Source organism: Crossiella cryophila (assembly GCF_014204915.1).
GTDB classification, from domain to species: domain Bacteria; phylum Actinomycetota; class Actinomycetes; order Mycobacteriales; family Pseudonocardiaceae; genus Crossiella; species Crossiella cryophila.
The window spans coordinates 9,483,000-9,597,907 of sequence record NZ_JACHMH010000001.1 but is presented as its reverse complement, the minus strand read 5'-3'; the positions used below and the strand labels follow the sequence as shown (position 1 = coordinate 9,597,907).

The 114,908-nt window shown below is 71.7% G+C and carries 103 protein-coding genes and 2 pseudogenes (2 of these 105 cut by a window edge); 79 read left to right on the top strand and 26 right to left on the bottom strand.

Translation table 11 applies throughout. The features are described from left to right. The 12 genes from HNR67_RS41200 to HNR67_RS41145 form a co-directional block, all read left to right on the top strand. On the top strand, nt 1-521 hold the 3' portion of the coding sequence (locus tag HNR67_RS41200) for a hypothetical protein (protein ID WP_185009113.1). The gene continues 118 nt to the left of window position 1, outside the view; the window shows 521 of its 639 coding nt (coding positions 119-639); its start codon lies off the left edge, out of view; its stop codon occupies nt 519-521. 14 nt (nt 522-535) lie between these two features. Further along, nucleotides 536-880: a LysM domain-containing protein gene (locus HNR67_RS41195; RefSeq protein WP_185009111.1), complete on the top strand. Its 345-nt coding sequence runs from the start codon at nt 536-538 to the stop codon at nt 878-880. Between the two features lie 2 nt (nt 881-882). Then, a complete protein-coding gene (locus tag HNR67_RS41190; protein WP_185009109.1) occupies nt 883-2,016 on the top strand; it encodes a hypothetical protein in 1,134 nt (377 codons plus the stop codon). A 19-nt stretch (nt 2,017-2,035) separates the two neighbouring features. Beyond that, a complete protein-coding gene (locus tag HNR67_RS41185) occupies nt 2,036-2,554 on the top strand; it encodes a phage baseplate assembly protein V (protein ID WP_185009107.1) in 519 nt (172 codons plus the stop codon). Between the two features lie 14 nt (nt 2,555-2,568). Beyond that, nucleotides 2,569-2,901: a hypothetical protein gene (locus HNR67_RS41180; RefSeq protein WP_185009105.1), complete on the top strand. Its 333-nt coding sequence runs from the start codon at nt 2,569-2,571 to the stop codon at nt 2,899-2,901. A gap of 1 nt (nt 2,902) precedes the next feature. Continuing rightward, a complete protein-coding gene (locus HNR67_RS41175; protein ID WP_185009103.1) occupies nt 2,903-3,328 on the top strand; it encodes a GPW/gp25 family protein in 426 nt (141 codons plus the stop codon). Continuing rightward, nucleotides 3,325-6,495 carry a putative baseplate assembly protein gene (locus tag HNR67_RS41170; RefSeq protein WP_312989276.1) on the top strand — a complete coding sequence of 1,057 codons (3,171 nt, stop codon included), beginning with the start codon at nt 3,325-3,327 and terminating at the stop codon, nt 6,493-6,495. Before HNR67_RS41175 ends, HNR67_RS41170 begins: the two co-directional genes overlap by 4 nt. After that, nucleotides 6,492-10,229, top strand: a complete 3,738-nt coding sequence (locus HNR67_RS46570) for a putative baseplate assembly protein (RefSeq protein WP_185009101.1) — start codon at nt 6,492-6,494, stop codon at nt 10,227-10,229. Before HNR67_RS41170 ends, HNR67_RS46570 begins: the two co-directional genes overlap by 4 nt. Then, nucleotides 10,229-12,364: a hypothetical protein gene (locus tag HNR67_RS41160; protein WP_185009099.1), complete on the top strand. Its 2,136-nt coding sequence runs from the start codon at nt 10,229-10,231 to the stop codon at nt 12,362-12,364. Before HNR67_RS46570 ends, HNR67_RS41160 begins: the two co-directional genes overlap by 1 nt. 14 nt (nt 12,365-12,378) lie before the next feature. Then, nucleotides 12,379-13,755 (top strand): DUF6519 domain-containing protein, encoded by a 1,377-nt coding sequence (locus tag HNR67_RS41155; RefSeq protein WP_185009097.1) that lies wholly within the window; start codon nt 12,379-12,381, stop codon nt 13,753-13,755. A gap of 18 nt (nt 13,756-13,773) precedes the next feature. After that, a complete protein-coding gene (locus HNR67_RS41150) occupies nt 13,774-15,000 on the top strand; it encodes a hypothetical protein (protein ID WP_185009095.1) in 1,227 nt (408 codons plus the stop codon). 336 nt (nt 15,001-15,336) lie between these two features. Continuing rightward, nucleotides 15,337-15,771, top strand: coding sequence for a hypothetical protein (locus HNR67_RS41145; RefSeq protein ID WP_185009093.1), 435 nt, complete (start codon nt 15,337-15,339; stop codon nt 15,769-15,771). Nucleotides 15,772-15,799: 28 nt separating this feature from the next. Here HNR67_RS41145 and HNR67_RS45445 read toward each other — a convergent pair whose 3' ends face one another. Next, nucleotides 15,800-16,624: a CAP domain-containing protein gene (locus tag HNR67_RS45445; protein ID WP_246492710.1), complete on the bottom strand. Its 825-nt coding sequence runs from the start codon at nt 16,622-16,624 to the stop codon at nt 15,800-15,802. 57 nt (nt 16,625-16,681) lie between these two features. Here HNR67_RS45445 and HNR67_RS45440 point away from each other — a divergent pair, with 57 nt between their 5' ends. The 7 genes from HNR67_RS45440 to HNR67_RS41105 all read left to right on the top strand — a co-directional run bounded on the left by HNR67_RS45440 (nt 16,682) and on the right by HNR67_RS41105 (nt 24,504). After that, a complete protein-coding gene (locus tag HNR67_RS45440) occupies nt 16,682-16,969 on the top strand; it encodes an acylphosphatase (protein ID WP_312989272.1) in 288 nt (95 codons plus the stop codon). Between the two features lie 40 nt (nt 16,970-17,009). Beyond that, nucleotides 17,010-17,444: a winged helix-turn-helix transcriptional regulator gene (locus HNR67_RS41130; protein WP_185009091.1), complete on the top strand. Its 435-nt coding sequence runs from the start codon at nt 17,010-17,012 to the stop codon at nt 17,442-17,444. A gap of 99 nt (nt 17,445-17,543) precedes the next feature. Continuing rightward, nucleotides 17,544-21,212 carry a chromosome segregation protein SMC gene (gene smc / locus HNR67_RS41125; RefSeq protein ID WP_185009089.1) on the top strand — a complete coding sequence of 1,223 codons (3,669 nt, stop codon included), beginning with the start codon at nt 17,544-17,546 and terminating at the stop codon, nt 21,210-21,212. Nucleotides 21,213-21,266: 54 nt separating this feature from the next. After that, a complete protein-coding gene (locus HNR67_RS41120; RefSeq protein ID WP_185009087.1) occupies nt 21,267-21,938 on the top strand; it encodes a hypothetical protein in 672 nt (223 codons plus the stop codon). A 48-nt stretch (nt 21,939-21,986) separates the two neighbouring features. After that, the gene (locus HNR67_RS41115; RefSeq protein ID WP_185009085.1) at nt 21,987-23,543 is read left to right on the top strand and encodes a phytoene desaturase family protein; all 1,557 of its coding nucleotides are present in this window, start codon (nt 21,987-21,989) and stop codon (nt 23,541-23,543) included. Nucleotides 23,544-23,639: 96 nt separating this feature from the next. After that, a complete protein-coding gene (locus HNR67_RS41110) occupies nt 23,640-24,002 on the top strand; it encodes an LppU/SCO3897 family protein (protein WP_185009083.1) in 363 nt (120 codons plus the stop codon). An 82-nt stretch (nt 24,003-24,084) separates the two neighbouring features. Next, nucleotides 24,085-24,504 (top strand): LppU/SCO3897 family protein, encoded by a 420-nt coding sequence (locus HNR67_RS41105; protein ID WP_185009081.1) that lies wholly within the window; start codon nt 24,085-24,087, stop codon nt 24,502-24,504. A gap of 76 nt (nt 24,505-24,580) precedes the next feature. Here the strand turns inward: HNR67_RS41105 and HNR67_RS41100 are convergent, their stop codons facing one another. The 3 genes from HNR67_RS41100 to HNR67_RS41090 all read right to left on the bottom strand — a co-directional run bounded on the left by HNR67_RS41100 (nt 24,581) and on the right by HNR67_RS41090 (nt 28,134). Then, complete coding sequence (locus HNR67_RS41100) at nt 24,581-26,101, bottom strand: sodium:solute symporter (RefSeq protein WP_185009080.1); 1,521 nt, start codon at nt 26,099-26,101, stop codon at nt 24,581-24,583. Nucleotides 26,102-26,116: 15 nt separating this feature from the next. Further along, nucleotides 26,117-27,307: an anhydro-N-acetylmuramic acid kinase gene (locus HNR67_RS41095; RefSeq protein ID WP_221491433.1), complete on the bottom strand. Its 1,191-nt coding sequence runs from the start codon at nt 27,305-27,307 to the stop codon at nt 26,117-26,119. Nucleotides 27,308-27,414: 107 nt separating this feature from the next. After that, a complete protein-coding gene (locus HNR67_RS41090; protein WP_185009078.1) occupies nt 27,415-28,134 on the bottom strand; it encodes a hypothetical protein in 720 nt (239 codons plus the stop codon). A gap of 67 nt (nt 28,135-28,201) precedes the next feature. On the opposite strand from HNR67_RS41090, the gene ftsY reads away from it, so the two are divergent. Further along, nucleotides 28,202-29,518, top strand: a complete 1,317-nt coding sequence (gene ftsY, locus HNR67_RS41085; RefSeq protein WP_407645169.1) for a signal recognition particle-docking protein FtsY — start codon at nt 28,202-28,204, stop codon at nt 29,516-29,518. Here ftsY and HNR67_RS41080 read toward each other — a convergent pair. Beyond that, nucleotides 29,511-30,551, bottom strand: coding sequence for a Gfo/Idh/MocA family protein (locus HNR67_RS41080; protein ID WP_185009076.1), 1,041 nt, complete (start codon nt 30,549-30,551; stop codon nt 29,511-29,513). The genes ftsY and HNR67_RS41080 overlap by 8 nt on opposite strands. Nucleotides 30,552-30,610: 59 nt before the next feature. Here HNR67_RS41080 and HNR67_RS41075 point away from each other — a divergent pair, with 59 nt between their 5' ends. The 23 genes from HNR67_RS41075 (at nt 30,611) to HNR67_RS40965 (ending at nt 52,833) form a co-directional block, all read left to right on the top strand. After that, a complete protein-coding gene (locus HNR67_RS41075; protein ID WP_185009074.1) occupies nt 30,611-31,240 on the top strand; it encodes a TetR/AcrR family transcriptional regulator in 630 nt (209 codons plus the stop codon). 63 nt (nt 31,241-31,303) lie between these two features. After that, a complete protein-coding gene (locus HNR67_RS41070) occupies nt 31,304-32,641 on the top strand; it encodes an ammonium transporter (protein WP_185009072.1) in 1,338 nt (445 codons plus the stop codon). Next, nucleotides 32,638-32,976: a P-II family nitrogen regulator gene (locus HNR67_RS41065; RefSeq protein ID WP_185009070.1), complete on the top strand. Its 339-nt coding sequence runs from the start codon at nt 32,638-32,640 to the stop codon at nt 32,974-32,976. Before HNR67_RS41070 ends, HNR67_RS41065 begins: the two co-directional genes overlap by 4 nt. A gap of 96 nt (nt 32,977-33,072) precedes the next feature. Beyond that, on the top strand, nt 33,073-35,454 hold the full coding sequence (locus tag HNR67_RS41060) for a [protein-PII] uridylyltransferase (RefSeq protein WP_185009068.1): 2,382 nt from the start codon (nt 33,073-33,075) through the stop codon (nt 35,452-35,454). 354 nt (nt 35,455-35,808) lie between these two features. Further along, entirely contained in the window at nt 35,809-36,357 is a 549-nt protein-coding gene (locus HNR67_RS41055) for an AAA family ATPase (RefSeq protein ID WP_312989265.1), read from the top strand. A gap of 60 nt (nt 36,358-36,417) precedes the next feature. Then, nucleotides 36,418-37,974 carry a signal recognition particle protein gene (ffh, locus tag HNR67_RS41050; RefSeq protein WP_185009066.1) on the top strand — a complete coding sequence of 519 codons (1,557 nt, stop codon included), beginning with the start codon at nt 36,418-36,420 and terminating at the stop codon, nt 37,972-37,974. Beyond that, on the top strand, nt 37,971-39,056 hold the full coding sequence (locus tag HNR67_RS41045) for an amidohydrolase family protein (RefSeq protein WP_185009064.1): 1,086 nt from the start codon (nt 37,971-37,973) through the stop codon (nt 39,054-39,056). The genes ffh and HNR67_RS41045 overlap by 4 nt, the downstream gene beginning before the upstream one ends. Before the next feature lie 16 nt (nt 39,057-39,072). Continuing rightward, entirely contained in the window at nt 39,073-40,224 is a 1,152-nt protein-coding gene (locus tag HNR67_RS41040) for a CPBP family intramembrane glutamic endopeptidase (protein WP_246492709.1), read from the top strand. An 86-nt stretch (nt 40,225-40,310) separates the two neighbouring features. Then, complete coding sequence (locus tag HNR67_RS41035) at nt 40,311-41,123, top strand: CPBP family intramembrane glutamic endopeptidase (protein WP_312989263.1); 813 nt, start codon at nt 40,311-40,313, stop codon at nt 41,121-41,123. After that, a complete protein-coding gene (locus tag HNR67_RS41030) occupies nt 41,120-41,872 on the top strand; it encodes a LamB/YcsF family protein (protein WP_185009062.1) in 753 nt (250 codons plus the stop codon). The genes HNR67_RS41035 and HNR67_RS41030 overlap by 4 nt, the downstream gene beginning before the upstream one ends. 180 nt (nt 41,873-42,052) lie before the next feature. Then, nucleotides 42,053-42,526 carry a 30S ribosomal protein S16 gene (gene rpsP / locus HNR67_RS41025; RefSeq protein ID WP_185009060.1) on the top strand — a complete coding sequence of 158 codons (474 nt, stop codon included), beginning with the start codon at nt 42,053-42,055 and terminating at the stop codon, nt 42,524-42,526. Beyond that, complete coding sequence (locus tag HNR67_RS41020; RefSeq protein WP_086789136.1) at nt 42,523-42,762, top strand: RNA-binding protein; 240 nt, start codon at nt 42,523-42,525, stop codon at nt 42,760-42,762. Before rpsP ends, HNR67_RS41020 begins: the two co-directional genes overlap by 4 nt. Nucleotides 42,763-42,782: 20 nt before the next feature. Then, nucleotides 42,783-43,301 (top strand): ribosome maturation factor RimM, encoded by a 519-nt coding sequence (rimM, locus tag HNR67_RS41015; protein ID WP_185009058.1) that lies wholly within the window; start codon nt 42,783-42,785, stop codon nt 43,299-43,301. Between the two features lie 14 nt (nt 43,302-43,315). Beyond that, the gene (gene trmD, locus HNR67_RS41010; RefSeq protein WP_185009056.1) at nt 43,316-44,074 is read left to right on the top strand and encodes a tRNA (guanosine(37)-N1)-methyltransferase TrmD; all 759 of its coding nucleotides are present in this window, start codon (nt 43,316-43,318) and stop codon (nt 44,072-44,074) included. A gap of 172 nt (nt 44,075-44,246) precedes the next feature. Then, nucleotides 44,247-44,606: a 50S ribosomal protein L19 gene (gene rplS / locus HNR67_RS41005; protein ID WP_185009053.1), complete on the top strand. Its 360-nt coding sequence runs from the start codon at nt 44,247-44,249 to the stop codon at nt 44,604-44,606. 33 nt (nt 44,607-44,639) lie between these two features. Beyond that, nucleotides 44,640-45,566 (top strand): signal peptidase I, encoded by a 927-nt coding sequence (lepB, locus tag HNR67_RS41000; RefSeq protein ID WP_407645168.1) that lies wholly within the window; start codon nt 44,640-44,642, stop codon nt 45,564-45,566. Nucleotides 45,567-45,568: 2 nt separating this feature from the next. Continuing rightward, nucleotides 45,569-46,411 carry a ribonuclease HII gene (locus HNR67_RS40995; RefSeq protein ID WP_185009051.1) on the top strand — a complete coding sequence of 281 codons (843 nt, stop codon included), beginning with the start codon at nt 45,569-45,571 and terminating at the stop codon, nt 46,409-46,411. After that, entirely contained in the window at nt 46,408-46,731 is a 324-nt protein-coding gene (locus HNR67_RS40990) for a DUF2469 domain-containing protein (RefSeq protein ID WP_086790123.1), read from the top strand. The genes HNR67_RS40995 and HNR67_RS40990 overlap by 4 nt, the downstream gene beginning before the upstream one ends. Nucleotides 46,732-46,878: 147 nt before the next feature. Beyond that, on the top strand, nt 46,879-47,421 hold the full coding sequence (locus HNR67_RS40985; RefSeq protein WP_185009049.1) for a YraN family protein: 543 nt from the start codon (nt 46,879-46,881) through the stop codon (nt 47,419-47,421). Nucleotides 47,422-47,767: 346 nt separating this feature from the next. Then, nucleotides 47,768-49,285, top strand: a complete 1,518-nt coding sequence (locus HNR67_RS40980; protein ID WP_185009047.1) for a YifB family Mg chelatase-like AAA ATPase — start codon at nt 47,768-47,770, stop codon at nt 49,283-49,285. A 142-nt stretch (nt 49,286-49,427) separates the two neighbouring features. Beyond that, entirely contained in the window at nt 49,428-50,576 is a 1,149-nt protein-coding gene (gene dprA, locus HNR67_RS40975; protein WP_185009045.1) for a DNA-processing protein DprA, read from the top strand. Between the two features lie 132 nt (nt 50,577-50,708). Next, complete coding sequence (locus tag HNR67_RS40970) at nt 50,709-51,854, top strand: tyrosine-type recombinase/integrase (protein WP_185009043.1); 1,146 nt, start codon at nt 50,709-50,711, stop codon at nt 51,852-51,854. After that, nucleotides 51,829-52,833: a FliA/WhiG family RNA polymerase sigma factor gene (locus tag HNR67_RS40965; RefSeq protein WP_221490223.1), complete on the top strand. Its 1,005-nt coding sequence runs from the start codon at nt 51,829-51,831 to the stop codon at nt 52,831-52,833. The genes HNR67_RS40970 and HNR67_RS40965 overlap by 26 nt, the downstream gene beginning before the upstream one ends. Before the next feature lie 1,527 nt (nt 52,834-54,360). Here the strand turns inward: HNR67_RS40965 and HNR67_RS40960 are convergent. Beyond that, nucleotides 54,361-54,870 (bottom strand): annotated as a pseudogene (locus HNR67_RS40960) (murein hydrolase activator EnvC family protein); the annotation flags it as partial. A 358-nt stretch (nt 54,871-55,228) separates the two neighbouring features. Here HNR67_RS40960 and rpsB point away from each other — a divergent pair. The 5 genes from rpsB to HNR67_RS40935 all read left to right on the top strand — a co-directional run bounded on the left by rpsB (nt 55,229) and on the right by HNR67_RS40935 (nt 59,379). Then, entirely contained in the window at nt 55,229-56,056 is an 828-nt protein-coding gene (rpsB, locus tag HNR67_RS40955) for a 30S ribosomal protein S2 (protein WP_185009039.1), read from the top strand. Between the two features lie 97 nt (nt 56,057-56,153). Continuing rightward, nucleotides 56,154-56,969: a translation elongation factor Ts gene (gene tsf, locus HNR67_RS40950; RefSeq protein ID WP_185009037.1), complete on the top strand. Its 816-nt coding sequence runs from the start codon at nt 56,154-56,156 to the stop codon at nt 56,967-56,969. Between the two features lie 132 nt (nt 56,970-57,101). Further along, complete coding sequence (gene pyrH, locus HNR67_RS40945; protein ID WP_185011698.1) at nt 57,102-57,842, top strand: UMP kinase; 741 nt, start codon at nt 57,102-57,104, stop codon at nt 57,840-57,842. A gap of 72 nt (nt 57,843-57,914) precedes the next feature. Next, on the top strand, nt 57,915-58,472 hold the full coding sequence (gene frr, locus HNR67_RS40940) for a ribosome recycling factor (RefSeq protein WP_185009035.1): 558 nt from the start codon (nt 57,915-57,917) through the stop codon (nt 58,470-58,472). A gap of 124 nt (nt 58,473-58,596) precedes the next feature. Then, the gene (locus tag HNR67_RS40935) at nt 58,597-59,379 is read left to right on the top strand and encodes a phosphatidate cytidylyltransferase (RefSeq protein WP_312989709.1); all 783 of its coding nucleotides are present in this window, start codon (nt 58,597-58,599) and stop codon (nt 59,377-59,379) included. Nucleotides 59,380-59,383: 4 nt separating this feature from the next. Here HNR67_RS40935 and HNR67_RS40930 read toward each other — a convergent pair whose 3' ends face one another. Beyond that, nucleotides 59,384-60,202 (bottom strand): VOC family protein, encoded by an 819-nt coding sequence (locus HNR67_RS40930; protein ID WP_185009031.1) that lies wholly within the window; start codon nt 60,200-60,202, stop codon nt 59,384-59,386. Nucleotides 60,203-60,303: 101 nt separating this feature from the next. Here HNR67_RS40930 and HNR67_RS40925 point away from each other — a divergent pair, with 101 nt between their 5' ends. Genes HNR67_RS40925 through HNR67_RS40905 form a run of 5 tightly spaced genes read left to right on the top strand, consistent with a single transcriptional unit; the run spans nt 60,304 to nt 64,370 of the window. Then, on the top strand, nt 60,304-61,029 hold the full coding sequence (locus HNR67_RS40925; protein WP_312989254.1) for a class I SAM-dependent methyltransferase: 726 nt from the start codon (nt 60,304-60,306) through the stop codon (nt 61,027-61,029). An 18-nt stretch (nt 61,030-61,047) separates the two neighbouring features. Beyond that, nucleotides 61,048-62,124 carry a threonine aldolase family protein gene (locus HNR67_RS40920; RefSeq protein WP_185009029.1) on the top strand — a complete coding sequence of 359 codons (1,077 nt, stop codon included), beginning with the start codon at nt 61,048-61,050 and terminating at the stop codon, nt 62,122-62,124. 49 nt (nt 62,125-62,173) lie between these two features. Next, nucleotides 62,174-63,280: a 23S rRNA (adenine(2503)-C(2))-methyltransferase RlmN gene (gene rlmN / locus HNR67_RS40915; protein WP_185009027.1), complete on the top strand. Its 1,107-nt coding sequence runs from the start codon at nt 62,174-62,176 to the stop codon at nt 63,278-63,280. A 41-nt stretch (nt 63,281-63,321) separates the two neighbouring features. Further along, complete coding sequence (locus tag HNR67_RS40910; RefSeq protein ID WP_185009025.1) at nt 63,322-63,930, top strand: hypothetical protein; 609 nt, start codon at nt 63,322-63,324, stop codon at nt 63,928-63,930. Continuing rightward, nucleotides 63,918-64,370 (top strand): hypothetical protein, encoded by a 453-nt coding sequence (locus HNR67_RS40905; RefSeq protein ID WP_185009023.1) that lies wholly within the window; start codon nt 63,918-63,920, stop codon nt 64,368-64,370. Before HNR67_RS40910 ends, HNR67_RS40905 begins: the two co-directional genes overlap by 13 nt. On the opposite strand, the gene HNR67_RS40900 is transcribed toward HNR67_RS40905, so the two are convergent. The 5 genes from HNR67_RS40900 to HNR67_RS40880 are packed head-to-tail and all read right to left on the bottom strand — an operon-like array spanning nt 64,346 to nt 69,085. Beyond that, entirely contained in the window at nt 64,346-64,681 is a 336-nt protein-coding gene (locus HNR67_RS40900) for a hypothetical protein (protein ID WP_185009021.1), read from the bottom strand. The two genes, HNR67_RS40905 and HNR67_RS40900, sit on opposite strands and share 25 nt — an antisense overlap. 25 nt (nt 64,682-64,706) lie before the next feature. Next, entirely contained in the window at nt 64,707-65,360 is a 654-nt protein-coding gene (locus HNR67_RS40895; RefSeq protein WP_185009018.1) for a response regulator transcription factor, read from the bottom strand. Nucleotides 65,361-65,403: 43 nt separating this feature from the next. Then, nucleotides 65,404-66,093, bottom strand: a complete 690-nt coding sequence (locus HNR67_RS40890) for a helix-turn-helix transcriptional regulator (RefSeq protein WP_312989249.1) — start codon at nt 66,091-66,093, stop codon at nt 65,404-65,406. Next, a complete protein-coding gene (locus HNR67_RS40885; protein ID WP_246492708.1) occupies nt 66,090-67,493 on the bottom strand; it encodes a type VII secretion protein EccE in 1,404 nt (467 codons plus the stop codon). The genes HNR67_RS40890 and HNR67_RS40885 overlap by 4 nt, the downstream gene beginning before the upstream one ends. Nucleotides 67,494-67,504: 11 nt before the next feature. Continuing rightward, the gene (locus HNR67_RS40880; RefSeq protein WP_344966055.1) at nt 67,505-69,085 is read right to left on the bottom strand and encodes an AfsR/SARP family transcriptional regulator; all 1,581 of its coding nucleotides are present in this window, start codon (nt 69,083-69,085) and stop codon (nt 67,505-67,507) included. 207 nt (nt 69,086-69,292) lie between these two features. Between HNR67_RS40880 and HNR67_RS40875 the strand changes: the two genes are divergently transcribed. The 3 genes from HNR67_RS40875 to HNR67_RS40865 all read left to right on the top strand — a co-directional run bounded on the left by HNR67_RS40875 (nt 69,293) and on the right by HNR67_RS40865 (nt 72,242). Next, entirely contained in the window at nt 69,293-69,955 is a 663-nt protein-coding gene (locus tag HNR67_RS40875; RefSeq protein ID WP_312989247.1) for a response regulator transcription factor, read from the top strand. Continuing rightward, the gene (locus HNR67_RS40870; protein ID WP_185009012.1) at nt 69,952-71,205 is read left to right on the top strand and encodes a sensor histidine kinase; all 1,254 of its coding nucleotides are present in this window, start codon (nt 69,952-69,954) and stop codon (nt 71,203-71,205) included. Before HNR67_RS40875 ends, HNR67_RS40870 begins: the two co-directional genes overlap by 4 nt. Nucleotides 71,206-71,282: 77 nt before the next feature. Further along, nucleotides 71,283-72,242, top strand: a complete 960-nt coding sequence (locus HNR67_RS40865; protein ID WP_185009009.1) for an AAA family ATPase — start codon at nt 71,283-71,285, stop codon at nt 72,240-72,242. Here the strand turns inward: HNR67_RS40865 and HNR67_RS45435 are convergent. After that, entirely contained in the window at nt 72,239-73,924 is a 1,686-nt protein-coding gene (locus HNR67_RS45435; RefSeq protein WP_246492707.1) for a serine/threonine protein kinase, read from the bottom strand. The genes HNR67_RS40865 and HNR67_RS45435 overlap by 4 nt on opposite strands. A 178-nt stretch (nt 73,925-74,102) precedes the next feature. Here HNR67_RS45435 and eccD point away from each other — a divergent pair, with 178 nt between their 5' ends. From eccD to HNR67_RS46825, 4 genes and pseudogenes are all read left to right on the top strand, one after another. After that, complete coding sequence (gene eccD / locus HNR67_RS40855) at nt 74,103-75,476, top strand: type VII secretion integral membrane protein EccD (protein WP_185009007.1); 1,374 nt, start codon at nt 74,103-74,105, stop codon at nt 75,474-75,476. A gap of 1 nt (nt 75,477) precedes the next feature. Beyond that, nucleotides 75,478-76,896 carry a type VII secretion protein EccB gene (gene eccB, locus HNR67_RS40850; protein ID WP_185009005.1) on the top strand — a complete coding sequence of 473 codons (1,419 nt, stop codon included), beginning with the start codon at nt 75,478-75,480 and terminating at the stop codon, nt 76,894-76,896. Nucleotides 76,897-77,039: 143 nt separating this feature from the next. Next, a complete protein-coding gene (locus tag HNR67_RS40845) occupies nt 77,040-77,285 on the top strand; it encodes a hypothetical protein (RefSeq protein WP_185009003.1) in 246 nt (81 codons plus the stop codon). Then, nucleotides 77,278-77,535: pseudogene (locus tag HNR67_RS46825) on the top strand (polymorphic toxin type 44 domain-containing protein); the annotation flags it as partial. The gene HNR67_RS40845 and the pseudogene HNR67_RS46825, both read left to right, overlap by 8 nt. A gap of 320 nt (nt 77,536-77,855) precedes the next feature. Here the strand turns inward: HNR67_RS46825 and HNR67_RS45430 are convergent. The 3 genes from HNR67_RS45430 to eccCa are packed head-to-tail and all read right to left on the bottom strand — an operon-like array spanning nt 77,856 to nt 83,539. Then, entirely contained in the window at nt 77,856-79,223 is a 1,368-nt protein-coding gene (locus tag HNR67_RS45430; protein ID WP_185009001.1) for a hypothetical protein, read from the bottom strand. Between the two features lie 10 nt (nt 79,224-79,233). Further along, nucleotides 79,234-79,551: a hypothetical protein gene (locus tag HNR67_RS40830; RefSeq protein WP_185008999.1), complete on the bottom strand. Its 318-nt coding sequence runs from the start codon at nt 79,549-79,551 to the stop codon at nt 79,234-79,236. 31 nt (nt 79,552-79,582) lie between these two features. After that, complete coding sequence (eccCa, locus tag HNR67_RS40825; RefSeq protein ID WP_185008997.1) at nt 79,583-83,539, bottom strand: type VII secretion protein EccCa; 3,957 nt, start codon at nt 83,537-83,539, stop codon at nt 79,583-79,585. A 165-nt stretch (nt 83,540-83,704) separates the two neighbouring features. Here eccCa and HNR67_RS40820 point away from each other — a divergent pair, with 165 nt between their 5' ends. After that, on the top strand, nt 83,705-84,010 hold the full coding sequence (locus HNR67_RS40820; RefSeq protein WP_185008995.1) for a WXG100 family type VII secretion target: 306 nt from the start codon (nt 83,705-83,707) through the stop codon (nt 84,008-84,010). 31 nt (nt 84,011-84,041) lie between these two features. Further along, complete coding sequence (locus tag HNR67_RS40815) at nt 84,042-84,347, top strand: WXG100 family type VII secretion target (protein ID WP_185008993.1); 306 nt, start codon at nt 84,042-84,044, stop codon at nt 84,345-84,347. 54 nt (nt 84,348-84,401) lie between these two features. Here the strand turns inward: HNR67_RS40815 and mycP are convergent, their stop codons facing one another. After that, nucleotides 84,402-85,694, bottom strand: coding sequence for a type VII secretion-associated serine protease mycosin (gene mycP / locus HNR67_RS40810; protein WP_185008991.1), 1,293 nt, complete (start codon nt 85,692-85,694; stop codon nt 84,402-84,404). Nucleotides 85,695-85,815: 121 nt separating this feature from the next. On the opposite strand from mycP, the gene HNR67_RS40805 reads away from it, so the two are divergent. Further along, a complete protein-coding gene (locus HNR67_RS40805; protein WP_185008989.1) occupies nt 85,816-86,169 on the top strand; it encodes a YbaB/EbfC family nucleoid-associated protein in 354 nt (117 codons plus the stop codon). On the opposite strand, the gene HNR67_RS40800 is transcribed toward HNR67_RS40805, so the two are convergent. From HNR67_RS40800 to HNR67_RS40775, 6 genes are all read right to left on the bottom strand, one after another. Next, nucleotides 86,166-86,687: a hypothetical protein gene (locus HNR67_RS40800; protein WP_185008987.1), complete on the bottom strand. Its 522-nt coding sequence runs from the start codon at nt 86,685-86,687 to the stop codon at nt 86,166-86,168. The two genes, HNR67_RS40805 and HNR67_RS40800, sit on opposite strands and share 4 nt — an antisense overlap. Nucleotides 86,688-86,740: 53 nt before the next feature. Beyond that, the gene (locus tag HNR67_RS40795; RefSeq protein ID WP_185008985.1) at nt 86,741-88,822 is read right to left on the bottom strand and encodes a transglutaminase family protein; all 2,082 of its coding nucleotides are present in this window, start codon (nt 88,820-88,822) and stop codon (nt 86,741-86,743) included. Continuing rightward, a complete protein-coding gene (locus HNR67_RS40790) occupies nt 88,819-89,961 on the bottom strand; it encodes a DUF58 domain-containing protein (protein ID WP_185008983.1) in 1,143 nt (380 codons plus the stop codon). Before HNR67_RS40790 ends, HNR67_RS40795 begins: the two co-directional genes overlap by 4 nt. Beyond that, nucleotides 89,946-91,784 (bottom strand): fibronectin type III domain-containing protein, encoded by a 1,839-nt coding sequence (locus HNR67_RS40785; protein WP_185008982.1) that lies wholly within the window; start codon nt 91,782-91,784, stop codon nt 89,946-89,948. Before HNR67_RS40785 ends, HNR67_RS40790 begins: the two co-directional genes overlap by 16 nt. 50 nt (nt 91,785-91,834) lie before the next feature. Beyond that, nucleotides 91,835-92,323 carry a beta-class carbonic anhydrase gene (locus tag HNR67_RS40780; protein ID WP_185008980.1) on the bottom strand — a complete coding sequence of 163 codons (489 nt, stop codon included), beginning with the start codon at nt 92,321-92,323 and terminating at the stop codon, nt 91,835-91,837. Nucleotides 92,324-92,558: 235 nt separating this feature from the next. Continuing rightward, entirely contained in the window at nt 92,559-92,828 is a 270-nt protein-coding gene (locus HNR67_RS40775) for a DUF2631 domain-containing protein (protein WP_185008978.1), read from the bottom strand. 205 nt (nt 92,829-93,033) lie between these two features. Between HNR67_RS40775 and HNR67_RS40770 the strand changes: the two genes are divergently transcribed. From HNR67_RS40770 to HNR67_RS40755, 4 genes are read left to right on the top strand one after another with little or no spacing between them, the layout of a single operon-like run. Continuing rightward, complete coding sequence (locus HNR67_RS40770; protein WP_185008976.1) at nt 93,034-94,194, top strand: ABC transporter ATP-binding protein; 1,161 nt, start codon at nt 93,034-93,036, stop codon at nt 94,192-94,194. Further along, the gene (locus HNR67_RS40765; RefSeq protein WP_185008973.1) at nt 94,191-95,348 is read left to right on the top strand and encodes a polyamine ABC transporter substrate-binding protein; all 1,158 of its coding nucleotides are present in this window, start codon (nt 94,191-94,193) and stop codon (nt 95,346-95,348) included. Before HNR67_RS40770 ends, HNR67_RS40765 begins: the two co-directional genes overlap by 4 nt. Further along, complete coding sequence (locus tag HNR67_RS40760) at nt 95,345-96,193, top strand: ABC transporter permease (protein WP_185008971.1); 849 nt, start codon at nt 95,345-95,347, stop codon at nt 96,191-96,193. The genes HNR67_RS40765 and HNR67_RS40760 overlap by 4 nt, the downstream gene beginning before the upstream one ends. After that, nucleotides 96,190-97,002, top strand: a complete 813-nt coding sequence (locus HNR67_RS40755; RefSeq protein ID WP_185008969.1) for an ABC transporter permease — start codon at nt 96,190-96,192, stop codon at nt 97,000-97,002. The genes HNR67_RS40760 and HNR67_RS40755 overlap by 4 nt, the downstream gene beginning before the upstream one ends. A gap of 913 nt (nt 97,003-97,915) precedes the next feature. Here HNR67_RS40755 and HNR67_RS40750 read toward each other — a convergent pair. Continuing rightward, a complete protein-coding gene (locus HNR67_RS40750; protein ID WP_185008967.1) occupies nt 97,916-98,503 on the bottom strand; it encodes a TetR/AcrR family transcriptional regulator in 588 nt (195 codons plus the stop codon). Nucleotides 98,504-98,557: 54 nt separating this feature from the next. On the opposite strand from HNR67_RS40750, the gene HNR67_RS40745 reads away from it, so the two are divergent. Next, a complete protein-coding gene (locus HNR67_RS40745) occupies nt 98,558-100,096 on the top strand; it encodes an MFS transporter (RefSeq protein ID WP_185008965.1) in 1,539 nt (512 codons plus the stop codon). Nucleotides 100,097-100,180: 84 nt separating this feature from the next. Here HNR67_RS40745 and HNR67_RS40740 read toward each other — a convergent pair whose 3' ends face one another. Then, a complete protein-coding gene (locus HNR67_RS40740; protein WP_185008963.1) occupies nt 100,181-100,501 on the bottom strand; it encodes a hypothetical protein in 321 nt (106 codons plus the stop codon). Nucleotides 100,502-100,734: 233 nt separating this feature from the next. Here HNR67_RS40740 and HNR67_RS40735 point away from each other — a divergent pair, with 233 nt between their 5' ends. Together HNR67_RS40735 and HNR67_RS40730 are read left to right on the top strand one after the other, a co-directional pair. After that, complete coding sequence (locus HNR67_RS40735; protein ID WP_312989242.1) at nt 100,735-103,152, top strand: immune inhibitor A domain-containing protein; 2,418 nt, start codon at nt 100,735-100,737, stop codon at nt 103,150-103,152. A 161-nt stretch (nt 103,153-103,313) separates the two neighbouring features. Next, a complete protein-coding gene (locus HNR67_RS40730) occupies nt 103,314-104,117 on the top strand; it encodes an SDR family NAD(P)-dependent oxidoreductase (RefSeq protein ID WP_185008961.1) in 804 nt (267 codons plus the stop codon). A gap of 80 nt (nt 104,118-104,197) precedes the next feature. Here HNR67_RS40730 and HNR67_RS40725 read toward each other — a convergent pair whose 3' ends face one another. Beyond that, nucleotides 104,198-104,464 carry a GlsB/YeaQ/YmgE family stress response membrane protein gene (locus HNR67_RS40725; RefSeq protein WP_185008959.1) on the bottom strand — a complete coding sequence of 89 codons (267 nt, stop codon included), beginning with the start codon at nt 104,462-104,464 and terminating at the stop codon, nt 104,198-104,200. Between the two features lie 201 nt (nt 104,465-104,665). Here HNR67_RS40725 and dxr point away from each other — a divergent pair, with 201 nt between their 5' ends. The 9 genes from dxr to HNR67_RS40680 all read left to right on the top strand — a co-directional run. Further along, a complete protein-coding gene (gene dxr / locus HNR67_RS40720; protein WP_185008957.1) occupies nt 104,666-105,889 on the top strand; it encodes a 1-deoxy-D-xylulose-5-phosphate reductoisomerase in 1,224 nt (407 codons plus the stop codon). Nucleotides 105,890-105,910: 21 nt separating this feature from the next. Next, nucleotides 105,911-107,191 (top strand): M50 family metallopeptidase, encoded by a 1,281-nt coding sequence (locus HNR67_RS40715; RefSeq protein ID WP_221490220.1) that lies wholly within the window; start codon nt 105,911-105,913, stop codon nt 107,189-107,191. A 497-nt stretch (nt 107,192-107,688) separates the two neighbouring features. Continuing rightward, entirely contained in the window at nt 107,689-108,849 is a 1,161-nt protein-coding gene (gene ispG, locus HNR67_RS40710; RefSeq protein WP_185008955.1) for a flavodoxin-dependent (E)-4-hydroxy-3-methylbut-2-enyl-diphosphate synthase, read from the top strand. Nucleotides 108,850-108,971: 122 nt separating this feature from the next. Next, nucleotides 108,972-109,808, top strand: coding sequence for a GNAT family N-acetyltransferase (locus HNR67_RS40705; protein ID WP_185008953.1), 837 nt, complete (start codon nt 108,972-108,974; stop codon nt 109,806-109,808). A gap of 312 nt (nt 109,809-110,120) precedes the next feature. Then, nucleotides 110,121-111,296 carry a sensor histidine kinase gene (locus HNR67_RS40700; RefSeq protein WP_185011686.1) on the top strand — a complete coding sequence of 392 codons (1,176 nt, stop codon included), beginning with the start codon at nt 110,121-110,123 and terminating at the stop codon, nt 111,294-111,296. Between the two features lie 30 nt (nt 111,297-111,326). After that, nucleotides 111,327-111,998: a response regulator transcription factor gene (locus HNR67_RS40695; RefSeq protein WP_312989238.1), complete on the top strand. Its 672-nt coding sequence runs from the start codon at nt 111,327-111,329 to the stop codon at nt 111,996-111,998. A 52-nt stretch (nt 111,999-112,050) separates the two neighbouring features. Next, nucleotides 112,051-113,862: a penicillin-binding transpeptidase domain-containing protein gene (locus HNR67_RS40690; RefSeq protein ID WP_185008949.1), complete on the top strand. Its 1,812-nt coding sequence runs from the start codon at nt 112,051-112,053 to the stop codon at nt 113,860-113,862. A 153-nt stretch (nt 113,863-114,015) separates the two neighbouring features. Beyond that, entirely contained in the window at nt 114,016-114,657 is a 642-nt protein-coding gene (locus HNR67_RS40685; RefSeq protein ID WP_185008947.1) for a TetR/AcrR family transcriptional regulator, read from the top strand. Beyond that, nucleotides 114,650-114,908: the 5' end (the start) of an ABC transporter ATP-binding protein gene (locus tag HNR67_RS40680; RefSeq protein WP_312989236.1), read on the top strand. The gene runs 656 nt beyond the window's last position; the window shows 259 of its 915 coding nt (coding positions 1-259); the start codon lies at nt 114,650-114,652; its stop codon lies beyond the right edge, outside the window. Before HNR67_RS40685 ends, HNR67_RS40680 begins: the two co-directional genes overlap by 8 nt.

Genomic DNA, 114,908 nt, shown 5'->3' with positions numbered 1-114,908 from the left:
GCACCCTCGCCCCCCAAGCCTCCGGTGCCGAACAAGGCGACCGCACCGAAGCCCTACGCCTCAAGGGCCCCGCGATCGAGACCTGGAAGTTCACCGCCGAGATCGACGCCACCGATCAGCTCGACGTGCCCGCGCCCTTCGGTATCCACCCCCAGCTCGCCGTGCTGGAAATGCTCGTGCACCCCACCAGCGGTCAGCTCCGCGCGAACCAGCGACTGGCCGCCGCCGGCACGTTGGAGATCGCGCCGATGGAGACCCCGTTGACGTTGTTCGTGTGGGGGACGCGGCGGGTCATGCCGGTGCGGATCACCGAGCTGGCTATCACCGAAGAAGCGTTCGACCCGGAGCTGAATCCGATTCGGGCGGCGGTGAGCCTGGGGCTACGAGTGTTGTCGGTCAACGATTTGCCCGCTGGGCATCGGGGGGCCGAGTTGTACCTGGCGCATCTGGCGCAGAAGGAGCGGTTGGGGGCGGCCGGTGGGGCTGGGCGGTTGGCGCAGCTTGGGTTGCCGAGCATCTAGGGGAGGGGTTGAGGATGACTGATCCGCTTGAGTTCCTGCCTGATCCGACGGCTTATCCGCGGACCAGCCGGTACTACGGGATCCCGACCGCGGAGCTGGTTTCCGGGGATGGGCGGCGGGTTCCGTATCTGACCCGGCGGTTGTTGCCGGATCCGGCCGGGTTCGCCGAGATCGGGGAGCACGTGGTGCGGGAGGGGGAGCGGGCCGAGCTGATCGCGGCCCGGCAGTTCGGCGACGCTGGGCAGTGGTGGCGGATCGCGGACGCGAATCCGGTGCTGGACCCGAGGGAGCTGGCCGAGCCGGGGCGGCGGTTGCGGATCACGTTGCCGGCCGGGGTTCCCGGGCCGGTGCTGGACTAGCCATGGCCGCCGATCGCACACCCATTCACCTGACCCTGTTGCTGGGCAGGCGGATTCCGGTGCCCGCGCCGCGCGAGGTGACCGAGGCCCTGCTCTCCGCGCAGGTCACCGTCACCGCGGGGCAGCGCAGCGGGTTCCAGCTCTCCTTCGACCTGGCCAAGAAGGGGCTCATCCACAACGTGTTGCTGCCCGCCGGGTTCTTCGACCCGAAGGTGCGGGTGGTGCTGATGGCCACCGTGCGCGGGACGCCGACGGTGCTGATGGACGGGGTGTGCATCCGGCAGGAGGTGGGGATCAGCAACCAGCCGGGGCAGTCGACGCTGACCGTCACCGGCGAGGACCTGACCGTGCTGATGGACCTGGAGGAGCGGGAGGGTGTGCCGTTCCCGGCGATGCCGCCCTCGGCCCGGGTGGCCGCGATCATCGCGCAGTACGCGAGCTACGGCATCGTGCCGGTGGTCGTCCCGGAGTTGTTCCCGCAGGCGGCCATGCCCACCCAGCGGATCGACTTCCAGAAGGGCACCGATCTCGGTTACCTCAACGAGCTGGCCAAGGCCAACGGGTACGTCTTCTACCTCGATCCGGGACCCGCGCCGGGTGTCAGCAAGGGGTACTGGGGGCCCGAGGTGCGGCTGGGGGTGCCGCAGCACGCGCTCACCGTCAACTCGGACGGATCGTCCACAGTGGACCAACTCACCTTCAGCTTCGACGGGGCCGCCCGCGAACAACCCGTGGCCATGGTGCAGATCCCGTTCACCCGGATCTCCGCGCCGGTGCCGGTCCCCCAGGTGAGCGTGCTGCGACCGCCGTTGGCGGCCCGGCCCGCGCCGGCGCTGAAGAAGAAGGTCATCGCGCACACCGCCAAGAAGGACACCCCGATGGCACTGGCCGAGACCCTGGCCAAGGCGGCCGAGTCCGCGGACGCGGTCACCGGGTCCGGGCAGCTGGACGTGGTGCGGTACGGGCATGTGCTCCGGCCGCGGGAACTGGTCGGCGTGCGCGGCGCCGGCATCACCTACGACGGCCTCTACTACGTCAAGAGCGTCACGCACAACCTCCAGCGCGGCAGCTACACGCAGAACTTCACCCTCGCCCGCGAAGGCCTGATCGCCCTGCAGCCCAGGGTGATCCCGTGAACCCGCCAGGAGAACGCCGATGAGTCCTGAGCCCAACCGGTACCTCGGCAAGTTCCGGGGCACGGTGGTGGTCAACGTGGATCCGCTGCGCCAGGGCCGGATCCAGGTCCAGGTGCCGGATGTGCTCGGCAGCGTGCCCTCGTCCTGGGCCATGCCCTGCCTGCCGGTGGCCGGGCCGCAGATGGGGCAGTACGTGGTGCCGCCGGTCGGCGCGGGGGTGTGGGTGGAGTTCGAGCAGGGCGATCCGAGCTTCCCGATCTGGACCGGCTGCTGGTACGGCTCCCAGGCCGAGGTGCCCGCGGTGGCCCTGCTGGGACCGCCGATCACACCGAACATGGTGCTGCAGACCGTTGCCGGGCATCACGTCCTGCTCTCCGACCAGCCCGGCAACGCCGGGATCACCCTGCGCACCAGCACCGGCGCCAGCCTGTCCGTCACCGACCGGGGAATCGTGCTCGACAACGGGCAGGGCGCGGTGATCTCGATGGTCGGCGCGACCGTCACGGTGAACCAGGGAGCGCTCACCGTCAGCACCTGAATGGGGGTCAAGGCATGTCGATGAACCTGTTGCACGTCAACGCGACCGTCACCTGTCCGCACGGCGGCCAGGCCACCGTGTCGCCAGGACAGAACCGGGTGGCGGTGAGCAGCCAGCTGGTCGCGGTCCAGTCCGACATCTACACGATCAGCGGCTGCCCGTTCACCGTCGGCTCGAAACCCCAGCCCTGCTTGACGATCCGCTGGGTCCGGCCGTCGGTGTCGATCAAGGTCAACGGGGTGCCAGCGCTGCTGGAGGACTCGGTCGGGCTGTGCCTGAGCGCCGAGCAGATCCCGCAGGGGCCACCGCGGATCGTCACCGTGCAGCGCAGGGCGGGGGGACGCTGAGATGGGTGCCAGAGCAGACAAGCGGATCGTGGAGTTACCGGCCGCGCGGACCAGGGTGGGCCGGCTGGACTGGGCGTTCCCGTTCCGGATCGACAGCCGCGGCCGCACCGCCGACCGCGGGTACGACGACCACGTGCGGGACATGATCGAGGAGCTGCTGTTCACCAGCCCCGGCGAACGGGTGATGCGACCGGACTTCGGCTGCGGGCTGCTGGACCTGGTGTTCGCGCCGAACAGCCCCGAATTCGCCTCCGCGCTCCAGCTCTCCGTGCAGGCCGGGTTGCAGCGCTGGCTCGGCGACGTGATCGACATCTACTCGCTTGAGGTGCTCAGCGAGGAGAACGTGCTGCGCGTGCACCTGGTCTACCTGGTCCGGCCCACCGGCACCCAGCGCACCGACGTGTTCGAGCGGAGGGGGACCCAGTGACGGCCGAACAACAGTGCCGGGTCGACGGGCGACGACGCCGGATCAGGACGCAGCGGTGGAACGGGATCGACGGGGTGGAGGTCGCCGACGACGGCCGCACGCTCACAGTCACCTTCCTCGGCAAGGCGCCCAAGGACCTGGCCCGGAACAACTTCCGCATCGACGGCGGGCGGCGGATCACCGGGTTGCGGGTGGTCGAGGTGCGGCTGGAGGCCCAGGCGGACCCGGAGCTGGACGACCGGGTGCACCTGAGCCTGGACCGGCCAGGCGACGCCTCCACCTACACACTGCACCTGGTGCGCCCCAACGCCTACGGCCGCCCCGGGGTGGAGCCCTACCCCGGCTTCGACCCGCGCTACGCGAGCGCGAGCTTCGACTTCCGGCGCACCTGTCCGTCCGATGTGGACTGTCGCCAGGAACCCTGCCCGCCGTCGGCGGCCGGTCCGGCGCCGGAGATCAACTACCTGGCCAGGGACTACGACACACTGCGCCGCCTGCTGCTGGACCGGATGACGCTGACCGTGCCGACCTGGCTGGAACGGCATGTGCCCGACCTCGGCGTGACCCTGGTCGAACTGCTCGCCTACGCCGGTGACCAGCTCGGTTACCGCCAGGACGCGGTCGCCACCGAGGCATACCTGGACACCGCCCGCCGCCGCACCTCCGTCCGCCGCCACGCCCGGCTGGTCGACTACGCCATGCACGACGGCTGCAACGCCCGCGCCTGGGTGGCCCTGGAGACCGCGCGCACGCACACCCTGGAGGCCGGGGACTACCGGTTCGTCAGCATCGACCTCAGCCACCTGCCACCCGGCGAACGCCCCGAGATCAGCACCGTGCTCTCCGACGAGGAGCTGGAAACCCTGCCGCCCGGCGCGGTGGTCGAGGTCTTCGAGCCGGTCCGGCGCTGCCCGCTCACCGTTCGCCCCGAGCACAACCTGATCCGCTTCTGGACCTGGGGCGATGCGGAATGCTGCCTGCCACTGGGCGCCACCGCGGCCACCCTGCGCGATGCCTGGCAGGGCGGGGAGACCGCGCGCACCCGGCAACGGGCCCTGCACCTCAAACCCGGTGACGTGATCATCATCGAGGAGGTCCGCGGCCCGGTCACCGGCGCGGCCGCCGACGCTGATCCCACCCACCGCCAGGCCGTCCGGCTCACCTCGGTGACCCCCGGCTGCGACGACCTCTACGACCAGCCGGTCCTGGAGGTCACCTGGTCCGCCGAGGACGCGCTCACCTTCAGCGTCTGCCTGTCCGCGGTCGGCGGCCCGGACTGCTGCCTGCTCACCGACCTGAGTGTGGTGCGCGGCAACGTGTTGCTGGTCGACCACGGCCGCTCGCTCACCTTCTGCGGTGCAGGCCCCGAGGAGGTCCTGGTGCCACCGGGCCCGGTCGATCCGCCGAGCTGTGCGCCACCGGAGTTCGGCTGCCCGGACCGCGCCGCCGCCGATCCCACCATCGGCCACCTGCAATCCCTGATCAGCCAGACCGCCGAGCACGAACCACTGGACCCCGACGACGTCCGCCGTCTCAACGCGGTCTTCGGCGCGGCCGCGGTGGCCAGGGCCGGCCTGGGCATCTCGCTCTCCCGCGACAGCACCGAGCACGAGGTGGTGCGGCCGGAGGTGATCGCCGACCAGCACACCGCGTTGCGCACCCTGCTCGCCCAGGTCACCTACCCGCCGCTGCCCCGCCCGTTCCGGCCGATCCTGCGCAACACCCCGGTCACCCAGCGGGTGGTGTTCCCGTTGCCGCGCATCGTGGCCACGGCCCAGGCCGAACGGCTGCGCGAGATCCCCGGCCGGGTGCACGACTGGCTCACCGCACTGTGGCGGGACGCCCGCGACGGCACCCCGCCGGACCGCCGCGAACTCGCCGCGCTGGCCGTGCTGTTCACCGAGAAACTCCTGGCCCAGCTCGACATCGGCGAACGCCCCGAACCCGCACTGCGCGAACTGCTGGCCCGCCAGGAGGAACTGCTCAAGCCCAAACTCGACCGGCTGCGCGTGCTGTCCGGCCGGGCCGCCGCCGGAGTGGTCCTGGACGACGGGATCGCCTGGGAGATCAGGCAGAGCTGGGGCCGCGAACACGCCGAGGGCCTGCACCCCGGATCGCAGGCACTGGCCGGATCCGCCCGCTCCGCACTCCGCACCGACCCGCGCAGCGCACTGCCCGCGGTGCTGGTCACCGAACAGGCCGAGGACCAGGGCGATCCACCAGGTCCACAGTGGACACCCCGGCGCGAGCTGCTGGCCAGCGGACCGCGGGACCGGCACTTCGTCGGCGAGCTGACCGAGGACAACCCGGCCCGGCTGCAACTCCGCTTCGGCGACGGCAAACGCGGCCTGGCGCCCCGGCCGGGCAGCACGGTGGAGATCGCCTACCGGGTCGGCACCGGGGTCGCGGGCAACGTCGGCGCGGAGGCCATCACCCACCTCGCCCTGTGCTGTGGGGCCATGACCGACGGCGTGACGAGAGTCCGCAACCCGCTCGCCGCGGTCGGTGGTGTCGAACCCGAGCCCATCGACGAAGTCCGGCAACTGGCCCCGCTCGCACCCCGGCGCAGTCTGGTGCGCGCGGTCACCGCCGCCGACTACGCCCGCCTGGCCGGTGAAGTGCCTGGCGTGCAACGGGCCGCGGCCCAACTGCGCTGGAACGGCAGTGGCAAGGAGGCGCACGTGGCCGTCGACCCGCTCGGCGCCGGCGTGCCCAGCCCGGCGTTGCTCGCCGCGGTCGCCGCCGCACTGGAACCCGCCCGCCGGATCGGCCACCGCCTCTTCGTCAACCCGGCCGCGCTGGTGCCACTGGACATCGAGCTGTTCGTCTGCGTTGACCACGGCTACCAGCGCGGACACGTGCTCGCCGCCCTGCGCGCGGCCTTCGGCACCCGGCGATTGCCGGATGGCGCACTCGGCTTCTTCCACCCCGACGCGCTCAGCTTCGGCGAACCGGTCCGGGTCTCCCGGCTCGTCGCCCGCGCCGCCGCCATCCCCGGCGTGGTCACCGCCCAGGTCCGCCGCCTGCGCCGCCGCTTCGGCCAGGACAACGGCGAACTCGCCGCCGGGCTGCTGCCCTTGGGGCCCTTGGAGATCGGCCAGCTCGACAACGACCCCGACCGGCCGGAGAACGGCCGCCTGACCTTCGTGCTCGGAGGTGCCCGGTGACGAACGACTGTTGCGCCGACTGCTGTGCCGGGATCGCGGTGCGGACCCCGGTCGAGGTGATCAACCCGCCGTCCCGCACCGAGATCACGCACCGGGTCGGCACCCACGCGGAGTTCCTGGCCGGCATGCGCGCCCGGCTGTCCAGCCCCGCCTACCCTGCGCTGGCCGCGCTCACCGTGCGCGGCACCGAGGATCCGGCGATCGGCCTGCTGGACGCGGGCGCGGTGCTCGGCGACCTGCTCACCTTCTACACCGAGCGGATCGCCAACGAGGGCTACCTGCGCACCGCCACCGAGGAGCGCTCACTCACCCTGCTCGGCCGTCTGGTCGGCCACACCCCGCGCCCCGGGGTGGCCGCGGGCGCGTTCCTGGCCTACACCCTGGACGCCGATCCCAGGCAGGGCAGGGACTTCCAGGTCCGCATCCCGCGTGGCGCGCGCACCCAGAGCGTGCCGGGGCCGGGGGAGGAGCCGCAGTCCTTCGAGACCATCGAGGACCTGCTCGCCCGCTGGTCCTGGAACGACCTGCGGGTCCGGCAGACCCGGCCCTACCAGTTCACCATGGACGACCTGGGCAAGCGCCGATCCGTGCACATCGCCGGGGTCTCGGCCAACCTCAAACCCGGCGACCAGCTGCTGTTCGTCTTCGGCGCCGAACCCGGCCGCCAGCAACACACCGTGGTGCCGGGCGTCACCCTGGACCGGGACCGCGACGTCACCACCATCGGCCTGCCCCAGCCCGCGCTGCCCACCCTGGCCGAGCTGCACAAGGACCTCGTCGCCGAGTTGAAGAAGCTCGTCGACCCGGACCCGGCCGACCCGGAACAACCGCCGGAGGTGGTGCGGCGCAGCGCGATCCTGCGCCGCCTGGTCGAGGGCCCGGTGACCGGGCTGTGGCGGATCAGGGACACCCTCACCACGCCGACCCGCTTCGTCAAGGAGGTGGCCGTGCTGCGCGAACGCGTGGCCGAGACCACCGCCCTGGCCGAGCACTACGTGCACATCGCCACCTGGCTGAAATCCTTCGACCAGACCCTGGGCACGCTGGAGACCACCGCCCGCAAGCTGGAACCCGCGCAGGACTGGGAACCCGAGCAGGAACGCCTGTACCACGCCCTAGCCCTGGACGCCCCGGTCCCCGGGCGCAGTGACGCCGTGCTCGGCCTGGGTGCCCTGCTCGGCGCACTACGCACCAGCGCCGCCCGGCCACCCGCCGGATCCCGTTACCTGGCAAGGGAACTGGCCCGGATCTACGCGCCGGGCTCGGACCTCGGCGCCCAGCTGCTGTCCGCTTTGGACGATCGACTCCGGGACAGCCTCTACCCGGCCTGGCGGCAGACCGACCTCAGCGCACCGCTCGCCCTGCAGGAACTGCACGCGATGCGGGTGGTCGCCACCCCCTTCGGCGCCACCGCCCCGCCCGAACTCCGGGTCTCCGGCGGCGTGGCCACCCCGCAGGAATGGTCGCTGCGCTCGCTGCAAACACTGCGGCTGCGGGTGGACTACGACGCCGAGGTGCACACCACCAGGGTGGTGCTGCACTTCATCGCGGGCAACGGGGCCTGGGAACACATCCTCACCGACCTCACCGAGGAGGTCACCGTCGACCTCGGCCCCGGCCAGTTCACCTTCACCCCGGCCACCGGCAAGATCACCTTCACCTTCAGCAAGGAACTGCCCGAACGCAAGGTCGAGGTGTTCGAGCAGAACGCGGAGAGCAAGATCAGGGTCCGGCTCACCGGCGAGGCGCTGCCGGTGATCGAGCACAACCTGGCCGTCGGCGACGAACCCTGGTGGCAGGAGCACGGCGAGGGTTTCCTGGCCCGCTTCCAGCGCATCGCGGCCACCGTCGGACCGCCGAGAACCGTGGAGCACGTGGACTTCACCATCCAGACCTACGCGCTCACCCCGAGCCGGATCCTGGCCCTGGACGGCGTGTACGAGGGCATCGGCCCCGGCAGCTGGGTGGTGATCACCAGGCCGCGCAAGGGCAGGGAGATCGGCGGCGACGAGAAGCTGTCCACCGTCACCGCCAGGGTCACCACCGCCCGCACCATCGCCAAGCAGGCATTCGGGATCAGCGCCAAGGTCACCGAACTGACCCTGGACCGGCCCTGGCTGGACAAGCAGGACACCCTGCTCTCGCACCTGCGCGACGCCACCGTCTACGCCCGCGGCGACCGGCTGGAACTGGCCGAGGAGCCGGTGCCGGAACCGGTGGCGGGCAACGTGATCGAGCTGGCCGAGCTGTACGACGGCCTCACCCCTGGCCGCTGGGTGATCGTCACCGGCGAACGAGCCGACCTGCCCGGCGGCACCACCGGCGTGCGCGGCACCGAACTGGCCATGATCGCCGGGGTGACCCAGAAGGTCGACCCCGCCAGGCCGGGCGAGCGGGTGCACACCGAGATCACCCTGGCCGCCCCACTGGCCCACCGCTACCTGCGCACCAGCGTGCGGGTGCACGGCAACGTGGTGCGGGCCACCCACGGCGCCACCCGCAACGAGCCGATCGGCAGCGGCGACGCCGGCAAACCGGGTCAGTCCTTCCTGCTCCGCCAGGGCCCGCTCACCTGGCTGGCCGCGGACAATCCCCTTGGCGCGGAAAGCACCCTGGAGATCCGCGTCGACGGGGTGCGCTGGCAGGAGGTGGACAGCCTGGCCGGGCGCGGCCCCACCGAACGCGTGTACGTGACCGCGCTGACCGACGCCGGCGCACTCAAGATCACCTTCGGCGACGGCAGGCACGGCGCCCGGCTGCCCACCGGCGTGGAGAACGTGCGGGCGAGCTACCGGGTCGGCCTCGGCAAGGCGGGCAATGTCACCGCGGGCCAGCTCACCCAGCTCACCACCCGCCCGCTCGGCGTCTCCGCGGTCACCAACCCGCTGCCCGCCGACGGCGGCGCCAACCGGGACGACGCGGGCCAGCTCCGCCGCAACATCCCGTTGCGGGTCACCGCGCTGGACCGCCTGGTCTCGGTGCCCGACTACGCCGATTTCGCCCGTGCCAGGGCGGGCATCGGCCGCGCCGAGGCCCGGCAGCTCCACAACGGCTCCCGCCAGGTCGTGCACGTCACGGTGGCGGGCACCGACGACATCCCGCTGCACCCCGACTCCGACATCGTCACCACCCTGCGGGCCGCCTTCACCGCGCACGGCGACGCCGGGCTGCCGGCCGAGGTCGCGGTGCGGGAACCGGTGCTGCTGGTCATCGCGGCCGACATCCGGGTGCACCCCGACCACTCCTGGGACCTGGTCGAACCCGCGGTGCGGGCCGCGCTGCTTGGCCGCCTTGGCTTCGCCGGCCGGGAACTCGGCCAGCCCGCCTACCTGTCCGAGGTGCTGGCCACCGCACAGGCCGTGCCCGGCGTGGACCACGTGGACGTGGACTCCTTCGCCGGGGTGCCCGGCAGCATCACACCCCTTGGCCTGCAACAGCTCGCCACCGATCTGGCCAGGCCGAACCCGGTCGTGCCTGCCCGGCTCGCCCAGTACACGGTGGACCGGTACACGGTGACCCCGGCCAGCGGGGAGCAGGACGAGACCCTCACCGCGGTCGCGGCCAAACACGGCATCACCGTGGCCGAACTGGTGCGGCTCAACCCCGACATCACCGACGCCACGCCACTGCCGCGCGGCCGGGTGGTCGTGGTCTTCCGCGGCGTGCGGCCCGCCCAGTTCGTGCTGCTGTCGCCCACCCTGCCGGACACGTTGATCCTGAAGGAGGTGCGGTGATGCCCGCACCCGATCCCGACCGCCTCTACGACCTGCTGCCGCAGTTCCACCGGTTGCGCGACGCCGAGACCGGCGGCCCGCTGCGCGCACTGCTGGCAGTGCTCGCCGAACAGGTCGAACTGGTCGACGCCGATGTCCAGGCGCTCTACGAGGACTGGTTCATCGAGACCGCGGCCGACTGGGCCGTGCCCTACCTCGGCGACCTCGTCGGCTACCGGATGCTGCGCGGCTACGAAGAAGCCGTAAGCCGCGGAGACCAAGCAGCGCAACGATTGGCCGCCAGGCTGGCCCCACGCGCCGACGTCGCCGACACGGTGGCCAACCGCCGCCGCAAGGGAACCCTGCCACTGCTGGAGGAACTCGCCCGCACCGTCGCCGACTGGCCCGCCCGCGCGGTCGAGATCCTGCCGCTGCTGGCCGCACACCAGCCGATCCGGCTCTACCCCAACAGCCGGGCCGCGGCCAACGCGCGCACCGGGTACGGCGGCGGCTACGTCGACGTGCGCCGCGGCGCCGACCTCGACCTGCTCGGCTCGCCCTTCGACAGCACCGCCCGCGGCTCCGCCGGCGCGCACGGACCGCCGGCGGTCGGCGTGTTCCTGTGGCGGCTCAAGCCCTACTCCATCACCCGCGCCCCGGCCTACTGCATCGACCGCGCGCGCAACCTGTTCACCTTCTCCATCCTCGGCAACAACCAGCCCCTGGTGGCCAACCCCGAACCCGAACCGGGACCCGCGCACCTGGCAGGCGCGGCCAACGTGCCCGCCTTCATCCGCCGCCGCGCCCTCGCCGACGCCCTGCCCGACTACTACGGACCGGGCAAGAGCTTCCAGATCTGGCGGGACGGCGAGGAAGAGCCGGTGCCACTGGCCGATCTGGTGGTGGCCGACCTGACCCGGTGGGCCTACCGCCCGCGCGGCAGGCAGGTCGCGGTGGACCCGGTGCTCGGCCGGATCGCGTTCAGCCCGCGCACCGCACCACGCACCGGCGTCTGGGTCACCTACCACCACGCCTTCAGCGACGACACCGGCGGCGGCGAGTACCCGCGCCCACATCAGTCCACTGTGGACAAATACCTGGTCGGGCCTGGCGAGCACGGCGGGATCATGGCCGCCTTCCGGCAGTGGCGGGCCGACCAGCAGCAGGGCCAGGCGGGTCCCGAGGCGGTCATCGAGATCACCGACAGCGGCGCCTACCAGGAGCAGATCGAATTCGCCCTGGAACCCGGCGAACGCCTCGAGGTCCGCGCCGCCGAAGGCACCCGGCCGGTGATCCGGCTGCTCGACTGGTACAGCAACCGCCCGGACGCACTGCTCGTCCGCGGCCCAGCCACCGAGGCCGAAACCGAGTCCGAGGACGGCTGTTGTCCGCCCAGGGCCAGGCTGGTGCTCGACGGCCTGCTCATCGCCGGCCGCGGCGTGCACGTCACCGGACCGCTCGGCGCGGTGGTGCTGCGGCACTGCACGCTCGTGCCCGGCTGGTCCCTGGAACCGCACTGCGAGCCCTCGCACCCCGAGGAACCCAGCCTGGTGCTGGAGGACACCACCGCCTGCGTGCAGATCGAACGCAGCATCCTGGGCACCATCCTGGTCATCGCCAACGAGGTCGACACCGACCCGCTGCCCATCCACCTCACCGACAGCGTCCTGGACGCCACCGCCACCGACCGCGAGGCGCTGTCCGCACCGGAGTGCAGGCACGCGCACGCGATCCTGTCCGTGCGGCGCAGCACCATCATCGGCGAGGTGCACACGCACGCCATCCGGCTCGGCGAGAACTCGATCTTCCACGGCCGGGTGCACGTGGCCCGGCGCGGCCTCGGCTGCCTCCGGTTCTGTTACAGCACACCGGGTTCGCGCACCCCGCGGCGATACCGGTGCCAGCCCGACGGCGTGCGCGGCGAGGTCGAGCAGCTGCGCGTGCGGCCCCGGTTCACCAGCACCCGCTACGGCACCCCCGGCTACGCCCAACTCGCCGCCGACTGCGCCGTGGAGATCAGCCGCGGCGCCGAGGACGGCAGTGAACTGGGCGCCTTCCACGACCTGTTCCAGCCGCAGCGCCTGGACAACCTGCGCGCCCGGCTCACCGAGTTCCTGCCTGCCGGCCTGACCGCCGCGACCATCTTCGTCTCGTAGAGGGGGACCAGAACATGCACGGCGACTTCTCCCGGCTGACCTTCCGGCCGGACAAGCGGTTCTCCGCGGTGCTCGCCCAGCAGGGCCGGGTGCAGCTGGACGCCGAGGCCAACGAACAGGTGCGGATCGACCAGCACCGGCAGCGCACCGCGATCGGCGACATCATCGGCCGCTTCGGCGGACCGCGCGGCGCCAACGGTTTCAAGCTCACCTACGTGCCCAAGGACAAGGCCCCGGCCAGCCTGGTCATCGGCGGCGGCCGGTACTACGTGGACGGCATCCTGGTCGAGGCGAGCCGCCCACCGCGCGGCGTCCCGGTCCTCGACGACCCGGAGACCGACCCCACCCCCGCGCCGCCCGCCGAGTGGACCTACTGGGACCAGCCGGATGCCCACCGCGACCAGGAACGCCCCGACGAGGCCCACCACCTGCCGGCCGAATTCCCGTTCCTGGCCTACCTGCTGGTGACCGAACACCTGGTCACCGCCATCCAGGACCCGGAGATCAGGGAGACCGCGCTCGGCCCGGCACTGCCGGACACCACCGCGCGCACCAAGGTCAGCTGGCAGGTGCTGCCGCTGACCGCCAAGGACGGCCTGCAGATCCCGGAGCGCCCCACCCCGGAGAACCTGATGGCCGCCTTCGACGGCTGGGTCGAGCGCGGCCGCGCCACCGGCAGGCTGGCCGCCCGCGCCGAACGCCCGGCCCGCACCGAGGACGATCCCTGCCTGTCCGCCCCGGACGCCCGCTTCCGCGGCCTGGAGAACCAGCTCTACCGGGTGGAGATCCACGCGGGCGGCAAGGAGCCGACCTTCAAGTGGTCGCGGGAGAACGGTTCGGTGGCGCTGCCGGTGTCCACAGTGGACAAGACCTGGGTGACCCTGGCCGAGGGCGCGCGGGACCTCAAGCTCGGCCTGTCCATCGGTGACTGGGTGGAGCTGGCCGACGACGCCTCGGTGGCCCGCGGTGAGATCGGTCCGCTGGCCCAGGTCCGCGATATCGACACCGAGGCGCTGCGGGTCGAGCTGTCGGTGGAGTCCGCCACCGGTGTCGGCCGCCCTGGCCGGCACGCGTTCCTGCGGCGCTGGGACCAGCGCGGCGACGCCCGGCCGGTGCAGGAGGGCAGGTGGCTGGATCTGGAGGACGGTGTGCAGGTGTGGTTCGCCCCTGGCGGGAAGTACCGCGGTGGCGATTACTGGCTGATCCCGGCGCGCACGCTCAGCGGTGAGGTGGAGTGGCCGCGCAACGAGCGTGGTGAGCCGCTGCTGCGTCCCCAGCTCGGCATCGTCCGGCACTACGCGCCACTGGCCTGGATCCCGGCCGCGGGCCAGCTCACCGATCTGCGGCTGACCTTCGGCCCGATCGCCCAGCACGTGGTCAGCGAGCTGTAGCAACTACCCTCTGGCGGCATGACCGCCGACCTCACGGTGCCCGACACGGTCGCGCTGCTCCGGCAGCTCGGCCACACCGACGACTACGCCATCTGGTCGGATGCGCACGGTCTGCCGCTGCGGCAGCTCGACACCGGCTGGCAGGCCACCGACACCGGCTCGGGGTGGCTGCTCTACCGCTCCGAACGCGGCGAGCGAGTCACCCCGTACCGGTGCTACGACGTGGAATCGCAGCTCTGCGCCGAACTGCTGGCCGGCGTGCTCGGCCGCACCACCCCACCCCCGCGCCCCGCGACCGAGGCCGCCTTCGACACCCTGCTGGCCCGCTGGCGACACACCCCCTGGCGGCTGCGCCCCGCCACCCGCGACCAGCTCGCCGAGGCCCTGGCCCAGCTCGGCGTGCCCGCGAGCGCGTACTCCTTGTACGGCGGCGCGTTCGAGGGCCGCCTGTGCCTGGAACAGCGCGTGGCCGGCTGGCGGGTCTACCGGGTCCGCTCCGGCCGCACCGAACCGATCACCGACTGGCAACCCGAACCCACCGCCTGCGCCGAGTTCTGGCGCCGCCTGGTCGACGAGGACCTGCCCACCCTGCTCGGCGCCGACCCGCACCCGCTCCCGGCCCCCGCCGAACCCGAGTCACCCCCGGACGACCTGACCCTGCCCGAAGCCCTGGCCATCGAGCAGCGCAGCGGCTGGACCAGGCCCGTCGGCATCGAGTCCCCGACCCACGGCGTCCACCGCCCAGGCCCCGGCTTCGACGACGTGGCCCACCTGCACGAACTCCCCGACGGCCACTGGGAACTCCGCTACACCGAACGCGGCCGGACCCGCGTCCAGGCCGAGTACCAGCGCGAGGGCGACGCCGCCGCCGACCTGATCGACCCCTTCGCCTCAGCCCCCGGCATCGCCGCCCCGGACCGCCTCGCCGACCGCTTCGCCCCCACCCGCTACGAACAACTCCTGCACCACTGGCGCCAACTTCCCTGGCACGCCAACCCGAGCACGCCGCAGGAACTGGCGATCGCGTTGCGGGACCACGGTTTCCCGTACGACAGCTACACGCTGGGCGGGGGCAGGGGGTCGGACACGTTGCGGATCGCGGAACGGCTGGACTCGTGGCGGGTTTATCAGGTGCGGGCGGGGCGGGTGTGCGGGGAAACCCGGCACGCGAGCGCGGCTGAGGCGTGCGTGGAGTTCTGGCGGCGCGCGGTGGATCGGCTGCTGCCGGAACTGATCGCCCGATAGTGCGGGCGACGGCGGTGGTGTGCCCCGCAGCCCACCAGTCCGTCTGAGGGCCGTTCGGTTTCCGACGCTTTGATCGTCATGCGCGACGAGGAACGCCGGTGATCGCGCCGGGAGCAGACCTCGGCTGACCCCGCCTCACACCCGCTTCGCCAGCTCCGCCCGCACACAATCCGGAATCCGCCCCGTGTGATCGATCGGCGTCCACCCCTCCGACCGGATCCACTGCGACCCGCACCCCCGGCAGGCCAGCACCGGCAACCCGCCGATCTCCGCCCGCGTCTCCTGCCACGCGCACAGCGACCGGCACGGGTGGATGGCGAGCTTGCTCACCCGCCGGTGGGTGGCCGGGAGGCGCTGGTGGTGGTCGCGGTGGGGGTCGGCACCGTCGACTGGCTGGTGGTGGTGGTTGTCGTCGTGGTCGTGGTGGTGGTCGTCGTGGTGCGCGGCGGCTCGCCCTGGCTGCTGGTCGGCTGGCCGGGGTCGGAGCTGCCGGTGGTGGTGGACGTGCTGGTGCCGGTGGGGGTGGTGCTGGTCTTGGAGGTGCTGCTACTGCTGGAGGACGGGGTGGTCGACGCCGTCTCGGTGACCGTCACGGTGGTTCCGTTGGAGACCGTCGTGCGCAGCACCACGTTGTCCAGCCGCGCGTTGTTCGGCGTCAGCGGGCCCGGCTTGGTGGTGGCGCTCAGCGCCGCGATCCCGGCGAACGCGGTGGCGGTGGCCAGGGCGACGGCGGCCAGGGCCGCGCCGCGCGGCACGTCGGAGCGGCGGTGACCCGGCTCCGGCGGTGGGGTGGACATGGTCATCTGCCGAACACCTGCACCCAGTGCGGGCCCCTGGTCTCATGACCGACGCCGATTGCGACGAACGAACAGTTCAGGATGTTCGCCCGGTGACCTGCTGAACCCATCCACGACTCCATGACCTTCTCGGCAGAACGTTGCCCCTTGGCGATGTTCTCACCGCCTGGCGCTGGGTAACCAGCTGATCGCGCTCTGTCAACGAAGGACGTGCCCTCTGGTGCGGTGTGCGAGAAGTAGCCGCGGCTGGCCATATCGCTCGCGTGCCGCTGGGCGGCCGCAACCAACCGCTCGTCCACTCGGAGGCTACGGCAGCCCGCCCTGGCCCGCTCCTGATTCACCAGCTGCACCACCCGCATCGCGGGCGAGGCGGCCGGGTTCTCCGCGGGCGGCGGAGTGGTGGTCGTGGGCGGCGGCTTGGCCACCGTCTGGCTGGTGCTGGGCGGCGGCGCGTCGGTGGTGCTCGACGGTGGGGGCTGCTCGCTCGAACTCGGCGGCGCCTCACCACTGCTGCTCGGGGCCTGGCTGCTGGAGGTGCCCGTGCTGGTGGCACTGCTCGGGTTGACCGCGCTGGTCGGGGCGGCCAGGGTGCCCTCGCCGTTCCACTGCGGGAGCGCGCCGTCCCTGTTCTGCTGGCCGGTCACCTGCTCCCGGGCCGCCTCGGCGCTGGCGATGAGGTCCATCCCGGTCAGCGCCTGGAAAGCCGTGGGCGCGATCAGGGTCAGGCCGCAGGCGCCGGCGGCGCCCACCATCATCGCGACGAGACCGAGCACACCAGGGTTGCGTTCCTTGCGCCGGGTGGTCACGGCGAGGAAACGTACCACCATCGAGTTAACCCGGTTGGTCCTGCATGGCCGATTTCTGTTGTCCGGCACGATGAACCCGTGGCGAACACGGCAGAAGTGGTGCGACTCACGGCCTGGGTACACGGACAGGTGCAGGGGGTTGGTTTCCGCTGGTCCACCAGGGCAAAGGCATTGCAGCTCGGACTGGTCGGCTGGGCCCGCAACGCGGTGGACGGCCGGGTCGAGGTGGTGGCGGAAGGAACCCGCCAGCTCTGCGAAGAACTACTGACCTTCCTCCACTCAGGCGATACCCCTGGTCAGGTGACCACCGTGGTGGAGCAATGGGCGGCCGCGAAGGGTGGTCTGTCCGGGTTCCGCGAGCGCTGAGCCCACGCCTGGCACCCGAAAGATCAAGTAAGGTCAAGCCATGGCGGGTAGGCCCAGTTTCACCGGTGTGGCCGGTTCGGTAGCGCGTGCACTCGACGAACTCGGCGACCTCCGGGTGCTGCTCATCCTCGAGCAACTCTTCGCGGGCACCAGCGAGCCGGTCGAGCTACGCCGCGGCCTCGGCATGAAGGCCGAGGACTTCGACCCGCTGCTGGCCTACACCGTCGAACACGGTTTCGTCCGCCGCCGCCCGCGCCCCGAGGCCGGCGCCATCGTCTGGGAGTACGTGGCCACCGAGAAGGCCGAACCCCTGCGCGAGGTGCTCTCCGCACTGGACCGCTGCGGCCTCGCCTGGCCCGCATTGGGTGACGTCCGGCTGCCCCGCAACTCCCGCCGCGGTGGCTCCAGGGCCAAGCCGGACGGCCCGGAAGACGAGGTCAGCCGGGTTGTGCCGTTCCCGAGGCCGAAGAGGTAGACCTGGGCACACCCGGCCCGGCTCCGACGCTCGAACGGTGGACGTGGGTACCCTCTCCCGGACACCCCGACCGGTGAGCGCGGGAAGGAGCGGGCGCACGTGCACCTCAAGAGCCTGACGCTGAAGGGCTTCAAGTCCTTCGCCTCGGCCACCACGCTGCGCTTCGAGCCGGGTATCACCTGCGTTGTCGGCCCGAACGGCTCCGGCAAGTCCAACGTGCTGGACGCGCTGGCCTGGGTGATGGGGGAGCAGGGGGCGAAAGCCCTGCGTGGCGGCAAGATGGAGGACGTCATCTTCGCCGGCACCTCCGGGCGGCCGCCGCTCGGCCGGGCCGAGGTGACCCTGACCATCGACAACTCCGACGGCGCGCTGCCGATCGAGTACACCGAGGTCAGCATCACCCGCCGGATGTTCCGCGAGGGCTCGAGCGAATACGAGATCAACGGCAGCCAGTGCCGCCTGCTCGACATCCAGGAACTGCTGTCGGACTCCGGCATCGGCCGGGAGATGCACGTCATCGTCGGGCAGGGCATGCTCGGCCAGATCCTGCAGTCCCGCCCAGAGGAACGCCGCGCGTTCATCGAGGAAGCCGCCGGGGTGCTCAAGCACCGCAAGCGCAAAGAGAAGGCCATTCGCAAGCTCGACGCGATGCAGGCCAACCTCACCCGGCTCACCGACCTCACCGCCGAACTGCGCCGCCAGCTCAAACCACTCGGCAAGCAGGCCGAGATCGCGCGCAAGGCGCAGACCGTGCAGGCCGACCTGCGCGATGCCCGGCTGCGGCTCTACGCCGACGAACTCGTCACCCAGCGCACCGACCTGGCCAGGGAAGAGGCCGACGAGGCCACCGCGCGCCGCAGGCGGGCCGAGGTCGAGCAGATGCTCCAGGTCGCCCAGGCCGAACAGGGTGAGCTGGAGGAGCGCCTGGCGATCGAGGCGCCGATGCTGGCCAATGCCCAGGAGACCTGGTACCGCCTGTCCGCGCTGGAGGAACGGCTGCGCGGCACGGTCCGGCTGGCCGCCGAACGCGCCCGGCACCTCTCCGCCCCGGTGGAGGCCAACCGCGGTGGCCGCGACCCCGACGACCTGGAACGCGAGGCCGAGGAGGTCGCGCTGCAGGAGGCCGAACTCCAGGAAGCCGCCGAGATGGCCACCGAGGCGCTCACCGTCGCCCAGGCCACCCGCACCGAGTTCGAGCAGGCGCTGAAGAACGCCGAACGCGCGCACCTGGCCGCTATCCGGGCCATCGCCGACCGCCGCGAGGGCCTGGCCAGGCTGGCCGGTCAGGTCGAGGCACTGCGCAGCAAGACCGGCGCCACCGCCGAGGAGATCGAACGGCTCTCCGTCGCACTGGCCGAATCCCGCGAACGCGCCGAACTGGCCCAGATCGAGGTCGAGGAGGCCAAGGCCGCCAGCGGGATCGAGGAGGACGACGACACCGGCATCGGCGAACGCCAGCAATCCACCCAGGCCGCGCACAAGCAGGCCCGCGCCAGGGTGGACGAACTGGTCGCCGCCGAACGCAAGGCCGAACGCGAGATCGCCTCCTGGAAGGCCCGCGTCGACGCACTCTCCCTTGGCCTGACCCGCAAGGACGGCGCGGGCGCGCTGCTCGCCGCCGGATCGAGGCTGCCGGGACTGCTCGGCTCGGTGGCCGCGCTGATGACCGTGGAACCCGGCGCCGAGGTGGCCATGGCCGCCGCCCTTGGCCCGGTCGCCGACGCGGTCGCGCTGGCAGGCACCAGCGACGCGCTCACCGCGCTGGAACTGCTCAAGACCTCCGACTCCGGCCGGGCCGGCCTGCTCGTCGGCGCCAACCAGGTCATGCCCGACCGCGCGGGCTGGCCGCAGCTGCCGCCCGGCGCGCGCTGGGCCGTCGACCTGGTGCACGTGCCGCAACAGCTGCGCCCCGCGCTCTGCCGCGCGCTGGACCGGATGGCCGTGGTCGAGGACCTGGCCGCGGCCGGTGCGCTGGTCACCGCGCACCCCGAGGTCCGGGTGGCCACCACCGGCGGCGACGTGCTCGGCGCGGACTGGGCCGTCGGCGGCTCCGGCCGCAGCCAGAGCGTGATCGAGGTCCAGGCCGCCGTTGACGAGGCCCGCGACCAGCTCGCCGAGGCCGAACACCGCCTGGAAGCAGCCGGAGCCGCGCTGGAAGGCGCCCGCGCCGAGGAACGTGCCCGCCGGGACGAGGTCGGCCTGGCCCAGGAAGCCGTCAACGACGCCCGCGTGCAGCGCGCCCGCAGCTCCGAACGGCTGGCCCGGCTCGGCCAGGCCGCCCGCTCCGCGCTCGCCGAGGCCGAACGCCTCGAAGGCCAGCGCACCAAGGTGGAGAACTCCCGCGAGGAGAACCTCACCCGGCTCACCGAGCTGGAAGAACGGCTGCTGGAAGTCGAGGGCGAGCAGGAGACCGACGACGAGCCGGACACCAGCGCCCGCGACGACATCGCCGCCAGCCTGGCCAGTGCCCGGCAGGAGGAGATGGAGGCGCGGCTGGTCCAGCGCACCTCCGAGGAACGCGCCCGCGCCCTGATCGGCCGGGCCGACTCGCTGCGCCGCGCCGCCCGCGCCGAACGCGAGGCCAGGGAACGCGCCGAACGCGCCCGCGCCGCCCGCACCCGCGGTGCCACCGTGGCCAACGCGGTCGTCTCCGCCGGTGAGACCGCACTGGCCCGGATCGCGCTGTCGCTGACCCGCGCCGCCGCCGAACGCGACGCCGCCCAGGTGCGCAAGGCCGAGCACGAGGGCCAGCTCGGCAAGGTGCGCAACCGGGTCCGCGAACTCGGCACCGAGCTGGAGAAACTCACCGACGCGGTGCACCGGGACGAGGTGCTGCGCGCCGAGCAGCGGCTGCGCATCGAAACGCTGGAAACCAAGATCGCCGACGACTTCGGCATCGGCCTGGACGACCTGGTCGGCGAGTACGGGCCGATGGCCTTCATCCCGCCCACCGCGCTGGAGATCAGCGAGTACGAGGCGGCCAAGGAACGCGGCGAGGAAGTCAGCGCGCCGCAGCCGATGCCGTACGACCGGCCCACCCAGGAACGCCGGGCCAAGCGCGCCGAACGCGACCTCGCCCTGCTCGGCAAGGTCAACCCGCTCGCGCTGGAGGAGTTCGCCGCGCTGGAGGAACGCTACAAGTTCCTCTCCACCCAGCTGGAGGACCTCAAGGCGGCCCGGCGCGACCTGTTCAACACGATCAAGGAAGTCGACGAGCGGATCCTGGCCCTGTTCGCCGACGCCTACGAGGACGTGGCCAGGGAGTTCGTCCAGGTCTTCCAGACGCTCTTCCCCGGCGGCGAGGGCAAACTGCTGCTCACCGACCCGGAGGACCTGCTCACCACCGGTGTGGAGGTCGAGGCCCGGCCGCCCGGCAAGAAGGTCAAGCGGCTGTCCCTGCTCTCCGGTGGCGAGAAGTCGCTGACCGCGGTGGCCATGCTGGTGGCGATCTTCCGCGCCCGGCCCTCGCCGTTCTACATCATGGACGAGGTCGAGGCCGCGCTGGACGACACCAACCTGCGCAGGCTGATCACGCTCTTCGCCCAGCTGCGGGAGAAGTCGCAGCTCATCGTGATCACCCACCAGAAGCCGACCATGGAGATCGCGGACGCGCTCTACGGGGTCAGCATGCGCGGCGACGGCATCAGCCAGGTCATCTCGCAGCGCATGCGCGGGGTGGACACCGCCGCGCCCGCGCCCGAGCACCAGCACGTGCCCAAAAACGATCCGGAAAACGCGCCTGAGCCGGAACCGGTTCCGGCCTCCTGACCCTCTAAGGTCACGCGCATCCGGAACCGCACCCACTCGGGGGAGAGCACTCTCGTGAACCAGCCCTACGGCCAGCAGCCCTATCAGCCTGGGCAGCAGCCCTTCCCCGGGCAGCAGCCTGGCCAGCCGTTTCCCGGCCAGCAGCAGCCTTATCCGGGTCAGCCGCAGCCGGGTTACCCGGGTCAGCAGCAGCCGTACCCCGGCGGCCCGCAGCCGACCCAGCCGTACCAGGCCCCGCACAGCGGTGGCTTCCCGGCGCAGCAGCCCCCGCCCGGCGCCTACCCCGGCGGTCCCGGTGGCCCCGGCGGTTACCCGGGCCAGCAGCCGCAGCAGCAGTTCCCGCCGACCCAGCCCGGTCACGGCAGGCTGGTGCTGGACACCTCGTTCATGCCGCTGGCCTTCATCCTCAACTGGTTCAAGCCCACGCTGACCATCAACGGCAGGCCAGGCCCGATCGAGTGGGGCCAGACCCCGATCGACCTGCCGCCCGGCCAGTACCACGTGCGGGTGCACTTCCACTACATCTTCATGGACGCCGGCCCGGCCGAGGCGATGATCCCGATCGCCGAGGGCCAGAACGTGCCGGTGTTCTACCGCGCGCCCGCGTTCATGTTCGCCGGTGGCGCCATCGGCCCGGTGCCGCAGCCCACCCCCGCGCTGATCCCGATGATCGCCATCATGGCCGTGATCTTCCTGCTCGCGCTGTTCCCGCTGTTCCTGATCTGATCCATCGCCGCTATCGCTGAGCCCGCCCGCTCGGCCACGATCGCTGTCATGAACGGACACAGCGAGGTGATCGTGGTCGGCGGCGGGCACAACGGGCTCGTCGCGGCGGTGCTGCTGGCCAGAGCCGGGCGCTCGGTACGCCTGCTGGAACGGGCAGGGCACCTCGGCGGCGCGTCCATCGGCAAACAGGTCTTCCCAGGTCAGCCCGCGCGGCTGTCCCAGTACTCCTACCTGGTCAGCCTGCTGCCGGACGCACTGGCCGCCGAACTGCGGCTGCCGCTGGAACTGCGCTCCCGCGCGGTGTCCTCCTACACCCCGCTGCGCCGCGGCGGCCGCGACCTCGGCCTGCTGGTCGAACGCGAACCGGGCCCCGCCACCGAAGCGTCCTTCGCCGAGGTCACCGGCTCCCCGGCGGCCTGGACCGCCTGGCAGCGCTTCTACCGCCGGGTGGACGCCTTCGCCAAGGCGGTCGGCCCGGCCCTGGACGGCCCGCTGTCCCGGCGGGCCGAGGTCCGCGACCGGGTGACCGCGCTCGCTGGCGCCGACACCTGGGACGACCTGGTCGAACGGCCACTGTCCGAGGTCCTGGAACGCGAGTTCGCCGACGACCTGGTCCGCGGCGTGGTCGCCACCGACGGCCTGATCGGCATCGACACCTCGCTGTCCGACCCCGGCCTGGCGCAGAACCGCTGCTTCCTCTACCACGTGGCGGGCAACAGCTCGGGGGAGTGGCGGGTCCCGGTCGGCGGCATGGGCGCGCTGGCCGACGCCCTCACCGCCGCCGCCCAGGCCGCCGGCGTCGAGATCCACACCGACACCCCGGTGGACTCGGTGCGGGAGAACGGGAACCGGGTCGAGGTGTCCACAGTGGACGGCCGCGAGTTCAGTGCCGACCACCTGCTCGCCGCGGTCGCCCCCGCCGTGCTCGATCGCCTGCTCGGCCGCCCGGCCACCGACCCCGAGGGCAGCCAGCTCAAGGTGAACCTGTTGCTGCGCAGGCTGCCCCGGCTGCGCAGCGGCGCCGACCCGCGCCAGGCATTCGCCGGGACGCTGCACCTCGGCGAGTCCTACGCCGAGCTGGAATCAGCCCATGCCCTTGCTACCCAAGGGAAACTGCCCAACCCACTGCCCTGCGAGGTCTACTGCCACTCGCTGACCGACCCGTCCATCCTCGGCCCGCTCGCCGCCGAGGGCTACCACACGCTCACCCTGTTCGGCCTGCACGCGCCCGCCCGCCTCTTCCGCGAGCACAACCGCCGCGAGGAAGCCACCGCGGCCGCCCTCGCCGCCCTCCAGCACCACCTGGCCGAACCGCTCTCCGACGTGCTCGCCACCGACGCCGACGGCAACCCCTGCGTCCAGGCATCCACCCCCGTCGACCTGGAACGGGACCTCGGCATGCCCGGCGGGCACATCTTCCACGGCGACCTGAGCTGGCCCTGGCTGGCCGAGGAGGAACCAGCCGACACCCCGGCCCAGCGCTGGGGCGTGGCAGTGCCCGGCCTGCGCCGGGTGCTGCTGGCCGGCGCGGGCAGCAGACGCGGCGGCGGGGTCAGTGGCCTGGGCGGGCTGGCCGCGGCCCGCGTCGTTACCGATTCCGGCTGAGTTTCAGAACACAGCAGGTCAGGCCAGGTCCTGTGGCACACTGTCGCCGGTTCATGTAGCCCGATTGGGCTAATGGATGTATCGGAGACACTGGGGATGACCACCGCACCACGATCCGGCCTGCCCGGCTGGGCCAGGAAGCTCATCGGTTACGGGATCTTCGTCGCGATCGCGGCCGGATTCGGGATCTACGCGAGCTACACCAACGCCAAGGACGCGGCCGTCGGCGAATGCCTGCAGGGCCAGTCCGGCAAGGCCGACTCCTACAAGCGCGCCGACTGCACGAAGCCGGAGGCGAGTTTCAAGGTCGCCGGCATCGTCGAGGACCAGAGCGAGTTCACCGTCCAACTCGGCCTGAGCAACGTCTGCGAACCCTTCCCGACCGCGAAGTCGGTCTACTGGGAAGGCAAAAAGGGCGGCAAAGGCCGAGTGCTGTGTCTCGAGCCGGTAACACATTAGCGTTCGATTTGTGCCTTAGGTGACAGCATGTCACCATTGCGCGTCGCCCATGTGGGCGAACTTCAACAAGGAGACACTGGGGATGACGAACCCACAGGCCAACGCCCCGCAGGACCAGCCGATTCAGCCGGCCGGCGAGCAGCCCGCCGCGCCCAAGAAGAAGAAGAGCGTGCTGCCGAAGGTCCTCGGCATCCTGCTCGTGGTCCTGGTCGCTGGTGGCTTCGCGGTCTACCGCTACATGAACTCCGCCCAGAGCGCCAAGGTCGGCGAGTGCATCGCGGCCAAGGTCGAGGGCGAGAAGGTCAACTCGGCCAACAAGGTCGACTGCGGCAACGCGGACGCGCAGTACAAGGTCGTCGGCAAGTACGAGGACAAGAAGGAAGCCGACTTCAAGATCGAGCTGTGCGAGCCGCACGCGGACACCACGGACGCGATCTGGGTTCCGGAAGGCCGGAGCGGCGCCACCGGCACCGTGCTCTGCCTCACCGCGAACAAGAAGTGATCGTGAACGTGCGGTAACTCTTAGCTGAAAAAGGCCCCGGTTTCCGTCACTGGAAACCGGGGCCTTTTCGTTCGTCTCAGGCGGCCTTCGCCTCGCTCGCCGGTTCCTCCACCGGCGGCGGGCTACCGCGATGCCGCAGCGACAACAACCCGCCCACGATCAAAGTGATCGCCACGCCCAGCGGCGGATACCAGGGAAACGCCAGCCCCTTCGTCCCGCTGAGCACCGGCGGCAGGATGATCGCGGCCATCGTCACCACCGTCACCAGGAAAGCGATGATCGCGTCGGACTGCCGGGCCCGTTTCACGATCAACCCGAGCAGGAACGCGCCGAGCAATGCGCCATAGGTGTAACCGGTGATCGACAAACCCTGTTCCACCAGGGTGTCGCCGCGCGAGCCGTACTGCGCGAACAACCCGGCGAACACGATCAGCAGCCCGGCCCAGATCACCGTCCAGATCCGGCCCTGCCGGAGCAGGTCGGCGTCCGACAGCGGGCGTTTGACCACCCGCTGGTAGACGTCGGTGACCGTGGAGGAGGCCAGCGCGCCGAGCGAGGAACTCAGCGCCGCGGCCAGGATGCCCGCGATCACGAAGCCGGAGAGGCCACTGGGCAGTTCGGTGACGATGAAGTTGGCGAACAACTCGTCGTTGTTGTTCAGGCCCAGGTCCTGCACGGGCTTGGCCGCGTTGTAGAAGGCCCACAGCATCACGCCGATGAACAGGAACAACGCGAACTGCACGAAGACCACCACACCGCTGGCGATCAGCGCCTTCTGGCTCGCCCGCACGTCCTTGGTGGCCATCAGCCGCTGCACGATGAGCTGGTCCGCGCCGTGCGAGGCCATGGACAGCACCGCGCCACCCACCACCGCGGCCAGCAACGCGTACTGGCTGTACCGCGGGTCCGAGGTGAGGTCGAAGACCTGGAACTTGTTGGCGTCGAAGGCCTTGCCCAGCCAGTCGCCGGGCAGCCGGTCGGCCAGCACCCAGATCACCACGGCCGCGCCGAGCAGGTACCAGACCATCTGGATCGCATCGACCCAGACCACCGCCCGCACCCCGCCGAAGAAGCTGTAGACCACCATCGCGATGCCAAGGACGAACACGATCGTCCAGTAGTTCGCCGCCACGCCGTAGGCGGCCAGCACCACCTTGACCGGGATCGCGGTGGCGAACAACCGCAGCCCGTCGGCCAGCAGCCGGGTGAACAGGAAGGTCACCGAGGCGGTGGTGCGCAGCCCGTCGCCGAACCGCTTGCCCAGGAAGGCGTAGGCGGTGACCAGGTCACCGGCCACGTACTTGGGCAGCAGCACGAAGGAGACCACGATCCGGCCCAGCAGGTAGCCGATGGCCAGCGACAGGAAGGTCATCCCGCCCGCGCCGGGGGTGGCCAGGTAGGCCACCGTCGGCACGCTGAGCACGGTCAGCGTCGAGGTCTCCGCGGAGACCACCGACAGGCAGACCACCCACCAGGAGATCTTGCCCTCGCCGACGAAGTAGTCGCTGGCCGATTTCTGTCTGCCGCCGATCCAGATCCCCAGCAGCGGCATGCCCACCAGGAACACCGCGATGATGGCCAGGTCGAGACTGCGCACGTCCCACCTCCTGCTCTAACCGCCGGTTCGCACCGGCTCCCCAGTTGTGTGCCCCCGGTCAGCCCCCGTGGCCACGCAGCGCAGCGCGACCGGTGGTCGCGGCCATGGTGCGGGCAGTAGCAACGCGGTCCGGCCCGGGGTGATGCTGCCCAGCGGGCGCGGGCCGACCGCCCCTGTGGCCGCCGGCAGGTTGCCGGGCTGACCGCAGAAGGTGAGCAGGCCGAGCAACGCCGCAAGGTAGCCCTCCTTGCCGTCGGCAGGCAGTCCCTCGGCCGCGCTGGTGACCAGCTCGGCCGGGGCGAGATGCCTGCTCAGGGCGGCCATCAGCGTGGCGTTGTGCACCCCGCCTCCGGAAGCCACCACCCGGGTGGCCTCTTGCCGATCACACTCCTGGGCGACCGTGCGGGCGGTCAGCTCCACCAAAGTGGCCAGCAGGTCCGGGATCGAGGGCGGGGTGGCCAGGCGGGCCAGGGCGGCGTGCAGGTACTCGGCGGTGAAATATTCCTTGCCGGTGGACTTCGGCGGCGGCAGCTCGTAGTACGGGTCGGCCAGCAGGGCTGACAACAGGTCCGGGTGAGGGGAGCCGATGGCGGCGAGCCGGCCCCCCTCATCGCGCTCCCGACGTTCCGGTAGCAGCCGGGCGGCCGAATCAAGCAGCGCGTTGCCCGGACCTGTGTCGTAGGCCAGCGGCGGCAGACCGCCACCGACCACGCTGATGTTGGCGATGCCACCGAGGTTGAGCGCGGCCGTGCGCGCCCGCCCGTGGCCCAGCCAGAGCTGGTCGAACAGTCCGGCCAGCGGTGCCCCGTGCCCACCGGCGGCCACATCCCTGGTCCGCAGGTCGGCGACCACCGGCAGTCCGGTGGCCTCGGCGATCCAGGCGGGCTGGCCCAGCTGCAGGGTGCCCTCGCAGCGGCCGTCCTCCACCCAGTGGTAGATCGTCTGCCCGAGCGAGCCGATCAGATCGGCCTGCCCATCGCAGAGTTCGGTGAGCCCGCGCAGCGCGGCCACCCCGAATGCCCGGCCGACCAGCGTGTCCAGCCGGCACAGCTGCCGGGCCGAACAGTCCGCGGGGGGCAGCGCGGCCAGCAGTTCGGCGCGCAGCTCCGCGGGGTAGGGCACGTCCAGGCAGCCCAGCGGCCGCAGTTCGAGCCAGCCGTCGGCGGCGAGGCGGAACTCGGCCGCGGCCACGTCGATGCCATCCATCGACGTGCCGGACAGCAGCCCGAGCACTCGCCAAGATTTCACAAGATGGGTCTATTGCATGGCGGAAGTTTACGCAAGTGTCCGCCGCAGTTGATAGCGAGTCGAGATCAGCCCTTCAGCGCGGCCACCATCTCCTTGCCCTTGGGCAGCAGGTTGTCCCGGCACTGGTCGATCTCCGGGCCGTGCGTGGCGCCGCCGGGGATGCCCGGACCCTCCTGCTGCAGGGTCACCAGCACGTTGCCGTCGCTGAAGCGGCCGTAGCAGCCGTTGCCGCCGGTGGACTTGGGGAACAGCACGGTGTCGCCGTCCTGCCGGTCCGCCGGGGACTTGTCGATGGTCAGCCAGTACTCGGCGCCGTCCTTGGTGCCGTTGTGCTTTGGCTGGCCGTCGCTGACGAACAGGGTGATCTCGGCCCGCATGTTCACCTCGGGCTGTTTGGTGCCCCAGTAGCACTTGACCACCACGGTCTGCAGATCACCGTCGCCGCGGGATGCCTGGGTGTCCTTCTTCTTCTGCGCGTTGCGTGGTTCCAGGGTGGGGAACAGGGTCAGCTTCGCGTTGAGCGTGGTGCACTCCGGCAGGTCGGTGTACTTGTCGGCCGGACCCGGCCCGGCCTCGGCGCCGGTCTCCGCGGAGTCGGTCGTGCCGCCGGAGTTGAGGTAGACGACCACGCCGATCCCGGCGAGGAGCAGCACGGCGAGCCCGACCACGAGCGCGATCACCGGCCCGTTGTTCTTCTTCGGCGGTCGCGGATACCCGTAGCCGTAGCCGGGCGGCGGGTACTGCGGCTGCTGGTAGGGCTGGTGCTGGTGCGGACCGGGCTGCATGGCCGACATCCTGTCCCAGACCCGACTCCGGCGAGGGCCGAACCGCCCATGATGCGAGGATGGGGGCGTGTCCACCGAAGTAATGATCTGGATCGCCGTAGCCGTCGCCGCGGTGCTGCTCGTCGCGCTCGTCACCGGGATCGTGCTGGCCAGGCGCCGCCGGGTGAGCATCGCCGAGCAGGCCAAGCCCGCGGTCCCGGCCCGGTCGACCTACCAGGCGGACAGCAAGATCAGTTTCGCCCCCGGCACGGACACCGCCACCGCGCCGGCCGTCGAACCCGAACACCCGGTGACCGAGCGCACCGAGGTCGACGGGCAGCCGGGGGTGGGCGATGACGCCGCGGTGCCGAGGGACACCCCGCGCCGGGACATCGTGGACGTGCCGCTGCCGCCCGCGGCCGAGGCGCCTGCCCCGATCGAGCCGGTCGTGGTCGCCGAGTCGCGTCCGGCGCCGGATGAGATCGCGCCCACCGCGGGCCGCCTGGAGCGGTTGCGCGGACGGCTGGTCAAGTCCCGTTCCGCGTTCGGTCAGGGCCTGCTCGGCCTGCTCGGCGCCGGCGATCTGGACGAGGACTCCTGGACCGAGGTCGAGGACACCCTGCTGCTGGCCGACCTGGGCGCGGCCACCACCGCGGAGATCATCGACCGGCTGCGCAAGGAGATCGTCACCCGCGGCGTGCGCACCCCGGAGGCGGCCCGCGCGGTGCTGCGCGAGGTGCTGGTGGACGCGCTCAAGCCGGAGATGGACCGCTCGGTGCGCGCGCTGCCGCACGACGGCCGCCCGGCGGTGCTGCTGATCACCGGCGTCAACGGCACCGGCAAGACCACCACCACCGGCAAGCTGGCCAGGGTGCTGGTGGGCGATGGCCGCACGGTGATCCTGGGCGCGGCCGACACCTTCCGCGCCGCCGCCGCCGAACAGCTGGCCACCTGGGCCGAGCGCGCGGGCGCGGAGATCGTGCGCGGCAAGGAAGGCGCCGACCCGGCCAGCGTGGCCTTCGACGCGGTCAAGCGCGGCGTGGAGGCAGGCGTGGACGCGGTCCTGGTGGACACCGCGGGCCGCCTGCACACCAAGACCGGCCTGATGGACGAGCTGGGCAAGGTCAAGCGGGTGGTGGAGAAGCAGGCCAAGGTGGACGAGGTGCTGCTCGTGCTGGACGCCACCACCGGTCAGAACGGCCTCACCCAGGCCAGGGTGTTCTCCGATGTGGTCGAGGTGACCGGCATCGTGCTGACCAAGCTGGACGGCACCGCCAAGGGCGGCATCGTCTTCCAGGTCCAGCGTGAACTGGGTGTCCCGGTCAAGCTGGTCGGCCTTGGCGAGGGTCCGGACGACCTGGCCCCGTTCGCCCCCGGCGCCTTCGTGGACGCTCTGCTCACATAGCCAGGAGTTCGTGCAGGTCCAGGGCGTCCCGGAAGTCCGGGACCACCCTGGACCCGGTGCGCAGGTCCACCGCGAGCTGCCGGTAGAGCCCGGCCACGTTGACCGCGGGCACCGGCAGCGCCGAACCCGGCAGCGGCACCGGCTCGCCGTGGGTGTCCCGCAGCTCCAGCCGTGCGATCTGCGGCTGGATCGCCAGCGACTGGGGCTCCGGCGCGGAGACCAGGGTCAGGCTGCCCTCGGTCCCGGCGATCTCCAGGTGCACCCTGGGCCGGAACTGCTCGTTGTCGTGCACCAGCACGGTGGCCAGCGCGCCGCCGTCCAGTTCGGCCACCGCGGCCAGGTGGTCGGGGGTGTCCGGGGTGATCCGCTCCCCGGTCTCGGCGATCACCTGCTCGGTCACCTGCAGTGTGCTGCGGGTGCTGAACGAGCGGATCGGCCCGGCCAGGTGCCGCAACAGGTCCACCGCGTGCCCGCCGAGCACCTCCACCAGCCCGGCGCCGCTGGCCTTCTCGAAGGTGTAGGCCATCCAGGCCGGGACACCGCCCGCGCCGCCCCTGGCCCGCGCGCTGAGCAGGGTGGCCGTCCGGATCCGCCCGATCCGGCCCTCGTCGATCAGCTTCTTCGCCGCCACCACCGCCGGGCTGAACCGGCCCTGCAGGCCGATCACCGCACGCACCCCGGCCGCCTCGGCGGCCTTGGCGAGTTCCTCGTCCTCCGCGGCGTCGCGGCCCAGCGGCCACTCGCAGTAGACGTGCTTGCCCGCGGCCAGCGCGGCCAGCACCAGCTCCCGGTGCGCCGGCACCTTCACCGTGACCACCACCAGGTCCACCTCGGGATGACCGGCCAGCTCCTGCGCGTTGGTGAAGGCGTGTGCCGCGCCGAACCGCCGCTTCGCCTCCTGGGCGCTCTCCGCCCGGCTGGTGCCCACCGCGACCAGCCGGTACTGCTCCGGCAGCGCGGCCAGCGCCGGGAGGTGCGCCATGGCGGCCCAGCCCCGGTCCGGGCTCGCGCCCAGGATGCCCACTCCGATCATCGGGTCCTCCTCATAAACGGGTCACAGTGACCCGTTTAGCTCGACCCTAGACTGCCGGCATGTCCGCCGTCGAGCAGCTGCTCTCCACTGGCGCCGCGCGCGCCGACGCCCGGCGCAACGTGGCCCGGCTGGTGGCCGCCGCCCGCGCCGCCCTGGACGAGCAGGGCCTCGGCGTCACCACCAGGGAGATCGCGCACCGGGCCGGGGTCGGCCTCGGCACCGTGCACCGCCGGGTGCCCTCGGTGGAGAAGCTGATCGGCGCGATCCTGATCGACACCATCGACTCGATGGCCGAGCTGGTCACCGAGGCCGCCAGGGAACCCGATCCGTGGCTGGCCTTCGCCGGGTTCGCCGAGTCCTACGTGCAGCTGCGCGCGGCCAGCTGCGGCCTGCACGCCGCGCTCGCCGGCGACGGCGACCTCAACCTCGGCGGCCCACTCGACCGCCTCCGTGACGAGGTCACCGCCCTGATCCAGCGCACCCAGGACGCGGGCGCCATCCGCACCGACCTGGACCCGCACGACGTGTTCTTCGTGCTGGCCACCGCCATCCCGGCCGAACGCACCATGGGCCTGCTCGCCCGTCCGGACCAGTGGCGGCGCAATCTGGGTGTCCTGTTGGACGGTCTGCGCAACGCAGCCGTAACAACACCGTCGGCACAGTTCACGCCGGTGAAACCTCCGGCGTAACCGGACGAAACACCGGATCTCGATCCTTCCGTGCAACGTGGCAGGCACGGGAGGACAACGAGAATGAATCAAGGCGACACCGCCTGGGTGCTGATCAGCGCCGCTCTGGTGCTGCTCATGACGCCGGGGCTTGCGTTCTTCTACGGCGGCATGGTGCGCGCGAAGAGCGTGCTCAACATGCTCATGATGAGCATCGGCAGCATGGCCGTGGTCGGCGTGCTGTGGGTGCTCTTCGGCTACTCCTTCACCTTCGGCAAGGACGTGGCGGGCGGCTGGCTGGCCGATCCCACCGAGTTCTTCGGCCTTGACGGCCTGCTGAGTCCGGAGTCGCTGTCCGGCACCATCCCCACTACGGCGTTCGTCGCCTTCCAGGCCATGTTCGCGATCATCACCGTGGCGCTGATCTCCGGCGCCGTGGCCGACCGGGCCCGGTTCGGGCCGTGGCTGCTGTTCACCGCGCTCTGGGTGACGGTGGTCTACTTCCCGGTCGCGCACTGGGTCTTCGACTTCGACGGCAAGGACGCGGACGGCAACGTCATCGACCCCGGCGGCTGGATCGCCAACCAGCTGGCCGCGATCGACTTCGCCGGCGGCACCGCGGTGCACATCAACGCCGGTGCCGCGGCACTGGCCCTGGTGCTGGTGCTGGGCAAGCGGCGCGGCTGGCCCAAGGAGCCGATGAAGCCGCACAACCTGCCGCTGGTGGTGCTCGGCGCGGGTCTGCTGTGGTTCGGCTGGTTCGGCTTCAACGCGGGTTCCGCGCTGGCTGCCAACACCACCGCGGCGGTCACCTTCGTCAACACCCTGGTCGCCACCGCGGCCGCCACCCTGGGCTGGCTGCTGGTCGAGCGCATCCGCGACGGCAAGCCGACCACCCTTGGCGCGGCCTCGGGCATCGTGGCCGGTCTGGTCGCCATCACCCCGGCCTGTTCCGCGGTCACCCCGCTGGGCGCGATCGCGGTCGGCGCCATCGCCGGTGTGCTCTGCGCCCTGGCGGTCAGCCTGAAGTACAAGCTGGGCTACGACGACTCGCTCGACGTGGTCGGCGTGCACCTGGTCGGCGGTCTGGCCGGCACCCTGCTGATCGGCCTGTTCGCCTCCGAGACCGCCCCGGCCAAGGTCAACGGCCTGTTCTACGGCGGCGGTTTCGACCAGCTGGGCAAGCAGGCGGTCGGCGCGTTCGCGGTGCTCGCCTACTCCTTCGTGCTCTCCTTGCTCATCGCCTTCCTGGTCAAGGTCACCGTCGGCTTCCGGGTCGATCCGGAGGCCGAGGTCCAGGGCATCGACGAGGCCGAACACGCGGAGAGCGCCTACGAGTTCGCCACCTTCGGCGGCCGCGGCGGCGCCTTCAAGTCGGCGGGGACCTCCACCACCGCGAGTCTTGAGGAGAGCAAGGCATGAAGCTGGTAACCGCGATCGTCAAGCCGTTCACCATCGACGACGTGAAGGCCGCGCTGGAGCAGCTCGGTGTGCTCGGCATGACCGTCAGCGAGGTGCAGGGCTACGGCAGGCAGAAGGGGCACACCGAGGTCTACCGCGGCGCCGAGTACGCCGTGGACTTCGTGCCCAAGGTCCGGATCGAGGTGCTCATCGACGACACCGGGGTGGACAAGGTGGTCGACGCGATCGTCGAATCCGCCCGCACCGGCAAGATCGGCGACGGCAAGGTCTGGGTCACCCCGGTGGACACGGTGGTGCGGGTGCGCACCGGGGAACGCGGCACCGACGCGATCTGAGCAGTTCCACAGGTAGGTAGGGCCGGATGTGGCGGTCCCGTTGGCGCCCAACGGGATCGCCACATCCGGCGTCTTGCGAGCAAGGCGGGGCACAGCATGAGCGCAGGGGTCAGCGAATCGGTCGGGCCAACCGCGGCGGACCTGGTGCGAGCGCGGCAGCTGCTGCTGGCGCCCGCGCCAGGGCACCGGAAACTGGCCGCGGAGCCACTACGCGCCGCGCTGGTCGACCTGCACGACTTCTGGCTGGCCGCGCACGCCGGCATGGCGGGCATCGGCGGCGCGGGCAGCGGCACCGCACTGGTCGCCGTGGGCGCGCTCGGCCGCCGCGAACTGGCCCCGCACTCCGACCTCGACCTGGTTCTTGTCCACAATGGACGGACCGAGGTCGGCGCGCTGGCCGACCGGCTCTGGTACCCGCTGTGGAACTCCGGCGTCGGCCTGGACCACTCGGTGCGCACGCTCTCGGAGGCGGAGAAGGTGGCCGCCACCGACCTGCGTGCCGCGCTCGGCCTGCTGGAGGTTCGGCACCTGGTCGGCGACCAGGCGCTGTCCGAACGACTCGCCGCCGGCGCGCGGCAGAGCTGGCGGGCGGGCATCCGGACCCGGTTCGAGGACCTGGTCGAGGCCGCCGAACACCGCTGGCAGCGCTCCGGCGAGGTCGCGCACCGGGTCGAACCCGACCTGAAGAACGGCAAGGGCGGCCTGCGCGACCTCAACCTGCTCGACGCGCTGGCCGCCACCCAGCTGGTGGACCGGCCCGGCGCCGAGGTCCGCGCCGCCCGCACGCTGCTGCTGGACGTGCGCACCGAACTGCACCGCGGCGTCGGCAAGGCCCGCGACGTCATCCGGGCCGAGGACGGCGACGAGATCGCCATGGCACTGGGTGTCGGCGATCGCTTCGAGCTGGCCAGGCTGCTCTCCGCCACCGGCCGCACCGTGGCCTACGCGGTCGACGTGGCCCTGCGCACCGCGCGCAACGCCCTGCCCCGCAAGGGTTTCGCCGCGCTCAGCAGTCGCGCCCCGTGGAACCGCGGCCCGGCCAGGCGGCCACTGGACGACGGCGTGGTGCTGCACGGCGGCGAGGTAGCGCTGGCCCGCGACGCCGTGCCGGCCCGCGATCCCGGCCTGCTGCTGCGGGTGGCCGCCTCGGCCGCGCGCACCGGCAGCCCGATCGCCGCCGGCACGCTGGCCCGGCTGGCCGACTCCGCGCCCGAACTGCGCAGGCCATGGCCCAGCGCGGCCCGCCAGGAACTGCTCGCCCTGCTCGGCTGCGGACGCGGGCTGATCGACGTGGTCGAGGCGCTGGACCGGACCGACCTGTGGGGACGGCTGTTCCCGGAGTGGGGCGCCGTCCGCGACCTGCCGCCACGCGATGCCGCGCACACCTGGACGGTGGACCGGCACCTGGTGCACGCGGTGGCCAACGCCGCCCGGCTGGCCACCACCGTCTCCCGCCCCGACCTGCTGCTGCTGGCCACCCTGCTGCACGACATCGGCAAGGGCCGCGACGGCGACCACTCCGAGGTCGGCGCCGCACTGGCCACCCAGGTCTGCGAACGCCTCGGCCTGTGGCCCTCGGATGTGACCATCGTGGCCAGGGTGGTCCGGCACCACCTGCTGCTGCCGCACACCGCCACCCGCCGCGATGTGGAGGACCCGGCCACCGTGCACCGGGTGGTGGACACCCTCGACGGCGACCCGGTGGCCCTGGAACTGCTGCACGCGCTGGCCGAGGCCGACTCACTGGCCACCGGACCCGGCGTGTGGACGGAGTGGAAGGCCGCGCTGATCGCCGACCTGGTCCGCCGCTGCCGCGCCGCGATGGCCGGGGAGCCGCTGGAAGGCCCCGGCCCGCTCGACCCGGAACAGCAGGCCCTCGCCGAGGCCGCGGTCGCCTCCGGCAAACCGCACGTGGTGATCACCCCCAACGGCCAGACCGCCACCGTCACCGTGCTCGCCCCGGACCGGATCGGCCTGCTCTCCCTGGCCAGCGGCGTGCTCGCGCTCAACTCCCTCGAGGTGCACGCGGCCGAGGTCAGCGCGTACGCCGGGGCCGGGGTGGAGACCTTCACCGTGTCCCCGCGCTTCGGCACCCTGCCCGATGCCGCGCTGCTGCGCGAGCAACTGGTCAAGGTGGTCGAGGGCACCCTCTCGCTGACCGACCGGCTGGCCGCCAAGGAACGCGACTACGGCGGCCCGCCCGAGCAGATCGCCCCGCCCAAGGTGCTCTGGTTCGACGACGAGGCCAGCGGCGCGGTGGTGCTGGAACTGCGTGCCACCGACCGGATCGGCCTGCTGCACCGGATCGCGGCCGCACTGGAGAGCTGCAAGGTCGACGTGCGCTGGGCCAGGGTGGCCACCCTCGGCGGCACCGTCGTGGACTCCTTCAGCCTCACCACCGCCGACAACGGCCTGCACGAGCCCGGCAGCCCGGCCCGTCGCAAGATCGAGAAGGCGGTGCTGGCCGCCGCCCGCTGAGCAGCAGCCCGCTCCGTAACGGGGGCAGGGCTGCGTAGCGGGACGTAGGTAGTTCCACGTGGTCCGGTTCACGGGCCATCACGCTGCGCTGACCTGCACGAATGGACCAGGCTGACTGCCGTGACGCGGTTCGGGGACCACGGTGGGGAGCCGTGGCAGGAGGCCACAGCGTCACCAGCGGAGAGCCGATGGCGGCCCGGTGAGGGGTCCAGGCCGCCATCGGTGCTCTCCGGGTAGCCACCTGTCGATCAGCTGTCGACGGGCTGTGGGCGGAACGTCCTGGTTCGCCCCGTACGTTCTTCAGTTGTGGACAGCACCGGCGTGACATCCAGCCGCCCCGGCACCGGACCACTCGTGGTCCGAGCACGACCGCACGACCTGATGCTGCTCGCCGGCCTACCAGGGGCGGGCAAGTCCTCCCTGCTGCGCAAGCTGCGCGCCAGCGGCCCGTACACCGTGCTCGACTCCGACCAGGTCCGCGACCCGCTGGCCGAGTGGCTGCCGAACCTGCCCTACCGCTGCTACCGGCCGCTGGTGCACCTGCTGCACCACCTGCGCATCGTCTGGGCCGCGCTCACCGCGCCCGGCCCCGTGCTCGTGCACGAGCCCGCCACCAGGGTGACCACCCGCACCTGGCTGTCCCTGCTGGCCCGGCTCTCCGGCCGCCGGCCGCGGATGCTGTGGCTGGAGGTCAGCCCCGAACAGGCCCGCGAGGGACAGCGCGCCAGGGCCAGGGTGATCCGCCCGCATTCCTTCGCCAGACACGTCCGGCGGGCCCTGCGGATCAGCGCCCGGCTCACCGCCGGACGGCCGCTGCGGGGCTGGCCGGAGGTCACCCTGATCTACCGCTCGGACGTCGCGAACGGCCTGAAACTGGAGTTGGTGGGTTCGCGGTCGCGCTGACGGCTAGCCTTAGGGTCAGGAACTCTGTTGCCGTCCTGACCCCGCTGGAGCCCGAGACCCGTGTTCGACACCCTTTCCGACCGCCTCACATCGGTCCTGAAGAACCTGCGCGGCAAGGGCAAACTGTCCGATGCCGACATCGACGCGACCTGTCGCGAGATCAGGATCGCACTGCTCGAGGCCGACGTGGCGCTGCCCGTCGTGCGCAGCTTCATCGCGCAGATCAAGGAGCGGGCCAAGGGCGCCGAGGTCTCCCAGGCGCTGAACCCGGCCCAGCAGGTCGTCAAGATCGTCAACGAGGAACTCGTCGCCATCCTCGGCGGCGAGACCCGTCGGCTCAACCTGGCCAAGACCCCGCCCACGGTGATCATGCTCGCCGGTCTGCAGGGCGCCGGTAAGACCACCCTGGCCGGCAAGCTGGCCAAGCACCTGGCCGGGCAGAACCACACCCCGCTGCTGGTCGCCTGCGACCTCCAGCGGCCCAACGCGGTCAACCAGCTCCAGGTGGTCGGCCAGCGGGCAGGCGTGCCGGTGTTCGCGCCCGAGCCGGGCAACGGCGTCGGCGACCCGGTCGCGGTGGCCAGGCTGGCCATCGAGGAAGCCCGCAAGTCCCAGCACGACCTGGTCATCGTCGACACCGCCGGCCGCCTCGGCGTCGACGAGGAGCTGATGAAGCAGGCCGCGGACATCCGCGACGCCGTGCAGCCCGACGAGGTGCTGTTCGTGGTCGACGCGATGATCGGCCAGGACGCGGTCAGCACCGCGACCGCCTTCCAGGAGGGCGTCGGCTTCACCGGCGTCGTGCTGACCAAGCTCGACGGCGACGCCCGCGGTGGCGCCGCGCTCAGCGTCCGCGAGGTCACCGGCCAGCCGATCATGTACGCCTCCAACGGGGAGAAGCTGGAGGACTTCGACGTCTTCCACCCCGACCGGATGGCCAGCCGCATCCTCGGCATGGGTGACGTGCTCACCCTGATCGAGCAGGCCGAACAGGTCTTCGACGCCCAGGAGGCGGAGAAGCAGGCGCAGAAGCTGGGCGCCGGCGAGCTGACCCTGGAGGACTTCCTCCAGCAGATGATGGCCGTGCGCAAGATGGGCCCGATCGCCAACCTGCTCGGCATGCTGCCCGGCGCCGGGCAGATGAAGGACGCCATCGCCCAGGTCGACGAGAAGCAGCTGGACCGGGTGCAGGCGATCATCCGCGGCATGACCCCGGCCGAGCGGGCCGACCCGAAGATCATCAACGCCTCCCGGCGGCAGCGCATCGCCAAGGGCTCCGGCGTGGCGATCAGCGAGATCAACAACCTGGTCAACCGCTTCTTCGACGCCAAGAAGATGATGCAGCAGATGGCCGGACGCTTCGGCATCGGCGGCGGCAGCGCCACCAGGGGCGGCGGCAAGGGCCGCAAGGGCAAGAAGGGGAAGAAGGGCAAGGGCCCGACCCCGCCCAAGATCCGCGGCGGCTTCCCCGGCATGGGCGGCATGCCCGGCTTCCCCGGCGGCATGCCCGACCTGTCCGGCATGCCCAAGGGCCTCAACGAGCTGCCCCCGGCGCTGTCCAACCTGGACCAGCTCCCGCCCGGCTTCGACCCCTCGAAGCTGAAGTTCGACAAGTGACCCAGGCACCACCAGCGTTCCACCTGCGCGGCGTCCTCCTCCCGGAGGGCGAACACCGGGACCTGTGGATCGCGGACGGGCTCATCTCGCATGAGCCCGTCCGCGCCGCCCAGACCTTGCACGAGGGCGGCTACCTGCTGCCCGGCCTGGTCGACGCGCACTGCCACGTCGGCCTTGGCCCCAACGGCGCGGTGGAACTGCCCGAGGCCGTCGACCAGGCCCGCACCGACCGCGACGCCGGCGCGCTGCTGCTGCGCGACTGCGGCTCCCCGCTGGACACCCGCCCGCTGCAGGAGCGCGCCGACCTGCCCCGGATCATCCGCGCGGGCAGGCACCTCTCCCGTCCCAAGCGCTATATCCCCTACATCAGCGCGGAACTGGAACACGAGGAACTGCTGCCCGCGGCCATGGCCGAACAGGCCGCCGATGGCGACGGCTGGGTCAAGATCGTCGGCGACTGGATCGACCGCGGCACCGGCGACCTGGCCCCGCTCTGGTCGGACCGGATCCTCACCGAGGCCATCGCCGCCGCGCACGCCGCCGGCGCCAGGGTCACCGCGCACGTCTTCTCAGAGGACGCGGTCCCCGGCCTGGTCAACGCGGGCATCGACTGCATCGAACACGGCACCGGCCTGACCGGGGACACCATCGCCGAGATGGCCCGCCGCGGCACCGCGCTGGTCCCCACCCTGATCAACATCGAGCTGTTCCCCGGCATCGCGGCCAAGGCGGGCAAGTACCCGCGCTACGCCGAGCACATGCTCGACCTGCACGCCCGCTGCGCCGACACCATGGCCGCCGCGATCGAGGCCGGCGTCCCGGTCTACGCGGGCACCGACGCCGGCGGCGGCATCAAACACGGCCGCATCGCCGACGAGATCGCCGCCCTGCACCGGGTGGGCATGAGCAGGGAGGCGGCCATCGGCGCCGCGTCCTGGGCCGCCCGCGAGTGGCTGGGCAGGCCGGCCCTGACCCACGGCGCACCGGCCGACCTGGTGGTATACGCCGAGGACCCGAGAAGCGACCTGGGTGTGCTGCGCAGCCCGGAACTGGTCGTGCTCGGCGGCCACCCGTACACCTGATTCGGGGGAGGACCAGATGACAGGGGCCCCAGACCACGCGGACGCGCCCACCCCACCCACGGGCTTCACCCGCCCGGCGCCACCCGGCAGCCCAGCCCCGCCACCCGGCGAGCCCACGGCCGCCGCGGCGTCCCCTGGCCAGCCGCCACCCACCTGGCCCACCGCACCGCAGGCCGAAGCACCCGCAGCCGCCGCCCCCGCCGCCGCGCCGCATCTCAGCGCCCCCGCTGCCCTGCCGCCCTCGGTCCCAGCCGCCGCGCCGCCCGCCGGTGCCGCCGCCCAGCCGCACGGCCTCGGCCAGCCCCCAGCCACCTTCCCGGTGGCCGACATCCCCGGCTACGGCCCCGCCCCGGCCGCACCCCCGTCCTGGTCCACCTACTCCGCCCCCATGCGCGACGTCGACCAGAACCGCGATCCCTACCTGCACCCCACCTACTACGAAGCCCAGCAGGTCGCCGCCACCCGGACCAGCGTGCACTGGGGCATCCTGGTCTTCGTCCTGGGCTACGGCGCCTTCCACCTGGCCGGACTGATCATCAACGCCGTGATGGCCGGTCAGTTCCGCGGCTTCGACCCCGCCGAACCCCCGGTGCTCGGCCCGCTCCTGCTGCTCTCCTTCGCGCCCAACCTGCTGCTCGGCCTGGTCCCGGCCATCGCGAGCTGGTGGAAGGGCAGCGGTCTGCGCCGCGACTTCGGCATCGTGCCCACCCTGCGCGACCTCAGGGTCGGCCTGGTCTGCGGCGCGATCTCCATCGGCGCCGCCTTCCTCATCAACCCGATCGTGTTCGGCCTCGGCGGCGGCTCCCCACCCCCGGCCACCGGCATCTTCGCCGGCAACGAGGGCCGCACCGTCTGGCTGGCCCTGCTCGCCCTGTTCCTGTTCATCGGCGCCCCGCTCACCGAGGAACTGCTGACCAGGGGCGCGCTCTGGGGCGCGCTGGAGCAGTACCGGGTGCCCAGGTACGCGATCCTGGTGCTCACCGCGCTGGTCTTCTCCCTCATGCACCAGGAACCCGACCGCACCCTGGCGCTGTTCGCCCAGGGCGTCGCGATGGGCTGGGCCAGGATGCTCACCGGGCGCATCGGCGCCAGCATCGTGGCGCACGCGGTGAACAACCTGTTGCCTGCGCTGATCTTCTTCTTCGGCGCGAACCTGGTGCCGTCCTAGGTCCCGGCCCCGCTACGCCGGGTAGTCCTTCTGGCTAGAGTGGGACAGTTCTTCCCGATCGCAAGCCCAGCCGCTCGGAGGCGCCCGTGAACGCACCGCAGACGCCGGAGCCGGTGGGCGATCCTCCAGCGGGGCTCCGCTGGTGGGCGATCCTGCGCGGCCTCGGCGAGCGCCCGGCGGACGCGCTCTTCGACACCCCGGCCAAACCGCATCGGTGGGGCTTTGGCGCGTTCGTGGTCTCCTTCGGTGCGTTCCTGCTGGTCTCGGTCACGCTCAGTGCACTGTTGCGGCCCGCCCCCGGCGCCCGGATCGGGCAGTTCGAGCTGGTCGCGGTGCTGGCCCTGCCCACCCTGACCGGCGCGCTGGTCGCGGTGCTGATCACCATGCTGCGCGGCAACGGCCCACTGGCCGACCTGCGGCTGCGCTGGAACTGGCGGCACGCCGGCATCGGCCTGGCCATCGGCGCGATCGCCCTGGTGCCGACCCTCTACGCCACCCGGATCTGGGCCGCCTGGGTCGGCAACGACCAGGCCAACTCCGCGGTCGGCAAGGTCCTCGACGGCGCGACCATGTCCCCGGTGCTGGCCGTGGTCGTCTTCCTGCACCTGTGGCTGGTCGGCCCGCTGTGCGAGGAGATCGTCTACCGCGGCCTGCTCTGGGGCGCGGTGGAACGCCTCGGCTGGGGCCGCTGGGCCGCGTTCGTGCTGAGCACCATGGTCTTCGCGGTCGCGCACTTCGAGCCGGAGCGCACCCCGCTGCTGCTGTTCATCGCGATCCCGATGGGCCTGGCCCGGATGTACACCGGCGGCCTGCTGGCCAGCATCGTGGTGCACCAGGTCAACAACCTGCTGCCCGCGCTGGGCATGCTGCTGATCATGACAGGGGTGATCCCGGCATGAGGCTGGACCTCAACAGCGACCTCGGCGAGGGCTTCGGCATCTGGCGGCTGGGCGATGACGAGGCACTGCTGGACGTGGTCACCTCGGCCAACGTGGCCTGCGGCTTCCACGCGGGCGACCCGGCCACCATGCGCCGGGTCTGCCAGGCCGCGGCCAGGTCAGGGGTCGCGGTCGGCGCCCAGGTCTCCTACCGCGACCTGGCCGGCTTCGGCCGCCGCTTCATCGACGCCGACCCGGCCGAGCTGGCCGACGAGGTGCTCTACCAGATCGGCGCGCTCTCCGCGTGCGCCCGCGCGGCGGGCACCGAGGTCCGCTACGTCAAACCGCACGGCGCGCTCTACAACGCGGTCGTGCACCACGAGGCCCAGGCCGCCGCGGTGGTCGCCGGCGTGCGTGCCTTCGGCGAACTCCCGGTGCTCGGCCTGCCCGGCTCCCGGCTGCTCGCCGCGGCCGAGGCGGCCGGCCTGCCCGCGGTCCAGGAGGCATTCGCCGACCGCGGCTACACCCCGGAGGGCACCCTGGTCCCGCGCAGTCAGCCCGGCGCGCTGCTGACCAGTACCGCCGAGGTGGTGGACCGCGCGGTGCGGCTGGCCGAGCGCGGCCAGATCGTCGCGGTGGACGGATCGGTGCTGGCCAGCCAGGCCCGCTCGCTCTGCCTGCACGGGGACACCCCGGGCGCGGTGGCGCACGCGATCGCGGTCCGGAGCGCGCTGACCGAGGCAGGCGTCACGCTGTCCGCCTTCGCCTGAACCGCCCCCGGATTCGTCCCCGGCGCACCCCGTCTGGCACAATGGCTGGCTGTCCGCCATGGTCGGTCCCTCTCACCGTGCCACGGCTCCGACAACCGAGCGCACCACACCCGCAACCCCACGCGGACAGGTGGGCGCTCACCCGTGAGCAGCACAAAATTTCGAGGAGCACCGCTACCCGTGGCCGTCAAGATCAAGCTCATGCGCCTTGGCAAGATCCGCCAGCCGTACTACCGCATCGTGGTCGCCGACGCGCGCACCCGGCGCAACGGCAAGGCGATCGAGACGATTGGCAAGTACCACCCCAAGGACGAGCCGAGCTTCATCGAGGTCAACGCCGAGCGTGCGGCGTACTGGCTGGGTGTCGGCGCGCAGCCGACCGAGCCCGTGCAGCGCCTGCTCGAGCTGACCGGTGACTGGCAGAAGTACAAGGGCCTGCCGGCCCCCGCCGAGGGCACCCTGAAGGTCAAGGAGCCCAAGGTCGACAAGAAGTCCCTGTTCGAGGCCGCGCTCGCCGCCGCCGGCGAGGAGCCGTCGACCGACGCCACCACGCCGAAGTCGAAGAAGGCCCCGAAGAAGGCCGACAAGCCCGCTGAGGAGGCCCCCGCGGCCGCCGCCGAGGGTGCCGAGAAGGCCGAGGACGCCGGCGCATGACGGTACTCGCGGACGCTCTTGAGCACCTGGTCCGCGGCATCGTCGACCACCCGGACGACGTGCGCGTCCAGTTGATCACGACTCGCCGTGGGCGGACTCTCGAGGTGCACGTGCACCCCGAGGACCTCGGCAAGGTGATCGGCCGCGGCGGTCGCACGGCGACCGCCCTGCGCACCGTCATGTCCGGTATCGGCGGCCGCGGCCTCCGGGTCGACGTCGTCGACACCGACCGCTGAGCGCCGCGGACGTCATCTCCGTGAGCACCGAAGTGGTCGTCGGGCGTATCGCCCGGTCGCACGGCATCCGCGGCGAACTCGTCGTGGACGTGCACACCGACGAGCCGGACGACCGGTTCGCCATCGGCACCGTCCTGACCGGCAAGCCGCGTCAGGGCGTTGCCCGACGTCTCACCGTCACAGCCGCCCGGCCACACGCCGGGCGGCTGTTGGTGAGCTTCGAGGGCATCGCCGACCGCGGTGCCGCCGACTCCCTGCGCGGCGTCCTGCTCACCGTCCAGGTCAGCGAGCTGCCCGAGATCACCGAGCCGGACTCCTTCTACGACCACCAGCTCGAGGGCCTGGCCGCGGTGGACACCACCGGGGCGGCCATCGGCGTGGTGCGCGAGGTCATCCACGGCCCCGGCGGCGAGCTGCTCGTGCTCGACGCCGACGGCACTGAGCTGCTCGTGCCCTTCGTGGCCGCGATCGTGCCCGAGGTCGACCTCGCCGGCGGCCGGGTCGTCATCGACCCGCCCGAGGGCCTCTTCGACCAGTAGGAACGAACACGCGCGTGCGCCTCGACGTCATCACCATCTTCCCCGAGTACGTCTCCCCGCTGCGGGAGGCGCTGCTCGGCAAGGCCCTGGACCGCGGCCTGATCCAGCTCGGCGTGCACGACCTGCGCGACTACGCGCACGACGTGCACCGCTCGGTGGATGACAGCCCGTACGGCGGCGGGCCGGGCATGGTGATGAAACCGCAGGTCTGGGGCGAGGCACTGGATGCCATCTGCCCGGCCGAACCCACCCCCCGGCTGATCGTGCCCACCCCGGCCGGCCGCCCGTTCACCCAGGCCATGGCCCACGCCTACGCCCGTGAGCAGCACCTCGTCTTCGCCTGCGGGCGCTACGAGGGCATCGACCAGCGGGTGGTGGACGCGGCCGCGCGGCGGATGCCGGTGGACGAGGTCTCCATCGGCGACTACGTGCTCATCGGCGGCGAGGCCGCGGTGCTGGTCATGGTCGAGGCGGTGGTCCGGCTGCTGCCGGGGGTGCTGGGCAACCAGGCATCGCACGAGCAGGACTCCTTCTCCGACGGGCTGCTCGAAGGCCCCAGCTACACCCGGCCCGAGGTCTGGCAGGACATGCCGGTGCCCGACGTGCTGCGCTCTGGCAACCACGCCGCGATCAACCGCTGGCGCCGGGACCGTGCCCTGGAGCGCACCTACCACCGCCGTCCCGAGCTGCTGGCCGCGCTGCCCGCGGAGTCGCTGGACAAGCACGACCGCAAGCTGCTCGAACAGCTCCGCGCCGAGGAGCACCCGGCCTGAGCAGGCCGATTTCGTGCCCGACTACCCCGTCTGGCACACTGGACAGGTTGCTGCTGCCGGTCCCTGACCGGCGCGCACACCGGAAGCTCACCCCTGACGGGCCCTCTCGCACACCCGGCGATGGACCTAGGGCGTAAGTGAGAACTCTGAGAATGACGAGGACGGAACACCCATGAACATCCTGGACGCTCTGGACGCCCAGTCGCTGCGTTCTGACATCCCGGAATTCCGCCCGGGGGACACGCTGAAGGTGCACGTTCGCGTCATCGAGGGTTCTCGTGAGCGCGTGCAGGTCTTCCAGGGCGTGGTCATCCGCCGCCAGAACGGTGGCATCCGCGAGACCTTCACCGTCCGCAAGGTCTCCTTCGGCGTCGGCGTCGAGCGCACCTTCCCGGTGCACTCCCCGAACCTGGCCAAGATCGAGCTGGTGACCCGCGGCGACGTGCGCCGGGCCAAGCTCTACTACCTGCGCAACCTGCGCGGCAAGGCCGCCAAGATCAAGGAGAAGCGGGACACGGTCCCCGCCAAGTGATCGGGCGTCGTCTCCGTCACGTAGCCTGATTCGGTGGCCGACATCGTGGCTTCCCAGCCTCAGCACAACGATCCGGATGACTCCACCCCCGCCCACGGCACCCCGCGTGCCGGGGCCGGGGCGTCGGAGGAGAAGCCCTTCCATACGAAGAAGCCCAAGAAAAAGGGCTCCTTCTGGAAGGAGCTGCCGATCCTGATCGTGGTCGCGCTGCTGCTCACCTTCCTGATCCAGGAGTTCCTGGCCCGGGTGTACGTGATCCCGTCGCAGTCCATGGAGCAGACGCTCCACGGTTGCGACGGGTGCACGAACGACCGGGTGCTGGTCGACAAGGTGACCTACCGCTTCAGCGATCCCAAGCCGGGTGACGTCGTGGTCTTCCGCGGCCCCGACTCGTGGAGCCCGGAGATCGTGGGATCCCGCTCGTCGAGTTCCTTCATCCGCTGGTTCCAGGGCCTCGGTTCGTTCATCGGCCTCGCGCCGCCGGACGAGCGGGACTTCGTCAAGCGGGTGATCGCGGTCGGCGGGCAGACCGTGCAGTGCTGCGACGACCAGAACCGGTTGCTGGTCGACGGCAAGCCGTTGACCGAGCCCTACCTGTACTGGGATCCCGAGCGCAACGGCGGGGCCCAGGACCAGACCCGGTTCGGTCCGATCACGGTGCCGCAGGGCCACCTCTGGATGATGGGCGACAACCGGAACAACTCCTCGGACTCCCGGGCCGAGGGGCACGGTCCGGTGCCGGTGGCCAACGTGATCGGCAAGGCGCAGGTCATCGTGCTGCCGCCAGGCCGCTGGCAGACCATCGACGACCCGAACCCGCAGGCCGCCGCCCTTGGCGCCGCGCCGTGGCAGGCCGGGATCCCCGCGGGGATCGGCATGGTGGGCGCCGTGCCCACGCTGTGGCTGATCCGCCGGGGCCTACGTCCGCTGCGTTCCCGGAAGAAGCGGGATCTCGACTGATCATGGCTGGGGCCAAGGTGTCGCCCCGTCCGGATGACTCGAAGGCCGAGCTGCGCCCACCGCGAGCGGTGGTCCGCGGCAGCTCCGGCAACTGGGCGTTGCAAGCCGCGCTGGACCGGCGCGGCCTGGGCCCGGTGGCCGGGGTCGACGAGGCGGGACGGGGCGCGTGCGCCGGACCACTGGTGGTCGCCGCATGCGTGCTGCGCCCAGGCGACACCCGCCGGTTCGAGGGCCTGACCGATTCCAAACTGCTCACCGCGGCCACCCGCGACCGGATGTACGACCTGGTCCTGGACCGGTCGGTGGCACATTCGGTGGTGGTGGTCGACCCGGCCGAGGTGGACGCCCTCGGCATCCACGTGGTCAACCTGGAGGGCATGCGCCGGGCGGTGGCGAGGCTGTCACCGCATCCCGGCTACGTGCTCACCGACGGCTTCCGGGTCCCCGGCCTGACCGCCCCCAACATGCCGGTCATCAAGGGCGACCAGGCGGTGGCCTGCGTCGCCGCGGCCAGCGTGCTGGCCAAGGTCACCAGGGACCGCATCATGACCGAGTTACACCAGCGGCACCCGAGGTACGGCTTCGATGTGCACAAGGGTTACAGCACCGCGGAACACAGTGCGGCACTGCGAACCCACGGCCCCACCGACGAACACCGGTGGAGCTACGCCAACGTCGTGGCCGCCGCCGAGGAACATGGCCTGACCCCGCCCCGGCGGGTGAAAACCGGATTGCTCGCGACCGCCCGAAACGGCGTTGCCCCGGTAGTCCAGAATGTGTTGGTTCCACCAGGACGCCTCGCTGAGGGGGCGGCAGTGTCACGACGAGGGGTCGAAGGCGGATGAGCGCGGAGGATCTCGAGAAGTACGAGACCGAGATGGAGCTTCAGCTCTACAAGGAATACCGCGACATAGTCGGTCAGTTCGCCTACGTCGTGGAGACCGAGCGGCGGTTCTATCTGGCCAACGCGGTGGACGTGCAGGTGCGCAACGCCGACGGCGAGGTCTACTTCGAGGTGCGCATGTCGGACGCGTGGGTGTGGGACATGTACCGCCCCGCGAGGTTCGTGAAGAACGTCCGGGTCATCACCTTCAAGGACGTCAACGTCGAGGAACTGGACAAACCAGACCTCCGCCTCCCCGAATCAGGCCCCTTCGGCCAATAGCACACATTCCCCCCTCCCCACCCCCCAAGATCGCAACCCATCCACACCCACCCACTTATCCACAGCCCCACCCCACCCCACCTGGCGCAAAACCCCCCCTCCCGACAAAGGTCGAAGGCACACCCCCTCCGACCCCCGGGAGCCCCCATGCCCACCACCGCAACACCCCCCACCCGCACCGCAACCCCGCCCCGCGCCGCAACCCCACCGCGAGCCGCAACCCCACCGCGAGCCGCAGCTTCGCCCCGCGCCACAACCCCGCCCCGCAAAGCCACCCCCACCACCCCCGGCAACGCAGCCGCAACCCTCACCACCACCCTGCGTTCCCGCGCCACCCACCACAACAAATCCCTGGGCCGCAAAGGCGAAGCCCTGGCCGCCCAGTACCTGGAGTCCCAGGGCCTGACCATCCTGGACACCAACTACACCTGCCGCCACGGCGAACTCGACCTGGTGGCCACCGACGGCCAAACCCTGATCGTCTGCGAGGTCAAAACCCGCAGCGACCCGTCGTTCGAGCCCCCCGCCGCCGCCCTGACCCCCCGTCAGGCCCGCCGCATCCGCGAGTCCACAGAATCCTGGCTAACCCTCCACCACGTCCCCTGGGTCCCCATCCGCTGTGACCTGGTAGCCATCCTGTGGCCGCCCGGCGACCCCCCAACCCTCGACCACCGCAGAGCCATCCTCTAGCTCGCGCCCGGCTCCTCCCCGAGCCCATTGGTCACCCCAGCCGGAGCCCGCCCCACCGGGGCCGCCCGAGCCACCCAGGCCTCAACACCCGCCTGGCCCCGACACGTCCAAACACTCCCGCACTGCACCTCAGCCGAGGCCACCCCAGCCCCGGCTACCCCCGCACGCCCTCATCCGTGCTCCCTTCCCGCACGCCCCAGAGCCCTCTCCCGCCACCTCACTTCTCTGCTCGGCCTTTGACCGCCCCCTCACACCTTCCGCAGCACCAAGCCCTCCTCCTCTCCTTCTCCCTCTGTCCCAAGCCCTCCCAAGCTCCCCTCCCCTTCCTCTCCCTGGAGTCGCCCCCATGCCCCCGGCCCGAGCCTGGTCCGTAGCCCTCTTCGGCGTGGACGGCCTCCTCGTCGAGATCGAGGCCGACCTCGGCGGCGGCCGCCCAGGCGTCCAGATCGTCGGCCTGCCCGACACCGCGCTCCAGCAGTCCAAGGAGCGGGTCCGTGCCGCCGTCTGCAACAGCGAGGAACCCTGGCCCGACCGGAAGATCACCTTCGCCCTGTCCCCAGCCGCCCTCCCCAAGACCGGCGCCGGCTACGACCTCGCCCTGGCCTGTGTCGCCCTGGCCGCGGCCGCCGCGATCCCCCAGGAAGCACTCGACTCCACCGCCCTGCTCGGCGAACTGGCCCTCGACGGTCGCCTCCGCACGATCCGCGGCGTCCTGCCCGCCCTGCTCGCCGCCCGCCGCGCAGGCATCCGCCGAGCCGTAGTCCCCAGCCCCGCCCTCCCCGAAGCGGGCCTGGTCTCCGATCTCGACGTCTACGGCGCCGACACCCTCGCCGAGGTCCTCCGCTGGCTCCGCGGCGAAGCCGACCTCCCCACCCCGAAGCCGACCACGACTACCACCCAGACCACCCCCTGCCCCGACCTCACCGACGTCGTAGGCCAACCCGAAGCCCGCTGGGCCCTGGAGGTCGCCGCCGCCGGGGGCCACCACCTGCTGCTCGTCGGCCCACCCGGCACCGGCAAGACGATGCTCGCCGAACGCCTAGCCGGCCTGGTCCCACCCCTCACCGGCGAACAGTCCCTGGAAGTCACCGCGATCCACTCCCTGGCAGGCACCCTGTCCGCCGACTCCCCACTCATCACCAGCCCGCCCTTCATCGCCCCACACCACTCCATCTCGGTCGCGGGCCTGATCGGCGGCGGCTCCGGCCTGGCCAAGCCCGGCGCGATCAGCACCGCCCACCACGGAGTCCTGTTCATCGACGAGGTCGGCGAACTCGGCCCCCAACGCCTGGAATCCATGCGCACCGCGCTGGAACAGGGTGAGGTCCGCCTGGCCCGCCGAGACGGCCTGGTCCGCTACCCAGCCCAGTTCCAGCTGGTCCTGGCCACCAACCCCTGCCCCTGCGCCCCACCCCGCGACAGCGAATGCATCTGCCAGTCCTCGGCCCGCCGCAGGTACGCCGCCCGCCTGTCCGGCCCGCTGATGGACCGGGTCGACCTCCAGGTCCGCATGCGCCCGCTCAGCCACATGCACGTCGACCCCGACAACCCGCCCGAGAACACCGCCACCGTCCGCCACCGAGTCCTGGCCGCCCGAGCCCGCGCCCAGCACCGCTGGTCCCAGCACGGCTGGCCCAACAACGCAGCCGTCCCCGGCCCCGCCCTGCACCGCGAATACGCCCTCCCGAAACCCACCACCGCCCTACTCGACCGCTCCCTGGCCCACGGCGTCCTCACCGGCAGAGGCGCCGACCGCTGCCTCCGCGTCGCCTGGACCCTCAGCGACCTCGACCAATCCGACCGCCCCACCGCCGACCACGTAGCCGCCGCCCTGGAATTCCGCGACCGAGCCCCCCGCCCCTGACCACCCCAGCTCCTTGCCCCCAACACAGCCCCAGCCCGATCGACCCCAACCCCACCGCCCCAGCTTCGGCACCCGCCTCGAGCCCGCCGCCCCGCCCCTGTCCTTCGCCCCGACCTCCGCTCCCAACCCCGTCAGGAGTCCCATGAGCGCGGACGACCCCCGCCTGCGCCTCGCCCGCGCTTACCTGTCCCGAGTCGCTGAACCCCCGGCCCCCGCACTGCACCGCCTCGTCACCGAGCTGGGCGCCGTGGCGGCCGCCGACCAAGTCCACCGCGGCGACGTCCCACCACCCGTCTCCAGGGAGACCGAGGCCCGCCGCACTGCCTTCCTCCCGCGGGAGGACCTCGCCGCTGCCGAGGCCCTGAACGCCCGCCTGCTCATTCCGGAAGACCCCGACTGGCCGAGTTGGCAGTTCTCCAGCTTCGCCGCGGCCGCGGCCCAGGGCGCGGCGGAGGCGGTGCCGCCGTTGGCGTTGTGGGTGCGTGGTGAGGCGCCGCTGGCCGAGCTGGTTGAGCGTGCTGTGGCGATCGTCGGTTCCCGGTCGGCGACTCCGTACGGCGAGACGATCGCGACCGAACTCGGTATCGGACTCGCCGAACTCGGTGTCACCGTCGTATCCGGAGCCGCGATGGGCATCGACGGCGCCGCGCACCGCGGCGCGATCATCGGCAACGGCCCCACCGTGGCCGTGGTCGCCTGCGGTCTCGACATCCCGTACCCGGCGGGGCACGTTGGCCTGTTGCGCCGGATCGTCTCCCACGGCGGCCTCATCCTCAGCGAGTACCCGCCCGGTGTTCAGCCGGCGAAGCACAGATTTCTAGTGCGCAACCGGCTCATTGCCGCACTTGGTGGCGGCACGGTTGTGGTCGAGGCCGGTATCCGCAGCGGCGCCACCAACACCGCCGCCCACACCCGCACCCTGGGCCGTCCGCTGATGGCGGTGCCCGGTCCGGTCAACTCGGCCATGTCGGTCGGTTGTCTGGCGCTGCTCCGGTCCGGCCATGCGGTGCCGGTGGGCACCGCGGCTCAGGTGATCGAGGCATCCGGCCGAATCGGTATCGACCTTTCTGACACCCCGGAAGGTCCGCGCAGGGAAACCGACGGCCTGGAACCCCACGCCCTCCGTGTGCACGAGGCGTTGCCAGAGCGGTCCGGATTGAGCGCGGAAGAGGTAGCTGTCGAGTCCGGACTGCCGCTGAGCCGGGTCAGAGGACTACTCCCCGCATTGGAACTCGCCGGACTCGCCCAGAGGGGCGACGAGGGTTGGCATCGGCTGCGAGCCAATAGATGATCAAAGCGAACCCGTGGACCGCGTCGACCACCCACAACTGTTGGGCGGTGCCACTTGACCGAGTCCGCTTGACCGCGCAGCGTGTCAGGTGGAGGCCGCCGCCCGCCAGGCGTGCCACAAGGGAGGAATGGCATGCCGACCCCGCGAGGGGACCGCCGTCGGGCCACCGGAACGGCATCCGCGCGTGCCCACCTCCCGGCCCCACTGGCTCGGTCCGTGGACGAGTTCGAGCGCCACCTGACCCTGGAGCGCGACGTCTCGCCGCACACCGCCCGCGCCTACCTGAGCGACGTCGTCTCCCTGCTGGCCCACTTCACCCACGGACCGCAAGGTCCCGGCGTTACGGACCGGTCGTCCGAGCCCGAGGCTGAGCGCGCGTCCGGGGCCGTGCCTGAGCCCGGGGTCGAGCCTGCGTTCGGGGGTTCGACACCAACCGCGACACCAACCGGGCCACCGCCGCCGGCCGCACCCGCGGATGAGGACCATGGCGACCTGGCGGCATCGCCGAACCTGGGTGCACTTGATCTCAGCGAGCTGCGGTCCTGGCTCGCGGACCAGCGGGCGGGCGGGGCCAGCCGGACCACCCTGGCCCGCCGTGCCGCTGCGGCACGGACGTTCACCGGGTGGGCGGCGAAGGCGGGTTACCTGGACAACGATCCGGGGCCTCGACTGGCCTCGGCGCGGCCGCATCGGCACCTTCCGTCGGTGCTTCGTGCTGATCAAGCCGCCGCCGCGATGGAGGCTTCAGCCTCCGGGGCTGCGGAGGGTGATCCGGTTGCGCTGCGTGATCACGCGATCGTGGAACTCCTGTACGCCAGTGGGGTTAGGGTGGCGGAACTCTGTGGGTTGGACGTGGGCGATATTGATCACTCGCGGCGTGTCGCGCTGGTTATGGGCAAGGGCGGCAAGCAGCGTTCAGTCCCGTACGGGGTGCCTGCCGAACGGGCGATCCGTGCCTGGTTGGAGCGCGGTCGGCCGCAACTTGTCTGTGCCGCTTCACATGCGGCGTTGTTCCTCGGCGCGCGCGGTGGCAGGCTCGATCCCAGAGTGGTGAGGAGGGTGGTCCACGACATGATCGGTTCCGTGCCGGGCGCCGCCCCGATTGGTCCGCATGGGTTGCGCCACTCCGCCGCGACCCATCTCCTCGAAGGCGGAGCCGACCTCCGAAGCGTTCAGGAACTGCTCGGTCACGCTACGCTCGCAACGACTCAGCTCTACACCCACGTCACCGTCGAACGGCTGAAGGCGATACATGACCGAACCCACCCCCGTTCCTGACGATGCCGGGGGAGGTTTCCGCACAGCGACCGTGTCAACGGCGTCCTCCCCGCAGGCCCGCTCCGCCCACCTCGGACGGGCTCGTCGTCACGGCGTTGACGAAGGCACGGCGCCCAGGCAGGGGCGCGGTGCCGGGAACCCCGGCGGACACGGCCACGAGTCCGAGCCGGAACCTGAGGAGGCCACCGCGACCGTCAGCGAGGTGCGCAGCGCCGACGATGTCGAGGCAGGCATCGTCGCGTTGTGGCGCGCCTATGGCGTGGCCCGCGAACAGTCCCTCCGGGACCGCCTCGTGCTGCACTACGCGCCGCTGGTCAAGTACGTCGCCGGCCGGGTCGGCACCGGGTTGCCGTCCTACGTCGACGTCGCCGACCTGGTCCAGTCCGGTGTTTTCGGACTGGTCGACGCGATCGAGAAGTTCGAGCCCGAACGCGGGCTGAAGTTCGAGACCTACGCCATGCAGCGCATCCGCGGCGCCATCCTGGACGACCTGCGCGCCCAGGACTGGGTGCCCCGTTCGGTCCGCAGCCGCGCCCGCGACGTCGAACGTGCCCTGGAACGGCTCGAGGCCCGGCTCCAGCGCACCGCCACCGACCTGGAACTGGCCGACGAACTGGGTGTCAGCAGCGACGAGTTGCGCGAGCTGTTCGCCCAGCTGCAACTCACCAGCGTGGTCGCCCTGGACGAGCTGATCGCCGCCGGCCGGGGCACCGCCTCGTTGGCGGAAACGCTGCCTGACGACCGAGCCGAGGATCCGGTCGCGGCCCTGGTCGACCAGGACGGCCGTCGCCAGCTCGCCGACGCGATCGCCCAACTCTCCGAACGGGACCGGGTCGTGGTCACGCTCTACTACTTCGAGAACCTGACCCTCGCCGAGATCGGCCGGGTTCTGGGCGTCACCGAGTCCCGGGTCTGCCAGCTGCACACCCGCGCGGTGCTGCGCCTGCGCACCAAGATGGCCGAACAGGCTGAGGCCTGACGGATCTGATGCGGTGATCGCGCCGCGATAAGCCTCGTCGGCCGGACCTGGCGTACCCGTAGATCGGCATGCTTCCGGTGGGGGACTGCTGGAGCTGCCTGTTCGGGGTGTCCGAGTGGTGTTGGCTGCCTCCTTGGGGAGTGTTGTCGGCTGGCGGGATGCCTGGTCGGTGGGGGACCTCTGCCGAGTCGACGAACATTTGCCGGGCTGGTGCTTGGTGCGGTGTGGATTTGGGTTGCCGGCACCGCACAACTTGGTGTTCGCGGACGGGGCTTTGCCAGCCGGATGGTGAGTGGGGCGCCCGAAGGCGTTGCCTGAGCTTGGGGACACTCGGAGCGGGGATGGTTCCGTTGCGCGAGTAGGTCTTCGTCTCGTGTCTGGTTCGCGTTGCCGGTGGTGCTCGGCGCCAAGCGGCCACCGGCCTGCGGGTTTTTGTTGGCCTCCTTGGGGTTGGGGCTGGGACTTGGCTCCGGAGTGGCGTCGACCGTGTGTGGTGGAGGCGGTTGACGCCTGGGTCGCCGGAGCTGTCTCCAGAGGACCAGTTGCCCGGCTGGCACGCCTGGTCCCGAATGGGTGGTTTTGGTGGTGTGGGGCGTGAGTGCTGGTCGGGAGGGTGGTTGGGGCCCGGCTGGAGAGACCGCGCTCGAGGGAGAGAGGGACAGCTCGGGAGAGGGACGGCGGGGTGGGGGCTGCGGGATTGGGACTGCGGGAGCGGGACTGGGGGATCGGGACTGCGGGACCCGGCCCAGGTCCGAGCCGGAGCCGGGACCGGGCCGGGGGACGAGGACGGGGGACGAGGACGGGGGACGAGGACGGGGGACGAGGACGGGGGACGAGGACGGGGGACGAGGACGGGAATGGAGAAGAGAGGCCGAAGGGGGGAGACGGGGAGGGAAGAGGAGCGGCCGGGCGGGGATGTCGTGTGGGAGAGGTTGGGCGGGGAGGTCGGGTGGAGGCAGGGAAGGGGGAGGAGAAGAAGGGGAGGAGGGCGAGTGCAGGGGAGGACGGGGAATGGGCGAGCTTGTCCCGGAGCCCGGAGCCCGGAGCCCGGAGCCCGGAGCCCGGAGCCCGGAGCCCGGAGCCCGGAGCCCGGAGCCCGGAGCCCGGAGCCCGGAGCCCGGAGCCCGGAGCTGGGAGCTGGGAGCTGAGGGGTGAGCGGGTGGGGCGTGGGCGGGAGTTCGGGACCGAGCGGCCGTTGTGAGGTGGGGACCGGGCCAGGGGCTGGGCGCCAGGAGTTGGTGACCTTGCCGGGGATGTGGGGGCGAGGGGCTGGGGCTTGGTGGCTGGGCGGACTTGGTGGTGGATGGGGTCCTGGGGAGGTGTGTTGGGGATCTCGTGGTGGATGGGATCCGGAGTGGGGAGCTGGCGGGTTTGGTGGTGGAGGGCTGGGTTCGGTGGGGGGTGGCCCGGGTTTGTGGAGTGGGGCAGGGGGAGTAGGCGGGGTTTGGGGTGGGTTAGTAGGTGCAGGGGGTTCAGGTAGGTGTGGTGGCGGCGTAGGCCCCAGTGCAGGCAGGCGGGGGTTGGGCAGCCGGGGTGGCCTGGGGCGAGGGTGGCTATGGGGGTGGCGGTGGGGACTTGTTGGCCTTTGTGGACTTGGGGGATCACGGGCTCGTAGGTGGTGTTCAGGCCGTTGGGGTGGTGGAGGGTTATCACGCCTCTGCCCGCTACGGGGCCGGCGAAGGTGACTGTTCCGGTTGAGGGGGCCAGGACTGGGGTGCCGGGTGCGGCGGACAGGTCTATGCCTCGGTGGCCTGGGCCGTAGCGGTGCTGCGGCGGGGTGAACCGCCGCAGCACCGCCGGCCGACCGGGGAGCGGCCAGACCCACCTGGTGCTGCGGGGGTACAGCGGGGGTGGGGCGGCGCTACGGACCGCGGTCGGGGCTGCCCCGGCCTCCGCGCACCCGGCCAGGGCCGTGGTCGCCAGGGCGAGTGCGGTCGCCAGGACCAGGGCCTTCACCACGACGACCGCCTTGACGGCCAGGTGGGCGGTCGTCCGGGAGGTTGTGGTGTTGGCGGGGGTGTGGGGTGGGTGGGGCATGGGTCCACCGTGGCGGGGGTGGGGTGGGTTGGGCCAGTGGGTGGGGTGGGGGGTGTGGATAAGTGGGGTTATGTGGATAAGTCGCGATCTTGGGGAGGGTGGATTCGGAGTTCGGTGGGGTGGGGGCGTATGCTTTTGGCGCGGTCCGTCTCTGTGCGGACTGACTTCGCGTGTCAGCGCAGGTCTCACGATGTGAGACGCGTGGCCCGGTGGTCCTGGATCTTCCGCAGGTTGGGAAGGCCCGGGTTCGGGCGGCGGCCCTGACACCAGGGCGAGGGGCCGACCGGTCGCTCGCGGCAACCATTCCGCGTGCCGGATTTTGTCCGGTGCGCCTGAGCACATGAGGTGTCATCCGGCCATGGCCGTCGTCACCATGAGGCAGCTGCTTGACAGCGGCGTGCACTTCGGGCACCAGACCCGCCGTTGGAACCCGAAGATGAAGCGCTACATCTTCACCGAGCGCAACGGCATCTACATCATCGACCTTCAGCAGACGCTGACCTACATCGACCGGGCCTACGAGTTCGTCAAGGAGACGGTCGCCCACGGCGGCACCATCCTGTTCGTCGGCACCAAGAAGCAGGCGCAGGAGGCCATCGCCTCCCAGGCCCTGCGGGTCGGCATGCCCTTCGTCAACCAGCGCTGGCTGGGCGGCATGCTCACGAACTTCTCCACCGTGCACAAGCGTCTTCAGCGCCTCAAGGAGCTGGAGTCGATGGAGCAGACCGGTGGCTTCCAGGGTCTCACCAAGAAAGAGATCCTGATGCTCACCCGTGAGAAGGACAAGCTGGAGAAGACCCTCGGCGGTATCCGCGACATGGCCAAGGTGCCGAGCGCGGTGTGGATCGTGGACACCAAGAAGGAGCACATCGCCGTCGGCGAGGCCCGCAAGCTGGGCATCCCGGTCGTGGCGATCCTGGACACGAACTGCGACCCCGACGAGGTCGACTTCCCGATCCCGGGCAACGACGACGCGATCCGGTCGGCCGCGCTGCTGACCAAGGTCGTCGCCGAGGCCGCGGCCGCCGGCCTGATGGCCCGTTCCGGCCAGGGCAAGGCCGCCGAGGGCGAGGACAAGCCCGGCGCCGTCGAGGAGCCGCTGGCCGAGTGGGAGCAGGAGCTGCTGGTCAACGCGACCGCGGGCGCTCCCGCCCCGGTCGAGGGCGAAGCAGCCGCCCAGTCCTGATCAACGACCTCCGCCCGGCCATCGCGCCGGGCGGAGGCTCGTCAGGCTCCGCACCCCCGCACCCCGTTGCGTACCGAATAAGGACGGACGACGCACGATGTCGAACTACACCGCGGCTGATGTGAAGCGGCTCCGTGAGCTGACCGCCGCCGGCATGATGGACTGCAAGAAGGCGCTCGAAGAGGCCAATGGCGACTTCGACAAGGCCGTCGAGATCCTGCGCATCAAGGGCGCCAAGGATGTCGGCAAGCGCGCCGAGCGCACCACCGCCAACGGCCTGGTCGCCGTCTCCGGCGGCGTCATGGTCGAGCTGAACTGCGAGACCGACTTCGTCGCCAAGAACGACGACTTCCAGGCGCTGGCCGAGAAGGTCCTGGCCGTGGCGGTCGAGGGCAAGATCGGCGACCTGGCCGAGCTGAAGTCCGCGAAGCTGGACGAGGGCACCGTCGAGGACGCCGTGCTCGGCCTCTCCGCGCGCATCGGCGAGAAGCTGGAACTGCGCCGGGTCGTCTCCTTCGACGGCTCCGTCGCGGTCTACCTGCACCGCCGTTCCTCCGACCTGCCGCCGGCCGTCGGCGTGCTGGTGGAGTACACCGGTTCCGACGAGGACGCCGCCCGTGGCGCCGCGATGCAGATCGCCGCGATGAAGCCGCGCTACGTCACCCGGGACGAGGTGCCCGCCGACCTGGTCGCCAACGAGCGCCGGATCGCCGAGGAGACCGCGCGGGAGGAGGGCAAGCCCGAGGCTGCCCTGCCCAAGATCGTCGAGGGTCGCGTCAACGGCTTCTTCAAGGACTCCGTGCTGCTGGAGCAGGCCTCCGTGCAGGACAACAAGAAGAACGTCAAGGCCGTGCTCGACGCCCAGGGCGTCACCGTGACCCGGTTCGCCCGGTTCGAGGTGGGCCAGGCCTGAGCGGCCTGACCCGATGAACATCATCTGGTCCGAACGAGGACCATGAGGCTGTGCCCCGCCTTCACCTGTGAGGGCGGGGCACAGTTTCGCAAGCGAGGGCCGCCCATGGCCTGACGAGGAGGACGGTTGACCGTGACCGGGGACGGCGCAGCACACACCGGCTATCGCAGGGTGTTGCTCAAGCTCGGCGGGGAGATGTTCGGCGGCGGCGAGGTCGGCGTCGACCCGGATGTGGTGCAGGCGGTCGCCCGGCAGATCGCCGACGTGGTCGCCACCGGCGCCCAGATCGGCGTGGTCATCGGCGGTGGCAACTTCTTCCGCGGCGCCGAGTTGCAGCAGCGCGGCATGGACCGTTCCCGGGCCGACTACATGGGCATGCTCGGCACGGTGATGAACTGCCTGGCGCTGCAGGACTTCCTCGAGCGCCAGCACGGCATCGACACCAGGGTGCAGACCGCGATCACCATGGGCCAGGTCGCCGAGGCGTACATCCCGCGGCGCGCGATGCGGCACCTGGAGAAGGGCCGCGTGGTCATCTTCGGCGGCGGCGCGGGCATGCCGTACTTCTCCACCGACACCACCGCCGCCCAGCGCGCGCTGGAGATCGGCTGTGAGGTCGTGCTGATGGCCAAGGCCGTGGACGGCGTCTACACCGCCGACCCGAAGCTGGACCCCGAGGCGCAGCGGTTCGAGCACATCACGCACAACGAGGTGCTGCGCCGCGGCCTGAAGGTGGCCGACGCGACCGCCTTCAGCCTGTGCATGGACAACAACATGCCGATCATCGTGTTCAACCTGCTGGTCGAGGGCAACATCGCGCGCGCGGTGCGCGGTGAGAAGATCGGCACACTGGTCAGCACCCCTGCCGGCTGAACGCCTCCCCAGCCGTGCTGGGATGGTGACACAGCCACGAGTGGAGCCGGCCAACGAGATTTAGGAGCAGCCGTGATCGACGAGACTCTCTTCGACGCCGAGGAGAAGATGGAAAAAGCGGTGGCTGTGGCCAAGGACGACCTCGCCGCGGTCCGCACCGGCCGCGCCACGCCGGCGATGTTCTCCCGAATCGTCGTCGACTACTACGGTTCGCCCACCCCGATGAACCAGCTGGCCGCGGTGAACATCCCCGAGGCCAGGATGGCGGTCATCAAGCCCTATGACCTGAGCCAGCTCAACGCGCTGGAGAAGGCGATCCGGGACTCCGACCTCGGGGTGAACCCGACCAACGACGGCTCGATCATCCGGGTGCTGATCCCGCAGCTCTCCGAGGAGCGCCGCCGGGAGATGGTCAAGGTCGCCAAGGGCAAGGGCGAGGACGCCAAGGTCTCCATCCGCAACATCCGGCGCAAGTCCAAGGACGAACTCGACCGCATCTCCAAGGACGGCGAAGCGGGCGAGGACGACGTGGCGCGCGCGGAGAAGGAACTGCAGGCGATGACTGACAAGTTCGTCCGCCAGGTGGACGAGCTGGTCAAGCACAAAGAGACCGAACTACTCGAGGTCTGAGCGGGTGTCGACCGGCGATCGTGAGGATGCGCCCGGAGCGTCGTCGGACGTTCCGGGCGCTGCTTCGTCAGCTTCTTCCGGCGCCGGACGGCAGTCGAAGGCGGGCCGTGATCTCGGCGCCGCGATCGCCGTCGGGGTGCTGCTGGGCGCGGCGATTCTGGTGTCCCTGCTGACGATCAGGGAACTGTTCGTCGGCGTGGTCGCGCTGGCCGTGCTGGCCGCCACCTGGGAGCTGTCCGGGGCGTTGCGCCGTGGCGCGGGCATCGAGGTGGCCCGCTGGCCGGTGCTCATCGGCGGGCAGGCCATGGTGTGGCTGTCCTGGCCGTTCGAGCGCAACGGGCTGTTGTCGGCGTTCGTGGTGACCGTGCTGGCCATCCTGGTCTGGCGCTTCCGCGGCGGCATCAACGGCTATCTGCGCGATGTCGCGGCCTCGGTGTTCACCGCGGCCTATGTGCCGATGTTCGCCGCCTTCGCCGCGATGCTGGTGGTGCCGGAGGACGGCGCGGGCCGGGTGCTGTGCTTCCTGATCGGCGTGGTCTGCTCGGACACCGGCGGCTACGCGGCAGGGGTCTTCCTGGGCAAACACCCGATGGCGCCCTCGATCAGCCCGAAGAAGTCCTGGGAGGGCTTCGCCGGGTCGATGCTGGCCGGGGTGGTCTCCGGCGCGCTCACGCTGCCGCTGCTGCTGGACGGCGCCTGGTGGCAGGGGGTGCTCTTCGGCGCGGCCCTGGTGATCACCTCGACCGTTGGCGACCTGATGGAGTCGGTGATCAAGCGCGATCTCGGGGTCAAGGACATGGGCACGCTGCTGCCCGGTCACGGCGGCCTGATGGACCGGATGGACTCCCTGCTGCCCTCGGCCGTCGTGTCCTGGCTGCTGCTGCGCGCGTTCGTGCCCTCGCTGTAGCCGGTCAGTCGTCGTACGGGTCGTCCACCGGGCTGGCCGGTTCGCTGCGCCGGGAGCTGTCCACCACGGTGAAGGTGCCGCCGGTGGGGTCCTCCAGGATGGCGAGCCTGCCGAAGGGCGAGTCGAACGGCTCGTAGCTGACCTTGCCGCCCAGTTCGGCCGCGCGGGCCGCGATCGCGTCCGTGCCGACGGCCGGGTCGACGCCGAAGTAGACCATCCAGTGCGCGGGCACCTCGTGCGGGAACTCCGGGCCCATCCGCATCCGCCCGACCAGGGGTTCGCCGTTGCGGAACCAGGTGGCGTAGTCGAAGCTCGCGCCGTCGCCGATCTGCTCCTGCCGGAAGTCGAACAGCCCGCCGAAGAAGACGTCCGCGCGCTGGCCGTCCCTGGTGTTCAGCTCGGCCCAGGACAGCGCGCCCGGCCTGCCGGTGGCGAAGTGCCAGCCGTGGTCGGTCTCCCAGAACCCGATCACGCCGCCGGTCGGGTCCTTGGCCACCAGCAGGTAGCCCTTGCCCGCCACGTGCACCGGGCCGCTGAGCACGGTGCCGCCCGCGGCCTCGATGTGCTTGGCGGCCACCTCGGCGTTGGTGACGTGCAGGTACAGCGTCCAGCCGAGGAAGCGGGCCTGGTCCCGCCTGGCCAGGTAGACCGCGCCGACCGGCTCACCGTCCAGTCGGGCCTGGCTGTAGCCGTTGACCTCGGGCTCGAACTCCCAGCCGAGCAGGCCGGTGTAGAAGCGTTTGCAGGCCGCCGGATCGTCGCTGGCGACGTCCACCCAGCACGGGTGGCCGCCTGCGGGGTCGAGTGGTGCGGGACTGTGCATGCGGGTGCTCCTCATCGGGTGGGGAAGCCGACGGCCTGAAATTACGCCCGGCGACCGACATTCCCTGTGACGAAAGCCCGTCAGTTGTCAAACTGTTCGGCGTGAGTTCGACCGCGGAGAACGCAGGCGTGGTGCCCAGCCCCAACATCTGGCACTGGCCGGATGTGTACGAGACCGAGAACCAGGCCCAGGACAGCGCGGGCGCGATCTGGCGAGCCCTGCGCGCGGAGGTCGACTGGGCGGGCCGGGACGTGCTGGACGTGGGCTGCGGCGACGGCTTCCACCTGCCGGTCTTCGCCGGCTCGGCCCGCTCGGTGCTCGGCGTCGAACCGCATCCGCCACTGGTCGAACGGGCGGTCAAAAGGGTGGCCGGACTGCCCAATGTGAACGTGCTCGCCGGATCCGCGCAACGTATCCCGCTGCCCGACGGGGTGGTCGACCTGGTGCACGCGCGCACCGCCTACTTCTTCGGACCCGGCTGCGAACCGGGGATCGCCGAGGCCATGCGGGTGCTGCGGCCCGGCGGCGCGCTGGCCGTGGTCGACCTGGACGGCGCCCGGCCGCCCTACGGCAAGTGGCTGCGCGCTGACGTGCCCGGATACCACCCGCGCCGGATCGAGAAGTTCTTCACCCGGCTGGGGTTCTCCTGCCACCGGATCGAGACCCTGTGGCGGTTCACCGACCGGGAGAGTCTGGTCCGGGTGCTCTCGATCGAGTTCTCCGCCAAGGTCGCGGCGCGCGCGATCGCGGATACCGCGGGGCTGACGATTCCGGTGGGTTACCGGCTGCACGTGCTGCGGAAATCCAGCGGCCTGTTGCTGCCCTGAGCCCCTACTGTGCCGGGCATGCCCGCTGCCACCTCGCCGCTCCGGTCGCTGTCCCTGCACGCCCCGCACCGCGGCGCGCCCGAGCTGATGCTCGTTCGCCTGGCGAACCAACTTTCGCCAGGCGAACAGCCCTATGACGCGGTGCCTAGGCTGGAGCAGCGGATCGCCGAGCTGCTGGGCAAGCAGGCCGCGGTGCTGTTCCCGACCGGCACCATGGCCCAGCAGGTCGCGATGCGGCTGCACGCGGAGGAGCGCGGGCGGCGGGCGGTGGCCTTCCACCCGTACTGCCACCTGGACGAGTCCGAGCAGCAGGGCTACACGGTGGTGCACGGGCTGCGCGGGGTCCGGGTCGGTGAACGGGAGCGGCTGCTCACCCTGGCGGAGCTGGCGGAGGTGGGCGAGCCGCTGGCGGCGCTGCTGCTGGAGCTGCCGCAGCGCAGCATCGGCGGACAGCTGCCGGAGTGGGACGACCTGGTGGCGCAGACCGACTGGGCGCGGGCGCGTGGGGCGGCCGCGCACCTGGACGGCGCGCGGCTGTTCCTGACCCAGCCGTACTACCAGCGGCCGCTGGCCGAGATCGCCGGGTTGTTCGACTCGGTCTACGTCTCGGCCACCAAGGGGCTGGGTGGGATCGCGGACGCGGTGCTGGCCGGCACCGAGGAGTTCTGCCGGGCGGCCAGGGTCTGGCGGCACCGGCTGGGCGGTGCGGCCGAGGTGGCCTGGCCGTCGGCGCTGGCCGCCGAGTGGTCGCTGGCGGCCAACCTGCCGCGGGTGCCGGAGTACCTGGCCACCGCGCGGGAGCTGGCGCGCGGGCTGAGCGCGGTCGAGGGCATCGAGGTGCTCTGCGACCCGCCGCAGACCCCGCTGTTCCACCTGCATCTGGCGGCCAGCCCGGAGTCGGTGCTGGTGGCGGGCGAGCGGTTGAGCGAGGAGCGCGGGGTGTACCTGCCGCGTTATGCCGGGGCGCTGCCCTCGCCGCGGATGAGTGCGATCGAGATCACCGTGGGCGACCAGTTCGACGATGTGCCGGTGGCGGAGGCGGTGGAGCTGCTCGGCGAGCTGGTGGCGCGCGCCCGGAAGCTGGACCAGGCCTGAGGAGCGTGGTAAGGAGCACCCCCGCCGACGTGGGACACTGGTAGACGCCATGACTTCGTTGCCCCTCGTGTTCGACGCCCCCAAGCGCGGCCTGCCGCCGCGGCACCTCGCCGACCTCTCGGCCGAGCAGCGCCGCGCGGCGGTGGCCGAGCTTGGTGAGAAGCCGTTCCGCGCGAACCAGCTCTCCAACCACTACTTCGGCAGGCTCACCGCCGATCCGGCCGCGATGACCGACATCCCGGCGGCCAGCCGGGACCGGCTCACCAGCGAGCTGATGCCGCCGCTGTTCACCGAGCTGCGCCGGGTGAGCTGCGATGAGGGCACCACTCGCAAGACGCTGCTGCGCGCGCACGACGGCACGCTGATCGAGAGCGTGCTGATGCGCTACCCGGACCGGGCGACGCTGTGCATCTCCAGCCAGGCCGGCTGCGGCATGGCCTGCCCGTTCTGCGCCACCGGCCAGGGCGGGCTGCAGCGCAACCTGTCCACCGCGGAGATCGTGGAACAGGTCCGGCTGGGCGCGGTGGCCATGCGCGACGGCGAACTGCCTGGCGGACCGGGACGGCTGTCCAACATCGTGTTCATGGGCATGGGTGAGCCGCTGGCCAACTACCGCCGGGTGATCGACGCGGTGCACCGGATCTGCGACCCGGCGCCGAACGGACTGGGCATCTCGCAGCGGTCGGTGACGGTGTCCACGGTCGGGCTGGTGCCGGCGATCCGGAAGATGACCGAGGAGAAGTTGTCGGTCCGGCTCGCGGTGTCGCTGCACACCCCGGATGACGAGCTGCGGGACACGCTGGTGCCGGTGAACACCCGCTGGAAGGTCGCCGAGGTGCTGGAGGCGGCCCGCGGGTACGCCGACCGCACCGGGCGGCGGGTGTCCATCGAGTACGCGCTGATCAAGGAAATCAACGATCACGGCTGGCGGGCGGACCTGCTCGGCAACCTGCTGCGTCGGCATCTGGGTCCGTTGGCGCACGTCAACCTGATCCCGTTGAATCCGACGCCGGGCAGTAAGTGGGATGCGAGTCCGAAGCCGGTGGAGCGGGAGTTCGTGCGCCGGGTCGAGGCGCAGGGGGTGACCTGCACGGTGCGGGACACGCGTGGGCAGGAGATCGCGGCGGCCTGTGGGCAGCTCGCCGCCGAGGGCTGAAATCGGTGGAGCACCGCTGATCGGCGCGCCATGATCCCCGGGTGAGCGAATCGCGGGAGTTGCGGCGGTTCGACTTCGAGCCCGCCTACGCGGTCGAGGTCGAGCCCGAGTACCCGGCCACCGGTGACTGGTCGTGTCCGGTGTTCGCCTTCGACCGGGACGGCCGCGTGATCGACGAGGCCGACCGGGGGTTCGGCATGCCGAGGGTGATCCGGGTGATGCCGACCGACGGCGCGGAGTGGGTCGGCCTGTTCTCCTCTGGCCTGCCCGGACGCGAGGACGGGGTTTTCGCGGGGCCGGGGCCTGGGCAGTTGTGCGTGGTGGTGAACGGGCTCGCGCAGGTGGTGGCGGTGGACGAGCCCGCTGCCGGTGCGGTTGTCGTGTGCGAGCTGGTCAATCAGGTTGTGCCGGTTGCCGGGGCGGCGTTGTTGTTGCTGGTCACGTACACCGATCTGGTGGCGGTCGGGCTGCGGGGTGTCGCGTGGGAGTCGGCGCGGTTGGCGTTGGACGGGCTGCGGGTGGAGTCGGCGAGTGCCGCGGGGATCCGGTGCACGGCTGACTCGTGGCAGATGGACGGGTCCACGGAGAGCTTCGTGGTGGCGGCGGCGACCGGTGAATTGGGTTCCCGGGGTGGCGCGTGTACGAGCTGAACGCGGTCATCGGCGAAGCCGGCCTGTTGCGGGCGCGTGCGTCGGGGTTCGCGCACGCCGTCGTGGTCGAGTTGCGCCAGGGGCTGGGGTTGGTGCCGGTGACGGTGGAGTTGTCGCGGGAGTGGGGTTCCGGGGTCGACGGGCAGCTCGCGGAGTGGTCGCGGTCGGGGCCGATCGCCTTGGTGGAGGCGGACTTCTTCGGTGGGGAGGGTTCGCAGTCGGCGGTGCTGTGGCGGGATGGCGCGGTGGTCTGGGGGCCGGTGTTCGCCGAGGAGTTGCGGGGGCCGTGGCGGGATTGGCCGATCAACGCGGCGCTGGCCCGGCTGGGTGCGGTGACCAGCGGCGGCGGGGACCTGTTCGACGCGGTGGGGCTTGGCGCGGAACGGGATCTGGCCGACTGGGTGGCGCGTGGGCGTCAGTCGCCGACGAACCAGAGGTAGCTGCCGGGGGTGTTGGCGCATTCGCGGAGCAGGTCGTCGAGGTCGCGGACGGCCGTGGCCTGTTCGGGAGTGGTGCATTTGGCCAGCAGGGCGGGGATTTCGCGGCGGGCGGCTTCGGCTTCCTGCTCGTTGAACTGGGTGTCGCCGGACGGGTCGATCCAGGGGAGTTTGCCGGGGTCGGTCTCGCGCAGGGTGGCCAGCGCGTCGGCCAGGTCGAAGCCGTGCTCGTAGGAGCCGCGCAGCAGGGTGGCGCGGGAGGCCTTCCAGCCGCGGCGGGGGCGCTGGGAGTGCAGTTCGACTTCGATACCCATGGACAGACCTCGGTCGCGGCGGTGGTCAGCGGAGGAAGTAGCCGGTGCCCTTCACGGTGTGCAGCATCGGGGGCTGGCCGAGTTTGCGGCGGAGCTGGGCGATCACCACGTCCAGCACGTTGGAGGCAGGCGCGACCATCTCGTCCCAGGCGGCGGCGATCAGGTCGGGGCGGCTGACCGTGCCGCCGCCTGCCAGCAGCAGGCGGTGCAGCACGGCGAACTCCTTGCCGGTCAGGTCCAGCCGGGCGCCGTCGCGGTGGGTCTCGTGCCGGGCCGGGTCCAGTTCCAGGCCGCCGTGGCGCAGCACCGGGACCTGGGTGCGGCCGGTGCGCCGGCACAGGCTGCGCACCCGGACCACCAGTTCGATCATCGCGAAGGGTTTGACCAGGTAGTCATCGCCGCTGGCCAGGCCGTCGATCCGGTCGGCGACGCTGTCCCGGCCGGTCAGGAACAGCACCGGCACCGGCCAGCCGATGTTCCGGCGGGCCGCGACGTAGGACAGGGCGTCGCCCGCGGGCAGCATCCGGTCGAACACCACGCAGTCGTAGGCGTTGACGCTGAGCGCCTCGTCGGCTTCCGGCAGGTCGGTGGCGACGTCGACGGCGAATCCCGCGCCCCGCAGGGATCCCTCGACCGCGACCCGCAGGTTCTCGTCATCCTCGGTGACCAGTACCCGCACAGCGACAGACTGTAGCTGACCAGCCGTGCGTGCTGAGCCGGGATCAGCCGACCCGGTCCATCAACCAGCCCCGGTCCGCCGCCTTGGCGCCGGCCTGGAACCGGCTGCGCGCGCCGAGCCGGTTCATGATGTCGGAGACCATCCGGCGCACCGTGCGCACCGAGATCCGCAGCCGGGCCGCGACCGACTCGTCCGTGCAGCCGTCGAAGAGCAGGGTGAGCAGCTCGCGTTCGCGCACGGTCAGCTCGGCCGCCTCCGGCAGTTCCGAGGCGATCAGCGGCACCGCGGCCGGCCACACCCGCTCGAACAGCTCGGTGGTCGTGCGCACCACCCCGGCCAGCCGGAACATCGCGATCCGGCCCGGGTAACCGTCGGCGCCATCGGCGGGCAGCACGGCCACCGAACCGTCGATGACGAAGGCGTCCATCGGCACCTCGGGCAGCGTGCGCACCTCCGCCCCGGCCAGTGCCAGCGCGCTGAGCTGGAGCGAGGCCCCCGGCGCGGTGCGGGTCTGGTCGGTGACCAGCACCCGGTAACGCACGCCGCGGCGCAGGTTGTCGTGGTCGATCTTGCGGAAGGTGGCCAGCGGCCGAGGGAACGCGCAGTTGCCGCGGCGGGCCACCAGCACCTCCCTGGTCGCACCGGCCAGCTGGGTGTCCACCGCGGTGGAGGTCGGGGCTGGGGCGCGGTCGGCCGGGCGCAGCAGGGAGAGCACGGGAGTCTGGCTGTTCACAGCGGGTTGCCTCCGATCGGCATGGTCGCGGCGAGGGCGCGGGCGTGTTGCCCGTCGAGTCGTTCCAGGCGCACGCCGAGGCGTTCGCCCAGGTAGGTCAGGTCGGCGGCGGCCGCGTCGACCACGGCGCCGTTGGTCGCGGCGATCCGGAGCACCGCGGTGGGCTCCCGGTCCTCGCCGGTGCTCACGGCCACCGTGATGGCCACCCCTGGCGCGGTGGCCAGCAGGCGTTCCAGCAGCGGGCCGCGGTCCGAAGTGGACAGTTCGGCGAACCCGGCGAGCCGGAACCCGGCCTGGGCCACCGCACCCGCCCGCCAGAACCGCCAGTCCTCCCGCGTTTCGCCGCGGCCGGACCCGGTGTGGGTGAGCGCGGGCAGCACGGCCCGGAGGTCCTCTTCGGACAGTGCGTCGGCCGGCAGTCCGGCCCTGGTGAGTCTGCGCAGCACCCGGCGGACGGTGTTGGCCAGCGCGGTGGTCAGGTCCTCGTCCCGGACGATGTCCGGATCCCGCAGCGCGCGCACCGCCAGCCAGGTGCGCGGCGGCCGGTCCCGCACCGGGCCGGTGTGCACGACCAGGCGGGCGCCGAACTCGGGCATGTCCGGATCCGGGTCGGGCAGCAGTGCCCCGGCGGCCGCGGCGCGCAGGAACTCGCTGTCGGCCGCCCGCGGTTGCAGCACCACGACCAGTTCGTCGGGGTGGCTGAGCAGGCCGGCCGGGACGCCGCCGATGGTGGCGGTGCGGGCGCGGGTGGCCGGGGCGAGCAGGGTCAGCAGGGCGGCCGGATCGTGTTCGGGGGCGCCCAGGTCGTGGTCGCGGCGGCGGAGTGTGTGCCGGATCCGGGTGGCCAGCAGGGTGGTCAGCCAGCGGCCGCGGACCCGGACCGCGGTGAGCGCGAGCAGCGCGGCGCTGATGCCGAGCGCGGTGGCCAGTGGCCAGGGGCGGCCGATGGCGAGCACGGTGCTGATCGCGGCGAGCTGCCAGCAGAGGATGCGCAGGGCGGGGATCCTGGGGAGGCGGGCCGTGGTGGGCGCCGCGGGTGGCGGCGGGGGTGGGGCCACCGGGCGGGGCTGGGGGTGGCGGACTGCGGTTGCGGCCGCGAGCACGAGTCCGGGGGCCGGGTGCGGGGCGGCGGGCGGCACCGGGCGGGTGACGGCGTGCGGCGCGGGGGACATCGGACGGGGCGCGGCCTGCGGCGCGGGGTGCACGGGTCGGGTGACGGCATGCGTCGCGGGGTGCACGGGGTTGGTGACGGCGTGCGGCGAGACCTGCGCCGGGAACGCCCCGCTGTGCTGGGCCGGGCGTGCTGCGCCGGGGCCGTTGTTCGGCTGGATCGGGCCGGTGGTGCGGGTGGTCAGGTCGGTTGGCCAGCCTGGTTCGGGTGATCGGGGATGCTGCGGCATCGGAGCGCTCCTCACGCGACGCGGGCGTTGGACAGCGGGCGGGCGGTGCGGCGGGCCTGGTCGCGGATCAGCGGGTGGGCGCGGAAGCGGCCGGGGCCGGGGGCGTCCAGGAGGTGGTGGTCGGTGAGTTCCTCCAGCAGGTGGCGGGCCTCCGGCTGGGGCAGGCCCAGGTGCTGGGCGGCCTGGCGCAGCTCGAACTCCGGCGGCAGCGTGGCCAGGGTGCGGAAGGCCACCCTGGCGCCCGCGGACAGCCGCCGGTACGAGCCGGTCACCTCGGGCGCCAGTTCGTCCCGGCCGCCCTCGGTGCCCAGCCAGTCGGCCAGGTCCGCGGTGCTCCACAGTGGACGGACGGCCAGCCGGGTGGCGGCGGCGTGCAGCGCGGCGGGCAGTCCGGCGCAGGCGGTCAGCACCGCGGTCAGCGGGGACAGCGCGGTCAGCGGCTGCTCGCGCGGACCGGCCGCGGTGTGGAACAGGCCGGCGGACTCGTTGTGCGACAACGGGGTCAGCGTGTGCCGGGTTTCACCGGGCAGTCGCCAGCCGCGGGTGCGGGTGGTGATCAGGGTCAGGCTGGCCGACGGACCGGGCAGCAGCGGGCGGACCTGCTCGGCGTCGGCGGCGTCGTCCAGCACCAGCAGCACCCGGCGGCGGGACAGCTCCGAACGCCACAGCGCCGCGCGCTCGTCGAGGTCGGCCGGGACGTCGGTGTGCCCGAGGCCGCGGAGCAGCCGGGCCAGCGCGTCGGCCGGGGTCACCGGGTCGGTGTGGCCGCGCAGGTCGAGGAAGAACTGGCCGTCGGGGTAGCGGGCGGCGAGCCGGTGCGCGGCGTGGGTGGCCAGCGCGGTCTTGCCCACGCCGGTCATGCCGTCGAGCACCACGGTCCCGCCGGGGGCGGCCCGGTCCAGCGCGCCCAGTTCGGCCGCGCGGCCGGTGAAACCTGGGACGTCCCTTGGCAACTCGCGCCGCGGCTGGGTGGCGGTGTCCGCGGTGAGCGCCTGCTGGTGCGCCTGGGCCAGCGCCGGGCTGGGATCCACGCCCAGCTCCTCGGCCAGCATCCGGCGGGCCTGGCGGAACGCGGCCAGTGCCTCGGCCCGGCGGCCCGCCGCGTGCAGGGCCCGCACCAGGTGCGTCCACGCGCCCTCGCGCAGTGGGTCGTCGCTGGTCAGCGCGCGCAGCACGCCGATGGCGGCCACCACCTCGCCCGCGGCGAGCTGGGCCTCGGCCAGGGTCTCGCGCAGTTCCCGGCGGGTCTCCTCCAGCCGATCAGCGGCGGACTGGAAATCCGTGCCCGGCAGGTCCTCGAACGCCCGGCCACGCCAGTGCGCCAGCGCCGCGGTGAGCAGTGCGATCGCGGTGCGCGGATCGCCGTCGGCCAGTGCCGCGCGGGCCGCGCTCGCCTGCCCGGCCACCTGGTCCGCGTCCAGCTCGCCCGGCTCCACCCGCAGCCGGTACGCACCGGGCCTGCTGTCGATCCGGGACCCGGTCAGCGCGGGCGGCAGCGCCCGGCGCAGGCGGCAGATGTAGGTCTTGAGATTGGCCTCGGCCGAGGCGGGCACGGCCTGTTCATGCCAGGTCGACTCGATCAGACGGCCCACCCGGACCCACGCGTTAGGGTGCAGGAGCAAGGTAGCCAGCACCGTGACGGGCTTCCGCGCACCAAGCTCGAGCACCGCCCCAGCCGGGTCGCGGGCCTCGGTCGGGCCCAGTACGTGGAAGAGCAACATCCCCGCCCCCAATCGCGATCGCACTCACCATCCCTGCGGCCACATGAGGTTTCCATGACACGACCGGGATTGATCCCCGTGCGCGTTCTGGTGGTCGAGGACGACGAGGATCTGCGCTTCGCCGTCGCCGCTGAGCTGCGGGCGGCCGGGCTGACGGTGGCCGAGGCCGCCGACATCAACGCCGCCGACCAGGTGATACGTGCCGGTGAGCCGGCCTGCGCGGTCTTCGACCGGATGCTGCCCGACGGCGACGCCATCAACTACGTGCACCGGCGGCGGCAGGAGGGCTGGGCCACCCCGGTGCTGTTCCTGACCTCGCTGGACAAACTCGCCGACCGGGTCGCCGGGTTCGAGCACGGCGGCGACGACTACCTGGCCAAACCCTTCGCGGTGGCGGAGCTGACCGCCAGGGTGCTCGCGCTGTGCAGGCGCGCGGGCAGCGGCAGGCCCTCGGTGCTGCGGCACGAGGACCTGGAGATGGACTGCGCGCGCCGCGAGGTGCGCCGGGCCGGAGTGCTGCTGACCGTCTCCGACAAGGAGTTCGCGGTGCTGGAGCACCTGCTGACCAGGGCGGGCCAGGCGGTCTCCCGCACCGAGCTGATCGAGCACTGCTGGGACTCCAGCACCGACCCGATGTCCAACGTGGTCGACGCGGTGGTCAAACGCCTGCGCGCCAAGCTCGCCGAACCCCGGCTGATCCACACCGTGCACGGCCGCGGCTTCCGGCTGGGCTCGGCGTGACCACCACCTCCGCCGAGGGGCTGCACCGCCTCCGCCGTCTGCTCACCCTGTTGTTCACCGTGCTCAACGCGGCCGGGCTGATCCTGTTCGCCTACCTGGTGATCCGCGAGGACCGGCAGCAGGGCGAGCAGGCCATGGACGCCGAGCTGCGCCAGACCGGCGCGGTGGTGGCCAGGCTGGTCACCTACGAGGACAAGCTCGACACCGGGATGCTGGGCGGGGACCAGCTCGACAACGCCTGCCCCCAGATCACCGTGCTGGAACGGCATCCCGACAGCACCTGGACGACCACCTCCACCAGCAAACGGGTGTGCGCCACGCTGGCCGAGACCATGCTGACCAGCCTGGCCCGGCAGTCCGTCGACACCAGGAGTGTGATCAACAGCTACCAGCGCGGCACCGGCGGCGAGCTGCTCAGGGTGTCCGTGGCCGCGCTGAAACTCCCCGGTGAGCGCTACGTGGGCGCGGTGGTCACCGCGATGGACGCGCGCGAGGTCGAGGACCGGCACGACCGGCGGGTGCTGATCGTGCTCGTGGTGGGCACGCTGCTGCTCGGCGCCTGCGCGCTGGCCGGGCACATCTTCTCCGGCCGGGCCATGCGCCCAGCGGTGGACGCGCTCGCCCAGCAGGAGGCGCTGCTCGGCGACATCGCGCACGACCTGCGCAAGCCGGTGGCCGCCCTGCGCGCGCTGGCCGAGACCGCGCTGCGCAACCCGGACCAGCACGCCGAACTGCTGCCGCGCGCGGTCCGGCTGTCCGCGCGGATGGGCGGCATCATCGAGGGCCTGCTGATGCGGGCCCGCTTCGCCGCCGGCGTGCAGGAACTGGCCCGGCAGCCGATCTGGCTGGACCAGCTGGTCGCCGGGGTGGTCGAGGACACCCAGCCGGAGGGCGCGCGGATCACGCTGACCACCACGCCCAGCAAGGTCAGCGCGGATCCGGTGCTGGTGCAGCGCGCGGTGGCCAACCTGATCGGCAACGCCCTCCAGCACGGGCGGCAGCCCGGTGAGACGGCGGTGGTGCACGTGCACGTCACGGACAACCGGATCACCGTGGCCGACCGGGGCCCCGGCATCGACGCCGAACGCGCCGAACTCGCCCTGGACCGCTTCACCAGCGGCGGCGGGTCCAGCGGACTGGGGCTGGCCATCGTGCGCTGGGTGGCCCAGGCGCACGGCGGCACGCTGCGGGTGTACAACGCCGAACAGGGCGGGGCGATCTTCGAGCTGGAACTCCCCTCGGGTGACTGAGCTGTGTACCGGCCGTGGATGAGCGGTATACCGGGTGTTCCTAGGCTGGGGCTGACGGACGTCGACGGGGGTTGGGAATGAGTGGCACTCAGGCCGGGCAGGTCTACTCGCTGATCGCGCGCAACGTGCAGTCGGTGCTGCGCGGCAAACCCGAGGTGGTCCGGCTGGCCGTGGCCGCGCTGCTGGCCGAGGGGCACCTGCTGATCGAGGACGTGCCAGGGCTGGGCAAGACCACGCTGGCCAGGTGCATCGCGCGCAGCATCGGCGGCAGCTGGAACCGGATCCAGTTCACCCCCGACCTGCTGCCCGGCGACATCACCGGCGTGACCGTGTACCACCAGAAGGAAGAGCAGTTCACCTTCCACCCCGGCGGCATCTTCGCCAACGTGGTGGTCGCCGACGAGATCAACCGCGGCACGCCCAAGACCCAGTCCGCGCTGCTGGAGGTCATGTCCGAGCGGCGGGTCACGGTGGACGCGGTCACCCATCCGGTGCCCAGCCCGTTCCTGGTGGTGGCCACCCAGAACCCGATCGAGATGGAGGGCACCTACCGGCTGCCCGAGGCCCAGCTCGACCGGTTCCTGATGCGGTTGTCGGTGGGCTACCCGGACGTCGACGCCGAGGTGCTGGTGATCATGAGCGACTGCGCGGGCGTGTCCCCGGACGACCTGCCCGCCGTGGTCGACATCCCGACCCTGGTCGCGGCGATCACCGAGGTCCGCAAGGCGCACCTGGACCGCGCCGTGGTCGAGTACGCCGCCCGGCTGGCCGGGGCCACCCGCGAGCACACCGCGGTCCGCTTCGGCGCCAGCCCGCGCGGCAGCATCGCGCTGGTGCGCGCGGCCCAGGCCATGGCGGCCACCGAGGGACGCAACTTCGTCACGCCGGATGACATCAAGGACGTCGCGGTGCCGGTGCTCGCGCACCGCCTGGTGCTCACCGCCGACGCCGAGCTGAACCAGCGCGGCCCGGCCGAGATCGTGGCCGACGTGCTGGCCGCGACCCCGGCCCCGGCACTGAACCAGAGCGCGCGTTAGCCGGCGCAGGTCGCGTTGTTGAAGGTCTTGTACTGGCTCTTGAAGACCGGGCCGTTGCTGGTGCCGCTGACCTGGAAGCAGTACTTGAGACTCGGGTCGATCTCGACCGTCATGCTGGTGCCCCGCTGCGCCAGGTAGCTCTTGGCCTCGATGTCCTTCTCGCTCGCCACGGCGACGGAGAAGTACAGCTCCGCACTGCTGCGCCAGTTCAGCTCGACCTTGTTCCCGCGCACCACTGGCTCCTCCAGCACGATCTCCGCTGGCTTCGTCGAGGTCGACGGGGTGGCGCTGGCCGGGACCGGGCCGGGCGGCAGGGCCATCTCGGCCGGGTCCTCGCTGATCAGCAGCACCGCGCCGACGGCGAGCACGGCGATCACGCCGACGCCGCCGAGCACCAGCCCGGTGCGGCTGGCGGGGCGTTCGGGGCGGGCCGGGCCGGAGATCACCAGGGGGGCGCCGCGGGGTCGCGGGGGCGTGGGAGTGGTGTCCTCAGGCTGGGTGGTCGGCCGACGGCGGGGTGCGGCGGCGTCCGGGAAGCTGTCCACTGGCAGGTCGGTGCGGTCCGCGGCGAGTGGGCCGAGATCGGCCGCGGCCGGGGCGCCGGGGTAGGCGGAGGCTGACGGGCCGGGTTGCGGCGCGAGGTGCTGGTGGCCGGTGGTGGCGGAGTCGCCGGGATGGCCCGCGAGGTGCTGGCCGGGGCGGGCGGCGGGGCCACCGGACCGTTCCGTGGCGGGCAGGCCGGACTGCCTCGAGGTGGACCGGCCGGGCTGGGTCGCGGCGGGCCGGTGCGGGCCGGGCGTGCCGCGGGGTGGCGTCGGGCGATAGGCCGGGACCTGCCCGGCGAAATCGTCGAACCCGCGGCCCTGGGTGGCAGGCCGGGCCGGGCGTGGTTCCGGGCCGCCCATCCGGTCCAGCCACTCCGACACCACCGCGGCCTCGGCCGGGCGCAGCGCCGGGTCCTTGCTCAGCAACGCCGACACCACTGCCACCAGCGCCTCGGGCACGTCCGCCCGGTTCAGCGGCGGCACCGGCGTGCCCAGCACGCGCAGCATCCGCTCGCCCTCCGGCTCGCCGATCGCGCCAGGGTGCGGGGACTCCCCGGCCAGCGCCAGGTGCAGCAGCGCGCCCAGTCCGTACAGGTCCGAGCGTTCGTCCACGGTGCCGTCGCGCAGGGTCTCCGGGGCGGCGAAGTCGATGCCGGTGCGCTGGTCGCGCGGGTAGGCGCGGCGCAGGGTGAGGCCGAGGTCGGCGAGCACGGGTTCGCCGGTGGGGCGGAACAGCAGGTTGCCGGGGGTGACGCCGCCGTGCACCAGGCCGGCGCCGTGCGCGGCGGACAGGGCGGTGGCCACCGCGCGGCCCAGCGCGATCGCGTCCGGCACGGACAGCTTGCCGCAGCTGGTGACCAGCTCGCGCAGGGACTGCGAGCACAGCTCCATCCGCAGCGCGGTGCGGCCGTCGGGGGTGTCCTCGACCGCGTCGGCGACCAGCACCGGCGCGCGGTCGCGCAGACCGGCCAGCCGGGCCAGCTCGCGGTCCAGCTCGGCGCGGGTGCGCTTGGGCAGCTTGGCCGGGAAGACCTTCAGCGCGTACGCCGCACCGGTGTCCGCGCGCACCCCGGCGTACACCGTGGCCACCGGACCGTCCCCGAGTAGAACCAGTTCCTCGGGCCCGTTGCTGGTCATCGCGGGCTCCCCTCCAGCTGTCGCTCCGGCGCCATCATCCGGCCTCGCCGGTGATGGCCGCTAGCTGCCGAACCGGTTCCCCGCCGCGGCGCTCCACCAGATCGTAGGAAAGACGAACCACAGGTGCGTGCCGGGCGGCAGCTTGTTGCCGCACCGGCCGGTGCGAGGAGGTAGGCCGATGACCACGACCGGGCTGGTGCGAGTGACGGTCGCCGCGCCGCACCGGCGCATCGACATGGCGTTGCCAGAGCAGTCCAGCGTCGCCGAGATCGTGCCGGGGCTGTTGCGGCACGCTGGTGAGCACCTCGCCGACGACGGCGCGGGCGACGGCGGCTGGCTGCTGCGGCGCGGTGACGGTTCGCCGCTGGAACTGGGGCGCACGCTCGGCTCGTACCGGATCAGGGACGGCGAGGTGCTGCACCTGACCTCGCGGCGCACCGAATGGCCGGAGCTGGAGTACGACGACCTGGTCGACGCGATCGCCGACGGGGCTGGCCGGGCCGGGCGGGCGTGGAGCGCGCGGCACACCCGGCGGGCCGCGCTGACCGTCGGCGGCGTGGTGCTGCTGCTGGGTCTGGCGGTGGTGCTGCGGGCCGGACCACCCTGGCCGATGCCCGGATTGTGGTCACTCCTGGTGAGTTTGCTGCTACTCGCCGTGGGTGCTACGTTGGCCAGGACCGCGGGAGACGCGGTGGCCGGCGCGGTCTTCGGGGCGCTGGCGCTGCCGTACTCCTTCCTCGGTGGAGCTTTGCTCCTGGCCGGAAGCCACCCGCTGCTGGACCTGGGCGCACCCCAGGTACAGGCGGGCAGTGCGGCACTGTTGCTCGGGGCAGTGCTCGGTCATCTCGGCACGGCACACGGACTGCCGGTCTTCGCCGCGGCGGCGACCAGTGGACTGCTCGGCGTGCTGGGCGGGGTGCTCGCGAGCCTGGACATCTTCGACGGCGCCCAGGCGGCCGCGATCGTGGTCGGCGCGGTGCTGGCGTTCTCCCCGATGCTGGCTCCACTGGCGATCCGGCTGGCCAGGGTGCCGATGCCGGTGCTGCCGCGCACCACCGCGGATCTCATTCGGGATGATCCGCAACCGCCTCGACCGGCGGTGTACCAGGCGGTGTCGCGGGCGCACGGGTTGCTGACCGGCATGCTGGTCGGCGCCGGGCTGGTGGCCGTGCTCTGCCAGGTGTTGCTGGTGCGCAGTGGCCGCACGTCCGCGTTGTGGTTGCTGGTGGTGCTCGCGTTCGGGTTCCTGCTCCGGGCGCGGTTGTATCCCGTGCTGTGGCAACGGATTCCGTTGCTGGGCGCGGGAGTGTGTGGGGCGGTGTGCCTCGCGCTCGGTCCGTTGCTGGCCGGGCGGGTGGCCATCGCCGGTGTGGTGCTGCTCGTGGTCAGCGGGCTGATCGTCTTCGGCGGTCTGCGGCACAGCACCGGTCCGGCGAGTCCCTACCTCGGGCGCTATGCCGAGCTGTTCGAGGTGGCGGTGGTGCTCGCCGTGGTCCCGGTCGTGTGCGCGGTGCTGGACCTGTACGCCTACCTGCGCGGGCTGGGCGGCTGAGATGGCATCGAGTCGCGATCAGCTTCAGGCACACCAGTTCCTGGCCCAGCGGGCGATCTCCGCGCTGGTCACCAGGGAGACCGATCCGGAACAACCACCGTTCCGGCGGCCGAGCGTGTCCGCACTCGGCAGCATCGCGCTGGCGGTGATCATCCTGGCCGGCTTCGGCGTGTACGGGCTGATCGTGCCGGGTGGCAAGGACGCCTGGCGTTCCGGCGACGCGGTGATCGTGGAGAAGGAGACCGGCGCGCGGCTGGTGTATGTGGACGGCAGGCTGCGGCCGGTCACCAACCACACCTCCGCGCTGCTGGCGCTGGGCAAGTACGCGCCGACCATGGACGTGTCGCGGAACTCCCTGGTCGGGGTGCCGCGCGCGCCGCGGATCGGGTTGGTGGACGTGCCGGATGGGCTGCCGGGCAAGGAGCGGGTGCTCGGCGGCGGCTGGAGCATGTGCTCCCAGCCCGCCGTGGACAGCACCGGCGCGGCGGTGCACGAGTCGGTGCTGCTGGTCGGCCAGCCGCCGCCGGGCGGCCGGGCGCTCGGCGATGCCGCGCTGCTGCTGGAACTGCCGGACAAGGGCGACTGGCAGCTGGTGTGGCGCGGGCACCGGCACCGGATCGCCCAGGCCGACACCGGCGCGGTCCGGCTGGCCCTGCAACGCGGTCCGCTGCTGCGCGCGGGCGCCGCACTGGTGGACAACCTGCCCGCCGGTGAGCCGATCGGCCCGATCTCGTTGCCGGACACCGGAAAGCCGAGCACCGCCGTGCCCGGCAAACCAGACCTGCGCATCGGCGAACTGGCCCTGGTCCGCATCGCGGGCGAGGTGACCCAGCACTACCTGGCCGAGGCCGACCGGCTGCGCCCGATCTCGGCCCTGCAGTACGAGATCCAGCGCGCGCACAAACCCACCGCCGAGGCGCTGGGCGGCGAACTGAACGGCATCACGTTGAGCCCCTTGGCCGTCAACGGCGCCCGCCTGGCCGCCGCGACCCCGGCCAAGGCAGGCCAGGCCCCGGACAAACGCCCGGAGTTCGCCGGTTCGGCCGCGGGCGCCCCCACCGTGTGCGCCAGCTTCAACCCCGGCCAACAGGTGCCGACCGTGACAGTGGATCCCACCCTGCCCCAACGAGATCCGGCCCTGCTGACCACCCGCCGCACCGACACCGGACTACCCCTGGCCGACCGCGTCCTGGTCCCCCCGGGCTCAGTGGCCCTGGTCGAGATCATGCCCAGCCCCACCACCCCCGCAGGCACCCTCTCCCTGGTCAGCGACCAGGGCCGCAACCACCCGCTGGCCACCCCGGAGGTGCTGGCGATGCTCGGCTACGAGGGCGTGACCCCGGTGCGGATGCCCGCCGGTCTGGTCTCCCGCATCCCGCTGGGCAGTGGGCTGGACCCACAGGCCGCGAAGCGTTCGTAGTCAACAACAACCGAGCGCAAGGGGGTACGACCGTGGCACCACCACGAGCGGGTTTCGCGCACCTGGCCATCGACTAGGCGGCCGACGTCGGCAGGCGCGCCGCCGCCGACCCGATACCCGACAGGTACCGGCAGGCGGGTTACGTGCGGCACCTGGCCGAGGTGACCCGCCGGGCCAAGACCCGGATCAACGACTACCTCAAGGCGAGTTCACCGAGACACGGCGCGGCCCTGGAATCCCTGGCCGCCAACAGGAACGCCCTGTTCACCCGGGGCAAGGCGGGGGAGCGGTACACCGAGTACGAGGACATCCAGCAGTTCCCCTTCGACGAGACCGTCCGCAACTCCGCCTCCGACACCGCCGACCGCCTACGCGGGTGCCCTGGGTGAATGGGCGGAGAAGGTCCGCCAGCGCGGGGGCTGGGACCACAAACTCGTTGTCCTGCAAAGCACCGCGGGCGACAACCAGCTCACCCAGGCCCCCAGCCTGCCCGGCAAGATCCGCTACGACGCCTGGTCGAACATCCACTACGGCTACCTCGTCCGCGAGGTCGGCTTCACCCCGGAGGTCCTGCACGCCGGCGCGGACGTCGCGGACCTGATTGGCCAGGATCCGGCCGACCAGGCGGCGGTGCGGCTGGGGATCGAGCTGCGGGAGAGGTACGGGCCGGGGAGTTGCGGCCGGATCGGTTGCGGGAGGCCATCTCAGCGAACTGGGATCGGCTGGTCGCCGCGGGCACGGTCGTGCCGAACGGAGCCAGACTCGGCTCCGGCAGGCATCGCCTCGGCCCCGTCCGCCAGCCAGCCCCGCCCCGCCCCAGCCCAGCCCAGCCCCAGCCCCAGCCCAGCCCCAGCCCCAGCTCCGCCCCGCCCCGCCCCGCCCGGCCCGGCCCGGCCAACCCCCAACAACAACATTGCCCCGCCCGGAACCCCGGACGGGGCAACGCTTCCACCGATCAGTCAGCGAGCCCGGCGACGCCCACGCGGCTGCTCAGGCTGCACCACCGCCGAGGCCGCAGGCGCGCCCTCGACGCGCCACATCTCCTCATCCAGCAGCTCGATCGTCGTGGTCTCCTCCGCCCGCCGTCGCCGCGACCCGGTCGGCACCGCACCGACTCCAGCGGACTGTCCGCCCAACCGCGCGGGCACGCCCGGAATCCCCCGCCTGACCCCCTTACCCGGCGTCGCGCCCGCGTTCTTCGCCGCGCCGCTGCCGGGTTTGGGCTGGTTGCCGCCCACGCCGGCGCCGCCCAGCGGCGGGGCCATCGGGGGGATGCCGCCCGCGCCGCGGGACATCGAGTTGGCGGTGTTGGCGGTGCCGGTGCTGCCTGCTGAGGCGACGGGGGCCTCCGGGGGTGCGGCCAGGTTGGCCGCGGCGCCCATGGCGGCGGCGCGGGGGATGTTCGGGGGGCCGAGGATGCCCGCGCCCTTGAGACCGGGGGGTCTGCCGCCGCCCCTGGCTCCGGCCAGGCCGCCCGCGCCGCCCAGACCGCCGGTGGGGACCGGGGGGAGCAGGGGGAGCGGCGGGGTGTTGACGGGTGGGGGGAGGGACGGGAGTGGGGGTGGGATGGGGGGTTTGGGCACGGTGGGGGTCGGGGTGTCGCCGGCGAGGCCGGGGCCGGTGGGGGGTGGGGGCGGAGCACCGGGGGCGCCGCCGGGGGGTGCGGATGGGGCGCCGCCGGGAGGCGCGCCTGCTGGGCCACCGGGGGGTGCGCCGGTGGGGCCGCCTGGCGGGGCGCCGGTGGGGCCGCCGGGGGCGGCGTCGGTGGCGTTGGCTGGGCTGGCGGGGGCGTCCGGGCCGCCGGGGGCGGAGGTGGGGGCGGCCGCGTTCTGTGGGCCGCGCCAGTCGGTGCCGAGGGCGTTGGTGGTGGCTTCGGCGGTCTGGGTGAACAGGGCGGCCAGTTGGTTCATTGGGACGCCCGCGTTCTGGCTGGCCTGTTTGCGCAGTTCGGCCTCCATGGCGGGGGCCAGCTGCACGGCTTTCTGGAACCACTCCCAGGTCGCCATCACACCGGCGTGGGCCTGGGGCAGGGCGACGGCCAGGTTGGCCAGGGCGGAGGCGGGTTCGGTGGCGATGCGGTCGGTCCAGTCGGTCAGCGAGGTCACGCCTGCCTGGACCTGGTCGCCGAAGAGGTGACCCGCGCTGTCCAGCCAGTGCTGGGCCAGTTCCTGACCCCGGCCGTGCAGGTCGGTGCCGGCCTGACTCAACTGGCTGTGCAGCGCGGTCCACATCTCGCGGGCCTTGGTGACCTGCTGGACCCGGCCGCCGCCGACCTCCGCCTCGATCAGCCGGACCTGCTGCTCGATCTCCATCGTGGTGTAGTCCATGACCTCCCCCTCACCCGGTCCGCTCGCCGGTCGGCATCTGGCGGGCGCTGTCGCGGTCCTGGCCCGAGTACTCCTCGGCCGCGCCGACGGCCAGGCCCTTGTACGCGGCATAGCCCTGGTCCACCGCGGTGGTGAACGCCTCGACCTTGGTCACCGCCTCGGTGTGCGCGGTGCCGAACGCGGTGCCTTCCGCCATACCGCCGCTGGGTCCCTGGGCGCTGGCGGTGCCCGCGGCGCGGACCGCGGTGAAGTCCGGTTGACGCAGTTGCTCGGCGAAATCGCGCATCGCGCTGATCCGGCCGTTGATGTGCCCCGGTGGTGCGGACATCTGGATCTCCCCTCTCGGATGGGTGTGCGGCTCAGGCCTCGCCGGGCGGCAGCCAGGCGAGTTGGACCAGGCGGGCCGAGTCGCGGCGGTCGACCAGCCAGCCGCGGCCGGGCGGCAGCTTCTCCGCCTTCAGCCCGCCCAGCAGCGGTCCCTCCTCCTTGTCCCCGGACAGCAGGAGGCCGGGCGAACCGACATCGCGGAGCCTGGTGAAGAACTGCTCGAACATGGCCCGCCCGGCCCCGCCGGTGCGCCGGGCCAGCACCACGTGCAGGCCGACGTCGCGGCCCTGCGGCAGGTAGTCCAGCAACGGCAGCATCGGGTTGTCGTACTGGCTGGCGACCAGGTCGTAGTCGTCGACCAGCACGAAGATCTCCGGGCCCTTCCACCAGCTCCGGGTGCGCAGCTGCTCGGGCGTGATGTTCTTGCCCGGCAACCGTTCGGTCAGCGCGGTGGCGGCCTCGTTCATCAGCCTGCCGGTGGTGGCCTTGTCGGTGCCGTAGCCGAGCAGGTAGGGCGCGCCGACCTCGCCGAGCAGGCCGCGGCGGTGGTCGATCAGCACGATCCGGGCCTGCTCCGGCGTCATCGTCTCCTGGATGCGGCGGGCCAGCACCCGCAGGAACCCGGTCTTGCCGGACTCCGGGCCGCCCAGCAGCAGGTGGTGCGGATCGGCCTGGTAGTCCCAGTGCACCGGCGCGAGATCGCGTTCGGCGATGCCGGTGACCAGCCGGTTCTGCTCGTCCATGGCGATCAGGTCCGGGTAGGACAGGCTGGCAGGCAGCATCCGGACCTTGGGCGCGCGCGGACCGTGCCAGCCGCGGGCGATGCCGCTGACCAGCTCGGCCACCCCGGCAGGCAGATCGCGTGGATCGTTGCCGCCGTCGATGCGCGGCAGCGCGAGCAGCAGCTGGTGCTTGCCCATGCTGACGCCGCGGCCGGGCGCGTTCTCCGGCACCATGCTCGCGCTGGCCCGGTCGACCATGGTGTCCAGCGGATCGCCGAGGCGCAGCTCGATCCGGCTGCCGAACAGGTCGCGGATGTTGGGGCGCAGGTCGAAGGAGCGGCCGCAGGCGGCGAGCACGTGGACGCCGTAGGACAGCCCGCGCGCGGCGATGTCGGCGACCGGGTCCTCCAGGTCCTCGAACTCCTTGCGCAGCGTGGCCCAGCCGTCCACCACCAGGAACACGTCGCCGTGCGTCTCCTCGGCGAACCGGCCGGCCGCGCGCAGCCTGCGGAACTCGGCCATGCCGTCGATGTCGTGCTCGGCGAAGAGGCGTTCCCGGTGGGTCAGCGCGGTGACCACCTCGGCCACCGTGCGCCGCACCGCACCGCCGTTCTGCCTGCCGGCGACCCCGCCCACGTGCGGCAGGCCGGTGAGCGTGCCGAGGCTGCCGCCGCCGAAGTCCAGGCAGTAGAACTGGACCTCGCGCGGGGTGTGGGTGAGCGCCAGGCTGGTGATCAGGGTGCGCAACGCGGTGCTGCGGCCGCTGTGCGGGGCGCCGACGACCAGGGCGTGCCCGGTCGCCGCGGACAGGTCCAGCACCAGGTGCTCGCGGCGCTGTTCCAGTGGCCGGTCCACGATCCCGGCCACCGCGAGCAGTCGCCCGGCCAGCCGTGGTTCGGTGATCCCGAGGCCGCGGATCGGGTCCTCGACCGGGGTGCCGAGCAGCTGGTCCAGGGACGGTGATTCGGCCAGCGGCGGCAGCCAGACCTGGTGCGCTGGCACGCCTTTGCCCTCGAACCGCTCCACCAGCACGTCCAGCAGGCTCTCGCCTACGCCCTCGTCCGGGTCCTCGGGCGCGGTCGGCACCGGGGTGGCGTCGGCGGGCGGGGCGAGGTAGGCGGTGGAGTAGGCCATCAGCCGCGGCGCACGCGGACCGACGCCGATCGAACCCGCCTCGGCGCGGCGGTGCACGCCGGAGACGTAGGCCGAGCGGAACCGCATCATCGGCTCGGTGCCCGACTTCAGGAAGCCGTGCCCTGGCGCCCTGGGCAGGGCGAAGGCATCACCGACACCCAGCACCACCCGGCTTTCCGCCTCGGAGAAGGTGCGCAGCCCGATCCGGTAGGACAGGTAGGTGTCCAGGCCGCGCAACCGGCCCTCCTCCAGCCGCTGGCTGGCCAGCAGCAGGTGCACGCCCAGCGCCCGGCCGATCCGGCCGATCTGCACGAACATGTCGATGAAGTCCGGTTTGGCCGAGAGCAGCTCGCTGAACTCGTCGCACACCACCAGCAGCGTGGGCACCTCGGGCAGCGGCGCACCGGCCGCGCGGGCCTTCTCGTAGTCGCGCAGCGAGGAGAAGTTGCCTGCCGCGCGCAGCAGTTCCTGGCGGCGGATCAGCTCGCCGTTGATGGCGTCGGTCATCCGGTCGACCAGCGGCAGTTCCTCGGCCAGGTTGGTGATCACCGCGCTGGTGTGCGGCAGCCGGTCCAGCTTGGTGAAGGTGGCCCCGCCCTTGAAGTCGATCAGCGCGAAGTTCAGCGAGCTGGGCGGGTGGGTCACCGCCAGCGCGAGCACCAGGGTGCGCAGCAGTTCGCTCTTGCCCGCGCCGGTGGCGCCCACCAGCAGCCCGTGCGGGCCCATGCCGTCCTGCGCGGACTCCTTGAGGTCGATCTCGATCGGGGTGCCGTCGGCGCGCACGCCGAAGCGGATCCGCAGCTTGTCCCGGTTGGGCCGCTGCACCCAGGTGCGGGTCGGGTCGAACAGGTACGGGTCGCCGATGTCGAGCAGTTCGGCCAGGCCGAGCGAGGCGCTCAGCGGCTGCTCGCCCCGGCCGCCGTCCGCGCCGCGCAGCGGGGAGAGCTGGCGGGCCAGGCCCTCGGCGGCGACCGCGTCCAGCTCGTCGGCCACGCCCAGCTCGGTCTCGCCGTCAATGGTCTCGCTGGTCAGCGTGCCGTCCTCGGCCACCTCCAGCACCACCGCGGCCCGGTCCAGCGCACGCGGCGGCAGCGTGGTCAGGTCGAGCACGGTGACGCCCTCCACGCCGCCACCGGTCATCAGGTGGTCCGAGCCGACGGTGGAGCCGCCGTCGATGACCACCACCAGGTGCGGTTCACCGCCGGGATGCCCGGCCTCCGGGTCGAACCGGCGGCGCTGGGCGAGCAGGTCCTCCAGCATCGCCTCGATCCCGGGCACGGTCGGCGCGACCAGTCGCAGCGGGCCCAGCGCGTCGGTCTTCTCCGGGTGCAGCGCGTGCGGCAGCCACTTCACCCACTCCCAGTCCGGCCGCTCGTCCCGGCCCGCGCAGACCGCGATCCGCAGGTCCTCCGGGGTCTGCAGGGTCGCCAGCGAGGCCACCATGGCCCTGGCCAGCCCGACCACCCGGTCGCTGTCGCCACGCAGGTGGATCCGGCCGAACCCGGTGACCGCGATGGCCAGCGGCAGCCCCGGAATGGCGGCGAAGGTGCTGATGAACCGGCGCAACGCCAAGGCGGACAACGGTTCCAGCTGTTCCAGCGGTTTGGTGTCCGGTGCGATGATCGCGGTGGACAGGCTCTGCGCGCCCGCCCCGATCCGGGCCACCGCGAAGTCCGGGTCGTCCCGGCGGCGCTCCCACAGCCGGTAGCTCGCGGCCACCGACCACAGCGCCCTCGGTTCGGGGTGCAGGTAGGCCAGCGCGTCCCGCTGCCGGTGCGCGGTGCGCCGCACGCGCAGCCGGTGCTGGGCCAGTCCACGCAGGTAGGAGCGGCGGGCCAGGCCCATCTCGCGTTTGCTGGGGCCGCCGCCGGTGACGAAGGTCATCACGATCATGCCGACCGCGGCCACCCCGAACAGGCCGAGCACGACGTAGCGCAGCGTGCCGGCGGCCGAACCGGAGAACAGCAGCACGGACGCGCCGAGCACGGCGATCATCGGCAGCATCATCAGCGCCTGCTGCCACTGCCTGCCGGTGGGCGCCGGGATCTCCGGCGGCGCCTCGATGACCAGCTCACCAGAGGGCAGCTCGGGCGCGGGTCTGCGCTGCGGCCGCCGCACCACGATCGTCGCCACGGATTCCTCCTTCATCGGCTGGGGAATCCGATCGTCCTGGAATGCGTGGGCCGGGAAATGGCCATGGCAGGAAGGTGCCGTGACCGCCGTGCGCGGGCGCTGTTCGCTTTAGCGTCAGGTCGACCGGAATACACGGCATTGGCCGTCCGATTGAGGGGAGCCCGCATGTCAGGGCAAATTCACGGTGCGGTAAGCGGAATCGCGCAGACCGGTACCGCGGCCACGAACATCGCGCAGAGCATCGACGGTCACCGGCAGCGGGCCACCGCCCAGGCCGACGCGCTCAGCGGCGCCTGGGAGGGACAGGCCAAGGTCAGCTTCGACCAGGCCTTCGACAACTGGGTGACCGGGGTGCAGCGGGTGGTGGCCTCGCTGACCGAGCTTGGCGAGAACGTCACCTTCGCCTCGCGCACCTACGAGCAGCAGGACCAGGACTCCGCCAGCGGTTTCGCCGGATTGACCTCGCACTGATCTGATCGCGTTCTGAACAGGGGAGCAGGAAATGGTAGACATCGTTCGCGGAAACTTTCAGCAGCTCGAGGGATTCGCCCAGCAGTTGTTGAGCACCATCAACCAGATTCAGTCCGAGATGGACCAGATGGCCCAGGCCGCCGGAATCACCGGTTCGGACTGGACGGACACCGGTGGTGGCGAGTTCGGCGGTGTGCACGATGCCTGGAAGGCGGTCAGCCAGCAGCGCCAGGAGCTGGTCGAGCAGATCCGCTCGGGCGTGACGAACACCAACTCGAACCTGCAGACCGCGTTGCAGCAGTCCATCTCGCGGATCGGCAGCACCTCGATCGGCTGACCTCGGCACCCAGGCCCCGGTCCGCGCCAGCGGCGGACCGGGGCCTTTCGCGTGTCAGCGTTCCACCGGCGGGGGCGGCAGCAGGAAGACCTGCTCGGGCAGTTCCTCCCGGACCGGGGTGGCGGGCAGTGCGGCGGCGGTGCCGGCGGCCCAGCCCCGGCGGCGGCCGCGCGGCAGCACCACCGCGATCAGCACCGCCAGCAGGGCCACGCCCACGGCCGCCGCGGCGCCGATCCCGGCCCGCTCACTCGCGTTCCGCCACCAGGCTTCCGCGCTGAGCCGGGCCACGTCCGGCGCGGGATGGGTCAGCGGCGGCAGCGGCGCCGGGGCCACCGCGGACAGTCCGTCGGTGACCGCGCGATACGGGTCGACCACGCCCGCGCCGTAGCCGGGACTGCCCTTGCCGCCACGTGCCGGGGTGGCGGTGGCCAGCAGCCGCCGGGTCACCTCGGCCGCGGACAGCTCCGGCCAGCGGGCCCGCACCAGCGCGGCGGTCCCGGCCACGAACGGCGCGGCGAAACTGGTGCCGGTGAAGTAACTGTGCCCGCCCGCGCGGGTGGGGCCGAGCACGCCCGCCCCCGGCGCGACCAGGTCCACGAAGTCGCCGAGCTGGGAGGAGGGCAGCTTCGCGCCGTCGATGTCGATCGCGCCCACCCCGAGCACGCCGGGGTAGGCGGCCGGGTAGGAGGGCCGCCAGGCGAACTGGCTGTCCGGCTGGTGGTTCCCGGCCGCGGCCACCACCAGCACGTCCTTGCTGACCGCGTAGGCCACCGCGTCCCGGATGTGCCCGTTGTCCACCGGCCCGGACACCGACAGGTTGAGCACCTTGACGCCCTGGTCCACCGCCCACCAGATGCCGCGGGCCAGTACCACCGGGTCGATCGCGGCCGCGCCGCCGTTGTCGGTCAGGTCCCGGTCGCTGACCCGCACCGGCAGGATCCGCGCGCCCGGCGCGATGCCGCGGAACCCGATCCGGTCCGCCTCGCCCGCCGCGATGATCCCGGCCACCGCGGTGCCGTGCGAGACGCAGTCGAAGTTGCCGGGCAGTCCGCCGAGGTAGTAGAAGTCCCTGCCCCGCGACACTTTCGCCGCCAGCTGCGGGTGGTCGGCGTCCACCCCCGAGTCCACCACGGCCACCGTCACCCCGGCCCCGTCGCTGAACGGCCAGGCCCGGTCGGGGGCGAGAACCTGTTGGGCCCACGGCAGTTGCGCGATCTCCGGCCGGGCAGGCGTCGGGTTGTGGCAGGTGCCGGGCGGCGGCGCGGCCAGGGCGAGCCCGCCGCCGGCGCCGAGGCCGAGCAGCGTGGCCGCCAGGAAAACGGTGGCGTGCAGGCGAATGCGTCCCATCCTGTGATGGTCCGGCTCCGCGCCCATGTGTGGCCGGGCCTGGCCGCAAGCTGTCAGCGCGCGCCGGATCCTGTTGCGCCGCAGCACACTTGGCCTCTCGAACCCGGCGCAGGAGGCGGCAATGACCGATCAGGGGATCCAGCAGCTCGCGGACTCGGTGCGCAGGCTGCGCGCGGGCATGCGGGACATCACCGGCACCGCCGACTCACCGGACGGGCTGATCAGCGCGACTGTCGGCGCCCGCGGTGAGCTGCTGGAACTGGAGCTGAACCCGCGGGTGTACCGGCAGCCCGATTCGGAGCTGCTGGCCGCGGACATCGTGGAGACCATCCAGCGCGCGGTGGCCGCGGCCCAGCGGGAGGTCTTCGAGCTGGTCAAGGAGTTCCTGCCGACCGATGCCGACCCGGCGACCACCGACCTGGACTTCGACCCGTTCCTGCACAGCGTCTCGGACCAGCCGAGAACCTGGGTCTAGGCCGGGCCCAGCCGGATGACCGCGACCCCGTCGCGCACGGCCACGACCTGCGTGCGCATGCCGTTGGTGGTGATCCACCCGCCGGTCCCGGCGACCGCGAAGATCATCGCCGGGGCGCCCGCGGTGGCGCCGACCAGCGAGCAACGCACGCCCTGGTCGCAGTTGAACTCGATCCGGCCGCCGGGGAAGGTCAGGTTCAGCGTGACCGAATCCGCCTCGATCGCGGTCACCCGCACCGTGCCGGTCTGCTGCTTGACCAGGTTGATCGTGGCCGGTTTGTCCAGCCGCACCTCGCAGGCCGCGTCCGTGCAGGCGCGCAGGTTGCCGCCGTCCGCGGCCGCGGTGGGCAGCGGCGCGGGTGGTGGCGGAGGCGGCGGGGTGCTGCTGGAACTCGGCACGGCAGTGCTTGTGGCGACGGGCGTCGTCGAGGAGGCGGCCGGGGCGGGCGCGGGCGAGGCGCAGCCGCCCAGCAACAGCGCGGCGACGCCGGCCAGCACGGGGAAACAGGTTCGGTTCACCGCCTCATGCTGGCCAGGCCGCCCACCGGATGGGGCGGCCTGGCCGGAAGCTGTCAGGCGGTCCGCGGATCGAATGCCGCGCGCAGCCGGTCGCGGAGGGAACCGTTGCGGGACAGGCTCTTGCGCACCTGCCGCTCGGCGTCCCAGGCCCGGTCGGTCAGCTCGGCGGTGGCCGGTCCGCCGGACCACAGCGCGGTGTCCACGGTCCCGGCCAGCAACCGCAGCGTGTCCACGGTGAACCGGTCGGCCAGCGGTGCGGCCGCGCCGGCCAGATCGCGCACGGTCATGCCGGGGGTCACCGGGATCCGGAAGGCCCGCAACCGGTCCCGCACCTCGGCCACCGCGCCGGTGACCGCGGCCGCGCCGGTGGCCCGCCGTCGTCGCCAGCGGCGCAGCAGCCGCCACAGCGGCACGCCTGCCAGCCACAGCACCGGCAGCGCCAGCACCAGTCCGAGCAGCGACCACCACAGCCACTGCCAGCCGCCGCCCGCCGATTCCTCTTCACCGGCAACGGTTCCGGACGCGGGCAGGTCGGGGTTGCGCAGGTCCGCGGGCGCGGGCAGCTTCTGCCTGGCCGCCTTGGTCAGGTCGGCCAGGCCGCCGCTGTTGGGGTTGTCGTCCCTGGCCGCGGTCCTGGTCGGGTCCAGCGGCACCCAGCCGAAGCCCTGCACCGCGACCTCGGGCCAGGCCAGCACATCCCGGTTGCGCACCGTCCGCCGTCCGTCCGCGGCGGCGGTGGCCGGTGCGGCGAAGCCGACCGCGACCCTGGCCGGGATGCCCAGCAGCCGGGCCAGCGCGACGTAGGCGGTGGCGAACTGCTCGCTGGTGCCTTCCTTGTCCTCCAACAGGAACTTCCGGATCTGCTGCCAGCCGTGCCCGGTCGGCAGGTCGGTGCTGGTGGACACCCGGTAGTTCTCGGTGAGGTAGCGCTGCAGCTGCAGGGCGGACTGGAAGGTCGCGCGCAGTCCCCTGGTGGCCTCGGTGGCCAGTTCGGCCACGCCGGGCGGGATCTCGCCGATGTCCTCCCGCCAGCCGGGCACCTCCGGGTCGATCGCCGCGTCCAGCAGCCCCTCGGACTTGGGGTCCCACCAGGCGATCCGGTAGTTGGTGACGCCGCCGGGGCCGAACAGCATGCCGCTGTCCGGACCCACCAGGGGATCCAGCCCGGCCACCGCGGCAGGCCATGGCTGGCTGGGCAGCCAGCGCCCGCTGGCCGGCAGCGTGGTGATGTCGGCTTCCCGGCGTTGCGGGTCGAGCAGTCCTGGCGGCGGCGCGAGTTCGGCGCCCAGCCGCTGGAAGTACTCGTCGGGCCGCCAGTTCACCCCGTCGAAGTGGGGCAGCACCACCGTGGTCCAGCGGTCCACCTTGGCCGAGCCGGTGTAGGAGAACACCGCCAGGTCCCCGCTGCGCAGCCGGGCCGCGATCTCGTCGAGCGGACTGGCCGTCGGCGCGGGCGGCAACGGCGTTGGCCGCTCCTGCCTGAGCGAATAAGCCGGTCTCCCCAACGGATCCGCCACCACCGCGAGCCCCGATCCGGCCACCGCGGCGGCGATCACCGCGGCCAGCGCCACCGGGCGCACCCGCCCGCGCACCAGGGTCAGCACCCCGGCGGCGGCGTAGCCCAGCGCGGCGGCCACCGCGAGTCCTTCCGGCGCCGGCGCGTAGAGCTGGCTCAGGCCCAGCACCGCCGCACTCGGCAGCAGCGCGGGCAGCGGACCGCGGGCCCGGTGCGCGAGTTCGATGCCGAGCAGTCCGGCGCCCAGCACCAGCAGCGGCACGAACAGCAGCAGCTCCGGATCGGGCCTGGCAGGCCAGGTCGAGTCCAGCGCCAGCTGCCAGGAGTCGACCAGCCCGGCGCCCAGCGCGGCCAGGGTGTCCCCGGTCGGCAACCCGGCCAGCGTGGTCGGGAACAGCTCGGTCTGCACGATGCCCAGCAGTCCGGCCACGCCGAGCAGCAGCGGCCGCCACGGCGTCAGCGCCGGGAACCGCGCCACCAGCTCGCTGCCCGCGGCCAGCACCAGGGTGACCACCAGCACCGAGGGCAGCAGCACGGCGAGCCCGAACACCGGCGCGAACAGCAGTCCGGCCACCGCACCGGCCAGCAGCACCCCGGCCAGGGTCTGCCGCTCGCTCATCCGGTCACCGCGTTCCACCGGCGCACCGCCGCGGCCGCGTCCACCGCCTGGATCACCCGTCCGGCCGGGACCGGCACCACGGATTCGCCCAGTGCCACCACGGTGGTCGCCGGGTACCGCGCCCGCAGCCGGGCCAGCGCACTCGACTCGTCCAGCGTCACCCCGGTCACCACGACCAGCGCGCCGTCCCGGCTCCGGGACTGGGCCAGCGCGGGCGGGGCCAGCGCGGACGCGGTGTCCTGGGGCAGTTCGCACAGCTCGTCGAGCAGTCGCCGCGCCGCCGCCGGACCGTCCGAAGTGGACAGATCAACCCCGCCGGGGGTGACCAGCCGACAGCGCTGACCGCCGAGCGCGGCCGCGTGCAGCACCGAGGCGGCCACCTCCACCGCCTCCTCGAAGCCTTGCGCGGACAGCGATTCCGCCCTGGTGTCCAGCAACAGGGTGAGCCTGGGCTGGTCCGGATCGGCGTACTGGCGCACCATCAGCCGCCCGGTGCGCGCCGCCGCCTTCCAGTGCAGATGCCGGACCTCGTCGCCGGGCTGGTACTCGCGGACCTCGCGCAGGTCCAGCGAACCGTGCAGGTCCTCGGCCACCCGGCCCTCGTGGTGGTGCCGGGGCGTGCCGCGCACGGCCAGCCGCAGCGGGTGCCGCCGAGGGTGCACCCACACGATGGCCGCGGTGCCGGTGGACAGCGTGCCGCGGGCCAGGCCCAGCGGATCGGTGCGTTCCAGCACCAGCGGTCCCACCGGCAGCCGCCCGCGCTTCCGGGTGGACAGTTCGTAGTGGTAGCTGGCCTCGGTGCCCGGCGGCAGCGCGTTGACCCGCACCTCGTGCACGCCCTCGCCGAGCCGGTCGCCCGCGGTGAACGCGACCTGCCGCCGGGTGCCGGGGTTGCGCACCAGCAACCGGGCCAGCGCCGGGCGGCCGCGTTCGACCCGGTCCGGGTAGACCTCCCTGGTCACCGCCACCTTCGGCCGCCGCACCACCAGCGCCAGCGCCGCGCCGACCGCACCCGCGCACAGCCCGCCGAGCGCGCGCAGCAGCGGATGCCCGGCGAGCACCCCGGCGATGAGCAGCAGCACCGCGAACACCAGCACGGCGACGCCACGCCGGGTCAGCCTGGTCACTGACTCACCCATCTGATCGTGTTGGACTGCACGCCGTCCGCGCGCACCCACACGTTCTTGCCGACCTGGCAGAAGTGGAACGCCTGGAAGGTCACCGTGCCGTTCGCGTCGGTTCGCTCGGTCCGTCCCTCATTGCTGTAGTGGTCGCTGTCGGAGTACGGCTTGACCAGGTACGAGGTGTTCGGCGCGAACCCGCGCAGGGTCACCCGCATCAGCGCGCTGTGCGGAAGGTGCGTGCAGTCGTTCTTGTACAGCTCCGGCCTGCCCCGGCTCAGGTCGATCGAGCGGGTCGGCCTCGGCGCCGCCGGTGTCGCCCGGGACTGCGCGCCCGGCCCGCGCCCGGCCGGGTTCTCCGCCACCACGGTCACCGTGTACGCGGTCCCGTTGGCCAGCCCGCTGATCACGTTGGAGCGCGCCCCGCCACCGACCCGGACCGACGAGCCGCCCGCGCTGGAGGTCCAGGACACGTGGTAGGCCGACACCGCGGCCCCGTTGTTCGCGGCCGCACCCCAGTTCACCGTGAGCTGCCCGTTGCCCGCGGTGGCCCGCACCCCCGGTGGCGCGCCCGGCGGACTGGCCGGGGTGACCGGGCGATCGGCGTTGGTCCGCGCGGCCGCCGTGGTGCTGCGCCGGGGCGGGTCCTGCCGCGGCGGGGGCAGGGCGCGGGAGCTGGGCGGGCCCTGCACGTTGGTCAGGCTGGGCTCGGCTGGCGGCGGCTGCGGCGGCTTGCCGCTGGTGCTGATCCGCTCCTTGGTGATCGGCACCGGGGTGACCTTGCCGTCGTGGTCCACCGCGACCACGTGCGAGCCGTCCACGTTGTCCACGTACACCCGGGAGTCCTCGCCCCGGCTGACCCTGACCGCGCCCGGCGGCACCGGCGTGGACTGCACATGGGTGCCGTCGCCCTTGTAGGTGAGCACCGAGTTGCGGGTCTTGTCCACCACGACCACCCGCTGCCCTGAGGACTCCACGTCGGTGTACTCACCCGCGGGCAGGCTCACCACCCTGGTCTCCCCGGCGGGCCTGCTCCGGTCCAGGCCACCGGCGTCCACCAGCAGGAACCGCTTGCCCGCCGGGTCGAGCACGGCGATCCGCCCGTCCACGTCGGTGCTGGCGGGCCGCGCGGTCGGCGGCAGGTCGGCGCCCACCTTGATGCCCTCGTCCAGCGGGCCCTCGCCGACGGTGTGCACGGTGTCGGCGGTGGTGTCGAGGAACACCGGCTGGTCGGCGACCACGGTCAGCGAACCGGCGTGCCCCTTGGGCGCGCTGGCCGGGCAGGCCAGCCGGGTGGCCTCCTTGCCCAGCTTGCAGATCGAACCGGTGTCGGTCAGGTGCACCCACACGGTGCCGTCCGCGGTGGCCACCGGCTGACCCACCGGGCCGTCGGTGGACACCTCACCCGCGTTGCGCCCACCCAGCCGGGAGATCTTGCCCGCCTGCCGGAACACCAGGTACGGACCGCCGGTGACCTGCAACGGAACCGGCGCCTCGGTGATCGTCGGCAGCTGGGTGGTCTTCTCCACCCGCAGCGTGGACTTGCTGAACTCGACGACCTGCCGCTGCAGGATGATGAAGCCACTGCTGCTGCCCTGCACCACCTGACTGCCCGCTGGCACGTCCGGCGCGGACACCTGGGCGTCGATCGCCCCGGTCGCCCCGTTGAGGTGGTAGATCCCGCCGAGCACCGCGTTGTGCACCCAGTGCCCGTTCTGCAGGAAGTCCGCCCCGCCCTGCGGGGTGGCCGCGCCGGTCAGCGCCACCACCACCGCACCTGTCACGGTCAGCGCGGTCAGTGCGATGGGCACGCGCCCGTGACCGATGCCCCTCGGCTTCATGGGCAGCACCTTAGGCCGAGGGGCTACACGGGCGGTTCACGGTCGATATATCAGACGACCTCGTTCAGCTTCCCGGTCGCGACGTCGAAGACGAACCCGCGCACCGAGTCCGTGTGCGGGATGTACGGGCTGTTCTTGATCCGCGCGATGGACTGCCGCACGTCGGTGTCCAGATCGCTGAACGCCTCCGCCGCCCAGGACGGCTTGACCCCGGTGTCCTCCTGGATCGAGGCCTTGAAGGCGTCGTCGGTGAAGGTCAGCATCCCGCAGTCGGTGTGGTGGATGAGGATGATCTCGGTGGTGCCGAGCAGCCGCTGGCTGATCGCCAGCGAGCGGATCTCGTCCTCGGTGACCACGCCACCGGCGTTGCGGATGACGTGCGACTCGCCCTCCTTGAGGCCGAGCACCCGGTAGACGTCGATCCGGGCGTCCATGCAGGCCAGCACGGCCAGGCCGCGGGCGGGCGGCAGCGGCAGCGGGCCGGTGAAGGCAGCGGCGTAGGCGGCGTTGTGCTCGAGCAGTTCGTCGGTGACCGACATGGGTGGTGATCCCGTTCTGTGCGTGGCGAGGGGGCGACACGAACGGACCGGCCACGCGCGGAAGAGGACAACGGACCCCATCGGGCGCGTGGCCTACCTACAGAACTGGTCGAACAGGCGGCAGCGTCGGCTGGGCCAGAACGGCTCGAGCACGACGTCCATGACAGCAGGGAACCGTCTCATGCGGACATGCGCAAGAGATGGTTACCGCGTTCCGAGGAGTGGGACGCGGCGGTCAGTTCCGCCAGGAGGTGCGGTCCTTGATCTGCCAGCGGATCAGCGCACCGGCCATGAACACCGCGGTCAGGATGAGGTAGACGTCCTCGTTCCAGCCGGTGTGGTTGCCGATCAGCATGCCGAGGATGGCCACGACGGAGAACCAGCCCGTGATCTTGGTGGCGCGCGGGAAGTGCCCGTGCCAGCCCCACTCGACCGAGGGTTCGTCGTGCGTGTCGAGGGCAGCGCCGGTCCGCTTGTCCAGCTCCGTGCCAGGGGCGGTAGCCACGATCGTTCCCTCCACGCCAACAAGTAGGTCGTCTACATGCCCATCGTCGCACACGGGGCCTCCGGACTCACGCCGGGCACGTTTTCCGGGGATCGGCCCTGCTCTATTACGCTGACCTCCCGCGTGCCCAGCCCGCCGCCGGGCACGTCCTCGCCCCTATCCCGCCGCCCCGACCGGGGCACCGCTGTGCCTGGAGGTCCTCGGATTGACCGCTGAGTTCCACCCCGTCGAAGCGCGCACCCCGGACACCTACGCCCCGGTCGCGGTCGGGATCCACGGGGTCACCCGCCGATTCGCCGACCAGGTCGCTGTCGACGGCGTGGACCTGCGGGTGCACGAGGGCGAGTTCTTCTCCGTGCTCGGCCCCTCCGGCTGCGGCAAGACCACGCTGCTGCGGATGATCGCCGGTTTCGCCGACCCGGACGCCGGGCGGATCGAGCTGGACGGGGTGTCCATGGTCGGCGTGCCGCCCTACCGGCGCGATGTGAACACCGTCTTCCAGTCCTACGCGCTGTTCCCGCACCTGAGCGTGTGGGACAACGTGGCCTACGGGCTGCGCCGCAAGAAGCTGCGCGGCGCGGAGCTGAGACAGCGGGTCGGCGAGCACCTGGAACTGGTGCAGCTGTCCGGGTTCGCCCGGCGGCGGCCGGCCCAGCTCTCCGGCGGGCAGCAGCAGCGGGTGGCCATCGCCCGCGCGCTGGCCGCCCAGCCCCGGCTGTTGCTGCTGGACGAGCCGCTGGGCGCGCTGGACGCCCAGCTGCGCAAGCAGATGCAGATCGAGCTGATGCGGATCCAGCGCGAGGTCGGCACCACCTTCCTCTACGTCACCCACGACCAGGAGGAGGCGCTGGTCCTCTCGCACCGGATCGCGGTGCTCAACGCGGGCCGGGTGGAGCAGGTCGGCTACCCGGAGGACGTCTACGAGCGGCCGGCGACCCGGTTCGTGGCCGGGTTCATCGGCACCTCCAACATCCTGGACGCCACCGTGTCCGGGTCGGCCGACGGCTGGCTGGAGCTGACCGCCCCCGGCGTCACCCGGCTGCGCGCGCAGGCCGGCGAGCGCGCCCTCGGGCACGGCGAGCCGGTCGCGGTCACCGTGCGGCCGGAGAAGCTGCACCTCTACGACCTCGACGGCGCCGAGCAGCCGCCGACGGGCTGGTGCGCGCTGGAGGGGACCGTGCTGGACGTGGTCTACACCGGCCTGTCCACCCAGTACGTGATCGACGTGCCCGGCGGCGGCCAGCTGGTCGCCTTCGTGCAGAACACCCGCCGGATCTCCGACGCGGGCACGCCTGGGCAGCCGGTGCGGCTGGCCTGGGATCCGGAGTACACCGTTGTCCTCGGCGAGCAGGGGAAGAGGCCATGACCAAGCAGGTGCGGATCGCCCGGTTGTGGGACACCGACAGCCCGCGGGTCACCCGCCGCAGCATGCTGCGCTCGATGGCCTTCTTCGCCGTGGCCGCCCAGGGGCTCGCTGCCTGCGGCATCGGCGAGGCCCCCGGCGGCGGGCCCAGCGGCGCGCCGGAGCCGAGCAAGGTCAAGGCGAGCAACGCCAAGGACGAGAAGCAGCTCAACTTCTACAACTGGACCGACTACATCGCGCCGGACACCCTCAGCGGGTTCGAGGCCGACTCGGGCATCAAGGTCACCTACGACAACTTCAGCTCCAACGACGAGATGGAAGCCAAGATCGCTTCCGGCGGCGCGGGCTATGACCTGGTGGTGCCCAGCGACAACTTCCTGCGCCGCTTCCGCCGCGCCGGACTGCTCCAGCCGCTGGACCACGACCTGATCCCGAACCTGGGCAACCTGGACAAGCGCTTCGCCGAGGCCGACTACGACCCAGGCAACCGGTTCTCCGCGCCGTGGGCCTGGGGCACAACGGGTCTGGCCTACTCCAAGAAGACCCTGGGCACCTTCACCGGGTTCGGCGCCTTCGACCACCCGGCGATCAAGGGCCGCAGCTCGATCCTGGACGAGGCCCGCGACGGCATGTCGCTGGGCCTGCTCGCACTGGGCCACGACCCGAACACCACGGATACCGCCAAGATCGACGAGGCGGTGAAGTACCTGCTGGCGCTGAAGAAGAAGATCGGCCAGATCACCTCGGACGTGATCCAGCCGCTCAGCTCCGGCCAGGTGGTGCTGGCCCAGGTCTACTCCGGCGACGCCTTCCAGGCCCGCGACGACAACGCCGACGTGGCCTACGCCATCCCCACCGAGGGCGGACTGTCCTATGTGGACCTGTTGTGCGTGCCCAAGAACGCCCCGCACGCGGCCAACGCGCACCGGTTCATCGACTACATCCTGCGTGCCGACGTGGGTGCCAAGCTGGCCAACGCGGTCCGCTACGGCAGTCCCAACGCCGCCGCCAAGCCGATGATCGAGAAGGAGTTGCTGGAGGACCCGCTGGTCTACCCCTCGGTCGAGGCGCTGGCCAAGCTGCCCTTCACCAAGGACCTGGACCGGGAGGTCGAGGCCCGCTACGCCGATGCGTGGACCAAGGTGAAGACGGGGTGAGCGGGCGGCTGGCCGCGCAGCTCAAGCGGCACGCGCTGCTCTCCCCGGCCGGGCTGTGGCTGGCCCTGTTCCTGCTGGCCCCACTCGCGCTGGTGGTGCAGTACAGCTTCGCCACCCGCGACACCGGCGTCACCCACGTGGTCCTGCCCTGGACCAGCCAGGCATATCGCAGTGCCCTGGACCCGGCCTTCCTGCCCATCTTCGGCCGCACCCTGCTCTACGCGTTGGCCACCACCGCCGTCTGCCTGCTGCTGGGCTTTCCGCTGGCCTGGTTCATCGCCCGGCACGGCGGCCGCTGGCGCACCGCGTTGCTGGCCGCGGTACTGGTCCCGTTCTGGTCCTCCTACCTGGCCCGTATCTACGCCTGGAAGGCCCTGCTGGACGACGACGGCCTGGTCAACCAGGCTCTCGCCGTGATCGGCCTCAACGCCGACGGCGGCTTCCTGCGCACCGACGGCGCGGTGATCCTCGGCCTCAGCTACGGCTTCCTCCCGTTCATGGTGCTGCCGCTCTACGTGGCCTGCGAACGCTTCGACCACCGCCTGGCCGAGGCCAGCTACGACCTGGGCCACGGCCGGATCTCCACCTTCTGCCGGATCGTGCTGCCCGGCGTGGCGCCCGGCGTGCTGGCCGGTTCACTGCTGGTGCTGGTCCCCGCCGCCGGCGATTTCGTCACCCCGAAACTCCTCGGCGGGGTGGACCAGTCCACCTTCGGCAGCGTCATCGACGACCAGTTCCGCAGCGGCAACAACTGGCCCCTCGGCTCGGCCATGGCGGTCCTGCTGCTGGTGCTGGTCGTCGTCGTGCTCGTGCTGCGCGGCAGACGAGGGGAGGACGTCCTGTGAGACGCCCCTGGAAACTCGGCCTCGCGGTGGCCCTGATCTTCGCCTTCCTCTACCTCCCCATCGGCTGGCTGGCCCTGGCCTCCTTCAACGACTCAGCGCAGGTCAGCCGAATCACCGGCTTCAGCACCCGCTGGTACACCGCCCTGGCCGAAGACGACCGAGTCCTCACCGCCCTCGGCCTGACCCTCCGCCTGGCCTTCACCAGCGCGGCGGTCTGCGTCCTACTCGGCACCCTGGCCGCCTTCGGCCTCCGCAAAGCCTTCCGCGGCCGAGCAGTCTGGACGGTCCTGCTCACCCTGCCCCTGGTGGTCCCCGAGGTGGTGATGGGCATCAGCCTGCTCGCCTTCTGCGTCAAACTGGCAGGCATCCCCCTAGGCTTCGGCGCCCTGCTGGCGGCTCACGTCGCCTTCTCCCTCAGCTTCGTGGTCGTAGTAGTCCGAGCCCGCCTCGCAGGCATGGACCCCCGCCTGGAAGAAGCCGCCGCCGACCTGGGCGCACCCCCCTTCACCGCCTTCCGCACCGTCACCTGGCCCCTGGTCGCCCCCGCGGTGGCCGCAGGAGCCGCCTTCGCCTTCCTGCTCTCCTTCGACGACGTGGTCATCTCCAGCTACCTGGGCGACGCGGGCTCCACCACCCTCCCCGTCTTCATCTACGGCCAAGCCAGCAAACGAGGCATCTCCCCAGAAATAGTCGCCCTCTCCACCGCCATGGTCGCCACCAGCGCCCTACTCCTACTGGCAGGCGTGGCAACAGCCTCCTGGCGAGCCCGAAAAGCAGGCACCCACCTAAACCTCACCCAATCCCACTAACCCCACCCGCCCCACAACGGCCAACACCCCGTACAACAACGGCCAACACGCGGTACAAGAACGGCCAACACGCGGTACAAGAGCGGCCAACACGCCGGGAGGGGTTCGGGTTTGAACCCCTCCGCGCGTGTTGGCCGTTGTCGTACCCAGTGTTGGCCGTTCTCGTACGCCACGTTGGCCGTTCTTGTACGCCTTGGGCGATTGCGGCCGGGCGAAGCCCGAACAGGCAGCCGGGGTGGCTTTTCAAACCCCACCCGAGCGGTTCCCCCATCCCCGTCAGCCTGGAGAGGACACACCACATCCCGGGCGCGCAGACCGCAACCTGCCGCCGCCCTAGCTTCCCAACCGCAACGGTCTGCGTGCCCGGGATGTGGTTTGGTATCGGAAGGCTGACGGGGATGGGGGAACCGTACGAGCACTGCTCTTGCTCTTTGCTCTTGTCTTTGATTTCCCCCCCCCATCCTTTGATTTCTGCCCGTCCGGCGAGGACGATCTTGATCTTGATTTTCGTTCGGGTACCTCAGCACCAGAGGCCACAAGCGCAAAGATCAAGAGCGGAAAAGATGGCCTCGCCGGCCGGGCAGACCACCGGAGGGGGGAGGGCAAGTCAAGAGCCGGGCAAGCAGGTTGCGGGGCGGGGTTTGTGTTGCCGGGGCCGGTTCCAGCGTGGCTCCGAGGGCTCGCGTGTTCTCCGCACGGCCTTCCGCAAGCCAACCACACCTCACCGAGCGGCCCCCGTTGCGGATTCGTGGGCAGGCGGCGGCAGGTTGCAGGGGCCACTCGGCGAGGCGCGGTCAGCAAGCTCCAGGCCGTACGGAGAACACGCGAGAACCCTCGTCGTGGGGGTCTACCCCCCAACCCCAACCCCCGGCCTGCGGCCGTACGACAACGGCCAACACGCGTGCTGGCAGGCTCAGGTCTGGGCGTCGGCTTCCAGGGCGGTGGCGAGTTTGCGTAGACCTACCGCCAGATCCGCCGAGCGAGGGGCGCGGGTCGGATCCACCATCGTCTGCAAGGTGAGTCCGGCCGCGATGGCCAGCAGCAGTGAACCCAGGGTGTCCGCGTCCCCCTGTTCCACCTCCGTCAGCGGAATCCCGTTGAACTCGGCGATGAACTCCTGGCGCTGCGCCTCGTAGAGCCCCTTGAGCACCTCCATCACCTGCGGATGGCGGACGCCGACCAGGAACGCCTCCAGGGTGGCCCGCCACAGTTCCGGTTGTTCGGTGGACGAGGTGATCACCTGCTGCCAGGTGGCCTCCAGGCGTTGCATCACGGGGGCCTCCGGGGGGACCGGCATGGCTCGTTCCACCTCGGCGGTGGTTTCGGTGAGTGCCTCGATCAGGGCCTGGGTCAGCAGTGCCTCCTTGGAGCCGAAGTGGTACCCGATGCTGGCGAGGTTGGTCCCGGAGGCGGCGACGATGTCCCGCGCGGTGGTGCGCGTGTAGCCGCGCTCCAGCAGGCAGCGCTTGGCCCCGGCCAACAGATCTTCACGGTGTCCCACGCCGCCATCCTAGGATCTATACAAACGTATTAGACATACGTATATTTCAGCGCTATGACCGATTTGTCTGACCGCGCGGGGGTGCGGCAGTGGCTGGGCCTGGCGGTGCTGGTGCTTCCGGCCCTGCTGGTGGCCATGGACCTGTCCGTACTGCTGTTCGCGGTGCCGTTCCTGTCCGCCGAACTTCAGCCGTCCGGGGGACAGCTGCTCTGGATCATGGACGTCTACGGCTTCCTGCTGGCCGGCCTGCTGGTGACCATGGGCACCCTGGGCGACCGCATCGGACGCCGGAAGTTGCTGCTGGCCGGGGGAGTGCTCTTCGGGCTGGCCTCGGTGCTGGCCGCGAACGCCACCAGCCCGGAACTGCTGATCGCCGCCAGGGCGCTGCTCGGCGTCGGCGGCGCCACCCTGGCCCCGTCCACCCTCGCGCTGATCCGCGCGATGTTCGCCGACCCGGCCCAGCGGGCCACCGCGGTCTCGGTCTGGACCGCGGCCTTCGCCGGTGGCGCGGTGCTCGGGCCGGTGCTCGGCGGGCTGCTGCTGGAGAACTTCCACTGGGGGACCGCGTTCCTGGTCAACGTGCCCGCGATGGCCTTGCTGGTACTGCTCGGCCCGGTGCTGCTGCCCGAGTCCCGCGACCCCGCACCCGGCCGGTTCGACCTGGTCAGCGCGCTGCTCTCACTGCTGGCCATGCTGCCGGCGATCTACGGGATCAAGCGGATCGCCGCCGACGGCCTGAGCTGGCTCCCGGTCACCGCGATCCTGCTCGGCCTGGCTTTCGGGCTGTGGTTCCTGCGCCGCCAGCGCCGCCCTGACCCGCTGCTGGACCTAGACCTGTTCCGCGTCCCCGGCTTCGGCGTGGCCATCCTGGCCGCCACGTTGACCCTGTTCGCCATCGGCGGCATCACCCTGTTCACCGCCCAGTACCTGCAGACCGTGCTCGGCTACCGGCCCTTCATCGCCGCGCTCTGGGGCCTGCCGGTGTTCGCGGGCATGGCCATCGGCACCGCGTTCGGCCCGGCGCTGGCCCGGCGGTACCGCCCCGGCCTGGTCATCGCGGCCGGGCTGGTGGTCGGCGCGGCCGGTCTGCTCCTGCTGACCACGGTGGGCGCCGACCGCTCCGGACTGCTGGCCGTGGTGGCCGGGATGACCGTGACCGCCACCGGCCTCGGCCTGGTCACCGCGCTGGCCAACGACCTGGTGCTGGCCGCCGCCCCGCCAGGGCGCGCGGGTGCGGCCTCGGCGCTCTCGGAGACCGGCACCGAACTGGGTGGCGCGCTGGGCATGGCCGTGCTGGGCAGCATCGGCATCGGGCTGGTCTACCGCGGTGAGATCACCGGCGCGCTGCCGCCCGGACTGCCCGCCACCGCGGCCGAGGCGGCCATGGCCACCCCGGCGGGCGCGGTCGCGGTGGCCGAGGGACTGACCGGGCCTGCCGGGCCCGCGCTCGCCGAGGCCGCCCGCCTGGCCTTCGTCAGCGGAATGCACGTCACCGCGGCGGTGGCCGCCGCGGTGTTGCTGGCCGCCGCCGGGCTGTGCGCGATCGGGCGGAAAACTGGAGTTCACCAGCCCGATCGGGTGAACACCCAGTAGTGACGGTAAAACTGGGAATCGCGCTGAACAGGCTCTCTGGGCACCCATGCAAAACTGGCAATCCGCGCATGGGTCCAGACCTGTTCAGCGCGCCAGCCGCAGCTTCGCGGTGATCCCAACGACGTCGTCGGCCTTGCTCCGCAGCGCGCTGGCCACATAGCGCGCGCGTTCGGCGGGGGAGTGCAGCCAGCCCGGTGCGGAAGCGCTGTCCAGCACCACCGCGGCCACCGCCGGATCGACCTGGTCGAGCAGCCCCGCAGTGGCTCTGAGCAGGCCCGGTAGCTCCGTAAGGATGCTCACCACCTCCTCCATCGAGGGGTCCCGGCTGCCCCCCTCCGCCACCTGCTGGTGGACCTGCCCGAGCAGGTCACGGGCCTGGCGCACCCGCTGCGCGCTGGCGGTCATCCGGCGACTCCTCATCCGGCGGCACGAGCCGCCTGTGCACTCCGGTTCAAGTCAACCAGTCGATCGGATTGAGCGCCGCCATCCGGGCGCGAGCCAAAAGGCAACTGCTTCATCACGAAGCGTATTGGCCATTTCACCTGGCCGGGATCGCTCGTATGGTTCCTTCCGTTCAACATGCTGTCGGAGCGTCACTGCACACCTGATCTGCTCCGACGCCTGTCACGGGAGGGCACGTGCACAGAAGAATGACCGTCGGGCTGGCCGTGGTGGCTTTGCTCGGCGCGGCGGCGCCTTGGTCCGCCACCGCGGCACCGGCCGCGGACACCAAGACCAAAACCGTGAACGAGGTTGAGGCAGAGCACGAGATGCCCAACCCGCTGGAGGACAAGCGGCGGGCACTGCGCACCGAGGCGCTCACGCAGGTCCTCTCCGGCGAGGCCAAGACCGAGAAGCGCGGCTCCTCGACCGTGGTCAAGCTTGGCGACGCGCCCAAGCAGCAGCCGCAGGTCAACGGCCAGGAGCGGGCGGCCAAGTCGGTCGAGTCCCCCCGGGTCGACCAGTTCGTGGAGCTGGCCAGGGAGAAGACCGACAAGATCTTCGTCATCCTGACCGAGTTCGGCAACGACCGGCACCCGCAGTACCCCGACCAGGACACCCACGCGGCGACTCCTGGCCCGGCCCGCTTCGACGGTCCGCTGCACAACGAGATCCCGGCCCCCAACCGCGGCCAGGACAACGCGACCATCTGGCAGCCGGACTACTCCAAGGACCACTTCCAGAAGATGTACTTCGGCACCGGCGAGAACGTCGAGTCGCTGAAGACCTTCTACGAGCGCCAGTCCTCCGGCCGGTACTCGGTCGACGGCCTGGTCACCGACTGGGTCAAGGTCAAGTACAACGAGGCGCGCTACGGCCGCTCCAACGGTTTCCCGTGCCCGGGTAGCACCTGCAACAACACCTGGGAACTGGTCAAGGACGGCGTGAACCAGTGGGCCGCCGACCGCAAGGCCGCCGGTGAGACCACCGAGCAGATCAAGGCCAAGCTGGCCGAGTACGACACCTGGGACCGGTACGACTACGACGCCGACGGCGACTTCAACGAGCCCGACGGCTACCTGGACCACTTCCAGATCGTGCACTCCGGCGGCGACCAGGCCGACGGCGACCCGCACCAGGGCGAGGACGCGATCTGGTCCCACCGCTGGTACGCCTACAACACCAGCTCCGGCCAGACCGGCCCCGGCTTCAACAAGCGTGGCGGCGCCCAGATCGGTGACACCGGCATCTGGGTCGGCGACTACACCATCCAGCCGGAGAACGGCGGACTCGGCGTGTTCGCGCACGAGTACGGCCACGACCTCGGCCTGCCGGACCACTACGACACCGCCGGACCGGGCGGGGCGTCGGAGAACGGCGTCAACTGGTGGTCGCTGATGGGCCAGAGCCGGGTCTCCCCGGCCAACGAGGGCATCGGCACCCGCGCGGCCGACCTGTCCGCCTGGGACAAGCTGCAGCTGGGCTGGCTGGACTACGAGACCGTGGTCGCGGGCCAGGACAAGCAGCTGGACCTCGGTCCGCACGAGTACAACAGCGACAAGGCACAGGGTGTCGTGGTCGTGCTGCCGGACAAGCAGAAGACCAGCCAGCTGGGCGCGCCCTTCGCCGGCGCCAACCAGTGGTGGAGTGGCCAGGGCGATGACGTCGACAACACCCTGACCAGGGAGGTCGACCTCACCGGCAAGGCCGCGGCGACGCTGAGCCTCAAGGCGCGCTACGACATCGAGGTCGACTTCGACTACGTCTACGCGCAGTACTCCACCGACAACGGGGCCAACTGGACCGCGCTGGACGGCACGCTGGACGGCAAGGCGTTCCCCAAGGACGCCGCGGACAAGCCGGCCATCACCGACACCAGCGGTGGCAAGTGGGTCGACACCCAGATCCCGCTGACCCCCATCGCCGGCAAGAAGGCGCTGGTCCGCTTCCGCTACATCACCGATGGCGGCGTGGCCCCGATCGGCTTCTTCGCCGACGACCTCAAGATCGTCGCCGACGGCCAGACGGTGTTCACCGACGGCGCGGAGAGCGGCAACAACGGGTGGACGCTCAAGGGCTTCCGCACCACCACCGGCACGGAGACCAAGACCTTCGACCACTTCTACGTGGCCACGAACCGGACTTACGCCTCCTTCGACAAGTACATGCAGGTGGGCCCGTACAACTACGGCTGGCCGGCCCGTCCGCGCTGGGCGGAGCGGTTCCCGTACCAGGACGGTCTGCTGATCTCCTACTGGGACACCTCGCAGGTGGACAACAACACCAGCGCGCACCCCGGTGAGGGCCTGATCCTGCCGATCGACGCCAACCCCGACCCGATCTACAACCTCGAGGGTCAGGCCTGGCGGCCGCGCATCGCGGGCTATGACGCACCGTTCTCGCTGCAGAAGTCCGACTCGTTCACGCTGCACGTGAACGGCAAGTCGAGCTACGTGCGGGGGCAGTCCGCCAAGCCGCTGTTCGACGACACCAAGCCCTACTGGTCGGCCGCACAGCCGACCGCGGGCGTGAAGGTGCCGGGCGCGGGCGTCGGCATCCGGGTGCTCCAGCAGGACGGCACCTCGATGAAGATCCGCGTGTTCAGCACCAAGTGAGCCCTGAGCCGGTCCTGACCGGCACCAGGTTGTGAGTTCGGCGACGCCGGGCGGCCAATGGCCCCCGGCGTCGCCTGTTTCACAGGGTGCTCCTGACCATCGGCCCATGACCCCGGCCGGTGACCGTGGTATTGCTCTCGGTCATGACAAGGGTGGCGGTGGTGACCGGCGCGGCGTCCGGCATCGGACGGGCGATCGCGACGGCACTGGTCCTGCGCGGCGACACGGTCGTGGTCACGGACCTCAACGGGGACAAGGCGAAAGAGGTGGCCGAGCGGCTCACCGGGCACGGGCCGGGACAGGCGAGCGCGGCCCAGCTCGACGTCACCGACGCCGCCGCGGTCGGTCAGGTGGTGCACGCGGCGCGCGCCGAGCACGGCAAGCTCGACCTGATGATCAACAACGCCGGGGTGATCATCGCGGGCGCGGTGGAGGACCTCGGTCTTGAGCACTGGGACCTCGCGGTGAACGTCAACCTGCGCGGGGTCATCCACGGCGTGCACGCGGCCTACCCGATCATGCTGGAGCAGGGGTCCGGGCACATCGTGAACATGGCCTCGGTGGCCGGGCTGGCCCCGTTCCCGATGATCGCGCCGTACGCGGCCACCAAGCACGCGGTGGTCGGGCTGAGCAAGACGCTGCGTGCCGAGGCGGCCGCTCGCGGGGTCAGGGTCACCGTGGTCTGCCCCGGCATGACCAACACCGGCTTCACCCCCAATCCCGGCCTGCCGCCGGTGCCCAGCGCGCAGCGGATCACCGCCCTGGAGAGCAAGGGACCGGCCTTCCAGCCCGAGCAGCTGGCCAATGCCGTGCTGCACGGCATCGACCGGAACAAGGCCGTGGTCATCGCCCCTGGCAGCGCGCACCTGGTCAGCGGGCTCTACCGGCACTTCCCCCGGCTGGCCGACCGGGCCGGGCAGTGGCTGGCCAAGGCGGCCGCGCAGCGCGGAGTGATCAAGTCCTGACGCCGGAGCGCAGACCCTGAACAGCGCGGAAGCCCGGGACGACGACGCTGTCCCGGGCTTCCGCGCGTTCGGCTCAGTGGCTAGGCCGCTGTTTTCTTCCCGACGACGACCCGGTAGATCGCGAGCACGATCACCGCGCCCAGGATCGAGAGCAGCCAGGTGCGGAGATTGAAGAACGAGCCGGTGTCGGTGTTGAAGATGAGCCGGCCGACGAAGCCGCCGATGACTCCGCCGACGATGCCGATCAGCATCGTGACCAGGATTCCGCCGGGGTCGTTGCCGGGCATGATGGCCTTGGCCAGCGCACCTGCGATGAGACCGACCACGATCCACCCGAGGATACCCACGAGACTCTCCTTCCAGCCGGTCGCGCCGAGGGGCGGCGCGACTCGCGTTGCGCACTGACAGAGTTACCCGGCGCTTCGGCTTTCACACCCTGTTGCTGATCACTCGTCTGAGCGCCGATGCCCGAGGATGGCTGCATGGTCCTGCCGCGCGCGGCGGACCGCACTTCCGGATCAGGGAGAATGACCGTGATGGAGTACCGAATGCCCACTTCCGAGTCACAGCGTTCCGTCATTCTGCTCGGCTCGACCGGGTCGATCGGCACCCAGACGCTGGATGTCATCCGTCGGCACCCGGACCGTTTCCGGGTGGCCGGGCTCGCCGCGGGTGGCAGCGACGCCGCCACGGTGGCCGCGCAGGCGCTGGAGTTCGACGTGCCCGTGGTCGCGCTGGCGCGGGCGACCTCCGTGGAGGACCTGCAGCTCGCGCTGTACGCCGAGGCGCAGCAGCGCGGGTTCGAGCGCGGTGAGCTGCGGCTGCCGCGGATCCTGGCCGGGCCGGGCTCGATGGTCGAGCTGATCAAGGGCAACCCGGCGGACGTGGTGCTCAACGCGATGCCCGGCTCGCAGGGCCTGGCCCCGACGCTGGCCGCGCTGGAAAGCGGCGCCGTGCTCGCGCTGGCGAACAAGGAATCGCTGGTCGCGGGCGGTCCGCTGGTCACCAAGCTGGCCAAGCCGGGGCAGATCGTGCCGGTGGACTCCGAGCACTCCGCACTCGCCCAGTGCCTGCGTGGCGGGCGGGCCAGCGAGGTCGCCAAGCTGGTGCTGACCGCCTCCGGCGGCCCCTTCCGCGGGCGCACCAGGGAGCAGATGGCCCAGGTCACGTTGGAACAGGCGATGGCGCACCCGAACTGGTCGATGGGCCCGGTGATCACCATCAACTCGGCCACCATGATCAACAAGGGGCTGGAGCTGATCGAGGCCCAGCTGCTCTACGGCGTGCCCTATGACCAGATCGACGTGGTGGTGCACCCGCAGTCCATCGTGCACTCGATGGTCACCTTCAGTGACGGCTCCACGCTGGCCCAGGCCAGCCCGCCGGACATGCGGCTGCCCATCGCGCTGTCGCTGGCCTGGCCGGACCGGCTCACCGACGTGGCCCCGGCCTGCGATTTCAGCCTCGCCCAGTCCTGGACCTTCGAGCCGGTGGACGACTCCGCGTTCCCCGCGGTCGCGCTGGCCAGGGCGGCGGGCACGGCCGGTGGCTGCATGCCCGCGCTGTACAACGCGGCCAACGAGGAGGCGGTCGCCGCCTTCCGCGCCGGTGGCCTCGGCTTTCTGGACATTGTGGACACGGTGGCCCGGGTTGTGGATGAGGGCAACCAGTGGTCCGCCGAACCGTCTACCGTTGACGAGGTGCTGGCAGCCGAGGACTGGGCCCGGACCCGGGCGAAGGAACTCCTCGGCGTGCCGGCCAAGGCCGAGTAAGCAGAACGAGGAGTCACCTAGATGATGTTCGTGCTGGGCGTCCTGATCCTGGTGTTCGGGATCCTGTTCTCCATCGCCTGGCACGAGCTGGGCCACCTCAGCACGGCCAAGCTGTTCGGCGTCAAGGTCACCCAGTACATGGTGGGCTTCGGTCGCACGCTGTGGTCGAAGAAGGTCGGCGAGACCGAGTACGGCATCAAGGCGCTGCCCTTCGGCGGCTACATCCGCATGATCGGGATGTTGCCGCCGCTGGGTGGCGGCAAGCTGGGGCGCAGCCGCAGCACCGGCATGTTCTCCTCGATGGTCGACGACGCGCGCAGCGCCTCGGCCGAGGAGGTCCGCCCCGAGGACGGTGACCGCCAGTTCTACCAGCGGAAACCGTGGAAGCGGATCATCGTCATGTTCGCCGGCCCGTTCATGAACCTGATCCTGGCCGCGGTGCTGTTCTCCATCGCGCTGATGGGCTTCGGCAAGCTGACCCAGACCACCACGGTGGCCAGCGTGAGCAAGTGCGTGGTGCCGGCCACCCAGCAGACCCAGGACTGCCCGGCGGGCGCCCCGGCCGCACCGGCCGGCGCGGCCGGTTTCCAGGCTGGCGACAAGATCCTCGGCTTCAACGGCAAGCCCGCGGAGAGCTGGGACTCGGTCCGGCTGGACATCCGGGCCGCGGCGGGCAAAGAGGTCGACGTCGTGGTCGAGCGGGGCGGGCAGCAGGTCACGCTCAAGCCCAAACTGATCGCCACCGAGATGCCCGACCTGGACGATCCGAAGAAGAACGTCACCGTCGGCTTCCTCGGCCTCTCACCCACCGCCGAGGTGCGCACCATGGGCGTGGTGGGCGTGGTGCACGAGATCGGCGGGCTGCTCGGCAAGGCGGCCACCGCCATCGTGCAGCTGCCGCAGCGGGTCCCGGCCCTGGTCAGCGCGGTCTTCGGCGGTGAGCGGGACCGCAACTCCCCGGTCGGCATCGTCGGCGTGGCCCGCATCGGCGGCGAGATCGCGGCCGCCGACATCCCGGCCAGCCTGCGGATCAGCGCAATGATCAACATCCTGGCCGCGCTGAACCTGTCCCTGTTCCTGTTCAACATGCTGCCGATGCTCCCGCTGGACGGCGGCCACATCGCGGGCGCGCTGTACGAGTCCGTCCGCCGCGGCGTGGCCAAGCTCCGCCGACGCCCGGACCCCGGCCCCTTCGACGTCGCCAAGCTGATGCCGCTGGCCTACGCCGTCTCCCTGGTGATCATCGCCTACGGCGCCCTGGTCCTGGTCGCCGACATCATCAACCCGGTCCGCCTCGGCTGACCCGGCTTCGCCCGCCCGCCAGAGCCGCACCGCGGCCCTGGCGGGAAAACCCCATCAGAGTGTTGGCCGTTCTTGTACGCAGTGTTGGCCGTTCTCGTACACCGCGTTGGCCGTTGTCGTACCGCCGCCGGCCGGAGCAGACGAGGTCGGCCGCTCGGCGCAGGCGAGCCCGACCTGCGCCGGATCGCCCGCTCACCTGCCGTTGACCGGCCGCACACGTGACCCTCGCCCCTACCCCGCCAAGATCACGTTCCGGCCAAGTATCCTTGCGGTGAAGTCAACCGGCAGTTGTGATCACATCCCATACAGCCTTTCGGGAAAGACAGAATCGATCCAACTCACAGTTTGGGCGGCAGACTTGTGACTCTGCGTAGATGCGTGCGCGGTGAATCTCGTTACACTTCCGTCCGTGGGGTGGTCTACCTGACCCCAAGGGAGAACTTCCCTGTCGCGTAAAGTAGTCAATACCGGCCGACCCTATGGGGAGTTGAACAAAGATGACCGTTGACGGTGTCATGCTCGGCATTCCGGCGATGCCTCCGCCTGTGCTGACCGAGCGCCGCAAGACCCGTCAGCTCCAGGTGGGCAAGGTGGGTGTGGGTTCCGACCACCCCGTGTCCATCCAGTCCATGACCACCACGCTGACCTCTGACGTCAACTCGACCCTGCAGCAGATCGCCGAGCTGACCGCCGCTGGCTGTGACATCGTGCGGGTCGCCTGCCCGTCACAGGACGACGCGGAGGCGCTCCCGGCCATCGCGAAGAAGTCCGGTATTCCGGTGATCGCGGATATCCATTTCCAGCCGAAGTACGTATTCGCCGCCATTGACGCCGGCTGCGCCGCGGTCCGGGTCAATCCGGGCAACATCAAGAAGTTCGACGACAAGGTCGGGGACATCGCCAAGGCGGCAAAGGACGCGGGCATCCCGATCCGGATCGGCGTCAACGCCGGGTCGCTGGACCCGCGCCTGCTGGAGAAGTACGGCAAGGCCACGCCTGAGGCGCTGGTCGAGTCGGCCCTCTGGGAGGCCTCGCTGTTCGCCGAGCACGACTACCACGACATCAAGATCTCGGTGAAGCACAACGACCCGGTCGTCATGGTCCGGGCCTACGAGCTGCTGGCCGAGCAGTGCGACTACCCGCTGCACCTGGGCGTCACCGAGGCGGGCCCCGCCTTCCAGGGCACCATCAAGTCCGCGGTGGCCTTCGGCGCGCTGCTCTCCCGCGGCATCGGCGACACCATCCGGGTCTCGCTCTCCGCCCCGCCGGTGGAGGAGATCAAGGTCGGCACCCAGATCCTGCAGTCGCTCAACCTGCGCCCGCGCAAGCTGGAGATCGTCTCCTGCCCCTCCTGCGGTCGCGCCCAGGTGGACGTCTACACCCTGGCCGAGCAGGTCACCGCCGGTCTGGAGGGCATGGAGGTGCCGCTGCGGGTGGCGGTCATGGGCTGTGTCGTGAACGGCCCCGGCGAGGCCCGCGAGGCCGACCTGGGTGTCGCCTCCGGTAACGGCAAGGGCCAGATCTTCGTCAAGGGCAAGGTCATCAAGACCGTGCCGGAGTCGCAGATCGTGGAGACCCTGATCGAGGAGGCCATGCGGATCGCCGAGGACATGGAGCCCGTCGAGGGCGCCGCGCCCGTGGTGACCGCCGCCGGCTGACCCCCCGGTCAACCGCCAATCGGCGAGTCCGTCATCCCCCGGTGAACTCTTTGTGAACCGGGGGATGACGACCATTGGGTGACGGTGTGCCCTCCGCCGGGTGTGTTTGGCAGACTTGCGGGGTGCTGAAGCTTGCCGGGGCTCGGCTGCTCGAGGAACGCGACCTGCGAGCGGTACGTGCTGCCCTCGACGCCGACCCCGTGGCAGCGTGCATGGTCGCCTCCCGGGTCGAGATCGCCGGTTGCGATCCCTGGCGGCTGGGCGGTGAACTCTGGGGCTTCGGCGGCAGGCTGGACGGCCTCTGCTTCTCCGGCGCCAACCTGGTGCCGCTGGCCGGTGACTTACCCGCGATCAAGGCCTTCGCCGACCGCGCGCTGCGCCGTCGCCGCGGCTGCTCCTCGCTGGTCGGACCGGCCGAGCAGGTCATGCCGCTGTGGGAGGAACTGAACCCGGAGTGGGGCCCGGCCCGCGAGGTGCGCGAGGACCAGCCGCTGATGGCCATGGCCGACGCCCCGGTGATCGCGCCCGACCCGCTGGTCCGCCCGGTCCGCCCGGATGAGCTGGACCGCTACCTGCCGGCCGCGGTGGCCATGTTCATCGAAGAGGTCGGCATCGACCCCCGCGCCGACGACGGCGGGGTGAGCTACCGGGCCAGGGTCGCCGAACTGGTCGCCAGTGGGCGCGCGTTCGCCCGGTTCGAGGACGGCGAGGTCGTGTTCAAGGCCGAGATCGGCGCCATGTCCGCGCGGGTCGGCCAGATCCAGGGCGTCTGGGTGCATCCGGACAAGCGCGGCAGGGGACTGGGCACCACCGGCACCGCCGCGGTGGCCGATCGGCTGGTCCGCGGCCTCGGCCGGGTGGCCAGCCTGTACGTCAACGCCTACAACGCGCCGGCCCGTGCGGCCTACCAGCGGATCGGCTTCAACCAGGTCGGGCAGTTCAGCACGATCCTGTTCTGAACAGTTGTAATGACACAACTGTGCTGAAAAAAGAAGGCAATCGTCCCGGCCGGGCTCCGAGTCGGGGCCCATCCGTACTCGACCCGACCGGGACGACTACCCGAGCTGGTGGTCCCACCAACCCCCAGGCGGCAGGAACACCGGCAATCAAGCTATGCCCTGTGCGGAGCGTGGTCGTCGCACTCCCAACCGACTTTTCCCACCAACTCGGGTGGTAGCCCGGCCCGGGTCTGCAACTTTTGCGGTATGCCGGATGCCATGCGCAAGTACGGCGCGACACGCTCCGGCGCGCACTACCGTTGGTCCGTGCGCATGATCAGATCGGTGGTGCGCTGGGCCCTGGCGCTGCAACCGCAGGTCGCCGACTCGATCGTGGCCGCGGCCGTCACCGGCGTCGCCCTGCTGTTGGTCCATCGGGACCCCCCGTTCGGCGTAGGTCCGCTGACCGAGGTCACCGTCGGGCTGGTCGTGCTGTCGGTGCTGCCCACCGCCTTCCGCAGGCTCGCCCCGGTGCCGGTGCTGCTGCTGACCAGCGCGGGGTACTCGGTATACGGGATCTGCGGGTACCCCGATGTGATCAGTCCGTTCGGGGTGTGGCTGGCCCTCTACACGGTGGCCGTGCACCGGCCGCCCCGGTTGTCGGTGCCGGTGATCCTGACCGTGGTCCCGCTGATGCTGGCGGTGCTCGCCGTGGCCAGGGACTCCTGGCTCACCCTGCTGCAGGGGATCCTGCACGCAGGCGTGGCCTGGCTGCTCGGCGCGAGCAGGCACAGCCTGACCCAGCGCAACCGGCAGCTGGCCGAGCTGGCCGTGGAGATGCACGCCGACCGGGAACGGCAGGCCCAGCGCGCGGTCACCGAGGAGCGGGTGCGCATCGCCCGCGAACTGCACGACGTGGTCGCGCACCACATGTCGGTGATCTCGGTGCAGGCCGGGCTGGCCCGCTACGTCTTCGACACCGACCCGGCCACCGCGAGCACCGCGCTGGGCACCATCGCCGACACCAGCCGGGAGGCCCTGGACGAGATGCGCCGGGTGCTGGCCGTGCTGCGACTGCCCGCCGACGACGACGCGCCGGAGCCTGAGTTCGACCCGCAGCCCGGCCTGGACCAGATCGAGACCCTGCTGGAACGGGTGCGCGCGGCCGGGGTGCCCGCCGAGCTGGTGGTCACCGGCGTGCGCCGCCCGCTGCCGCCCGGCCCGGACCTGTGCGCCTACCGGGTGGTGCAGGAATCGCTGACCAACGTCATCAAGCACGCCCTGCCCGCCGCGGCCACCGTGCACCTGGAGTACCGGCCGCGCGAGCTGGTCGTGCGGGTCGTCGACGACGGCGACGGCGCGGGGGTCGGCGGCCCGGCCTCGCCCGGCCACGGCCTTGCCGGAATGCGGGAACGATCCCGGCTGTACGAAGGTAGCCTCTCCGCTGGTGTGCGCGCGCACGGCGGGTTCGAGGTGGAGCTGCGACTTCCGCTCCCGCCGCTGGAATAGCCACCGGGGCGACTGGGGATGAGGTGCGCAGTGACGACCACCGTCCTCGTCGTGGACGACCAGGTGCTGGTGCGCGCCGGTTTCGTCGCCCTGATCACCGCCGCCCCAGGGCTGGAGGTGGTCGGCGAGGCGGCCAACGGCCAGGAGGCGATCGCGCTCTCCGCCGCGGTCACCCCCGACGTGGTGCTGATGGACCTGCGCATGCCGGGGATGAGCGGGGCCGCGGCCACCGGGCGGATCCTGGCCGAGCAGTCGGGGCACAAGCCGAAGGTGCTGGTGCTGACCACCTTCGACCTGGACGAGTACGTCTACGCCGCGCTGCGTGCCGGGGCCTCCGGCTTCCTGCTCAAGGACACCCCGCCGGAACGCCTGCTCGCCGCCATCCACACCATCGCGGGCGGGGACATGCTGTTCTCGCCCAACATCACCCGCAAACTGGTCGAGTCCTACGCCAACCGCGGCACCCAGACCTGGGAGCCGATCCCCGAGCTGTCCCCGCTGACCAGCCGCGAGGTCGAGGTGTTGCGCCTGGTCGGGCGCGGGCTGACCAACGGCGGCATCGCCGAGGAGCTGGCGGTCAGCGAGGCCACGGTGAAGACCCATCTCAACCGGGCGATGGCCAAGCTGAACCTGTCCAGCCGGGCCCAGGCGGTGGTGGTGGCCTACGAGACCGGCCTGGTCACCCCGGGGCAGCGGCGCTGAGGAGGCCGCCCTTCATCCTGGGTTGACACGGGTGCGCGGCATACTGGCCGCCGTGTCCGCTCACCGAGTCGTAGGCGTCACCGCAGTTCTGGTCCTCGCACTCCCGGTCGCCGGTTGCGGCCTCTTCGGCGCCGAACCCAAACCCGAGGACTCGGCCAAGACCTTCCTGTCCGCCTTCGCCGGTGGCGACACCACCACCGCCGCGAACAGCACAGACGAGCCAAAGCCCGCCAAGGAACTGCTGGACCGGGTGCGGGCCGCGCTGAAGCCGACCGCGGTCAGCACCACCGTGCAGCAGACGCTGGTAGCCGCGGACGACTCGACCACGGCGAGTGCCAGCTACGATGTGAAATGGGATCTCGGCGCCGGTCGCACCTGGGCCTACCAGGGCAAACTGGAGTTGCGCCGCACCGAGAAGACCTGGCGGGTGCACTGGGCGCCCAACGTGATCCACCCCAAGCTGCAGCCCCAGCAGACCCTCGCGCTGCGCGAGCAGCAGCCGCAGTTGGCCCCGATCCTGGACCGGGACGGCGGCGCGCTGCTCAACCCGGAGAAGGTCGTCGTGGTGCTGCTGGACCGCAAGTCCGCCGGCGACCTGCCCAAGACCGCGGGCGCGCTGGCCGCGGCGGTGTCCCGCTTCGACAAGTCGATCACCCAGCAGAGCGTGACCGACGGCGCGAGCAAGGTGCCCGACGGCCAGGCATACACCGTGGTCAGCCTGCGCGACGCGGACTACCAGCAGGTCAAGGGCGCCATCTACGACCTGCCGGGGGTCCGGTTCAGCAGTCAGTCCCGGCTGCTGGCACCGGCGGGCAAGGAGTTCGCCTCCCAGGTGCTGCCCGGGGTGCGCAAGACGGTGGAGGACCAGGTCGCGGGCACCGCGGGCTGGCGGGTGGTGACCCTCAACGCGGGCGGCAGCGAGGTCGAGGCCCTGCAGGAGCAGCAGGCCCAGCCGGCCAAGGCGGTCACCCTGACGCTGAGCCGCGGCGTGCAGGCCGCGGCCGAGGACGCGCTGGAGCCGATCAAGAACCAGGCCATGCTGGTCGCCTTCCAGCCCTCCACCGGCGATGTGCTCGCGGTGGCCCAGAACGCCGAGGCGGACAAGGGCGGCTCGCTGGCGCTGACCGGCAACTACCCGCCCGGCTCCACCTTCAAGGTGGTCACCGCGGCGGCCGCGTTGCAGGCGGGCGCGGCCACTCCGGACACGGTGCTGCCCTGCCCAGGCACCTGGACCCTGCAGGGCCGCAAGATCCCCAACAACGACGAGTTCGACCTGGGCAACGTGCCGCTGCACCAGGCCTTCGCCGCCTCCTGCAACACCACCTTCGCCGAACTGGCCAGCAAACTGCCCGCCGACTCGCTGACCAACGCGGCCAAGCAGTTCGGCGTCGGCGTGGACTTCGACCTGGCCGGGGTGCGCACCCTGACCGGCAAGGTCCCGCCTGCCGAGCCGGTGGTGGAGCGGGCCGAGGACGGTTTCGGCCAGGGCAAGGTGGTCACCACCCCGTTCGGCATGGCGCTGGTCGCGGCCACCGCGGCCCGTGGCTCGATGCCCACGCCGAACCTGCTGCGCGGCACCGAGACCAAGGTGGTCGGCGGCATCCCGGCCCCTGCGCCTGCCATCGGCGACCAGATCCGGCCGATGATGCGCGAGGTCGTCGTCAGCGGCACCGCGAAGAAGCTGAACCGGCTCGGCGAGGTGCACGGCAAGACCGGCACCGCGCAGTTCGGCGACGGCACCCACTCGCACGGCTGGTTCATCGGCTTCCGCGGCGACCTGGCCTTCGCGGTGCTGATCGTGGACGCGGGCACCTCCGGCCCGGCGGTGGACGCGGCGGCCCGGTTCCTCGGCGCGGTGCGCTAGCGGCCATTCGGCCACCTCCCACCTCTCGCGCCGACGATCGCCTGCCGCCGGCTCGCATCCTTTGCCGCGCGAATCGTGCTGGACGGGTGACTACACGTGCGTGTAGCTTCCTTCTCATCCGAGTAGTCAACTACTCCCTTGAGTAGGCAACGCATGTCGTCAGCCACACCCGACCCAGCCGACCTCACCGCCAGGGCCCGCATCCGCGACGCCGCCATGCGGCACTTCGGCGAACACGGCTTCGACGCCGCGACCATCCGCGGCATCGCCGAGACCGCGGGCGTCTCCTCCGGTCTCATCCGGCACCACTTCGGCAGCAAGCAAGCCCTTCGTGAAGCCTGCGACCAGCACCTCGTCGCCCTGATCCGCCGCCTCAACGACGAGGTCCGCGCCGACCCGTTCGGCGGTGAGGTCAACCAGGTCGCCCTCGCGCGCGCCGCCATGGGCCCCTACCAGCGCTACCTCGGCCGGGCGCTGGCCGAGGGCGCGGCGACCGCCGTGTTCGACGAGATGGTCGCGTTGAGCGAGCAGTGGATCGTCGATGGCGACGCGCGGCGATCCGACCCGCCCGAGGTGCAAGCCCGGCCGCGGGCCGTGGTCGCCACCGCGATGGCGTTGTCCGTCGCCGTCCTGCACGAGCAGATCTCGCGTGGGCTGGGTGTCGAGGTGTTCAGCCCGGCGGGCGATGAGCTGCTCGCACGCACCCTGCTGGAGATCTACTCCCGTCCCATGCTCACCCCGGCCGAGGCCAAGCTGGCCCGCGCCGCTCTCGATCGGAGCCGCCCCGGTGACTGACGCCATCTCGGTGACCGGCCTGGTGAAATCCTTCGGCCGGATCCGCGCGCTCGACCAGCTCGACCTGCGGGTCCGCACCGGTGAGGTGCACGGCTTCCTCGGCCCCAACGGCGCGGGCAAGAGCACCACGATCCGCATCCTGCTCGGCCTGACCCGCGCCGACGCCGGCCGGGCCCGGTTGCTCGGCGGCGATCCGTGGGCCGAGGCGACCGAACTGCACCGCCGCCTGGCCTACGTGCCCGGTGACGTCA

What these genes read in the sequence shown, in the direction of transcription:
- HNR67_RS41195 (WP_185009111.1), top strand. Translation starts at nt 536, where the DNA reads ATGACTGATCCGCTTGAGTTCCTGCCTGATCCGACGGCTTATCCGCGG.
- HNR67_RS41190 (WP_185009109.1), top strand. Translation starts at nt 883, where the DNA reads ATGGCCGCCGATCGCACACCCATTCACCTGACCCTGTTGCTGGGCAGG.
- HNR67_RS41185 (WP_185009107.1), top strand. Translation starts at nt 2,036, where the DNA reads ATGAGTCCTGAGCCCAACCGGTACCTCGGCAAGTTCCGGGGCACGGTG.
- HNR67_RS41180 (WP_185009105.1), top strand. Translation starts at nt 2,569, where the DNA reads ATGTCGATGAACCTGTTGCACGTCAACGCGACCGTCACCTGTCCGCAC.
- HNR67_RS41175 (WP_185009103.1), top strand. Translation starts at nt 2,903, where the DNA reads ATGGGTGCCAGAGCAGACAAGCGGATCGTGGAGTTACCGGCCGCGCGG.
- HNR67_RS41160 (WP_185009099.1), top strand. Translation starts at nt 10,229, where the DNA reads ATGCCCGCACCCGATCCCGACCGCCTCTACGACCTGCTGCCGCAGTTC.
- HNR67_RS41155 (WP_185009097.1), top strand. Translation starts at nt 12,379, where the DNA reads ATGCACGGCGACTTCTCCCGGCTGACCTTCCGGCCGGACAAGCGGTTC.
- HNR67_RS41150 (WP_185009095.1), top strand. Translation starts at nt 13,774, where the DNA reads ATGACCGCCGACCTCACGGTGCCCGACACGGTCGCGCTGCTCCGGCAG.
- HNR67_RS45445 (WP_246492710.1), bottom strand. Translation starts at nt 16,624, where the DNA reads ATGGTGGTACGTTTCCTCGCCGTGACCACCCGGCGCAAGGAACGCAAC.
- HNR67_RS41130 (WP_185009091.1), top strand. Translation starts at nt 17,010, where the DNA reads ATGGCGGGTAGGCCCAGTTTCACCGGTGTGGCCGGTTCGGTAGCGCGT.
- HNR67_RS41115 (WP_185009085.1), top strand. Translation starts at nt 21,987, where the DNA reads ATGAACGGACACAGCGAGGTGATCGTGGTCGGCGGCGGGCACAACGGG.
- HNR67_RS41110 (WP_185009083.1), top strand. Translation starts at nt 23,640, where the DNA reads ATGACCACCGCACCACGATCCGGCCTGCCCGGCTGGGCCAGGAAGCTC.
- HNR67_RS41105 (WP_185009081.1), top strand. Translation starts at nt 24,085, where the DNA reads ATGACGAACCCACAGGCCAACGCCCCGCAGGACCAGCCGATTCAGCCG.
- HNR67_RS41095 (WP_221491433.1), bottom strand. Translation starts at nt 27,307, where the DNA reads ATGGATGGCATCGACGTGGCCGCGGCCGAGTTCCGCCTCGCCGCCGAC.
- HNR67_RS41090 (WP_185009078.1), bottom strand. Translation starts at nt 28,134, where the DNA reads ATGCAGCCCGGTCCGCACCAGCACCAGCCCTACCAGCAGCCGCAGTAC.
- HNR67_RS41080 (WP_185009076.1), bottom strand. Translation starts at nt 30,551, where the DNA reads ATGATCGGAGTGGGCATCCTGGGCGCGAGCCCGGACCGGGGCTGGGCC.
- HNR67_RS41075 (WP_185009074.1), top strand. Translation starts at nt 30,611, where the DNA reads ATGTCCGCCGTCGAGCAGCTGCTCTCCACTGGCGCCGCGCGCGCCGAC.
- HNR67_RS41070 (WP_185009072.1), top strand. Translation starts at nt 31,304, where the DNA reads ATGAATCAAGGCGACACCGCCTGGGTGCTGATCAGCGCCGCTCTGGTG.
- HNR67_RS41065 (WP_185009070.1), top strand. Translation starts at nt 32,638, where the DNA reads ATGAAGCTGGTAACCGCGATCGTCAAGCCGTTCACCATCGACGACGTG.
- HNR67_RS41060 (WP_185009068.1), top strand. Translation starts at nt 33,073, where the DNA reads ATGAGCGCAGGGGTCAGCGAATCGGTCGGGCCAACCGCGGCGGACCTG.
- HNR67_RS41040 (WP_246492709.1), top strand. Translation starts at nt 39,073, where the DNA reads ATGACAGGGGCCCCAGACCACGCGGACGCGCCCACCCCACCCACGGGC.
- HNR67_RS41030 (WP_185009062.1), top strand. Translation starts at nt 41,120, where the DNA reads ATGAGGCTGGACCTCAACAGCGACCTCGGCGAGGGCTTCGGCATCTGG.
- HNR67_RS41020 (WP_086789136.1), top strand. Translation starts at nt 42,523, where the DNA reads ATGACGGTACTCGCGGACGCTCTTGAGCACCTGGTCCGCGGCATCGTC.
- rplS (WP_185009053.1), top strand. Translation starts at nt 44,247, where the DNA reads ATGAACATCCTGGACGCTCTGGACGCCCAGTCGCTGCGTTCTGACATC.
- HNR67_RS40995 (WP_185009051.1), top strand. Translation starts at nt 45,569, where the DNA reads ATGGCTGGGGCCAAGGTGTCGCCCCGTCCGGATGACTCGAAGGCCGAG.
- HNR67_RS40990 (WP_086790123.1), top strand. Translation starts at nt 46,408, where the DNA reads ATGAGCGCGGAGGATCTCGAGAAGTACGAGACCGAGATGGAGCTTCAG.
- HNR67_RS40985 (WP_185009049.1), top strand. Translation starts at nt 46,879, where the DNA reads ATGCCCACCACCGCAACACCCCCCACCCGCACCGCAACCCCGCCCCGC.
- HNR67_RS40980 (WP_185009047.1), top strand. Translation starts at nt 47,768, where the DNA reads ATGCCCCCGGCCCGAGCCTGGTCCGTAGCCCTCTTCGGCGTGGACGGC.
- dprA (WP_185009045.1), top strand. Translation starts at nt 49,428, where the DNA reads ATGAGCGCGGACGACCCCCGCCTGCGCCTCGCCCGCGCTTACCTGTCC.
- HNR67_RS40970 (WP_185009043.1), top strand. Translation starts at nt 50,709, where the DNA reads ATGCCGACCCCGCGAGGGGACCGCCGTCGGGCCACCGGAACGGCATCC.
- HNR67_RS40965 (WP_221490223.1), top strand. Translation starts at nt 51,829, where the DNA reads ATGACCGAACCCACCCCCGTTCCTGACGATGCCGGGGGAGGTTTCCGC.
- rpsB (WP_185009039.1), top strand. Translation starts at nt 55,229, where the DNA reads ATGGCCGTCGTCACCATGAGGCAGCTGCTTGACAGCGGCGTGCACTTC.
- tsf (WP_185009037.1), top strand. Translation starts at nt 56,154, where the DNA reads ATGTCGAACTACACCGCGGCTGATGTGAAGCGGCTCCGTGAGCTGACC.
- HNR67_RS40930 (WP_185009031.1), bottom strand. Translation starts at nt 60,202, where the DNA reads ATGCACAGTCCCGCACCACTCGACCCCGCAGGCGGCCACCCGTGCTGG.
- HNR67_RS40920 (WP_185009029.1), top strand. Translation starts at nt 61,048, where the DNA reads ATGCCCGCTGCCACCTCGCCGCTCCGGTCGCTGTCCCTGCACGCCCCG.
- rlmN (WP_185009027.1), top strand. Translation starts at nt 62,174, where the DNA reads ATGACTTCGTTGCCCCTCGTGTTCGACGCCCCCAAGCGCGGCCTGCCG.
- HNR67_RS40900 (WP_185009021.1), bottom strand. Translation starts at nt 64,681, where the DNA reads ATGGGTATCGAAGTCGAACTGCACTCCCAGCGCCCCCGCCGCGGCTGG.
- HNR67_RS40885 (WP_246492708.1), bottom strand. Translation starts at nt 67,493, where the DNA reads ATGCCGCAGCATCCCCGATCACCCGAACCAGGCTGGCCAACCGACCTG.
- HNR67_RS40865 (WP_185009009.1), top strand. Translation starts at nt 71,283, where the DNA reads ATGAGTGGCACTCAGGCCGGGCAGGTCTACTCGCTGATCGCGCGCAAC.
- HNR67_RS45435 (WP_246492707.1), bottom strand. Translation starts at nt 73,924, where the DNA reads ATGACCAGCAACGGGCCCGAGGAACTGGTTCTACTCGGGGACGGTCCG.
- eccD (WP_185009007.1), top strand. Translation starts at nt 74,103, where the DNA reads ATGACCACGACCGGGCTGGTGCGAGTGACGGTCGCCGCGCCGCACCGG.
- eccB (WP_185009005.1), top strand. Translation starts at nt 75,478, where the DNA reads ATGGCATCGAGTCGCGATCAGCTTCAGGCACACCAGTTCCTGGCCCAG.
- HNR67_RS45430 (WP_185009001.1), bottom strand. Translation starts at nt 79,223, where the DNA reads ATGGACTACACCACGATGGAGATCGAGCAGCAGGTCCGGCTGATCGAG.
- HNR67_RS40830 (WP_185008999.1), bottom strand. Translation starts at nt 79,551, where the DNA reads ATGTCCGCACCACCGGGGCACATCAACGGCCGGATCAGCGCGATGCGC.
- HNR67_RS40820 (WP_185008995.1), top strand. Translation starts at nt 83,705, where the DNA reads ATGTCAGGGCAAATTCACGGTGCGGTAAGCGGAATCGCGCAGACCGGT.
- HNR67_RS40815 (WP_185008993.1), top strand. Translation starts at nt 84,042, where the DNA reads ATGGTAGACATCGTTCGCGGAAACTTTCAGCAGCTCGAGGGATTCGCC.
- mycP (WP_185008991.1), bottom strand. Translation starts at nt 85,694, where the DNA reads ATGGGACGCATTCGCCTGCACGCCACCGTTTTCCTGGCGGCCACGCTG.
- HNR67_RS40805 (WP_185008989.1), top strand. Translation starts at nt 85,816, where the DNA reads ATGACCGATCAGGGGATCCAGCAGCTCGCGGACTCGGTGCGCAGGCTG.
- HNR67_RS40795 (WP_185008985.1), bottom strand. Translation starts at nt 88,822, where the DNA reads ATGAGCGAGCGGCAGACCCTGGCCGGGGTGCTGCTGGCCGGTGCGGTG.
- HNR67_RS40790 (WP_185008983.1), bottom strand. Translation starts at nt 89,961, where the DNA reads ATGGGTGAGTCAGTGACCAGGCTGACCCGGCGTGGCGTCGCCGTGCTG.
- HNR67_RS40785 (WP_185008982.1), bottom strand. Translation starts at nt 91,784, where the DNA reads ATGAAGCCGAGGGGCATCGGTCACGGGCGCGTGCCCATCGCACTGACC.
- HNR67_RS40780 (WP_185008980.1), bottom strand. Translation starts at nt 92,323, where the DNA reads ATGTCGGTCACCGACGAACTGCTCGAGCACAACGCCGCCTACGCCGCT.
- HNR67_RS40765 (WP_185008973.1), top strand. Translation starts at nt 94,191, where the DNA reads ATGACCAAGCAGGTGCGGATCGCCCGGTTGTGGGACACCGACAGCCCG.
- HNR67_RS40745 (WP_185008965.1), top strand. Translation starts at nt 98,558, where the DNA reads ATGACCGATTTGTCTGACCGCGCGGGGGTGCGGCAGTGGCTGGGCCTG.
- HNR67_RS40740 (WP_185008963.1), bottom strand. Translation starts at nt 100,501, where the DNA reads ATGACCGCCAGCGCGCAGCGGGTGCGCCAGGCCCGTGACCTGCTCGGG.
- dxr (WP_185008957.1), top strand. Translation starts at nt 104,666, where the DNA reads ATGCCCACTTCCGAGTCACAGCGTTCCGTCATTCTGCTCGGCTCGACC.
- HNR67_RS40715 (WP_221490220.1), top strand. Translation starts at nt 105,911, where the DNA reads ATGATGTTCGTGCTGGGCGTCCTGATCCTGGTGTTCGGGATCCTGTTC.
- ispG (WP_185008955.1), top strand. Translation starts at nt 107,689, where the DNA reads ATGACCGTTGACGGTGTCATGCTCGGCATTCCGGCGATGCCTCCGCCT.
- HNR67_RS40700 (WP_185011686.1), top strand. Translation starts at nt 110,121, where the DNA reads ATGATCAGATCGGTGGTGCGCTGGGCCCTGGCGCTGCAACCGCAGGTC.
- HNR67_RS40685 (WP_185008947.1), top strand. Translation starts at nt 114,016, where the DNA reads ATGTCGTCAGCCACACCCGACCCAGCCGACCTCACCGCCAGGGCCCGC.